The sequence below is a fragment of the Streptomyces seoulensis genome (assembly GCF_004328625.1).
In the GTDB taxonomy this organism is placed as follows: Bacteria; Actinomycetota; Actinomycetes; order Streptomycetales; family Streptomycetaceae; genus Streptomyces; species Streptomyces seoulensis.
The window spans coordinates 2372272-2486926 of the sequence record NZ_CP032229.1; the positions used below are offsets into that span (position 1 = coordinate 2372272).

Genomic DNA, 114655 nt, shown 5'->3' on the forward strand with positions numbered 1-114655 from the left:
GACGGGGAGGTCGGCCGGGCGGGGGTCGTCGCGCAGCTCGTCGGCGATCCGGACGGCCGCCTCGCGCATCTTCTCCCAGTCCTCGACGGCCTCGCGCACGTCGGACAGGACGCGCAGCAGGTCGGCGGAGATCTGCTTGAGGTCGGCGCGGTCGGTCTCGCGGTCGGTCTCGACGTGGATCCAGGACTCGACGTGCGCGTCGTGCGGCAGCTCGCCGTGCGGACCGGTGGGCAGGACCTCGATCAGCTTGCCGGTGACGTCACGGCGGACGACGACCTGCGGGTGGATCACGACGTGGATGCCGCGGCCCTGGCGGGTCAGCTCGTTGGTGACCGAGTCGACCAGGAAGGGCATGTCGTCGGTGACGACCTCCACCACGGTGTGGCTGCACGTCCACCCGTTCTCCTCCACGGTCGGGGTGTGCACCCGCACGTTGGCCGTGCCCTGCGGGCGGGACTCGGCGAGACGGTAGTGGGAGACCGCGGCACCGAAGACGTCGACCGGGTCGCGGTCGGCCAGGTCTTCCGGGGCGGTGTGCAGGTAGTAGCGCTGGAGGAACGCGAGCACCGCTTCGCTGTCCGGGGTGCCGGAGGTGCCCTCGCTCGTGGTCCCGGTCGGTAGGTGCCCCCCGACCGGGCTGTTCTCAGCTACCCGAGCGGCCCGATCGAGCAGCTCGGCCTTGGCTTCGTCCAGCTTGGTCTGCATTGTCCTCTGGCTCCTGTCGCGCGCCGTTGCGTGACGTAGAAGGAAGTACGGTTTCTTCCCCTCCGGTATGACGCCACGGCCCGAGGTGTCCGGTCCGTTCCGACGCTATGCCGCGAGGCGAGATGGGCGGGGGGATTTCGGCCATTGTCGACAGACTTGTCGGAAGCGACGCTGCTCTCCGCACCGTCGTGCCGGAGGCCGTCCCCGGTGTCCTGGGGGCTGCGACGCCCCCGTCCCGCCCGGGAAGATCAGCGACCGCCGCCCGGTCACGGAGTTCGTCCGTGCGGTCCGGGCGCAGGGCGGGGACTGTGGCGTCCCCGCGAGATATCGCGCTGATCACGCCACAAGGCTATCGCCCCCGACGGGGGCCCCGTCATGTGCCGTATGTGTACAAAACCGGGGGGTGAAGTTTGACGTTCTGCACAGCGGCGGCGAGGGGCCCGGTGGCGTATTCGCGTCGGGGCGGAGACGGCCGGGAGGCCGTTACGACGCTATTCGCCGGGCCTCGGCGACGGCCTCGGCCAGGCTGTCCACCACGGGGGCGCCGGAGCCGCGCAGGCTCTCGGGGCCGTGCGAGCCGCCCGTGTAGAGCACGGCGTGGGCGCCGACGTGCTGAGCGGCCAGCGCGTCGTCGGCCGCGTCGCCGATGACGACGGTGCGCCCGGGGTCGACCAGGGTGCTCATCGCCTTCAGGTGGCGGACCATGTGCTCGGCCTTGCTGCCGCCGGAGGGGCCGGTGCGGCCGTCGACGCGCAGGAAGTGCGGCTCGATGCCTAGGCCGCGGACCAGCGGGACCAGTTCCTCGTGCCCGTACATGCTCAGCAGGGACTGGCTGTGGCCGTCCGCGCCCCAGCCTTCCAGCAGCTCGGCCGCGCCCTCGGTGAGCCCGCAGCGCGTCCGGTGCTCGGCGTAGTGCCGCTGGAAGGCGCCGTCCATGACCTCCCACTCGAGGTCACTGGGCAGCCGGCCCATCAGGCGCTCGTAGAACCTCGGTACGGGGACGCAGTACAGCGCGCGGTAGCGCTCGAGCGTGATCGGCTCCAGGCCCAGCTCGGCGAAGGCCGCGTTGGTCGCCCCGATGATCGCGTCGTTGTCGTGGAACAGGGTCCCGTTCCAGTCCCAGACGATGTGCGCGCTCTGCTGCTTCCCCATGCCCAAAAAGGTACCGGGCACCACTGACAGCGGGTAAGGGCGAACGGTCCGCGCAGGTCAGGGGGTTGCGAGCAGGCTGGGGATCTCCTGGGTGGCGAACCACAGCAGCTCGTGGTCGTCTGCGGCGTCCACGACTTTGCGGGCCGCGTCGTCACCGGCGTCGGCCGCCTCGACGGCCCGGGCGGCGGCGGTGACGTCCGCCTCCGCGTCGTCGGCGTCGGCGTGCACGGCCGCGGCCTTGGCGAGCTTGGCAGAGGCGGTGACGGTGACCTCGCCGAGGCCGTCCGGGTCCGGGGTGACGGCGCCGTCCGCGACGTCCACCGCGACGACGACCCGGCGCGGGGCCGCGCCGGGGTCGGCGGCCAGCAGCCGCAGCGAGGCGCTCGCGGCCTCGCCGAGCGCGCTGTACTCCAGCTCCTCCAGGTCGTCCGTGCCGCACCACGCGCGCAGCGCGGGCGTCACGGCGTAGGCGGCGAACGGGTCCGCCGCCAGCACACCCGTCTCGTGGGCCTCGGCGAGGCCGGGGAGGGTCAGGGGTACGTAGACGCGCATACGGGCCGCTCTTTCCTGGTCACTTTCCGGATCAAGGAGGGCCTCCAGAATACGTGCGGCCGTCCCCTTTCGAGTTCCCGCCCGACCCCCGTACGGCGTCAAGGCGACGCACCCCACGTCACCCTGGCGAACCGTACGGGCATGGGGTTCACGACGCCCCGGGTCACTCGGATAAGTGAAGTCCGCCGGGCTCACGACACCGGTCGGGCTTCCTTGCCGGACCCGTCCCCGTCCCCGTACAAGGTCCCCACCTACTTGAGTTACCGCCCGGTATCCCACCGGGCCGGCCGAACGGGGACTTCCATGAACAAGGTCATGAGCCGCAAGCCGCAGACCCGGCCGCACCACCGCCCGCCGACCCGCCACGACACCCGCCGCCCCGGCACCCCCACGCGCGGCCGCACCACCACCGCGCGCCCCACCGACCTCTTCGCGGACCGCCTGCTGGCCGTCCTGAGCGGTCAGCGCCCGGTCCACTGGATGCTCCGCCACACCGCCGGCTCCGCCTACGACGACCTGGCCCGCCTCGCCGAACGCACCCCGCTGCGCACCCGGGGCACCACCCGCCCCACCGTCCACGACCTCGGCTGGTTCGTCCCCCGCACCGGCGCCCTGGAGGTCTTCGCCCGTATCGCCGCCGGCGACCGCCTCCGCGCCCTCGCCTTCCGCCTGGAACAGTCGGAAGACCTCCGCTGGCGCTGCACGGCGGTGGAGCTGGCCACACCCTCACCGCAGCGCTGCACGACGCCCTGAGGGGCGCCTGGACGGCGTCAGGGGGCGTCAGGGCCGCACGACCCGGGGCCGGGCCCCCGCAAGGGAGGACCCGGCCCCGGACTGCTGCTGAAGCGGTGCGCGCTACTTCTTGCGGCGCCGCCCGCCCTTGGCCTGGCGGCGGCGCTCCGCGCGGGTCAGGCCGTCGGACTCGGAGCGGACGGGCTCGTCGTCCTCGAGGTCGCGCTCGATGACGCCGCCCTCGCCGTCCACGGTGGGCGCGGAGAAGTGCAGCTCGCGGCGCTGCGGCACGTCGAGGCCCTTGGCCCGGATCTCCGGACGCGCCCCGGCGGGAACCTGCGCGGGCACGGTGTCCTGCGGGCCCTCGCCGAGCGGCCCGGCCTCGACCGGGACCTCCTCGACCTGCTGCTCGACCTGGACCTCCAGGTTGAACAGGTAGCCGACGGACTCCTCCTTGATGCCCTCCATCATGGCGGTGAACATGTCGAAGCCCTCCCGCTGGTACTCCACCAGCGGGTCCTTCTGCGCCATCGCCCGGAGGCCGATGCCCTCCTGGAGGTAGTCCATCTCGTAGAGGTGCTCGCGCCACTTGCGGTCCAGCACCGACAGCACGACCCGGCGCTCCAGCTCACGCATGATCTCGGAGCCGAGCTGCTCCTCACGCGCCTCGTACTGGGCGTGGATGTCGTCCTTGATGGACTCGGAGATGAACTCCGCGGTGAGACCGGCGCGGTCGCCCGCGGCCTCCTCCAGCTCCTCGATGGTGACCTTCACCGGGTAGAGCTGCCGGAAGGCGCCCCACAGCCGGTCCAGGTCCCAGTCCTCGGGGAAGCCGTCGGCGGTCTCGGCCGCGATGTACTCGTCGATCGTGTCGTTCATGAAGTGCTGCACCTGCTCCTGCAGGTCCTCGCCCTCCAGGACGCGGCGCCGCTCGCCGTAGATGACCTCGCGCTGGCGGTTGAGCACCTCGTCGTACTTCAGGACGTTCTTACGCGTCTCGAAGTTCTGCTGCTCGACCTGCGACTGCGCGGACGCGATCGCGCGGGTGACCATCTTGTTCTCGATCGGCACGTCGTCCGGCACGTTGGCCATGGCCATCACGCGCTCGACCATCTGCGCCTTGAACAGCCGCATCAGGTCGTCACCGAGCGAGAGGTAGAACCGCGACTCGCCGGGGTCGCCCTGACGGCCGGACCGGCCGCGCAGCTGGTTGTCGATACGGCGCGACTCGTGCCGCTCGGTGCCGAGGACGTAGAGGCCGCCGCTCAGCTCGACCTCTTCCTTCTCGGCCTTCACCGCCTGCTCGGCCCGGGCCATCGCGGCGGGCAGCGCGGCCGCCCACTCCTCGATGTGCTCCTCGGGGTCGAGCCCGTGCTGGCGCAGCTCCGCCTCGGCGAGGTCCTCGGGGTTGCCGCCGAGCTTGATGTCGGTACCGCGGCCGGCCATGTTGGTGGCCACGGTCACGGCGCCCTTGCGGCCCGCCTGCGCGACGATCGACGCCTCACGCTCGTGGTGCTTGGCGTTCAGCACCTCGTGCTGGATGCCGCGCTTGCTGAGCTGCTGGGAGAGGTACTCCGACTTCTCCACCGAGGTGGTGCCGACCAGGATCGGCTGGCCCTTCTCGTGCTTCTCGGCGATGTCGTCGACGACCGCCTCGAACTTGGCGACCTCGGTGCGGTAGATCAGGTCCGACTGGTCCTTGCGGACCATGGGCCGGTTGGTCGGGATCGGGACGACACCGAGCTTGTAGATCTGGTGGAACTCGGCGGCCTCGGTCATCGCCGTACCGGTCATGCCGGAGAGACCGGGCATCTCCTTGCCCTCGTGGTCGTGGCGCTTGTAGAGGCGGAAGAAGTTCTGGAGGGTGATCGTGGCGAGCGTCTGGTTCTCGTCCTTGATGTCCACCCCTTCCTTCGCCTCGATCGCCTGGTGCATGCCCTCGTTGTAGCGGCGGCCCGCGAGGATACGGCCGGTGTGCTCGTCGACGATCATGACCTCGCCGTCGATGACGACGTAGTCCTTGTCCTTCTTGAACAGTTCCTTGGCCTTGATGGCGTTGTTCAGGTAACCGACGAGCGGGGTGTTGACCGACTCGTAGAGGTTCTCGATGCCCAGCCAGTCCTCGACCTTGGAGACACCGGACTCGTGGATGGCGACGGTGCGCTTCTTCTCGTCGACCTCGTAGTCGCCGGTCTCCTCGATGCCCTTGAGGGGGTTGCCGGCCTCGCCCTTCTTGAGGCGGGTGACCAGCTTGGCGAAGTCGCCGTACCACTTGGTGGCCTGGTCGGCGGGGCCGGAGATGATCAGCGGCGTACGGGCCTCGTCGACGAGGATCGAGTCCACCTCGTCGACGATGGCGAAGTTGTGGCCGCGCTGCACCAGCTCGTCCGACGCCCACGCCATGTTGTCGCGCAGGTAGTCGAAGCCGAACTCGTTGTTCGTGCCGTAGGTGATGTCGCACGCGTACTGCTCGCGGCGCTCGGCCGGCGTCATGTTGGCCAGGATGCAGCCGACTTCCAGCCCGAGGAACTTGTGGACGCGGCCCATCATCTCGGAGTCGCGCTCGGCCAGGTAGTCGTTCACCGTGATCAGGTGGACGCCCTTGCCGGACAGGGCGTTCAGATACGCGGGCAGGGTGCCGACGAGGGTCTTGCCCTCACCGGTCTTCATCTCGGCGACGTAACCGAGGTGGAGCGCCGCGCCGCCCATGATCTGCACGTCGTAGTGACGCTGGCCGAGGGCGCGCTTGGCGGCCTCGCGGACGGTGGCGAACGCCTCGGGGAGCAGATCGTCCAGGCTCTCGCCGTCCGCGTACCGCTGCTTGTACTCCTCGGTGAGAGCCCGCAGCTCGGCGTCGGAGAGGTCGACGAAGTCCTCTTCGATGGAGTTGACCTGGTCCGCGATGCGGTGCAGCTTGCGCAGGATCTTGCCTTCGCCTGCACGCATGATCTTCGAGAGGACGGACACGGGGGGTGGTCTCCTTGCCGGTCGGGCCTGGGACGGTCGGTTTCCATAAGACTTGATTGAGCAACGGCCATCGTATGCGAGGACCCCGCCGCGCCGGGAGGCCCGGCGGCGCAGTGGTCCTTCCACTCCGGACAACGTCCGGGGACCCCGGATGGTGCCGCGCCACGCCGATGATTTGCGCTAATGGTGATACGTCGCTCACTCAGGGCGAAATCCGCTGGCACGGTATGTCCGGTCCGCGCACACTCGCCGGATGGACCCCGTCGTACTGACCACCGCACGCCTGCTGCTGCGCGCCGTCCGCCCGGACGACACCGAGGCCGTGTTCGCGGCGGCCCAGGACCCGGCCATCCAGCGCTGGATCTCCTCCTTCCCCTCGCCCTACCTGCGGGAACACGCCGAGGCGTTCGTCGGCGGCACCGCGCCCGAGAGCTGGGCGGACGACTCGATGTACACCTTCGGTGCCTTCCTGCCCGCCGGGGAGCTGACCGGCATGCTCAGCGTCGTGATGCGCGGCCCCGGCCACGGCGAACTCGGCTACTGGGCCGCGCGCGAGCACCGCGGCCGGGGGTACGTCACCGAGGCCGCGTCCGCCGTCGCCCGCTGGGCGTTCACCGCGCTCGCGGTGGACCGGCTGGAGTGGCGCGCCGAGGTCGGCAACAACGCCTCCCGCGCGGTGGCCGAGCGGCTCGGCTTCACCGTCGAGGGCGTCCTGCGCGCGGGCGTGGGCAACCGGGGCGTGCTGCGGGACTCCTGGGTGGGCTCCCTGCTCCCCTCGGACCTCGGGCTGCGCTCCTCTGTGCCGTATCTGCCCGCCCCCGCCCGGCCGTCGGAGGCGAAGGCGCAGGTCGGCGGAGACTGTCAGTGGCACCCTCTATCGTCCCCGTCATGACGACCCTGCCGCGCCCCGCTGTCACCCTCACCGCGGACGACGCCCGCCGACTCGCCCTGCGGGCCCAGGGCTTCCTCGGTGCCCCCGACCGCCGCTCGGGCCCGCGCGGGGTGCTCCGGGCGCTGGGCGCGGTCCAGCTCGACACCATCTCGGTCCTGGCCCGCTCCCACGAACTGATCCCGTACGCGCGCCTGGGCGCGGTCGGCCGCCCGTCCGTGGAGTCGGCCTACTGGCACACCCCGGCCTCCGGCGCGCCCCACGCCTTCGAGTACTGGTCGCACGCGGCGTGCATCCTCCCCGTCGAGGAGTGGCCGCACTTCGCGTTCCGCCGCCGCGCCTACCGCGACCGCCCGCACTGGAACCACCAGTTGCCCGAGGGGGTGTACGACCAGGTGATCAAGCAGCTGCGCGCCGAGGGCCCGCTCACCGCGACCGAGCTGGGCGGCGCGAAGCGCACCAGCGACTGGTGGGACTGGTCCGGCACCAAGGTCGCCGTGGAGCGCGCGCTGATGTACGGCGAGGTGGTCTGTGTGGAGCGGCGCGGCTGGAAGCGGGTGTACGACCTAGCCGAGCGCGCGATCCCCAAAGAGCTGCTCCACGACGACCTGGACGACGCCGAGTGCCTGCGCCGGCTGGTCCGGCTGGCCGGCGAGGCGCTGGGTGTGGGCACCCGCGCGGACATCGCGGACTACCACCGCCTCAGGGGCGAGCAGGTCGACGCGGTGATCGCCGAATCGGGTCTGGTGCCGGTCGAGGTCGAGGGCTGGTCCAAGCCCGCCTGGGCCGACCCGGCCGCCCTGGCGACGCCCCCGCGCGGCCGCCACCGCACCACCCTGCTCTCCCCGTTCGACTCCCTGATCTGGGAACGGGCGCGCACGGAGCGGATCTTCGGCTTCACCCACCGCCTGGAGGCGTACGTCCCCAAGCCGAAGCGGGTGTACGGCTACTTCGCGATGCCGGTGCTCTCCGGCGGGCGGCTGATCGGCCGGGTGGACCCGGCGCGCGAGGGCCGCACACTGGTGGCCCGGCAGGTCACGCTGGACGGCCCGAAGGCGGTACCGGGTGTCGCGCAGGCCCTGGTGGAGGCCGCGTCCTGGGTGGGCTGCACGGATGTACGAGTGGAGCGGGTCGACGCCCCCGAACTCCGCGGGCCGCTCACGCTGGAGCTGGCCCGCGCGGTCGGCTAGCGGATCTCCAGGATCTTCTCGCGCATCGCGTACACGACCGCCTCCATCCGGGAGTGCAGCTGCAGCTTCTCCAGGATGTTGCGGACGTGGTTCTTCACGGTGTTCTCCGAGATGAACAACTCCTTGGCGATGTCCCGGTTGTTCATCCCGGTGGCGACGAGCTTGAGCACCTCCAGCTCCCGGTCGGTCAGCCGGGGCGCGGGTACGAGGCGCCGCTCGTCGGTGCGCTGGATCATCGACTTGAACTCGGTGAGCAGCTTGGACGCCATGGAGGGGCTGATCTGCGACTGGCCGTCCGCGACCGCGCGGATGGCGGTGGCCACCTCGTCGGTGGAGATCTCCTTGAGCAGGTAACCGGTCGCGCCCGCCTTGATGGCGTCGTAGAGGTCGGCCTCCTCGTCGCTGATCGTCAGCATGATGATCTTCGCGCTGGGGGCGACCTCCTTGATGGAGGTGCACGCCTCGATCCCGCCGCGCCGGGGCATCCGCACGTCCATCAGCACGATGTCGGGCAGCAGATCGGCCGCCTTGTCCACCGCTTCGGCGCCGTCACCGGCCTCGCCGACGACCTGGATGTCCTCCTCGGCCGCGAGCACGATCTCCAGACCGCGGCGGAACAGCGCGTGGTCGTCGACCACCAGCACCCGGATCGGCTCGTCGCGTTCGGGGTCCAGGTCGTCCGGCTCCATGCCGATGACGCCGTCGTCGGCGCCCGCGCCGCGCATCGGTCCGAAGGTGTCCGCCATCGTTCCTCCCCCTGAAGGCTGTGGCCCGTGATTCCGTGCCATCGCCAACCCAAGGCAGCGGCCCACCGGTTGGGCCGGTGCGGTCATGATTTCATGCTCCGGCGCCCGAACGGTGACGCACAGGGGGCGAACTGGTCGCACACCGGTGCCCCTGGGGGCGCACACGCGTCCCAGGGGCACCGTCTCCGCTCCCGCCGGGGCAGGTCAGCCGCCCAGCGTGTCACCCGCCGCGGGCGGCTGCGCCTCCGCCACCATCGGGTCCGTGTTGAGGTGGATGACGCCGTAGTCGTAGGCGTGGCGCCGGTAGACGACGCTCGGCTCCTTGGTCTCGGAGTCGACGAACAAGTAGAAGTCGTGGCCGACCAGTTCCATCTCGTAGAGGGCCTGGTCAAGGCTCATCGGGGAGGCGACGTGGGTCTTCTCGCGGACGATCAGCGGGCCGTCGCCCTTGACCTCCAGCGAGCCGATCCTCTTGGTGGGCACCCCGTCGGACTCGGCGGTCGGCACGGGCTCACCGTCGGGGTAGAGCGTCGCCACGCCGGGGACGACGTCGGGTACTTCGGCGGCCGGGGTGCGTCGTGCGCCCCGGCGCACGACTCGCTTGTCGTGCTGCTTGCGCAGCCGTGCGTCCAGCTTCTCCGCGGCCATGTCGAGGGCCGCGTACGGGTCGCTGGCCGATGCCTCCGCCCGGATCACCGGACCGCGGGAGTGGAGCGTGATCTCCACCCGGTCGCAGCGGTCGGCCTGACGGGGGTTGGGCTCCTTGGACACCTCGACGTCGAGGCTGATCACCTTGCCGTCGAGCCTCTGGATCTTCTCCAGCTTCAGCTTCTCGGCCACGTGCTTGCGGAACCGCTCAGGTACTTCGGTCTTGCGGCCCTTGACGACGATGTCCACGCAGAACTCCGTTCCCGGATCGCTCACGCCCTAGGCGGAGCGTCTCCCTTTCGCACCAGGTCCCGGTGAGCCCCGGAACCTCGGACTCGGTGACTTCCACCTCCTCCTCCCCCATGGGCGAGATCTCCATCCCCGTCACGCGTGAGTTCGTGAAAAACCCACGGCGCGGCAATCGGATATGAGAGGTGTGGCCTGGGCCTTTCCTCACAACCGAACATATCTCGCCCGGACGGATGTCGTCACCCTCTACTGAGGCGTACCTCCGATCAGGTGAATTACTCCCCTCGCTACCTGCAACGACGCAACTTCTTGGTCGGTTCCCCGCTTATTCGAAAGAATCACGGGGCGCGGCGATCACCGCTGCCCGGACGGCACTTCCGATGATGTTCACCGTCCCCTTTTCCGGTGCACCGTGCACCGACTTTCCTCTCTGCGCTCGCGGCCCGGTCTGTCGTTCTTCCCTACCTTCCCGAGTTGCGCCGCGATACACAGGCATGTCCGGCTCCCACCGGGTTCCGGCCGCCGCGCGCAGGGCACGCGCCGCCTCGGCCAGGCTGGCGCCGGTGGTGATCAGGTCGTCGACGAGCACGATCCGCCCGCCGGCGAGCAGTTGTGCGCCGCCCGCGCGCACCTCCAGCGCTCCCGCGAGGTTCTCCCGGCGCCGCCGGGCGTCCAGCCCCGCCTGGTCGACCACCGGCCGCCGCTGCCGCAGCACGCCCGCCACCCGCGCCGGGACACCGGCCCGCCGCAGCCGACCGGCCGCCACCACCGCCATCCGCCGCACCGGGTCGTGCCCCCGCCTCCGCACGGCCCGGCGGGCGGACGGCACGGGCACGAGGATCACCGGCCCCGCGCGGGACTCCGCCCCGCCTCGGCCCGGCCCCAGTCCGGCCCACACGGCTCCCGCCAGGGCCGCGCCCAGCGCCCCGGTGAGCGCCAGCGCGCCCCGTTCCTTGTGCGCGAGGAGGAGTGCCCGTACCTCCCGTGCGTAAGGAGCGGCGGCGTACACCGCCGGCAGGCCGGGCGGCTCGGGCACCGGCCGCACCCGGCGCGGCTCCGCGCGCTCCAGCAGCGCCCGGCACCGTGCGCACAGCACAGCCGGTGGTGACCCGCAACCGCCGCACTCGGTCGGCAGCGCGAGATCGGTGAGGTCCCGCATCCATCCCCGCATGCCCACCACTGTGCCGAGGCCCGGCCGACCCGGCCACCCCTGTGGAAAACACCCCTGTGGACAACCCCGGCCGGGGTCCGGCAGCGCTCACCCGCACGGGTGAGAAGCGCCGGTAACTCCCAGCTCAGCGGCGTACTAGCCCGGATAGACCGGAGCCGTCCCGTCCTTGTCCACCTTCTGCCACTGGGCCCCGGAGGGCAGCCGGACGATCCCGTCCTCGGAGTAGGCGACCAGCGGCACCCGGTCGTCCTCGGCGGCGGCGATCGCCTTCACCCGGGACAGCGCGGCCGGTGCCGGTCCCTCCAGCGCGGAGCCGTCCACCTGCACATAGCGCATCTGGTGCACCCCGCCCTGCTCGCGGCCGACCACCACGAGGCGGCTGTCACCGGCCCACGACAGCGCGGTGACCTGCTCCATGTCGGGCGCGGCCGGACGCGGGTCGACGACCGCCGGAGGCTCGGCCGAGTCGGCGTCCCCGCTCCGCACGTCGGCGCTCACGCTGTCGCCGCCCTCGATCCGGCCGATGAGCAGCGACTGCTTGTCACCCTTGGCCGCCACCACCAGCGCCACCCGCGCCCCGTCCGCCGCGACCCGCACGTCCCGGATCGGGCCGGGCAGCTCCGGCAGCGTCACCTCGACCGGCTTGCCGGTGCCCTGCGGGACGACGTAGAGCCGGGGCCGGGCCGGGTTCAGGTCGGCCACCCACAGGTCGCCCCGCGCGTCCCACCCGGGCCGGCTGAGCCGGGTGTCCACGCCGGGGCCCTGGCTGGTCAGCACGGGCGGCTCCAGCGGGGCGGAGGCGGCCAGCGGGGTCACGTACAGGGACCTGCCGTCCGCGCTGACCCCGGCCGCCGTCCGCTCGTCCCGCGAGACGGCGACCGAGCCGAGCTGCTTGGTGCCCTCGCCGAACGCACCCGGCACCGGGGTGCCGCCGGTACCCGTGCCGGAGGCGGGCAGCCGGGTCAGGCGGTGCTTGCCGTCCAGGTAGTAGAGGTAGTCCGGGCTCTGCGCGGAGGCGTGCCAGGCGACGGAGTCCGCGCGGCTCTCGGTCAGGTCGCACAGCTGGTCCCCGCCGGGCCCGCGCAGGTCGACCGATTCCAGGGTCGGCGCCAGGTTCCGCAGCGTGAACAGCAGTTGGGTCGCCATCTCCGTGCACCGCGCCGGGCCGACCCGGGCCGCCCTGGCGTTCAGCGGCACGGTCAGCCTGTTCTCGTCGTCCGGGGTCAGCCCGGTGGTGCCGCTCTTCAGCGCCGTACCGGTCGGGAAACTGGACCTCACCACCGGACCGAGCCAGGCGGTGGGCCCGCTCAGCAGCGAACGCACCAGCTGGGTCATCGGATCGACCTTGCTGCGCATGAACACCGGGTCGGCCACCGCCACCGGATCCCCGGTCGTCCCGGCCCTGGTGTGGTTGGCGAAGTAGTACTTGTCGACGGACGTGTAGTTGCGCTGGAAATCCGACTTACCCATGACCACACCGTCGGGCGGGGCATCGATGCGCCATTGCCCGCTCTTGGGGTCCTGGATCAGATGCACCTTGGCGCGGTAGTCACCGTGCGCCGGGGCGTACGCCTGCTGCGCGTCCACCGTGGCCACCCGGTCGCCTGCCAGGGCGTAGGTGCGCCCGGTGTTGGGCTCCCGGCCGGCCGGCGGGGTCTCGGCCATGATGCCGGGCCCGTCCGCGAGCACGGTGGCCGACCGCTCCGGCCGCCAGGCGCTCGCCGCCTGGGCGGTGAGGTACTTGCGCGCCGTGTCGTAGTGCGGGTCGTCGCTGGTCAGCGCCTCCAGGAAGCCCTGCATGATCTCGCTGGGGGAAGCCCCCTCGGCGGGCGGCACGGCGAAGACCCGTACCCCCGTGTCCTGGCGTGGCGTGGACTCCACGTTGCCCAGGTCCCCACTGTCGGGCATCGAGGCGCAGCCGCCGAGCAGTACGGCCCCGCAGACCGCGTATGTCACCGCGCGCCCCGGCGTACGCCGGGCGCCCCCCTCGCGGTCAGCGACCACGGAACGCCTCCCCTGCCTCGGTCGAGTCCTGCCCGGCCGGTTCCGGGCGCGGGTCGGGCACCTGGGTGCCGGACCTGTCGTCGGGCCGCCGTCCGCCGTTCGCGGGCCGGGGCACGACACGGTTGCCGTTGCCGTTGCCGGGCAGCGCCGTCGGGTCGGCCACCGGCGCGGCGCCCTGACGGGGCGGGAGCGCGGAGGCGTTGCCGCCGTTCTGCTGCACCGGGACCGTCGCCAGCTTCTCCGCTCCCCCACGCGGAGTGCCGCCGTCGTCCAGACCCCGGTTGCGGCGCGAGTCCTTGGGCTCCAGCGGTATCGGCGAGCCCCGCAGCGGCTCGTCGGCGGTACGCGGCAGGGTCAGCCGGAACTGCGAACCGCCGCCCGGCTCGCCCCACGCCTGGAGCCAGCCGCCGTGCAGCCGGGCGTCCTCCAGCGCGATCGACAGCCCGAGACCGGTGCCGCCGGTGGTACGCGCGCGTGCCGGGTCGGCCCGCCAGAAACGGCTGAAGACGCGGGTCGCCTCGCCGGGCTTGAGCCCGACGCCGTAGTCCCGCACCGCGACGGCGACGGCGCCGCCCGCGCTGGCCAGCTTGACCACCACGTCCTTGCCGTCACCGTGCTCGACGGCGTTGACCACGAGGTTCCGCAGCACCCGCTCCACCCGCCGGGCGTCCGCCTCCGCGACGACGGGCTGGAGATCGCCCACGACGCGGATACGGCTGCCCTTGCGCTCGGCGAGCGGCGCGGCCCCGCCGACGACCCGCCGCACGACCTCCCGGAGGTCGATCGGCTCGGCCTCCAGCGCGGCCGCGCCCGCGTCGAACCGGCTGATCTCCAGCAGGTCGGCGAGCAGCGACTCGAACCGGTCGAGCTGGTCCGCGAGGAGTTCGGCGGACCGCGAGGTCATCGGGTCGAAGTCCTCGCGGGCCTCGTGGATGACGTCGGCGGCCATCCGGACGGTGGTCAGCGGGGTGCGCAGCTCGTGCGAGACGTCGGAGACGAACCGCCGCTGCATCCGCGAGAGGTCCTCGAGCTGCTGGATCTTGAGCTGGAGGTTCTGCGCCATCTTGTTGAAGGCTTCGCCGAGGCGCGCGATGTCGTCCTCGCCGGTGACCTTCATCCGCTCCTGGAGCCGCCCGGCGGACAGCCGCTCGGCGATCCCGGCCGCCATCCGCACCGGCGTGACGACCTGCCGCACCACCAGCCACGCGATGGCCCCGAGCAGGACGACCACGAAGAGACCGGCGGTCGCCAGCGTGCCCTTGACCAGGCTCAGCGACTTCTCCTCCTGCGTGAGCGGGAAGAGGTAGTACAGCTCGTACGGATGCCCGTTGGGGTCGTTGACCTGCTTGCCGATGACCAGCGCCGGCTGGGAGTCCTTGCGGTTGCTGTAGACGATCCGGGTGTAGCTCTGCGCGGCGGCCGTGCTGGAGCTGCTGTTGACCCGGTCGCGCAGGCTCGCGGGCACGCTCTCGGCCGGGCTGACGTACCCGGAACCTCGCGGGCTGCGGCCACCGCCGCTGTCGTCGCCGACAGGCAGCGTGACCACGTCGAAGGCGCCGGAACCGCCGCTGGACAGCGACTCCACGAGGTCGCTCATCCACTGGATGACGTTCTGGGACTGCCCGCCGTCGGTGCCGTTGCCGCCCGTGCCGCCGTGGGTGGCGGCCGCGGTCTCGTCGGCGCTCTGCCGGGCCACGGCGAAACCGCCGGTGGCCTGGCTCTGCGACGCCTTGACCTTCGCGTCCAGCAGGCCGTTGCGCACCTGGCCGATGACGACGAAGCCGAGCAGCAGCACGACACCGAGCGACATCAGCAGGGTGGTGGCGACGACCCGGAGCTGGATGTTGCGCCGCCACAGCCGCATGACGGGCAGCAGCGGGCGGCGCACCCAGCGGATGAACAGCCGGACGACCGGACTGCCCTGGACACCGCCGCTCAGCAGAGCGGCGGTGAAGAGGCGGCCCCGGCGCGGACTGCCCGCACCGCGGCCGGACGCGCGTCCCGGACCGGCGCCGGGCCGGCCGGGAGCCGAAGCGGCGCTGTCCCCGGACATGTCAGCTCGGTCCGGCCTTGTAGCCGACACCTCGGACGGTCACCACGATCTCGGGCCGCTCCGGGTCCTTCTCGACCTTGGAACGCAGCCGCTGCACATGCACGTTGACCAGGCGGGTGTCGGCGGCGTGCCGGTAGCCCCAGACCTGCTCCAGCAGCACCTCACGGGTGAACACCTGCCACGGCTTGCGCGCGAGCGCGACGAGCAGGTCGAACTCCAGCGGGGTCAGCGCGATCGACTGCCCGTTCCGCTTCACGGAGTGCCCGGCCACGTCGATCACCAGGTCACCGATGGTGAGCTGCTCCGGCGCCGGCTCCTCAGACCTCCGCAGCCGCGCCCGGATACGGGCCACCAGCTCCTTCGGCTTGAACGGCTTCACGATGTAGTCGTCCGCGCCCGACTCCAGGCCCACGACCACATCGACGGTGTCGCTCTTGGCGGTGAGCATCACGATCGGCACCCCGGACTCCGCCCGGATCAGGCGGCACACCTCGATGCCGTCCCTACCGGGCAGCATCAGGTCCAGCAGCACCAGATCGGGCTTGGACTCCCGGAAAGCGGCCAGCGCCTTGTCCCCGTCGGCTACGAAAGACGGCTCAAAACCTTCACCACGCAGCACGATGCCGAGCATCTCGGCCAGTGCGGTGTCGTCGTCGACGACAAGGACTCGTCCCTTCATAAACGACATCATCCCATTCTCATAACGACGACAGAGCCGCAGGTGAGGCACGTCACTGGCCTGTGACGATAGTCGTACCGACCGGTCACTGTCTGCCCCTGTCCCGCAGGGGACGGCTGCCGGGGCCGATCGGGCGGGCGGCTCCGGCAGCCGGGCGGTTCTCAGACGGCCGGTGTGGCCCGGGCCTTCGCGCAGAGCGCCGCCAGTACTTCCGGGGTCACCGGCGAGACGACGCCCTCCTCGGTGACGATCGCCGTCACCAGTTCGGGCGGTGTCACGTCGAACGCCGGGTTGTACGCCTGCGTGCCCAGCGGCGCCAACGGCACCCCGCCGCCTCCGCCCACCGCGGTCGCCTGGGGCGTGAGGATCTCGGTCACCTCGAAGCCCGGCCGCTGCTCGACCTCGATGGACGCGCCGTCCGGGGTGTCCGGGTCGATCGTGGTCACCGGCGCCACCACGATGAACGGCACATGGTGGTAGCGCGCCAGCACCGCCAGCGGATAGCTGCCGACCTTGTTCGCCACCGAGCCGTCGGCCGCGATCCGGTCAGCGCCGATCAGCACCGCGTCCACCTCACCGGCAGCGAACAGCGACCCGGCCGCGCTGTCCGTGAGCAGCGTGTACGCCATCCCGCAGCGCGCCGCCTCCCACGCCGTCAGACGCGCCCCCTGCAACAGCGGGCGCGTCTCGTCCACCCAGAGCCGCCGCAGCCGCCCCACCCGGTGCGCGGCCAGCGCCACCGCGAACGCCGTGCCCTCCCCGCCCGACACCAGCGCACCGGTGTTGCAGTGGGTCAGCACCCGGTGGCCGCCGCCCGGCATCAGCTCGTCCAGCAGCGCCAGACCGTGCGCGGCCATCCGCGCGCTCGCCTCCGCGTCCTCCCGGTGCAGCGCCTGCGCCGAAGCGAGCGCCGCCGTGGCGGCCGCCGTCGGGTCGCCGGTCGCGGCCAGCGCGTCCCGGTACGCGGCCAGGCCCCGGCGCACCCCGAGGGACAGGTTCACCGCGGTCGGCCGGGCGCTCTCCAGCGCCTCGGCGGCCTCGTCCACGTCGAAGCCGCGCGCGGCGGCCAGCGCGACGCCGTACGCGCCCGCGATGCCCAGCACCGGCGCACCGCGCACCGCGAGCGAACGGATCGCCTCCACCAGCGCGGACGCGTCCGTACACACCAGCTCGACCTCCTCGGACGGAAGCCTCGTCTGGTCGAGAAGGATCAGTACGGGCCCTTCAGGTGGTTCCTCCCATCGGATGACCGGTATCTCGCTCGGCCGCTTGTCCTCACCGGGTCGCGCCTGCTGATCAGCCATGCGGTGATTCTGCCCCGTATCCGGCGGAGAATTGATGGAGTACGGGGCCCACCGCACCAGGTCACACCGTGACCTGGCCATGGCACGATGGCTGCCAACCTGCCGCCGCGACCGCGGACGGGCACCGTGAAGGAGCTTCGATGAGTGACACGCCGGGCTGGGCTTCGCCCGGACCCGACCCGTCGTCCGAGGAACGGCAGACCGGCGCCGCCGGCGCGGCCGAGCCCACGCCCGCCGACAGGCCCGCGCCCGCCGCACCGGCCGCGCAGCCGGGCGAGGCTCCGCAGAGCCCGGACGCCCAGCCCTCGGACGCGAAGGGCCCCGGCGCGAAGGGCCCGGATGCTCCGGAGGCGAGGTGGGCCGAGGGTCAGCCGCCGCCCGGACAGTGGTCGGCGCCCACCGGCCCGCCCGCGCCGGGCCAGGCACCCCCGCCGCCACCACCGGGCTCGGGCTGGGGTGCCCCGCCGCCCGCCGGGTGGGGCGGACCCCCTGCCTGGGGCAACGGCTGGGGCGGTCCCCCGCCCGCCGCGAAGCCCGGCGTCATCCCGCTGCGCCCGCTCAGCATCGGCGAGATACTCGACGGCGCCATCTCCACCATGCGCGCCTACTGGCGCACCGTTCTCGGCATCTCGTTGACGGTGGCGGTCCTCACTCAGCTCTGCGCGCTGCTGCTTCAGGGCGTGCTGCTGAAGGACACCACCAGCACGCTCAGCGACCCCGACGTCACACCGACCGAAGCACTGCGCTCCCTCGGCTCGGTCACGGCCGGCGCGCTGCTCATCGGCGTGGTCTCCGTGGTCGGCACCATCGTGGCCACCGCGCTGCTGACGATCGTGACCAGCCGCGCCGTCCTCGGCAAGCCGATCAGCATCGGCGAGGCGTGGCGCGAGTCCCGCGGCCAGCTCCTGAAGCTGCTCGGCCTCCTCATGCTGCTGGCCCTCATCACCGGCGGCGTCCTGGTCGTCGGCATGCTGCCGGGCCTCGTCCTGGGGCTCGTCTCGGGCTTCAACGCCCCTGCCGTCGTCCTGCTCGTCCTGGGCATCCTGGCGGCCGTCGTCGTCATGATCTGGCTGACCGTCCGCTTCTCCCTCGCCTCGCCCGCGCTCATGCTGGAGCGGCAGGGCGTGTGGAAGTCGCTGAGCCGCTCGGCCAAGCTGGTCCAGGGCTCCTGGTGGCGCGTCCTCGGCGTGCAGTTCCTCGCCGGTCTCATCGCCAACATGGTCTCCTGGATCGCGGTGCTTCCCTTCACCTTCATCGCGTTCACCGTCAACGGCGAGAACATGACCGCCCTGATGGGCACCGGCGCCCAGCCGGCGGGCTGGTCCTTCCTGCTCATCACCGGCATCGGCTCGGTCATCGGCGCCACGCTCACCATGCCGGTCAAGGCCGGGGTCACCGTGCTCCTCTACATCGACCAGCGCATCCGCCGCGAGGCCCTCGACCTCGAACTGGCCCGCGCCGCCGGCGTCCAGGGCTACGCCCCCGGCGCCACGACCGGCCCGGTGCCGGGGAGCTGATGCGGTGAGCATGACGGGGGGAGTTCTCACGGCGGCGTCGGCCATGTCCGGCGCCGCCCGCCTCACCACCCTCGCGTCGAGTGGCTCCGGCGACGAGCCACCCGTGACCGTCCCGCGCGACCCCGCCCGCGAGGCGGCCCGCCGCGAGCTGGCCAAGCGGATGTACCACGAGAACGACCCCAGCCCGTTCCAGCGCGCCCTGAACGCGTTCTGGGAGTGGTTCGGCAAGCTCCTCGCCAAGGCCGCCTCGGCGACACCGGGCGGCTCACTCGGCCTCCTCGTCGTGGTCCTGTGCGTCATCACCGTCCTGGCCGCCCTGTGGTGGCGGCTGGGCACCCCGCGCCGCGGCCCCGCCACGGCCGCCCCACTGTTCGACGAGCGCCCGCGCACCGCGGCCGAGCACCGCGCCGCCGCCGACGCGCACGCCGCCCAGGGCCACTGGAGCCAGGCGGTCCAGGAACGCATGCGGGCCATCGTCCGCGCGCTGGAGGAACGCGCCCTGCTCGACGTCCGCCCCGGCCGCACCGCCGACGAAGCCGCCGCCGAGGCCGGCCGTTCCCTCCCCGCCCACGCGGACGGCCTCCACACCGCCGCCCGCCACTTCGACGACATCACATACGGCGGCCGCACCGCCGACCAGCGGACGTACCAGCGCGTCGCCCGGCTCGACAACGACCTCGAACGCACCCGGCCCACCCTGGTGCACAGCGCCGCCCCCGACGGGAAGACCGGATGACCACCTCGTCCGCCCTCACCACCCGTCAGCTGTGGACCCGCACGCGAGGCATCCCCCTCGCCGTCGTCGTGCTGCTGGTCGGTGCCGTCGCCATCGCCGTGGTCCGCTCCCAGACCAAGCACGGCGACCTCGACCCCCGCTCGGCCGACCCCCGCGGCAGCCGGGCCGTCACCGAACTCCTCGCCGACCGGGGGGTCACCACCCGCCTGGTCACCACCCTCGACGCGGCACGCGCGGCGGCCGGTCCGGACAGCACCCTCCTGGTCGCCGTGCCCGACCGGCTGACCCACCGCCAGCAGAGCCTGCTCGCCAGGGCCACGGCGTCCTCGGGCGGCCGCACCGTGCTCGTCGCCCCGGGCGAATGGTCCGTCGGCCGCCTCGCCCCCGGCGTCACCGCGAGCCCCGTCACCACCCTCGAGCCCACACTCGACCCGGACTGCACGCTCCCCGAGGCCCGGCGGGCGGGCAGCGCCGAGACCGGCGGCATCCGCTACCGCACCACCGTCGACGACGCCGACGCCTGCTACCCCAGTGAACGCCGCGCCACCCTCCTCCGCCTCCCGGCGACTTCGGGCACCGGCGACACGGTCCTCCTGGGCGCGCCCGACATGCTCCTCAACAACCATCTCGACAAGCAGGGCAACGCCTCGCTCGCCCTGCAACTCCTCGGCTCCCGCCCTCATCTGGTCTGGTACCTCCCCTCGCTCGCCGACTCCTCCGCCACCGACACCGGCGGCCGCGAAAGCCTCTTCGACCTGCTCCCCTCGGGCTGGCTGTGGGGCACCCTGCAACTGTTCGTCGCTGCCGTCCTCGCCGCCTTCTGGCGCGGCCGCCGCTTCGGGCCCCTCGTCCCCGAGAAGCTGCCCGTCGTGATCCGCGCCTCCGAGACCACCGAGGGCCGCGCCCGCCTCTACCGCAAGGCCGACGCCCGCGACCGCGCCTGTGCAGCCCTGCGCTCCACGGCCCGCACCCGTCTGGCCCCGCTCGTCGGCGTCCCCGCCACCCAGGCGCACACCCCCGAAGCCCTGCTCCCCGCCCTGTCCGCACGTCTCCCCGACAGCGGCGAACAGGCCCTGCACTCCCTCCTCTTCGGAGCGCCGCCCCGCGACGACGCGGCCCTCATCGCACTCACCGACCGACTCGACGCCCTCGAAAGAGAGGTACGCCGTTCATGACGGACCCGACCACTGACAGCGCCGGGAACACCGAGGACGCGGCCGCCGCCCGTGCCTCCCTGGAAACCCTGCGCACCGAGATCGCCAAAGCCGTGGTCGGCCAGGACCCCGCCGTCACCGGACTCGTCGTCGCCCTGCTGTGCCGGGGCCACGTCCTCCTCGAAGGCGTCCCCGGCGTCGCCAAGACCCTCCTGGTCCGCGCCCTGGCATCCGCACTCGAACTCGACACCAAGCGCGTCCAGTTCACGCCCGACCTCATGCCGAGCGACGTCACCGGCTCCCTCGTCTACGACACCCGCACCGCGGAGTTCTCCTTCCAGCCGGGCCCTGTCTTCACCAACCTCCTCCTCGCCGACGAAATCAACCGCACCCCGCCCAAGACCCAGTCCTCCCTCCTCGAAGCCATGGAGGAACGACAGGTCACGGTCGACGGCACCCCGCGCCCCCTCCCCGAGCCGTTCCTGGTCGCGGCCACCCAGAACCCGGTCGAGTACGAGGGCACCTACCCCTTGCCCGAGGCCCAACTGGACCGCTTCCTGCTCAAGCTGACGATCCCGCTGCCCTCCCGCGAGGACGAGATCGACGTCCTGACCCGACACGCCTCGGGCTTCGACCCCCGCGACCTGCGCGCCGCCGGCCTACGCCCCGTCGCCGGCCCGGCCGACCTCGAAGCCGCCCGCGCCGCCGTCGCCAGGACGACCGTCTCCGCCGAGATCACGGCCTACGTCGTGGACATCTGCCGAGCCACCCGCCAGTCCCCCTCGCTCACCCTGGGCGTCTCTCCCCGAGGCGCCACCGCGCTGCTCGCCGCCGCCCGCGCCTGGGCCTGGCTGACGGGCCGTGACTACGTCACCCCAGACGACGTGAAGGCCCTGGCCCTGCCCGCACTCCGGCACCGGGTCCAACTGCGCCCGGAGGCGGAGATGGAGGGCGTGACCGCCGACTCGGTCATCAACTCGGTCCTGGCCCAGGTCCCGGTACCCCGCTGATGCCGCTCACCGGACGCGCCGCCCTTGTCGCGGCACTCGGCTCCCTCCCCGTCGGCCTGCTGGAGCCCAGCTGGACGGGCATCCTCGCGGTCAACGGCTCCCTGGCCCTGGCCTGCGCCTGTGACTTCGCGCTCGCGGCGCCCGTACGGCGCCTTGTCCTCACTCGCTCCGGCGACACCTCCGTTCGTCTCGGCGAAACCGCCGATATCACTCTGACCGTCACCAACCCGTCCCGCCGCCCGCTGCGGGGACGACTGCGGGACGCGTGGCCACCCAGTAGCTGGAAATCGGGCACCGAGGTCGAGGGCTCCCGGCACCGCTTGGACATCCCGGCCGGCGAACGACGCCGTGTGACGAACCGGTTGAGTCCCACCCGCCGGGGCGACCACCAAGCGGACCGCGTCACGATCCGCTCCTACGGCCCCCTCGGGCTGTTCTCCCGTCAGGGCACCCACCGAGTGCCCTGGTCACTACGGGTTTTGCCCCCTTTCACCAGCCGAAAGCATCTCCCGTCGAAACTCGCTCGATTGCGTGAACTAGACGGTAGGACAAGCGTTCTGACACGCGGTGAAGGCACCGAATTCGACAGCCTCCGCGAGTACGTCCCCGGTGACGACACCCGTTCCATCGACTGGCGAGCCACCGCCCGCCAGTCCGCCGTGGCCGTACGCACCTGGCGTCCGGAGCGCGACCGGCGCATCCTGCTGGTGCTGGACACCGGCCGGACCTCGGCAGGCCGCGTCGACGACGTACCCCGCCTCGACGCCGCCATGGACGCGGCCCTCCTTCTGGCCGCCCTCGCCTCCCGCGCCGGCGACCGCGTGGACCTGCTCGCCTACGACCGCCAAGTCCACGCCCTGGTTCAGGGCAAGTCAGCCGGCCAACTCCTGCCGTCCCTCGTCACCGCGATGGCAACGCTGGAACCGGAACTGGTCGAGACGGATGCCCGTGGCCTCACGGCCTCGGCCCTGCGTACCGCACCGCGCCGCTCGCTGATCGTCCTGCTGACATCGCTCGACGCGGCCCCCGTCGAGGAGGGCCTGCTGCCGGTGCTCCCCCAGCTCACCCAGCGCCACACGGTCCTTGTGGCCTCCGTGGCCGACCCGCAAATCGCACGCATGGCACAGGGCAGAGGAAACATCGACGCGGTGTACGGGGCCGCGGCAGCGGCACAGGCTCAGCACGAACGGCAGCGCACGGCCGAGCAGCTTCGTCGCCACGGGGTGACGGTGGTCGACGCGACGCCGGAGGAATTGGCTCCCGCATTGGCGGACGCGTATTTGGCACTGAAGGCGGCTGGCCGCCTCTGAGACGGAATCACACCTCTCCCCCTCTTCGGAGGGAAAACGACCCTGAACGCAGAAAACCCCCGCACCAAAAGGTGCGGGGGTTTTCTCTTAAAATTAGTTCGGCGGCGTCCTACTCTCCCACAGGGTCCCCCCTGCAGTACCATCGGCGCTGTGAGGCTTAGCTTCCGGGTTCGGAATGTAACCGGGCGTTTCCCTCACGCTATGACCACCGAAACACTATGAAACTTTAACCGTCATGTGTGGCACATGAGGCTGTTCGTGGTTTCAGAACCAACACAGTGGACGCGAGCAACTGAGGACAAGCCCTCGGCCTATTAGTACCAGTCAACTCCACCCGTTACCAGGCTTCCATATCTGGCCTATCAACCCAGTCGTCTACTGGGAGCCTTACCCTCTCAAGGAGGTGGGAATACTCATCTCGAAGCAGGCTTCCCGCTTAGATGCTTTCAGCGGTTATCCCTCCCGAACGTAGCCAACCAGCCATGCCCTTGGCAGGACAACTGGCACACCAGAGGTTCGTCCGTCCCGGTCCTCTCGTACTAGGGACAGCCCTTCTCAATATTCCTACGCGCACAGCGGATAGGGACCGAACTGTCTCACGACGTTCTAAACCCAGCTCGCGTACCGCTTTAATGGGCGAACAGCCCAACCCTTGGGACCGACTCCAGCCCCAGGATGCGACGAGCCGACATCGAGGTGCCAAACCATCCCGTCGATATGGACTCTTGGGGAAGATCAGCCTGTTATCCCCGGGGTACCTTTTATCCGTTGAGCGACGGCGCTTCCACAAGCCACCGCCGGATCACTAGTCCCGACTTTCGTCCCTGCTCGACCCGTCGGTCTCACAGTCAAGCTCCCTTGTGCACTTACACTCAACACCTGATTGCCAACCAGGCTGAGGGAACCTTTGGGCGCCTCCGTTACTCTTTAGGAGGCAACCGCCCCAGTTAAACTACCCATCAGACACTGTCCCTGATCCGGATCACGGACCCAGGTTAGACATCCAGCACGACCAGACTGGTATTTCAACGACGACTCCACACACACTGGCGTGCATGCTTCAAAGTCTCCCAGCTATCCTACACAAGCCGAACCGAACACCAATATCAAACTGTAGTAAAGGTCCCGGGGTCTTTCCGTCCTGCTGCGCGAAACGAGCATCTTTACTCGTAGTGCAATTTCACCGGGCCTATGGTTGAGACAGTCGAGAAGTCGTTACGCCATTCGTGCAGGTCGGAACTTACCCGACAAGGAATTTCGCTACCTTAGGATGGTTATAGTTACCACCGCCGTTTACTGGCGCTTAAGTTCTCAGCTTCGCCCTGTCGAAACAGGACTAACCGGTCCCCTTAACGTTCCAGCACCGGGCAGGCGTCAGTCCGTATACATCGCCTTACGGCTTCGCACGGACCTGTGTTTTTAGTAAACAGTCGCTTCTCGCTGGTCTCTGCGGCCACCCCCAGCTCACGGAGTAAATCCGATCACCAGTGATGGCCCCCCTTCTCCCGAAGTTACGGGGGCATTTTGCCGAGTTCCTTAACCATAGTTCACCCGAACGCCTCGGTATTCTCTACCTGACCACCTGAGTCGGTTTAGGGTACGGGCCGCTATGAAACTCGCTAGAGGCTTTTCTCGACAGCATAGGATCATCCACTTCACCACAATCGGCTCGGCATCAGGTCTCAGACTATGTGCAAGGCGGATTTGCCTACCTTGCGTCCTACACCCTTACCCCAGGACAACCACCGCCTGGGCTGGACTACCTTCCTGCGTCACCCCATCACTCACCTACTAACCGCTTGGGCCGGCGGCTCCACCACTTTCCATTCCCCGAAGGGTCCGGAACGGCTTCACGGCCTTAGCATCACGATGCTCGATGTTTGACGCTTCACAGCGGGTACCGGAATATCAACCGGTTATCCATCGACTACGCCTGTCGGCCTCGCCTTAGGTCCCGACTTACCCTGGGCAGATCAGCTTGACCCAGGAACCCTTAGTCAATCGGCGCAAACGTTTCTCACGTTTGTATCGCTACTCATGCCTGCATTCTCACTCGTGAACCGTCCACAACTCGCTTCCGCGGCTGCTTCACCCGGCACACGACGCTCCCCTACCCATCCATACAGGCGTTGGCCCTATTGTATGAATGACACGACTTCGGCGGTACGCTTGAGCCCCGCTACATTGTCGGCGCGGAATCACTAGACCAGTGAGCTATTACGCACTCTTTCAAGGGTGGCTGCTTCTAAGCCAACCTCCTGGTTGTCTCTGCGACTCCACATCCTTTCCCACTTAGCGTACGCTTAGGGGCCTTAGTCGATGCTCTGGGCTGTTTCCCTCTCGACCATGGAGCTTATCCCCCACAGTCTCACTGCCGTGCTCTCACTTACCGGCATTCGGAGTTTGGCTAAGGTCAGTAACCCGGTAGGGCCCATCGCCTATCCAGTGCTCTACCTCCGGCAAGAAACACACGACGCTGCACCTAAATGCATTTCGGGGAGAACCAGCTATCACGGAGTTTGATTGGCCTTTCACCCCTAACCACAGGTCATCCCCCAGGTTTTCAACCCTGGTGGGTTCGGTCCTCCACGAAGTCTTACCTCCGCTTCAACCTGCCCATGGCTAGATCACTCCGCTTCGGGTCTTGAGCGCGCTACTGAATCGCCCTATTCGGACTCGCTTTCGCTACGGCTTCCCCACACGGGTTAACCTCGCAACACACCGCAAACTCGCAGGCTCATTCTTCAAAAGGCACGCAGTCACGAGATATGTGCAAGCACATATCCGACGCTCCCACGGCTTGTAGGCACACGGTTTCAGGTACTATTTCACTCCGCTCCCGCGGTACTTTTCACCATTCCCTCACGGTACTATCCGCTATCGGTCACCAGGGAATATTTAGGCTTAGCGGGTGGTCCCGCCAGATTCACACGGGATTTCTCGGGCCCCGTGCTACTTGGGTGTCTCTCAAACGAGCCGCTGATGTTTCGACTACGGGGGTCTTACCCTCTACGCCGGACCTTTCGCATGTCCTTCGCCTACATCAACGGTTTCTGACTCGTCCTGTCGCCGGCAGACGACAGAAGAGAGATCCCACAACCCCGCACACGCAACCCCTGCCGGGTCTCACACGTATACGGTTTGGCCTCATCCGGTTTCGCTCGCCACTACTCCCGGAATCACGGTTGTTTTCTCTTCCTGAGGGTACTGAGATGTTTCACTTCCCCTCGTTCCCTCCACACTGCCTATGTGTTCAGCAGCGGGTGACAGCCCATGACGACTGCCGGGTTTCCCCATTCGGAAACCCCCGGATCAAAGCCTGGTTGACGGCTCCCCGGGGACTATCGTGGCCTCCCACGTCCTTCATCGGTTCCTGGTGCCAAGGCATCCACCGTGCGCCCTTAAAAACTTGGCCACAGATGCTCGCGTCCACTGTGCAGTTCTCAAACAACGACCAGCCACCCATCACCCCGAACCAACCGGTTCGAGTGCACTGGGGCCGGCGAAAGAGGGGATTCATTCCCTCAGACACCCAACAGCGTGCCCGACACCCCTCTCCGCTTCCATCCGTTCCACGCCGAAGCAGTACTAGGAGAAAGTCAGTGAAGTGTGCCGAATAGTCAACGTTCCACCCATGAGCAACCAGCATCGAACATTCGCCGATGTACTGGCCCCTGACCAACCGAAGTTGGTAAGAAGTGCTCCTTAGAAAGGAGGTGATCCAGCCGCACCTTCCGGTACGGCTACCTTGTTACGACTTCGTCCCAATCGCCAGTCCCACCTTCGACAGCTCCCTCCCACAAGGGGTTGGGCCACCGGCTTCGGGTGTTACCGACTTTCGTGACGTGACGGGCGGTGTGTACAAGGCCCGGGAACGTATTCACCGCAGCAATGCTGATCTGCGATTACTAGCAACTCCGACTTCATGGGGTCGAGTTGCAGACCCCAATCCGAACTGAGACAGGCTTTTTGAGATTCGCTCCACCTCACGGTTTCGCAGCTCATTGTACCTGCCATTGTAGCACGTGTGCAGCCCAAGACATAAGGGGCATGATGACTTGACGTCGTCCCCACCTTCCTCCGAGTTGACCCCGGCAGTCTCCTGTGAGTCCCCATCACCCCGAAGGGCATGCTGGCAACACAGAACAAGGGTTGCGCTCGTTGCGGGACTTAACCCAACATCTCACGACACGAGCTGACGACAGCCATGCACCACCTGTACACCGACCACAAGGGGGGCACCATCTCTGATGCTTTCCGGTGTATGTCAAGCCTTGGTAAGGTTCTTCGCGTTGCGTCGAATTAAGCCACATGCTCCGCTGCTTGTGCGGGCCCCCGTCAATTCCTTTGAGTTTTAGCCTTGCGGCCGTACTCCCCAGGCGGGGCACTTAATGCGTTAGCTGCGGCACCGACGACGTGGAATGTCGCCAACACCTAGTGCCCACCGTTTACGGCGTGGACTACCAGGGTATCTAATCCTGTTCGCTCCCCACGCTTTCGCTCCTCAGCGTCAGTAATGGCCCAGAGATCCGCCTTCGCCACCGGTGTTCCTCCTGATATCTGCGCATTTCACCGCTACACCAGGAATTCCGATCTCCCCTACCACACTCTAGCTAGCCCGTATCGACTGCAGACCCGAGGTTAAGCCTCGGGCTTTCACAATCGACGTGACAAGCCGCCTACGAGCTCTTTACGCCCAATAATTCCGGACAACGCTTGCGCCCTACGTATTACCGCGGCTGCTGGCACGTAGTTAGCCGGCGCTTCTTCTGCAGGTACCGTCACTTTCGCTTCTTCCCTGCTGAAAGAGGTTTACAACCCGAAGGCCGTCATCCCTCACGCGGCGTCGCTGCATCAGGCTTTCGCCCATTGTGCAATATTCCCCACTGCTGCCTCCCGTAGGAGTCTGGGCCGTGTCTCAGTCCCAGTGTGGCCGGTCGCCCTCTCAGGCCGGCTACCCGTCGTCGCCTTGGTGAGCCATTACCTCACCAACAAGCTGATAGGCCGCGGGCTCATCCTTCACCGCCGGAGCTTTTAACCGCAGACCATGCGATCCACAGTGTTATCCGGTATTAGACCCCGTTTCCAGGGCTTGTCCCAGAGTGAAGGGCAGATTGCCCACGTGTTACTCACCCGTTCGCCACTAATCCCCACCGAAGTGGTTCATCGTTCGACTTGCATGTGTTAAGCACGCCGCCAGCGTTCGTCCTGAGCCAGGATCAAACTCTCCGTGAATGTTTACTCGGCCAGTAAACTAATACAGCCGGTCGACACACACGAGAGCGGAACCATCGGAGGAATAGTCCGATGGTTCACAGCGTCCTCGCTGTGTTTTTTCAAAGGAACCTCGTCCCAGTCAGTGACTGGAGACGGGGTTATCAACATATCTGGCGTTGACTTTTAGCACGCTGTTGAGTTCTCAAGGAACGGTCGCTTCCTTTGTACTCACCCTCTCGGGCTTTCCTCCGGGCTTCCCTTCGGTGTTTCCGACTCTATCAGATCTTTTTCCGATCCGATTTCCTCGGTGCTTTCCAGTTCTTCGCTTTCGCGTTTCCCTTTCCGGCGGTTCCGACTCTATCAGAAGTTTTCGGCCGGTCTTACCGGCTTCATTTCCGATTTATCGGGGGTTGCTTCTCGGAAGTCGCATTCAGCGATGTTCTGACGAAGCGAGATAAAGCTTAATGGTTAGCCTTGAACTTGTCCAGCTCCAGGCAACTGTTCAACTCTACCTCCCCGCTCCACCCGTGTCAACAGGTTTTGTGGGGCGATGAGGAGACTAGCAGCTCTGCGGGGTCCTCCGCACATCAGGCGGCGGTGGGGACGGTGGAGCTGCGTTCGGCCTCCAGGAGGTCACCGGTCTCCCCCTCGCGCACGGCCCGGCCGCCCAGGACGTAGACGTAGGTGAGGAAGGCCAGCTCGGCCAGGACGCCGATGGTGACGCGGGCCCAGGTGGGCAGGCCGGACGGGGTCACGAAGCCCTCGATGGCGCCGGACACGAAGAGCACCAGGGCGAGGCCGATGGCCATGCCCACGGCGGCTCGGCCCTCTTCGGCGAGCGCGGTGCGGCGGGTGCGCGGGCCGGGGTCGATCACGGTCCAGCCGAGGCGCATGCCCGTGCCGGCGGCCACGAAGACCGCGGTGAGTTCGAGCAGGCCGTGTGGGAGGACGAGGCCGAGGAAGGTGTCGAGGCGCCCAGCGGAGGACATCAGGCCGAAGCCGACGCCCAGGTTCAGCATGTTCTCGAACAGGATCCAGAGGACCGGAAGGCCCAGGAAGATGCCCAGGACCAGGCAGAGCGCGGCCGCCTGGGCGTTGTTCGTCCACACCTGTGCGGCGAAGGAGGCGGCAGGGTGGCTGGAGTAATAGGTCTCGTAGCCGCCGCCGGGGCGGGTCAGTTCGCGGAGGTGACTGGGGGCGGCGATCGACGCCTGTACCTCGGGATGGGTGCCGATCCACCAGCCGAGGGCGATCGCCACGGCCGTGGAGACCAGGGCGGTCGGCACCCACCAGTGGCGGGCGCGGTAGACGGCGGCCGGGAAGCCGAGGCCCAGGAAGCGGGTCACGTCGCGCCAGGACGCGCGGCGGGTTCCGGTGACGGCGCTGCGGGCGCGGGCCACCAGCTGGCTGAGCCGGCCGGTGAGCTGGGGGTCCGGGACGCTGGAGCGGATGAGGGAGAGGTGTGTCGCGGTGCGCTGGTAGAGGGTGACGAGTTCGTCGGCCTCCGCGCCGGTGAGGCGGCGTCGGCGGCGGACCAGGGCGTCGAGGCGGTCCCACTCGGCCCGGTGTGCGGAGACGAAGACGTCCAGGTCCATCGGGTCTGCCTGCTCCTCGACTCGTCGTGGCCAGCCGCCACCGGACAACGGGACACTGTCAGCTTGTCCTACCGGGATGCGATGCGCCCTCAGCTTGGCAGACTTGCGGCACAGGGGTGGGCGAGGGAAGGACGGCGGGCGTGAGTGAGCTGGTGACCGGTGAGGCGGTGGCGCTGGAGCTGCGGCCCGCGAAGCTGCCGAGCAGGGCGTTGGCCGTACTGATCGATCTGATCGTGGCCGTGCTCGTCTACCTCGCCGTGGTGATCGGGCTCGTGGCGGCCACCTCTTCACTGGACGATGCCGCACGGGCCGCGCTGTCGGTGGCGGCCTTTCTGCTGGTGCTGGTCGGCGGGCCGATCGCGGTGGAGACCCTGAGCCATGGGCGCTCGCTGGGGAAGCTGGCGTTCGGGCTGCGGGTGGTGCGCGACGACGGGGGGCCGGTGCGGTTCCGGCACGCGCTGGTGCGCGGTGGGGTCGGGATGATCGAGATCCTGATGACGTTCGGAGTGGTGGCATGCATCGCCTCGCTCGTCTCGGAGCGGGGACGGCGGCTCGGGGACGTGTTCGCGGGGACGCTGGTGGTGCGGGAGCGGATTCCGGTGGGGCGGGCCGGTGTGGCGCCGCCTCCGCCGCCTGAGTGGGCGGGACGGTTCGCGGAGCTGGATCTGTCCGGCGTGCCCGACGGGCTCTGGCTGGCCGTGCGGCAGTACCTGACGCGGATGCACCAGCTTCAGCCGCAGGTCTCCTGGTCGATGGCGTCGCGGCTGGCCGCCGATGTGGCCGCGCGGACGGGTGTCTCTGTGGCACCGGACCTCCAGGCGCAGCCGGCCGCGTTCCTGGCGGCCGTGGTGCACGAGCGGCAGAGCCGGCAGGCGCGGCAGCAGCCTCGCTACGAGAGCGGTGGGGAGCGAGCGGTGGCTGCCGCCCCTCCCCCGGTCGTCGGTCCGGTGCCGCGGAAGGCGGACGGTGACAAGGCGCCGGAGCCCCCGCGGAGCCGGTCGACGGGGTTCGCGCCGCCCGCCTAGCCGGCCGGGTCGGTCAGCTGAACGTGGACGGTGGGGTCTGGAGGTCCTCCAGCTCGATGCCGGGGGCCGAGAGGACCACGTCGCCGGCGATGTGCACGGAGTGCCTTTCCCCAGTGTCCAGGGCTGTGACCTGGTATTCGTCCACGAGCAGGGGGCCGTTGTCAGTGGCGTGTGCTTCTCTGTCGATCAGTGCCCAGGACTGGTCCACGGTGCGGGGGGCGAGGACCGGGTCGGTGAGGGCGACGAGGCGTACGCGGGTCGCGGAGGAAGAGGGGGTGAGGCGCAGGAGGCGTGCGGTGGCGACGAGGAACGCCGGGGACGTGCCGGTGAAGGCGTGGGCGGGCACATTGCCCTCCGTCGCCTCAAGACCGGCCGGGTCGGTGCGGACCCAGGTGACGCCGTCGAGGGCGGCGCCGCGCACCTGCCAGCCGCCGGCGTGGAGTTCGAGGCGGAGGGGGCGGCCGAGGTCGTCCAGGGCGAGGTCGACCGAGCCCTGGTGCGCGCCGTCGGGAGCGGTGAGCTGGGAGACGTAGCGCCAGCCGGAGGGGCCGGGGGCGCACTGGAAGTGTTCTTCTGCGAGGGGGGTGTGATCGTGCGGGTCGTGGAGCGAATATCGGCCGCGCGGCATGGCAGGTCCTGGGGTCTGGCGGGCTGACGGTCCGGTCCGGGGCCGCTGGTCCGGCGCAAAGGGCAGGCCCCCGGCACGGGGGTGCGGGGGCCTGCCTTCAGTACTGCGGGATCAGCGGCTCAGTAGCGGTAGTGGTCCGACTTGAAGGGACCGTCGACCTCGACGCCGATGTACGAGGCCTGCTCCGGGCGGAGCTGGGTGAGCTTGACGCCCAGCGAGTCCAGGTGGAGGCGGGCGACCTTCTCGTCCAGGTGCTTGGGGAGCACGTAGACGCCGGTCGGGTACTCGTCGGGCTTGGTGAACAGCTCGATCTGGGCCAGGGTCTGGTCCGCGAAGGAGTTGGACATCACGAAGGACGGGTGGCCGGTGGCGTTGCCCAGGTTCAGCAGGCGGCCCTCGGACAGGACGATGATCTTCTTGCCGTCGGGGAAGGTCCAGGTGTGGACCTGCGGCTTGACCTCGTCCTTGACGATGCCGGGGATCTGCGCGAGGCCGGCCATGTCGATCTCGTTGTCGAAGTGGCCGATGTTGCCGACGATGGCCTGGTGCTTCATCTTGGCCATGTCGGCGGCCATGATGATGTCCTTGTTGCCGGTCGTGGTGACGAAGATGTCGGCCTTGTCGACGACCTCGTCCAGCGTGGTGACCTGGTAGCCGTCCATGGCCGCCTGGAGCGCGCAGATCGGGTCGATCTCGGTGACGATCACTCGGGCGCCCTGGCCGCGGAGGGACTCGGCGCAGCCCTTGCCGACGTCGCCGTAGCCGCAGACGACGGCGGTCTTGCCGCCGATGAGGACGTCGGTGGCGCGGTTGATGCCGTCGACGAGGGAGTGGCGGCAGCCGTACTTGTTGTCGAACTTCGACTTGGTGACGGCGTCGTTCACGTTGATCGCCGGGAAGAGCAGGACGCCGTCGCGCTGCATCTCGTACAGGCGGTGGACGCCGGTGGTGGTCTCCTCGGTCACGCCGCGGATCTCGGAGGCGAGCTGGGTCCACTTCTGGGAGCCGTCGGAGATGGTGCGGTTGAGCAGTTCGAGGATGACGCGGTGCTCGTCGTTCTCGGCGGTGTCGGGCGAGGGGACCTTGCCGTCCTTCTCGTACTCGACGCCCTTGTGGACGAGGAGGGTGGCGTCGCCGCCGTCGTCCAGGATCATGTTCGGGCCGCCGGTGGGGCTGTTCGGCCAGGTCAGCGCCTGCTCGGTGCACCACCAGTACTCGTCCAGGGTCTCGCCCTTCCAGGCGAAGACGGGGACGCCCTGGGGGTTGTCCGGGGTGCCGTTCGGGCCGACGGCGATGGCGGCGGCCGCGTGGTCCTGGGTGGAGAAGATGTTGCAGGAGGCCCAGCGGACCTCGGCGCCGAGGGCGACCAGGGTCTCGATGAGCACGGCGGTCTGCACGGTCATGTGCAGGGAGCCGGTGACGCGGGCGCCGGCCAGGGGCTGCGCCTCGGCGTACTCCTTGCGGATCGACATCAGGCCGGGCATCTCGTGCTCGGCGAGGGTGATCTCCTTGCGGCCGAACTCGGCCAGGGAGAGGTCGGCGACCTTGAAGTCCTGTCGGTTGTCGACAGTGGTCATGGCGGGCTGCTCCTCGAAGTCGGGGCGAGGTGGGTACGGCTGGTCTGCACGGCGACGGACACAGGGGTGCCCCGAGAAGAGGACACAGGCATGCCCGCGTACGCGCAGCGCAGTCCGTCGGAGGCCCTCTCTCCCTCGGCCGGTCCGTTGCGGGACCGCCCGACCGCCATCAGCAGCGACGTCTGGCTCCGTCCCAAGCTACACCGGAGGGCGGGGCGCGCCCCAGTCCGCCTTCGGACAGTGCGCGCCGCCCGGGTGACGGATGTGGCGCGAACGGGTGGGTGCGGGGCGGGGTGTCCGGGTGTGCCGAGGCCCCCGGCGCGACCGGTGGGGACCGGGGTGCGGCGGGGGCCTCGGTGCGGGTGCCGGGGGCTCAGTGGTCGGTGGCGTGGGGGTTCGGGCCGCCCGGCGTGGCGAGCGGGTCGGGGCCCTTGGCGGCCTCGGCGGCGCTGTAGATGTCCGGCTCCAGGTAGATGACGCGGGCGATCGGGACGGCCTCGCGGATGCGGGCCTCGGCGCGGTTGATCGCGTTGGCGACCTCGGCGGCCGTGTCGTCGTGCTGGACGGCGATCTTGGCGGCGACCAGGAGTTCCTCGGGGCCGAGGTGGAGGGTGCGCATGTGGATGACGCCGGTGACGGTGTCGCCGTCGACGATGGCGGCCTCGATCTTCTTGACGTCCTCCAGGCCGGCGGCCTCGCCGAGCAGCAGGGACTTGGTCTCGGAGGCGAGGACGAGGGCGATCAGGACGAGCAGGACACCGATGCATACGGTGCCGATGCCGTCCCAGACGCCGTTGCCGGTGAGCAGGGCGATGCCGACGCCGCCGAGGGCGAGGACCAGGCCGATGAGGGCGCCGAAGTCCTCCAGCAGGACGACGGGCAGCTCGGGCGCCTTGGCGCGGCGGATGAACTGGGCCCAGGAGAGCTTGCCGCGCAGCTCGTTGGACTCCTTGATGGCCGTGCGGAAGGAGAAGCCCTCGGCGATGACGGCGAAGACGAGGACGCCGACCGGCCAGTACCAGTGCTCCACCGGGTGGGGGTGGCTGATCTTCTCGTAGCCCTCGTAGATGGCGAACATGCCGCCGACGGAGAAGAGGACGATGGAGACGAGGAAGGCGTAGATGTACCGCTCGCGGCCGTAGCCGAAGGGGTGCTGGGGGGTGGCCTCGCGCTGGGCCTTCTTGCCGCCGATGAGCAGCAGGAACTGGTTGCCGGAGTCGGCGACCGAGTGGACGCCCTCGGCGAGCATCGACGAGGAGCCGCTGAACGCGAACGCCACGAACTTCGATGCCGCGATCGCCAGATTGGCGCCGAGTGCCGCCACGATCGCCTTGTTACCGCCTGACGCGCTCATGAGTTCGCGTTTTCCCTTCGCCCTTGTCGCCTTCTCGGCACCCCCGCACGGCTCTTGTGCCCCCACGGGTCGCTTCTTTGCACGTGCTTTGCCGGTGGGTCATTGTTGCAGTCCCACCGGCGTGCGGTGCCTCAGGTATCCACAGGGACGGTCATACGATCACAGTGGCGCGGAACAGCGTGCCCTCGCCGGACGCCTCCACCTTCTCGCCGGCCGGGACGAACACGGACCGGCCGGGCAGCAGGCCATGATCGCCGACGCGGACCGAACCGGCCGTGCAAAGCAGGATCTGCGGGGTCGCCAGGGTCAGGTCGCGGGTGGTCTCGCCGGGCAGGACCCAGCGGGAGAGCCGGAATTCGTCGATGGGGGTCTCGTAGACCTCCTCGCCGTCCGGGGACGCCTCGGGGCGCAGGACGCCGGGGTCGCTCGCCTCGAAGCGGACCACGCGCAGGAGTTCGGGGACGTCGATGTGCTTGGGGGTCAGGCCGCAGCGCAGGACGTTGTCGGAGTTGGCCATGATCTCGACGCCGAGGCCGTCCAGGTACGCGTGCGGGATGCCCGCGCCGAGGAACAGGGCCTCGCCGGGCTGGAGCCGGACGTGGTTGAGCAGCATGGCCGCGATCACGCCGGGGTCGCCGGGGTAGTCACGGGCCATGTCGGCGTACGGGGTGTACGGGCCGCCGAGGCGGGCGCAGGCGGCGGTCGCCTCGGTGACGGTGTCGGCCATCTCCGCGCGGTCGGCGGTGAGGATCGCGGTGAGGACCTCGCGCAGGGCAGCGTCCTCGGGCTGGGCGCGCAGCAGGTCGGCGTACGGCTTGAGGGAGCCGACGCCCAGGCCGTCGAGCAGGGCGGCCGCCTCGGCGGGGGCGCGGAAGCCGCACAGGCCGTCGAACTCGGTGAGGGCGCAGATGAGTTCGGGCTTGTGGTTGGCGTCCTTGTAGTTGCGGTCGGGGGCGTCCACGGGGACGCCCCGGCGCTCTTCCTCCGTGTAGCCCTCGCGTGCCCGGGCCAGGTCGGGGTGGACCTGGAGGGAGAGGGGGGCGCCCGCGGCGAGGATCTTGAGCAGGAAGGGCAGGCGGGGGCCGAACTTCGCCACCGCCTCGGGACCCAGTTCGAGCTCCGGACCGGCGTCGATGACCTCCGTCAGAGTGCCGCGCGGGGTGCGCGAGGGGGCGCCGGGGTGGGCGCCCATCCACATCTCGGCCTGCGGTTCGCCGGTGGGCTCGGTGCCCAGCAGCCGCGGGATGGCGGTGGTCGAGCCCCAGGCGTAGGGGCGGACGGTGTTGTCGAGGCGGTCCATGTGTCTTCTCTGTCTCCGTACGGGCGCCGCGCGCGGGTGCCCGGGGTCAGCTCAGGCGCCGGCGGCGAGCGCCAGGTAAACGGCGGCGAAATCGGTGACGGCGATCAGGTCGGCGAGGGTCTCCAGTTCGCCGCCCTCCTCCGGTTCGAGTTCGCTGATCGGGGTGTCGTGGCCGAGTGCCAGGTCGCGGGCGGCGGGGGCCGCGGTGAGGCCGCCGAGGGGGCGGTCCCGGAGCAGCACCACGCGCGCGTGCATCGCGGGCGCCTCCTCGACACGGTCGCGGAAGAAGTCGTCCGGGTCCGCGCGGGCGGCCAGCGGGCCGGAGAGCAGCGCCTCGTGCGCGGCGAGCGCCTCGGGGAGTTCCGCCACCAGGGCGGGACGGCCCGCGAGTTCGGCCAGGGCGGCGGCGAAGCGGCGGCCCGCCGGGCCCGCGGAGGTGCCCTCCGTCCAGACGACGGGGAGGGCGTCGGCGAGTTCGGCGGCGAGCGTCTTGGCCGCGTTGCCGTAGGTGGCGATCGCGGGGCCGCAGTGCTCGGCGACGTGGTCGAGGCGGTCGGCCACCTTCTCCAGCGCGTCGGGCCCGGCGCTCAGCAGGCCGACACGGTCCAGGAGGGCCAGCAGCGGGGTGAGCAGCGCCCAGAAGACGCCGGAGGAGGACGCGGCGACGGGCTCGCCCTGGTCGTACGGGGCGGTCGCCATCGGGATGAACATGCCGTGCGCGCCCGCGACGGCCTCCGCGAGGGGGGTGCCCGCCGGGGCGACGGCCACCACGGAGCAGCCTCTGCGGTACGCCTGTTCCGCGAGGAGGCCGAGGCTCGGTTCGCCGCCGTCGGGGGTGGCGATCAGCAGCAGGTCCACGGAGCCGGCCCAGCCGGGCAGTTCCCAGCGCAGGGCGCCGGGGGCGGGGGCCACTCCGGTGGCCTCCAGGCGGATCACCGGGCTGCCGGGGCCCGCCAGGGTGCCGAGGAGGTCGGCGGTGTGGGTGGCGGCGGCGCCGGGGCCCGCGATCAGTACGGCGCGGGGGCGGCCGTCGGGCTGGAGCGCGCCGACTCCGGCCTCCACGGCGTGCCGGGCCGCCGTACGCACCCTCGCGCCGGCCTCGGCCGCGCCGCGCAGCAGCCCTCGGCGGTCGGCCTCGGCGAGGCCCTCCGGGGTGTCCAGGAGCGATTCGTCGAGCATGAGCGGGGTGCCTCCGGTCGCCGGGGTCCTACTGCGCGGGGTGTGTCGGCGGTGCGTTACGCCGGGCGGCGGGCCTCGTCGACCAGGAGGACGGGGATGCCGTCGCGGACGGGGTACGCCAGGCCGCAGTCCTGACCGGTGCAGATCAGCTCCGCGTCCTGCTCCTTGAGGGGGGCGTGGCAGGCCGGGCAGGCCAGGATCTCCAGGAGACCGGCTTCGAGCGGCATGGGGGGTCCCTTCGGGCGGAAACGAGGTGCTGGTCAGGGTACCGCGAGTCGCTCCGCGGGTTCTTAGGGATCTTTCCCGCTCGGCCTATGCGCGGATGATCGCCAAGACCTCGTCCCTGATCCTCGTCATCGTCGCCTCGTCCTTCGCCTCCGCGTTCAGGCGGAGCAACGGCTCCGTGTTGGAGGGGCGCACGTTGAACCACCAGGTGGGGGTGGAGACGGTCAGGCCGTCGAGCTCGTCCAGGGTCGTGTCGGGCAGGGCCTCGTACGCCGTGCGGAGGGCGTCCAGGCGGGACTGCTGGTCGGTGACCGTGGAGTTGATCTCGCCGGAGCCCGCGTAGCGGTCGTACTGGGCGGTGAGGGTGGAGAGCGGGGTGGGGTGGGTGCCCAGGGCGGCGAGGACGTGGAGGGCGGCCAGCATGCCGGTGTCCGCGTTCCAGAAGTCCTTGAAGTAGTAGTGGGCGGAGTGCTCGCCGCCGAAGATCGCGCCGGTACGGGCCATCTCCCCCTTGATGAAGGAGTGCCCGACGCGGGTGCGGACCGGGGTGCCGCCGTGCTCGCGGACCACCTCGGCGACCGTGCGGGAGGTGATCAGGTTGTGGATGACCGTGCCCGTACCCCCGTTGCGCGCGAGTTCGCGGGCGGCGACCAGGGCGGTGACGGCGGACGGGGAGACCGGGTCGCCGTTCTCGTCCACGACGAAGCAGCGGTCGGCGTCGCCGTCGAAGGCGAGGCCGATGTCGGCGCCCTCCTGCACGACCCGCTTGCGCAGGTCCACGATGTTGGCCGGGTCGAGCGGGTTGGCCTCGTGGTTGGGGAAGGTGCCGTCCAGCTCGAAGTACATCGGCACGACGGTCAGCGGCAGCCCCGCGAGGACCGTCGGGACGGTGTGGCCGCCCATGCCGTTGCCCGCGTCCACGACGACCTTCAGCGGGCGGATCGCGGTCAGGTCGACCAGCGAGCGCAGGTAGGCGGCGTAGTCGTCGAGGGTGTCGCGCGCGGTGAGGATGCCCGGCGCGGCGGCCGGGGCCGGGGCACCCGTCTCCAGCCACCGCTCGACCAGGGCGCGGATGTCGGCGAGCCCGGTGTCCTGGCCGACCGGGGCGGCGCCCGCGCGGCACATCTTGATGCCGTTGTACCGCGCCGGGTTGTGCGAGGCGGTGAACATCGCGCCGGGCAGGTCCAGCGCGCCCGAGGCGTAGTAGAGCTGGTCCGTGGAGCAGAGGCCGATCTCGGTGACGTCCACGCCCTGGTTCAGCGCGCCGCGCGCGAAGGCGTGGGAGAGGCCGGGCGAGGAGGGGCGCATGTCGTGGCCGACGACGATCGCGGTCGCGTCCGTCACCTCGGCGAAGGCGGCGCCGAAGAGTTCGGCCAGGGCCTCGTCCCACTGGTCGGGAACGACTCCGCGCACGTCGTACGCCTTCACGATCTGCGACAGATCTGCCACGGCCGGCCCTCCTGAAAGTCCATTGGGGGCCCAAAACTACCCGTTGGGGTGCGTGGCTGCGGGGAGGGTGGCTCAGTTGTCGGGCGAGCGGAGGACCCGCAGGTGGCCGCGCCGGGCGACTTCCATCGGGTCGGCGGTGCGGGCGCCGCCCGCTCCGGCCGCGCGCTCCTGCGGACGGGCCGCCTCGCGGACCGCGTTGGCCAGCGCCTCCAGGTCGTCGCCGCTGGGGCGGGCCGGGGCGGAGCCGTCGAGCAGCCGGACGACTTCCCAGCCGCGCGGGGCGGTGAGGCGCTCGGAGTGCTCGGCGCACAGGTCGTAGCAGTGGGGCTCGGCGTAGGTGGCGAGGGGGCCGAGGACCGCGGTCGAGTCGGCGTAGACGTACGTCAGCGTCGCAACGGCGGGTCGGCCGCAGGCGGTGCGCGAACAGCGACGTACAAGGCTCACGATGTTGGACGGTACCGCACTCTTGAGCGGGCCGCGACGACTCTCCACCAGGTCACTGTCCCGTGTCGTGGCACGCGGGGCCGCGTGAGCCCTCTCGGGGCTCCTCCGGTGCGCGCGCCGGGCGAGGGTGCATCCGGTGATGATCCGGGACAAAGTCCGGCGGGCGGCGTCGGTTCTCGGCCACCCGGCGCGTCCACCGTGGCCGGAACCGTCGGGCGGGGGCGGGAGACGACTGAGCGAACACCGGGAGAAAAGTGCGCGAAGAGGCCGGGGAGGTGATGCGAAGGGACGGTCGCACGGGCGGGGAACGGGCGGCCCTCGCGTGGAACCGGGCGCCGGGGACGGGCGGGGACTACGCTTCTGCGGTGATGGACGACCGTGTACCGCCCCGTGCCGCAGGTCCCCGACCCCGACGCCGTGATCGACACGGGCGGGGCATGCGGGGCCCCGTCGCACCGCCGCAGGTGCCGCTGGCCGCCAGCCGCGCCGAGCTGTTCGCGGACCTTGTGCGCGACTCCGTGGAACGGCTGGAGCGGCGCTGGCAGCAGCTCGCCGAGGTGGAGTTCCTGGTGATGGAGGTGCCCCGCCTCGAGGGCACCGGTGACGAGCCGTGGGGCGACGAGGGCGTGCCGCTGGGCGGGATCATCCCCGCGCGGGACGGCCGCCGGGCGCGCGTCGTGGTCTACCGGCGGCCGGTCGAGATCCGTACCAAGGGGCGCGACGAACGCGCCGAGCTGGTGCACGAGGTGGTCGTGGAGCAGGTCGCCGAGCTGCTGGGGCTGACCCCGGAGAGGGTGGACCCCCGGTACGGCGAGGAGTAGCGGGCGGCCGTCCCCGAGGGCGGCCGCCCGGCGCCCGCTCTACCGCTGGAGCACCGACAGGTCCTGCTCCGCGCGCGGCACCGCCACCAGGCCCCGGTCGCTCGGGAGGGTCTGGATGGTGAAGCCGGGGACGCCGTCGGAGGAGCCCGTGAGCATGCGGGCGGCGTAGACCGGGCCGCCGGAGACGGGTTCCACGGTCAGCGCGTAGGTGCCCTTGCCGCCCGTGGGAGCGCTGATGTCCTGGCTGGTGCCGCCCTTGACCGTGTACGTCTTCGTCGCGGGCGATCCTCCGCCGCTGCCCGCCGAGGCGGTGACCTTGACGGTGGCGGTGGCCGTGGGCGCGGTCAGGGACAGGGTGGTGCCCTTGGCGCTGTTGTCGGCGGCGGTGGCCCGGCGGCCGACGGGGGCGGTGGCCGGGATGTACGCCGTCTCCTGCGCGCTTCCCTTGCCGCGCACCACGCGCAGCGCGGCGACCACGGGGACCGCCTTGTCGGTGGGCGTGAGGAGCAGCGAGCCCGGCTCGCCCCGGGTGACCGGGCCGAGGTCGACGGCGCTGGTCATGCCCGCCTTGACGTGCACGGTCTCGTTGCCCGCCGGGGTGATCGAGCCGTCCGGGGAGGCCAGGCGGACCTTGAGGTCGGCGTCGTCGTCGCCCGGGGTGAAGGCGACCAGGCGGACGTCGGTGGCGTCCTTGGGGATGCCGGGCAGGACCAGGCTGCCGGCCGGGTCGGCGGCCGCGGGCAGCCAGTCGCCGCCGCCCGCGTCGTCCTGGGCCTGCACGGTGGCGCCGACCCGGCCGCTGCGCACGCCGACGTGCACGGTCAGGTCGGTCTGCGCGTCGTCGGTGAGCGTGGAGAGCAGCACCGGCTCGCTGGAGTGCGGGGGCACGGTGATGCCGTCGGTCACCGTGGTCTTCACGGCGCCGGACTTGCCGTACAGCTTGATGTCGACGACCGCCGCCGCGTCGTCGGGGTTGGTGAGGTGGACGTAGTCGGTGCGGCCCTTGGCGGTGCTGGCGCCGGGGAACCAGAAGTCGGTGTCGGCGGGGGTGCAGGTGACGCCCTGGAGGCCGCTTCCGGTGCCCGCGGCGATCCGGGTGGTCTCCTGGACGGTCCAGCCGGGCGCGTACTTGCCGTCGGCGGTGCCGATCAGGGCGGGCGTGTCGCTGCCGGAGGTGTCGCCCACGGCCGGGGTGCCCGGCGGCTTGGGGGTGAGCACCGCCTTGTCCTTCTTCGCGGCGCCCTTGCCGCCCTTGCCGCCGTCGGCCGACTGCTCGGCGGCCGCCTCCAGCGCGGCCTTGCCGCCGCTGTCCGCGCCCTGGGTGACGGGCGTGAACGAGGTGTACGCGGTGTCGGCGATGTCGGAGAAGCTCGGCGCCGGGCACAGCAGGCCGGTGCGCTCCACGGGCCGCTCGGTGGCGCTGCCGGCCGCGTCCGTGCCGGGAGCGGCGGGCGGGTCGAAGGCGGCGAACCCGGTGACGGCGGCCAGGGCGACGGTGCAGGTGATCAGGGACAGGGTCGTGCGGTTCACTGCTGGCTCCCGTCGTGGCGCTCACTGCCGTCGCCGTAGGGCGGCTGCTGGGCGGGGTCGTAGCCCTGCGGGTGCGCCGCCGGGTCGTACGGCTGCTCCTGCTGCGCTCCGTACCCGTAGGGGTCGTAGGGCTGCTGGCCGTAGGCATCGGGGTGGTACGCGCCCTGGTCGTACCCGGGGTGCTGGTACGGGGCCTGGTAGGGGTCGGCGGGGTAGGCCGCGTACTCGGGGTCGGCGTAGGTGTTCGTGCCGGTGTCCCAGTCGGCGTAGGGCTGTTGGTGCGGGATGACCGGCTGCTCCTGCTGTCCGTACGGCGCGGCTTCCGGCTCCTCCTGGGGGGCCTCCGGGACCTCTGCGGGCTCGCCGGTCTCCGCGGCCTCCTCGGCCTCGGCCTCGGCCTGGGCGCGCAGGCGGCGGGCGCGGCGGCCGTCGCCCTCCATGGCCTGGGCCGGGATCGGCTGCTCCTCCTCGGGGAGGTCGTCGTCGACGTCGCGGCGGCGGCCGGGCAGGGCGAGGACGACCAGGAGGACGGCGAGCGCGCCCTGCACCCACAGCCAGACGGTGTGGGTGAACGGGGCGTCGTAGGTGACGTCCAGCTTGCCGCCGCCCGCCGGGAGTTCGAAGCCCTGCGCCCAGCCGTCGACGGTCTTCGGGGTGAGCGGCTTGCCGTCCAGGGTGGCGGTCCAGCCGTCGGAGACGGCGTCGGCCAGGCGCAGCACGCGGCCGGCCGAGCCCTGGGGGACGGTGGTGTGGATCTCCACCGGGCCCGCGGCGACGGCCTGCGGGGTGCCGGAGCCGCCCGCGCCGATCAGGGTGGCGCGGGAGACCTCCCGGTTGACACGCCACAGGGCGTTGCCGTTCTGCTGGCTGAGCCGGTTCAGGCCGGGGGTGGCGTCCAGTACGCGGGTGATCTGGCGGGGGGTGCCCTGGTGGACGAGGACGTAGCGGACGGCGAAGCCGCCGAGCTGGCCGGTCTGGTCGGCGCCGGAACCGGCGACCAGGTTGGCGACGACCTTGTCCAGGCCGGTGTCGGAGCCGTCGGCGGCGGCGATCTCGCCGTCGCCCATGCGGGCACCCGCGCCCCGGACCAGGGTGTAGCGGACCCGCGCGGTGGAGTCGCTGTCGAGGACCAGGGTGCGGGCCTGGTCGCGGGTGCCGGCGTCCTCGGCGACGAAGGCGGGCACCTGGGCGGGGTCGCGGCGCTCCAGGGGGCCGTCGGCGCCCCGGAACATCCAGCCGGCGGCGGCGACCACCGGGCCGACGGCGCAGGCCAGCGCGATCAGCGCGGCGACCGGCTGGCGCCAGCCGAAGCTCTGCTCGGCCACCCGCGCGCGTGCCCCGTCGGCACCGAGCGCGGCGGCGGCCAGCAGGGCGATGCCGTAGACCAGGGTGGCCGGGCCGGCCCAGGCGGAGCGGTTGGCCAGCACCGCGAGCAGCAGCCCGGTCAGCGCGACGGCCCAGGCGGCGCGGATGCCCAACTGGCGCTCGGAGCGCAGCAGGGCGGCCAGCGCGGCGAGCACGATGCCGATGAACAGCAGGCCGGTCAGGGTGCCGGGCCCGCCGGGGCTGGTGCCCAGCAGGTCGGAGGCGGAGGCCGCCGAGGCACCGAAGTCCAGCCCGGCCTCGGTGAAGAAGCCGGTCGGCAGCAGGGTCAGCGACCAGGGCGCGAGGACCAGCAGCGGGGTGCCGAGCTGGGCCAGGAAGCGCAGGAGGTACGGGACCGGCTCGGAGCGGCGCAGCACGAGCACGCCGATGCCGAGGACCAGCGCGGCGGGCCAGACCACGGGGGTGAACGCGGTGGTGATGGTCAGCAGCAGCGCGTACGCCCAGGTGGCGCGCCAGCTGCCGCGCCCCCCTGACGGGTGCGCGAGGCCGGCGGCGGCGACGCCCGCGCGGGCGATCAGCGGCAGCAGCACGGCGAGTACGGCGGTGCCGATGCGGCCCTGCGCCAGCGCGCCCGTGGTGGCGGGCAGGAAGGCGTACGCGACGGCCGTCCAGGCGCGCAGCAGCCGGGAGCTGACGAGGGGCCGGGAGGCGAAGTAGGCGGTGAAGCCGGCCAGTGGCACCGAGCAGACCAGCAGCACGGTGACCGCGAGCCCGGTGGAGCCGAGGAAGAGCGAGGCGAGCGTCGCCACCACCGCGAGGTAGGGCGGCGCGGAGGTGGTGCTGCCGGCGCCGACCGGGTGCCAGGCGTCGGCGAAGCCGGCCCACAGGTCGCTCGCGCCGGGCGGGACGGGCAGCAGCGCGCCTCCCGCGAGGGCGCCGCCGCCGAGCAGGGCGCGGCAGGCGGCCAGGGAGATCAGCAGCAGGGCGAGGAAGAGCACCGGGCCGGGTTTGCGGGCGATGCGCTTGAGCCGGGCGAACTGCTCGATCTCCAGGAAGTCGGCGTCGTCGCCGCCGGGTCCGGACTCGACCGCGCTGCCGTGGCGGCCGGCCGAGGTGTCGACGTCGGAGTTGCTGGAGAAGTTGGCGGCGACCTGCTCGGCCGTGGCGCGGATGGTGGCGCCGGGCGGCGGGAACAGCTGCCGCAGTTCGTCCTTGTCGAGCTGGGAGGGGCCGCGGCTGCGGCGGGCGGCGAGGATGCGCTCGGGGCGCAGCAGGACGCCCAGCAGGCCGCGGATCTCGTCGAGGGCCTGGCCGGGCACCTTGCCGACGAGGTAGGCGAGGGTGCGCAGCACGGTGCCGACGACCAGCCGGAGCAGCACCCAGGGCAGCGCGGCCGTGCGGGTGTTGGCGAGCAGGGTGTGGACGGCACCGGCCTTGTCGACCTTGTGCGGGGAGGCGGTGGTGCGGCCCGCGCAGTCGACGGCGCGGCGCTCGCGGGAGGCGGCCTCCGCGTGCCGGACGACGGCGTCGGGGGCGATCAGGACGCGGTAGCCCTCGGTGTGGGCGCGCCAGCACAGGTCGACGTCGTCACGCATCAGGGGCAGCCGGCGGTCGAACCCGCCGAGCCGCTCGAAGACGTCACGGCGGATCAGCATGCCCGCGGTGGAGACGGAGAGCACGGTGCGGACGTGGTCGTGCTGGCCCTGGTCCTGCTCGCGGCGGTCCAGACCGGTCCAGCGGCGGCCGGAGTTGGCGATGGAGACGCCGACCTCCAGCAGTTGCCTGCGGTCGTACCAGCCGCGGAGCTTGGGGCCGACCACGGCCACGTCGTCGCGGCCGAGTTCGAGTTCGTTGTCGACGACCCGGAGCAGCTGGGCGAGCGCGCCGGGTTCCGGGGCGCAGTCGTCGTGCAGCAGCCAGAGCCACTGGACCGGCTCGCCGTAGGGCAGTTCGGGCAGGTCGTAGGCGTCGTCGCGCCAGGTGCGGGTGGCCGGGTCCCAGCTGTTCGGGCGCCTGAGGTAGGGCAGGTCGTCCGGGGTGAGGACGGGGGCGAGGCGGGTGGCCTCGTCCACGGCCTGGCCGAAGCCGGTGCGCCGGGCCAGGTGGACCACGGCCTCGTCCCCCAGGGTCTCGGCGACCAGTTGGGCGGAGTCGTCCGCGCTGCCGGTGTCGGCCGCCACCGCGTACTGCACGGGGCGCTCCTGACTCAGCAGCCCGGCGAGCGCGTCGGGCAGCCAGCGGGCGCCGTCATGGGTGACGAGGACGGCCGTCACCACATGGCGCGGGAACTCGGGCGTGGCAGCGTCGTGTTGGGCTGCCGTATGGCTGTGCACGGACATCGAGGTACGGGCCCCGGTTCGATGGACTGCGGTGGACGCCTGTGCCCATCAAGGACAACGGGGCGTCTCGGACGAGCGCCCACACTATCGGTCGGTCATGACGACGGCCCGCCGCCTGTGGACAACCCACGTGCGACGGGCCGTTCGCCCCGTATGTGCGTGTGCGCGGCGGCCGTTCGCCGGCCGTCGGCGCGGGCGCCGGTCAGACGGCGGCCTTCTTCAGACGGCGGCGCTCCCGCTCGGACAGGCCGCCCCAGATGCCGAAGCGCTCGTCGTTGGCGAGGGCGTACTCCAGGCACTCGGAGCGCACCTCGCAGGCGAGGCAGACCTTTTTCGCCTCTCTCGTGGAGCCGCCCTTCTCGGGGAAGAAGGACTCGGGATCGGTCTGGGCGCACAAAGCGCGCTCCTGCCAGCCGAGTTCCTCGTCCGCGTCGTCGACCAGCAGTTGCTCCACCAGCTCGGTCATGTGCGCCCCTCGTCTGTTCTTCACGTCCCCGTGCCTGGCCGGTCGCGGCCGAACGACACGAGTGAAATTACAAGTGTGCTGCTCCGAGCGAGTCAAGCCGAGATCTGCTATTGAGCCCGTTATTCACTCTGCGGAACCAAGGCCCTGCGTTAAGTGTTCAAATCGGCATAAACGTTCACGCACGACTGAGGACCCGAGGGGTGCCGCCCGGATGTGCGCCATGTGTCCCGAGTACCGGGTGCACAAACCTTTCGCCTGAGAGATGCACCGGATGAGGTGACGGACGTCCCTCGAACCGGGCCCCGAGTTGACAGCACAGGTATGAACCGCTGTCCTAGGGGGCATGCTCGCCGACTTCGCAGCCACGACGACCCGCACCGCCGGGTCCTTCGGTGCTGCCGGCGCGCGCTTCAGCTGTTGTTGCTGTCCCTGCTGTTGAGCCGACCGCGCTCCAGCGGACCCCGGGCCCACTCCGGCCCCGCGTGTCCCGCCGTTCCCGCACTCCTTCGGGGACACCCGCCCGTACGCCCGTGATCCGGGCCGGGGCCCAGCGACACCCAGCCACCGCCTCTCCGCCGAGGAACCCCACACCCCCATGAACAGCGACAACGACCTCCAGATCGCCGGCGACCTCCTCGAAGTCCCCCACCTGCTCCAGCCGCCCCGCGAGCACCCGCTGACCGTCGCCGAGTTCGCCGGACTGGCCCGCGCGGTCGCCGCCGACCGCGACCGGTGGGCGCATCTGGTCCGCTACGACGCCACCACCCGCTGGTACCACCGGCTGCGCACCGGCCCCGGCTACGAGGTGTGGCTGCTGTCCTGGGTGCCCGGCCAGGGCAGCGGGCCGCACGACCACGGCCGCTCCTCCGGCATCCTCACCGTACTGGAGGGCGCCCTGACCGAGCGCACCGGCCGGGGCACCCGCACCCTCACCGCCGGCGCCCAGCGGGTCTTCGCGCCCGGCTATGTGCACGACGTGGTCAACGACGCGCTGGAGCCCGCGGTCAGCCTGCACGTCTACTACCCGGGCCTCACCGAGATGCCCATGCACACGTCCCCGCACTGCGAGGCCCGTACGGAGCCGAGCGCAGCCGGGGTGTGATCACCGGACGCACGGGCTGTCGGCGGCTGCTGACACACTGATCCCATGCGCATTGTGGTTCTGGCAGGCGGCATCGGCGGTGCCCGGTTCCTGCGCGGTCTGAAGCAGGCCGCCCCGGACGCGGACATCACGGTCATCGGCAACACCGGCGACGACATCCATCTCTTCGGGCTGAAGGTCTGTCCCGACCTCGACACCGTGATGTACACGCTCGGCGGCGGCATCAACGAGGAGCAGGGCTGGGGGCGGGCGGACGAGACCTTCCACCTCAAGGAGGAGCTCGCGGCCTACGGCGCCGGGCCGGGCTGGTTCGGGCTCGGCGACCGGGACTTCGCCACCCACATCGTGCGGACCCAGATGCTGGGCGCCGGGTATCCGCTGAGCGCGGTCACCGAGGCGCTGTGCGACCGCTGGGAGCCGGGCGTGAAGCTGATCCCGATGACCGACGACCGGGTGGAGACCCATGTCGCCGTCGACCTGGACGGCGAGCGCAAGGCGGTCCACTTCCAGGAGTACTGGGTGCGGCTGCGCGCATCGGTGCCCGCCGAGGCGGTCGTGCCGGTCGGCGCCGAGCAGGCCAAGCCCGCGCCCGGTGTGCTGGAGGCCATCGCGGAGGCCGACGTCATCCTCTTCCCGCCGTCCAACCCGGTGGTGTCCGTGGGCACCATCCTCGCGGTGCCCGGCATCCGGGAGGCCATCGCGGAGGCGGGCGTGCCGGTGGTCGGGCTCTCCCCCATCGTCGGTGACGCGCCGGTGCGCGGGATGGCCGACAAGGTGCTCGCCGCCGTCGGCGTGGAGTCCACCGCCGCCGCGGTCGCCGCGCACTACGGCTCCGGGCTGCTGGACGGCTGGCTCGTCGACACCGTGGACGCCGGTTCCGTCGCGACGGTGGAGGCGGCCGGTATCCGCTGCCGTGCCGTCCCGCTGATGATGAGTGACCTGGACGCGACCGCCGCGATGGCGCGCGAGGCGCTGGAGCTGGCCGGGGAGGTGCGGACCGCGTGACCGGCTACCGGGTCTGGGCGCCCTCCGGACTGCCCGAGGTGGCGCCGGGCGACGACCTGGCCAAGCTGATCGCGGCGGCCGAGCCGGGCCTCGCCGACGGGGACGTGCTGCTCGTCACCTCCAAGATCGTGTCCAAGGCCGAGGGCCGGATCGTGCGGGCCGCCGACCGGGAGGCCGCGATCGACGCGGAGACGGTGCGCGTGGTGGCCCGGCGCGGGCCCCTGCGCATCGTGGAGAACCGGCAGGGCCTGGTCATGGCCGCCGCCGGGGTCGACGCGTCCAACACCGCCGAGGGCACCGTGCTGCTGCTGCCCGAGGACCCGGACGCCGCCGCGCGGGCCATCCGCGCGGGGCTGCGGGAGGCGCTCGGCGTCACGGTGGGCGTGATCGTCACCGACACCTTCGGCCGCCCTTGGCGCGCCGGGCTCACCGACGTGGCGATCGGCGCGGCCGGGGTGCGGGTCCTGGACGACCTGCGCGGCGGCACCGACGCGCACGGCAACCCGCTCTCCGCGACCGTCGTCGCCACCGCCGACGAACTCGCCTCGGCGGGCGACCTGATCAAGGGCAAGGCGTCGGGCCTGCCGGTGGCGGTCGTACGCGGCCTGCCCCACGTCGTCACCGACGCGGCCGAGCAGGGCGAGGGCGCGCGGGCGATGGTGCGCTCCGCGCGGGACGACATGTTCCGGCTCGGCACCTCCGAGGCGGTGCGGGAGGCGCTGACCCTGCGCCGTACCGTGCGGGCCTTCACCGACGAGCCGGTCGACCCCGGCTCGGTGCGCCGGGCGGTGGCCGCCGCCGTGACCGCGCCCGCCCCGCACCACACCACGCCGTGGCGCTTCGTGCTGCTGGAGTCGGCCGAGTCCCGGCTGAGGCTCCTCGACGCGATGCGGGACGCCTGGATCGCCGACCTGCGCCGGGACGGCAAGAGCGAGGAGTCCATCGCCAAGCGGGTCCGGCGCGGTGACGTACTGCGCAACGCGCCGTATCTGGCGGTGCCCTGCCTCGTCATGGACGGCTCGCACGCCTACGGCGACGCGCGGCGGGACGCGGCCGAGCGGGAGATGTTCGTGGTCGCCACGGGCGCGGGCGTGCAGAACTTCCTGGTCGCGCTGGCCGGGGAGCGGCTCGGGTCGGCCTGGGTGTCGTCCACGATGTTCTGCCGTGACGTGGTCCGCGAGGTGCTGGACCTGCCCGCCCACTGGGACCCGATGGGCGCGGTGGCGATCGGTCACCCGGCCCAGGAACCCCCGGCCCGGCCGGCGCGGGAGGCGGGGGCCTTCATCGAGGTGCGCTGAGGCGGGGTGGGCCGGGGAGGCCCTAGTCTCGTAGGGCACCCCTCAGTCCCGTGGGGCACCCCCGCCCCCTCCGCATCCCTAGGACCTCTCCCCGTGGCAGGACGTTTCGCCCCCCGGCCCCCGTCGCACGCGACCGTGCGCGACGCGGTCCCGGTGCCCAGGTCCGGGTCCGTGCCCCGGCAGGCGGCCGGGCCCCGGACGCGGACGTGGGTGCCCGAGGGGCCGTACGACCTCGGTCTGGTGCTGGGAGTGCTGCGGCGCGGGGGCGGTGACCCGACCTTCCGCGCGACGCGTGACGGCTCGGTGTGGCGGGCCACCCGTACCCCCGCCGGACCGGGGACCCTGCGGGTGTACGCCTGCGGCGGCGAGGTGCGCGGGGAGGCGTGGGGGCCCGGTGCCGAGTGGCTGCTGGACCGGCTGCCCGAGCTGCTGGGCGCCGCCGACGAACCCGATGTCTTCGAGCCCCGGCACCGGCTGGTCGCCCTCGCCCGGCACCGGCGTCCCGGACTGCGGCTGACCCGGACCGGGCTGGTGCTGGAGTCGCTGATCCCCTCGGTGCTGGAGCAGAAGGTCACCGCCGACGAGGCGTACCGGGCCTGGCGGCGGCTGGTGAGCTGGTTCGGGGAGCCCGCGCCGGGTCCCGCCGGTACCGGTGAGCGCCCGATGTGGGTGATGCCCGCGCCCCGGACCTGGGCGCTGATCCCGTCCTGGGAGTGGCACCGGGCGGGCGTCGACGACAAGCGCGCCTCCACCATCCTGCGGGCCGTCCGGCTGGCCGCGCGGCTGGAGCAGACGGCGGGGATGCCCCCGGCCGAGGCGCGGGCCCGCCTTGAGGTCGTCCCCGGCGTCGGCCCGTGGACCTCGGCCGAGGTGGTGCAGCGCAGCCATGGCGCGCCGGACGCGGTGACCACGGGCGACCTGCACCTGCCCCGCATCGTCGGCTGGGCGCTGGCCGGTAACCGGGACGCGGACGACGCGGAGATGCTGCGCCTGCTGGAGCCGTACGCCCCCGAGGGCCAGCGTCACCGGGCCGCCCGCTACGTCCTGCTCAGCGGCAACACCCCGGCGCGCCGGCACCCGAAGATGCGTAGGACGGACATCGCCAGGTGGTGAGCCGGGTCACTGGTCCGAGGAGAACCTGACCGCCCCGGCCGGGATGCGCGCGTCGCACCACACCCGGACCCCGTCCCGCAGCTCGTTGTCGGCTCCGACCACGGCGCCGTCCCCGACCACCGCACCCGTGAGGACGGACCGCTCGCCCACGCGCGCCCGGCTGCCGATGAGGGAGTCGGTGACCACCGCGCCGGGCTCGATGACCGCCCCCGGCAGGATCGTGGACCCGCACACCCGCGCCCCCTCCGCGACGAACGCGCCCTCGCCCACCACCGTGCCCCCGGTCAGCTTGGCGTCGGAGGCGACCCGGGCCGTCGGCAGGATCAGCCGGTCCCCGCGCCGGCCGGGCACGGCGGGTGAGGGCGCGCGGCCCATGACGAGGTCGGCGGAGCCCCGCACGAAGGCGGCCGGGGTGCCGAGGTCGAGCCAGTAGGTGGAGTCGACCATGCCCTGGAGGTGCGCCCCGGCGGCCAGCAGGCCGGGGAAGGTCTCGCGCTCCACGGAGACCGGGCGCCCGGCGGGGATGGTGTCGATGACGGAGCGGCGGAAGACGTATGCGCCCGCGTTGATCTGGTCGGTGACGATCTCCTCCGGCGTCTGCGGCTTCTCCAGGAAGGCGAGCACGCGGCCGGTGTCGTCGGTCGGGACCAGCCCGTACGCGCGGGGGTCGGTGACCTTGGTCAGGTGCAGGGAGACGTCGGCGCCGGTGGACGCGTGGGTGTCGACCAGGGCCCGGATGTCGAGGCCCGTGAGGATGTCGCCGTTGAAGACCAGGACGGGCTCGTCGGGGCCGGAGCGCAGCCGTTCGGCGACGTTGCGGAGGGCGCCGCCGGTGCCGAGCGGCTCCTTCTCGGTGACGTACTCCAGGTGGAGGCCGAGGGCGGAGCCGTCACCGAAGTGGGGTTCGAAGACCTCGGCGAGGTAGCTGGTGGCGAGGACGATGTGGTCCACGCCGGCGGCTCTCGCTCTCGCCAGCTGGTGTGTGAGGAACGGCACCCCGGCCGCCGGGACCATGGGCTTGGGCGTGTGCACCGTGAGCGGCCGCAGCCGCGTGCCCTTGCCGCCGACCAGGAGGATCGCTTCTGTCACCTGTCGTCTCCGCTTCCTGCCGGGACCGGCGGAACGTCTCGTTTTCGGCCGGCCAGTGTAGGCAGACGGCCCGGCGCCGGCCCCCGATGACCGTGCGGTGTCGGGCGGATCGGCGGGCGCCGTCCCCCGGGCGTACGCGTCCGCACGGGCGAGTGGCCGCCGGACAGCGGGGGCGGGCACGGGTGCTGAGCGGCCGTCGGGCGCGGGCCGGGGTCTGGGACGCCGTCCGGCGCGGCCCCGCCCGACTACCCTTGCGCGGATGAACGCCACCGATCGCACCCCAGCCGGCCTGCTGCGTTCCGCGCTCGTCGCGGACGCCGGACGCCCCCTGGTGACCTTCTACGACGACGCCACCGGCGAACGCGTCGAGCTGTCCGTCGCCACCTTCGCCAACTGGGTGGCCAAGACCGCCAACCTGCTCCAGGGCGAGCTGTCCGTGGCCCCCGGCGACCGGGTGGCGCTGTTGCTGCCCGCGCACTGGCAGACGGCGGTGTGGCTGCTGGCGTGCTCGTCGGTGGGCGCGGTGGCCGACGTCTCCGGGGACGCGGCCGCGGCAGACGTGGTGGTCAGCGGGCCGGACACCCTTGAGGAGGCGCGGGCCTGCCGGGGCGAGCGGGTCGCGCTGGCGCTGCGTCCGCTGGGCGGGCGGTTCCCGCAGGTGCCGGAGGGCTTCATGGACTACGCGGCCGAAGTGCCGGGCCAGGGCGACCAGTTCGCCCCCTTCGCGCCGGTGGACCCGGAGGAGCCCGCGCTGATCGTGGCCGGGGCCGAGTTCAGCGCCGCCGAGGTGGTGGAGCGGGCGCTCGCCGACGCGCCGGACCTCGACCTGACCGGGCCGGGCTCCCGGCTGCTGTCGGGCCTGCCGTACGACACCTGGGCCGGGCTGAGCGCGGGGCTGTACGCGCCGCTGGCGGCCGGGGGCTCGGTGGTGCTGTGCCGCAACCTCGACAAGCTGCCCGCCGACGCGCTGGCGCAGCGCATCGACGCCGAGCGGGTGACGGCCTCCCGGCACTGAGACCGCCCGTTCGGCCCAGCAAAGGGCGGCTTCGGGCCGTCCGCGCGGCCATGGTCGTAGGAGCAGGGCGCATGTCCGACGACCGCGAGGGGTGGTGCCGCCGTGCCCGACTCCGCGACTCCCGGCGCCTCGGCCACCGGGGACGGGCTCGCGCGGCGGCGCAGGCGGCGGTGGCTGAAGGGCGGGGCGCTCGGCGCGGCCGTCCTGCTCCTGGTGGCGGGCGGGACCGGCTGGGCGCTGTACGCCCGGCTCAGCGACAACATCACCCCCGACGAGGCGGCCGCGCGCGAGCTGGCCCGCTACGACGAGGAGCGGCCCACCGCGCTGGTCTCGGGCGCCCAGAACATCCTGCTGATCGGCACCGACAGCCGGGCCGGGGACGGCAACGGGGAGTACGGGCGGGACTCGGGCACCGAGCGCTCGGACACCACGATCCTGCTCCACCTGGCGGCCGACCGGCGCAGCGCCACCGCCGTCTCGCTCCCCCGCGACCTGATGGTGCGCGTCCCGGCCTGTCCGCGTACCGGCGGCGGGCAGGCCGCCCCGTCGTTCGCCATGTTCAACACCGCCTTCCAGACCGGCGGTTCGGCGTGCACCATCCGTACCGTCGAGGAGCTGACCGGTATCCGGGTCGACCATCACATGGTCGTCGACTTCAGCGGGTTCAAGCAGCTGGTGGACGCCGTCGACGGCGTGCCGGTGTGTGTGCGGGAGCCGATCGACGACAAGGCGGCCCGGCTGAAGCTGCCCGCCGGCCGGGTCATGCTGAACGGGGAGCAGGCGCTCGGCTACGTACGCGCCCGCAAGACGCTGGGGGACGGCAGCGACACCGACCGGATGGACCGCCAGCAGCGGTTTCTCGGCGCGCTGGTGGAGAAGGTGCGCGGCGACGGCGTCCTGCTGAACCCGGTGAAGCTGTATCCGGTGCTGGACGCGGCGACCTCGGCGCTCACCACCGACCCCGAACTGGCCAGTCTGCGCGGCTTGTACCGGTTGGTCCGGGGAGTGCGCGACATCCCCACCGAACATGTGCGGTTCCTCACCGCTCCGCGCGAGGCGTACGTGTACGACTCCGACCGTGACCAACTGGTGCAGCCCGAGGCCGGGGAACTCTTCGCCCGGCTGCGCGCCGACCGGCCCGTGGAAGTGGCGGACACTTCACCGGAAAACGGCGGTAAATCCCCCGGCGACAACGCCGGAAACTCCCCCTCGGCCACCCCCACCTTCCGGGGCAGCACGGCCGCCGCGCCCACGTGTGAGTAATGCCCACACCAAATCGGCGAACTTTTGTTCAGAGGAATGAGCGGGATTGCCCAGTTCTAAGAACGTGGAATTCGTCACCGGCGTCGCTCGACCCTGAACAGGGCGGATAGTGTGAGCGATCCGGTGCACCCCGGCCAGTGAGGTCCGTCCTCCGACCGCGCACCGTTTCACCGAGACCCGAGCGCCTACGAGGGGGAAGGCGCCGCGTGGCCCCGACGGAGGATTCGGACAACCGTGGACGCGCAAAGCCGTGGGCGGGCGGAGAACATCGACCCCGCAGACCAGTGGGTACTCAATCCGAACACCGGCGAATACGAACTGCGACTGGGCAATTCCGCACCGCAGTCACCGGTTCCCGGACCGCGGACCTCCCGGCGCGGCCGGCCCGCCGAACCCGAGGCCGAGCGCGGCCGGGGCGGCGCGGCGGTACGTGAGGCTCCGGAGCGCGACGCCGAGGTGCCGCAGCCGCGCCGCCGCAGGGGGGCCGAGCCGGAGCCGCCGCCGGGCCGGCGCAACCGGCGCCCGGTGAAGAAGAAGTCGAAGACCAAGAAGATCCTGGCCTGGACCGGCGGCGGTCTGGCACTGGTGCTGGTCGTCACCGGCACGGCCGGCTACCTCTACCTCAAGCACCTCGAGGGCAACGTCTCCGCGACCGACGTCGGCAGCGCGGCGAAACAGGGCTTCAGCAAGGACGACGCCTTCAACATCCTGATCATCGGCACCGACAAGCGCACGGGCGCCGGCAACGAGGGCTACGGCGACAAGAACAGCGTCGGCCACGCGGACACCAACATCCTGCTGCACGTCGCCAAGGACCGGACGAACGCGACGGCGCTGAGCATCCCACGCGACATGATCGTGGACGTGCCGGACTGCGAGACCCTCCAGCCCGACGGCAGCAGGAAGGTCATCCCCGGCTCCAGCCAGGTCCGCTTCAACACCAGCCTCGGGCAGGAGGGCCGGGACGCGGGCTGCACCATGCGCACGGTGAAGGCGGTCACGGGCATCACGCCGGACCACTTCATGATGGTCGACTTCAACGCGGTCAAGACGCTGACCTCGGCGGTCGGCGGCGTCAAGGTCTGCCTGAAGCACGCGGTCAACGACAAGGACTCCCACCTCCAGCTGCCCGCCGGCGAGTCAAAGGTCGAGGGCGAGCAGGCGCTGGCGTTCGTCCGTACCCGGCACGCCTGGGGGAACCAGGGCGACCTGGACCGGATCAAGGTGCAGCAGCAGTTCATGGGTTCGCTGATGCGGGACATGTCCTCCAGCGACACCCTGACCAACCCCCGCAAGCTGCTGGACCTCGCCGAGGCGGCGACCAACGCGCTCACCGTCGACAAGGGCATCAAGAGCGTGGGCACGCTCAAGGACATAGCGCTGGAGATGAAGAAGGTCCCGCCGAAGAACATCACCTTCCTCACGGTGCCGGTGATCGACAACCCGGCGGAGAAGGTGCACGCGACGGTGGTCGTCAACCAGACCGCGGGCCCGCAGATCTTCGACGCCATCAACAACGACGTCTCCTTCACCGACGTCAAGAAGAAGGAGAAGGCCGCCAAGGACGCCCAGGCCGCCCGGCTCAAGGGCACCAGGTCGGCCCCCTCCGACGTGCGGGTGCGCATCATGAACGGCGGCGCGGTCGCCGGCAGCGCGCAGGAGACCCTGAACTGGATGCAGACCGAGAAGAGCATCCTCAAGTCCGAGAACGCGGGCAACGCCCCGGCGGAGCTGAGCAGGACGACGCTGGAGTACGCCCCCGACCAGGCTCCGCAGGCCCGCGAACTGGCCGCCCTCATGGGGCTGTCGGGCTCGGCCATGAAGCCGGGCAAGAGCGTGGAGAACGCCCAGGGCCTGCCCGCGATGAGCCTGACCCTCGGCAAGGACTTCAAGGGCGCGGGCGTCTCACTGACGGCCCCGGCGAAGGCACCGGACGTGAGTGACAAGTCCACTGCCGACAAGGTGGAGTGCGCCTCCTAGGCCCTGTCGTCAAATTCCCGGCGTCCGCCCGGAGGGCGGGCGGGGCGGGAATTTGACGACAGGGCCTGAGTAACCCAATGGGCCCGTCGTGCGTCTAACTTGGCGCGGGGCGGGCCCGTTTGCTGCGTGTGTGGTGGAAGGACGGGGAGTTGTCGCAAAGTCGGGTTCGGGGGAGGGGTTCGGTGGCGCAGGACACCAGAGAGCGCGCGCCGAGGGCCGGGGGCCCGCGCGACGGAGGTTCCGGCGGTGGCGGCCGGCGGCGTACCGGGAAGCAGGGCGGAAAGCCGGGCGGCGGACGGCGCGCGCTGCGCTGGTCGGCGAGTGTGCTGGCGCTGCTGATACTCGGCACGGCCGGCGCCGGTTACCTGTACTACGAGCACCTCAACGGCAACATCCGGGCGGGTGAGCGCAGCGGCAGCGACGACTCCCGCGCCCAGCGCACCCGGCCCAACGCGGACGGCCAGACCCCGCTGAACATCCTGCTGATCGGCTCCGACAGCCGCGCCTCGGCGGAGAACGTCAAGCTCGGCGGCAGCAAGGACACCCGCGGCAACCCGCCCCTCGGTGACGTGCAGATGCTGATCCACGTCTCCGCGGACCGCAGAAGCGCCGCCATGGTGAGCATCCCCCGCGACACCCGCGTGGACATCCCCGAGTGCAAGGACGCCAAGACCGGAAAGGTCTACCCGGCGACCAACGACATCATCAACACCACGCTCGCCCGGGGCGGCGCCGGCTGCACGCTGGCCACCTGGGAGAACCTCACCGGGGTCTACATCGACCACTGGATGACGATCGACTTCTCCGGTGTGGTGCGGATGGCGGACGCGATCCGGGGCGTCGACGTGTGCGTCAAGCAGAACGTCTGGGACCGCTCCACCGCCGCCCAGCACGGCGGCTCCGGCCTGAAGATGACCGCGGGGACGCACAAGGTCAAGGGCGAGCAGGCCCTGCAGTGGCTGCGCACCCGGCACGCCTGGGGCAGCGACGTGATGCGCGCCCGCGCCCAGCACATGTACCTGAACTCGATGATCCGCACCCTCAAGGGCCAGAACGTCTTCACCGACAGCGGCCGGCTGATGGACCTCGCGGAGGCGGCGACCAAGTCCCTGACGGTGTCCAACGAGATCGGCAGCGTCAAGAAGCTGTACGACCTCGGCATGGAGCTGAAGGCGGTGCCGACCGACCGGATCACCTCGGTGACGATGCCGAACATCGAGGACCCGCGGAACATCTCCCACGTGCTCCCCGCCCAGGGCGCCGACAAGCTGTGGCAGATGCTCCGCGAGGACGTCGCCCTCGACAAGAACGGCAAGCCGGCCCAGAAGAAGGTCGCGGACGCCGAGCCCGCCAAGGCCCCCTCCGCCGCTCCCGACCGGCTCGGGGTGCAGGTGCAGAACGGCACCCGGACCGACACGCTGGCCCCGGTCAGCGGCCGCGCCCGCGCGGTGGCGAGCGCGCTGGGCGCCAAGGGGTATGGCCAGGCCCAGGCGGACTCCTCGGCGGCGCCGTCCGCCGAGGAGACGGTGGTGCGCTACCCGAGCGCCGACCTGGAGGGCGACGCCCAGGCGGTGGCCAAGGCGCTGGGCATCCCGGCGAAGCAGGTGGAACGTTCCACCGACGTCTCCGGCGTGACCGTCGTGGTCGGCGCGGACTGGCGCACCGGCGACACGTACCCCAAGAAGGCCGCCCCGAAGGCCGGCGACCTCCCCACCGGCACGGACGCCATCAACGGCTCGGACGACAAGTCCTGCATGGACGTGTACGCGCCCTACCGCTGGTAGGCACCCCGCACGGCATGTGAAAGGGCCCCTCCCGCAGCCGGGAGGGGCCCTTTCGCATGGTCACTACCGGGGTTCGAGGACCGCCGGGCGGCGGGACGCGATGACGCGCTTCGCCAGGGACCTGGGGCTGGTCAGGAAGCCGAAGCCCCAGGACATGTGCATGGTGGCGAGGGCGACCGGGATCTGGAGGCGGGCCTTGAGGGGGAGGCCCCTGCCGGCCGGTATCGAGCCCGCGGCGATGGCGGCCAGGTAGCCGGCCGGGATCACGAAGCCCCAGGGGGTCACGGCCACGCCGGCCACCACGCCCGCCGCGATGGCGCACACGGCGGCCGGCGGGGCGAGGTAGCGGAGGTTGATGGAGCCCTCGTGGTAGCGGGCGACGACGTGCCGCCAGCGGCCGTAGTCCTTGTACTGCTTGGCCAGCGCCTTGATGCTCGGGCGGGGCCGGTAGGAGACCCGCAGCTCGGGCGAGAACCAGATCAGGCCGCCCGCCTCGCGGATGCGGAAGTTCAGCTCCCAGTCCTGGGCGCGGATGAACTCCTCGTTGTAGCCGCCCTGTTGCTCCAGCGCCTCGCGGCGGAACACCCCGAGGTAGACCGTCTCGGCGGGGGCGGCCGCGCCGCCGGTGTGGAAGGCGGCGTTGCCGACACCGATCTTGGAGGTCATCGCGGCGGCGACCGCGTGCTCCCAGTCGTTCTCGCCCTCGGCGTGCATGATGCCGCCGACGTTCTGCGCGCCGGTCTCCTCAAGGAGCCGTACGGCGGTGGCGATGTAGTTCGGCGAGAGGATGCCGTGGCCGTCCACGCGGACGACGACGGGATGCCGGGACGCCTTGATCGCGGCGTTCAGCGCGGCGGGGGTCCGGCCGGTGGGGTTGGGGACCGTGACCACGCGGGGGTCCTCGGCCACCAGCTCGGCCGCGATCTCGTCCGTACGGTCCGTGGAGGGACCGAGGGCGATCACGACCTCCATGTCGCCGGCGTACTCCTGCGCGAGGATCGCTTGCACGGCTCCGCGCAGATGCCGCTCCTCGTTGAGCACGGGCATGATCACGGACACGGCGGGGTTCCGCACATCGGGCTTGGCGTTCATAGGGGGCTCACGTTACCGCGAATGGGGGACACCGTTGCGCGCCGCCGCGGCCGCGACGCGGGCTGGAGATCGTATCGACCTACGGTGATCACATTCCCACGTACGGCCGCATCCCGGAGGTGTCCCTTGCCCAGACCGCCTCGGCCCCCCTCCCCCTCCGTCCGGGGTGCGGGTGGCGCCCCCAGGCCGCCGCGCCGGCCCCGGCCCGCGGGCAAGGTGCGCCGGGCTCCGCTCGCCCGCAGGCGGCGGCCGCGCTGGGCGGTGCGGGCGGTGACCGCGCTGTCGGTGGCGGTGCTCGCCTCGGCGGGGATCGGCCACGCGGTGGTCGCCGGCCTGGACTCGGGGATCGCCCGGGTCGACGCCTTCAAGGACATGAAGAACCGGCCCCGCGCGGGCCACGGCATGAACGTGCTGCTGGTCGGCACGGACGGCCGGGACAAGATCACCGAGGCGGAGCGGCGCGCGTACCGGCTGGGCGGCGCGCCCTGCCACTGCACCGACACGATGATGATCGTGCACATCTCGGAGGACCGGGAGCGGGCCAGTGTGGTGAGCCTGCCGCGCGACTCGTACGCGGAGGTGCCCGACCACGTCGACCAGACCACCGGGGCGCCGCACCACGCGCACCCGATGAAGCTGAACGCGGCGTACGCGGAGGGCGGGCCGCAGCTCACCGTGCGCACGGTGGAGGCGATGACGCATGTGAAGGTCGACCACTATCTGGAGGTCGACTTCGCCAGCTTCATGAAGACGGTGGACGTGCTCGGCGGGGTGAAGATCTGCACCCCGACCCCGTTGAAGGACTCCTACACCGGGCTCGACCTCGCGCCGGGTCCGCACACCCTGGGCGGCGGACAGGCGCTGCAGTACGTCCGCGCCCGGCACGTGGACGGGGCGAGCGACCTGGGGCGGATGCAGCGCCAGCAGCGGTTCATGGCGGCGCTGATCGAGCGGGCGACGTCCTCGGGGGTGCTGTTCAACCCGATGCGGTTCCGGGACGTGACGCGGGCGGTGCTCGGCTCGGTGCGGGCGGACAACGGGTTCGGCACCGACGAGCTGCTCGACCTCGGCCGGGCCATGCGGAACTTCTCGCCCTCGTCCTCGGAGTTCACCACCGTGCCCATCGGGCAGATGGGGTTCGCCGTGAAGGGCATCGGGTCGACGCTGAAGTGGGACCCGGTCAAGTCCGAGCAGCTGTTCGCGAACCTGCGTGACGACAAGCCGCTCGGCGCGCACCTGGCGAAGAAGGCCCCGGCAGCGGCGACCGTCGAGGTCGACCCGCACGCGGTCCGGGTCCGGGTGGAGAACGGCACCGGTACGGCGGGGCTCGGCCGCAAGGTGGACGCGGCCCTCGCCGCGACCGGCTTCGCCACCACCCGGCAGCCGGTGACCGCCGCGCACCCGGCCGAGCACACGGTCATCTCCTACGACCCCCGCTGGGACCGCTCCGCCCGCTCCCTCGCCACCGCCCTCCCCGGCGCCCAGCTCCACCCGACCCCCGGCCTCGGCCCCGTCCTCCGCGTCACAGCCGGCACCGACTGGAAATCCGTCCACCCGGTAAAGGCCCCGGAGGTCGCCGCCCCGGACGCCCCGGTGGTGAGGGGGGACGAGGTGGTCTGCTCGGGGCAGGCGTAGCGCTGCGCGGCGTGGACGGGGAAAGTCGGCCGCGGCGCGCGTGCCCGGGCGGCGGCGGCGCGGAGCCGGGCGGGACCGCCGTCAGGTGCGGTCGCCCGAGTCCCGCGCGGAGCGCACCCGCTGCGGCGTCTTCCGTCCACGCTCAGCGCGAGCGTTCAGTCCGTGATGCCCTCCGCCGCGCGGCGTTCGCGGAGTTCTCGGATGGCTCGGCGGCGGGCCAGGCGGTGGGTGCGGCGGATCTGGGCTTCCTGGTGGCGGCGGCGGTCGCGTTCGGTCTCCGGGAGGACCGGGGGGACCTGGCGGGGCTTGCCGTCGGCGTCGACGCCGGTGAAGACGAGGTAGGCGGAGCCGACCTGGGTGGCGGGCGCGGACTCGTTCCAGCGCTCGGCGAGGACCCGTACGCCGATCTCCATGGAGGTGCGGCCGGTCCAGTTGACCTGGGCCTTGACGTGCACCAGGTCGCCGACCCGCACCGGCTCCAGGAAGACCATCTCGTCCATGGACGCGGTGACGGCGGGCCCGCCGGAGTGGCGGCCCGCCACGGCGCCCGCGGCGTCGTCGACGAGCTTCATGATCACACCGCCGTGCACCGTCCCCAGCAGGTTGGTGTCGTTGTGGGTCATGATGTGGCTGAGGGTGGTGCGGGAAGCGGAAGTGGGCTTGCCCGGAATCTCCGGAGAAGCGGCGGGCGCCTGGTCTGTCATGTCCCCCACCTTATGCCGAAGCGGCTTTCGCGGAATTTATGTCGGGTTCGCAACAGAGGTGCTCCGATTTTCCGACAAGCCTTGTAAGGCATCGGTCGGCACCCTGCACACTGGGGCCCATGAATGACAGGCCCGAGGGATGGTCCGACGAGCGCGGCACCCGCTACGGACGCGGCAGCGCCGGTGCGCAGCCGGAAGGCCCGCGTGTGATGCGGCAGGTACGCCGCCCGGCCGCGCCGCCGCCCGGCGCTCCCGCGCCGCAGTACGGCGGCGGTGTGCCCAGGCAGCCGTCGTACGTCGACGGCCAGGGCCATGACGGCTACGACAGCGGCTACAACACCGGCCAGGTGTACGGCGGCGGCGGCCCCGGTGGCCCCGGCGCCCCGGCCGGTACCCGCGCAGCCCGCCCGGCGCCCAACTGGGGCCGCCGGATCAAGGTGGGCGCGATCACCCTGGCCGCCGTGCTGGTCGTCACCTCGGTGGCCACCTACTTCTGGGCCGACTCCAAGCTCAACCGGGACGTCGACCTGTCCCAGGTGATCGACCGCCCCTCCGGGGGCGAGGGCACCAACTACCTGATCGTCGGCTCCGACAGCCGCAAGGGCATGACGAGCGAGGACAAGAAGAGACTCCACACGGGGTCCGCCGAGGGCCAGCGCACGGACTCGGTGATGATCCTGCACGTCGGGTCCAACGGCGACACCCTGATATCCCTGCCCCGCGACTCCGACGTGGTCGTCCCCTCCTACAAGGGCTCCAGCTCGGGCAAGGTCTACCCCGCCACCGGCCGGCACGCGAAGCTGAACGCGACCTACGCCGAGGACGGCCCGACCCTGCTGACCCGGACCGTGGAGTACAACACCGGGCTGCGCATCGACCACTACGTGGAGATCGGCTTCGCCGGCTTCGCCAACATCGTGGACGCGGTCGGCGGCGTCGACATCAAGATCGACAAGGGGTTCAAGGACAAGTACTCCGGCGCCGACTTCCAGGCCGGCGAGCAGACCCTCAACGGCGAGCAGGCGCTGGCCTTCGTCCGTACCCGGCACGCCTTCGCCGCCTCCGACCTGGAGCGGACCAAGAACCAGCAGAAGTTCCTCGCGGCGCTGGCCCACCAGGTGGCGACCCCGTCGACCGTGCTGAACCCCTTCAAGTTCTATCCGACGATGGGCGCGGGCCTGGACTCCCTCAGCGTCGACAAGGACATGGGCCTGTTCGACCTGGCCTCGATGTTCTGGGCGATGAAGGGCGTCAACGGCGGCGACGGCACGTCCCTGAACATGCCCGTCTCCGGGTCGGTCGGCGGCAACCTCGTCTGGGACAAGGCGAAGGTGAAGACGCTGGTGGACGAGCTGAAGAACGACGAGAAGGTCACGGTCTCGGGCAACTGAGCCCGTACGCGCCGAAGGCGCCTTCCCCGCTGGACCGGGGGAGGCGCCTTCGGCGTTGCCGGCTACTTCGGCAGGTTGCGGGCCATCACGATCCGCTGGACCTGGTTGGTGCCCTCGTAGATCTGGGTGATCTTGGCGTCGCGCATCATGCGCTCGACCGGGTAGTCACGGGTGTAGCCGTAGCCGCCGAGGAGCTGGACGGCGTCGGTGGTGACCTCCATCGCCACGTCCGAGGCGAAGCACTTGGCGGCGGCGCCCTGGAAGGTGAGGTCGGCGTCGACGCGCTCGGAGGCGGCAGCTGCCTGGTAGGTCAGGGCGCGGGCGGCGGCGATCTTCATCGCCATGTCGGCCAGCATGAACTGGATGCCCTGGAAGTCCGCGATCGGCTTGCCGAACTGCTTGCGCTCCTGGACATAGCCCTTGGCGTAGTCGAGGGCGCCCTGGGCGACACCGAGGGCCTGGGCGGCGATGGTGATGCGGGTGTGGTCCAGCGTCTTCATCGCGGTGGCGAAGCCGGTGCCCTCCTCGCCGATCATGCGGTCGGCGGGGATGCGGACGTTGTCGAAGTAGACCTCGCGGGTCGGCGAGCCCTTGATGCCGAGCTTCTTCTCCGGGGCGCCGAAGGAGACGCCCTCGTCCGACTTCTCCACCACGAAGGCGGAGATGCCCTTGGAGCGCTTGGTGGGGTCGGTCACGGCCATCACCGTGTAGTACTCGGAGACGCCCGCGTTGGTGATCCAGCGCTTGACGCCGTTGAGCACCCAGAAGTCGCCGTCGCGCACGGCCTTGGTCTTCATGCCGGCCGCGTCCGAGCCCGCCTCCGGCTCGGAGAGGCAGTACGAGAACATGCCGTCGCCCTTGGCGAGCGGGCCCAGGTACTTCTTCTTCAGCTCGGTGGAGCCGGAGAGGATCACCGGGAGGGAGCCGAGCTTGTTCACGGCCGGGATCAGCGAGGAGGACACGCAGGCGCGGGCCACCTCCTCGATCACGATGACCGTGGCGAGCGCGTCGGCGCCGGCGCCGCCGAACTCCTCGGGGACGTGGACCGCGTGCAGGTCGTTCGCGACCAGCGCGTCCAGCGCCTCCTGCGGGAAGCGGGCCTCCTCGTCCACCGCGGCGGCGAACGGCGCGATCTTCGCCTCGACCAGCGAGCGGACGGCGTCCCGGAGCATGTCGTGCTCCTCGGACGGGCGGTACAGGTCGAAGTCAGCCGATCCGGCCACGGTCTCTCACGCTCCAAAGACGCTTACTGACGCTAATTACCGTTAAGTAACTGAAAGTTTAGAGCGCCGCTCCCGGCCCGCATAGGTGAGCTTGGCGACAGCCTGAGTTTTCCCCCGGACGAGGCACCCCCCGGGGCACGACTATGCTCGGGGGCCGCATCATCGACGTACCCCGCCTGGAGCACCCATGAGCCTCAAGATCACCGTGATCGGCACCGGCTATCTCGGCGCCACGCACGCCGCGGCCATGGCCGAACTCGGCTTCGAGGTGCTGGGGCTCGACGTGGTCCCCGAGAAGATCGCGATGCTGGAGCGGGGCGAGACCCCGATGTACGAGCCCGGCCTGGACGAACTGCTGCGCGCGCATGTCGCGGGCATCGAGGGCTCGACCGGCCGGCTCCGCTTCACCACCGACTTCGCCGAGGTGGCGGAGTTCGGCGACGTCCACTTCGTCTGCGTGAACACCCCGCAGAAGCACGGCGAGTACGCCTGCGACATGAGCTACGTGGACTCCGCGATCGCTTCCCTCGCCCCGCATCTGCGCCGCCCGGCGCTGGTGGTCGGCAAGTCGACGGTGCCGGTGGGCTCGGCCGACCGGCTCGCCGCCTACCTCGCCGAGCACGCGCCCGCCGGGGCCGACGCCGAGCTGGCCTGGAACCCCGAGTTCCTGCGCGAGGGCTTCGCCGTCCAGGACACCCTGCACCCGGACCGGATCGTGGCCGGAGTGCGCGGGGAGCGGGCGGAGAAGCTGCTGCGGGAGGTGTACGCGACCCCGCTGGGCGAGGGCACGCCGTTCGTGGTGACCGACTTCCCGACCGCCGAGCTGGTGAAGACGGCCGCGAACTCCTTCCTCGCCACGAAGATCTCCTTCATCAACGCGATGGCCGAGGTGTGCGAGGCCGCCGACGGCGACGTGGTGAAGCTGGCCGAGGCCATCGGGCACGACGAGCGGATCGGAAGCAAGTTCCTGCGCGCCGGGATCGGCTTCGGCGGCGGCTGCCTGCCCAAGGACATCCGGGCCTTCATGGCGCGCGCCGGTGAGCTGGGCGCGGACCAGGCGCTCACCTTCCTGCGCGAGATCGACTCCATCAACATGCGCCGGCGCGGCGAGATGGTGGAGATGGCGCGGGAGGCGCTCGGCGGGGGCTCGTTCCTCGGCAAGCGGGTCGCGGTGCTCGGGGCCACCTTCAAGCCCGACTCCGACGACGTCCGGGACTCCCCCGCGCTGAACGTGGCCGGCCAGATACACCTCCAGGGCGGCCAGGTCACGGTGTACGACCCGAAGGGCATGGCCAACGCCCGCAAGCTGTTCCCGACGCTGGGCTACGCCGACTCGGCGCGGGAGGCGGTACGGGGCGCGGACGTGGTGCTGCACCTGACCGAGTGGCGGGAGTTCCGCGAGCTGGACCCGGCGGAGCTGGGCGAGGTCGCGACGTCGCGGGTCGTGCTGGACGGGCGGAACGCGCTGGACCCGGTGCCGTGGCGCGAGGCGGGCTGGACGTTCCGGGCGATGGGCCGCCCGACCGCCTGACGCTCCGCGTGTACGACGCCGGTTCGGCCGAGGCTCAGTCGGCCGAACCGGCGTCTGTGCGCATTGTGCACCACCGGGCCGGGCGGCGGCCGCACAACCCCCCGGCTCTTACCTGTCCTTGGCCCGGTAGCGGCGCATCTTGGCGCGCGCCCCGCACACCCGCATCGAGCACCAGCGGCTCCGGCCGGCGGGGCTGCGGTCGTAGTACGCCCAGTGGCAGTCGGGCGCCTCACATGCCTTGAGCCGCTGCCAGGTGCCCTCGATCAGCGCGCGGGCGACGGCGGCGGCCACGCGGGAGAGCAGCGGGCCGGTGTCGGCGGGGGTGAGCGCGGCGGAGCCGTCGGTGTCGTCCACGGTGACCAACAGCGGTGCGTGGGCGAGGAGTTCACCGAGGGGGAGGACCGTCGCGTGCGGCGGGTGCCCGGCGTGCGCGAGCAGTGCGGCGCGCAGCGACTCGCGCAGCGCGCGGGCGGTGTCCAGCTCGTCGTCCGCGATCCCGAGGTCGGCGCGGCCCTCCTCGGTGTCGAGCGCGTCGCGGCCGACCTCGATGTCCAAGGTGTTCACCAGCCACTCCACCAGGGCGAGGCCGCCCGGCGCGGCCGATCTCTCACTCATGCTTGCGACGTTACCCCCCATGCGGGACCATGAGGTAACCGTTACCGGTAACCGAGCTTTACTAGTAACCGAGGAGCACATCATGGCTCTCGCCGAGCTGGGCGCGATCGTCCTGGACTGTCCCGACCCCCGGGCCCTGGCCGGTTTCTACGCCGAGATCCTGGGCGGCACGATCGAGGGCGACGCCGACTGGACCGACCTGCGCACCCCCACCGGCCAGACCCTCGCCTTCCAGCGCGCCCCGGACCACGTCCCGCCGACCTGGCCCTCCCCCGGTACCCCCCAGCAGTTCCACCTCGACCTCACGGTCCCCGACCTGGACGAGGCCGAGCAGCGGATCCTCCCCCTGGGCGCCAAACCCCTGGACACGAACGCCCCCACCCGCACCTGGCGCGTCTACGCCGACCCGGCGGGCCACCCCTTCTGCCTCTGCGCCTGCTGACGCCCCCGGCGGATCAGCCGTAGTGGTACCGGGCTTTGAGGATCTTCACTTCCTTGTCGTCGGCCCGGTACACCAGCCGGTGCTCGTCGTCGATCCGACGGGACCAGTAGCCGGACAGATCGGCCTTGAGCGGCTCCGGCTTGCCGATGCCGGCGAAGGGGTCCCGCTGGATCTCAGCGATGAGCCGGGTGATCCGGCGCGCCATCCGACGGTCGGCGGCCAGCCGGAAGAGGAAGTCCTCCCATGCGTCGGGGTCGAAGTGGACGCTCCTCACTCCTCACCCGCCAGCTGACGCAGTTCTTCCAGCGACTTGGTGACGGCGCCGGCCGCCGCCTTGTCGCGGGCGACCGCCTCCATCAGGCGCCGGGCGTTCGCCGGTGAACGCAGCAGATACACCGTCTCCTGCCAGGACTCGTAGTCCTCGGCCGACATCAGGACGGCATCTCCGCCACGCGAGCTGACACGGACCGGTTCGTGATCGTCGTTGACGCGCTTGATCAGGGGAAACAGATCCCGACGTGCCTCACTGGCGCTTATGGTCATGGCCCGTCGCCCTTCCTGGCGGTACCGAGAACCGGTACTTCATATGTACCGCCTTCCGGTACCACAGCGCACCGCGATGGGCGTCACTCGCCCCCCGCCGCCTCGATGACCTCGTCCAGGGTGTCCCTGGTGCGGTGGAGGTCGGTGATCAGGCGGTCTATGCGGGTGCGTTCCTCGGTGAGGTCGGCGAGGAGGCGGGGGGTGGCACGGGCGGAGGGGCCGCCGTCCTGGTCGCGCATGCAGGGGAGGAGGTGGCGGATGCGGTCACTGTGCAGGCCGGCCGCGTACAGCTCCTGGATGCGGACCACGCGGTCGACGGCGGCCTCCGGGAAGTCCCGGTGCCCGCCCGCCGTGCGCTCGGCCGCGAGCAGCCCCCGGCTCTCGTAGTAGCGCAGCGACCGCTCGCTCACGCCGGTGCGCCGGGCCAGTTCACCGATCCGCATGTGCGCCTCCCCGGGGCTTGAACCTGACACCGGTGTCAGCTTCTACGGTACGGCCATGACGGACTTCCTGGCCCCGGCCCGGCTCGGGCAACTCGCCCTCCCCCACCACCTGTTGATGGCCCCGCTCACCCGCAACCGCGCGGAGCCGGACGGCACCCCGACCCCGCTCATGGCCGACTACTACGCCCAGCGCGCCTCCGCCGGGCTCATCATCGGCGAGGCCGCGACCCCGAACGCGGTCGGCCAGACGTACCCGGACATCGCCGCGCTGCACACCGACCGGCACACCGACGGCTGGCGCAAGGTCACCGAGGCGGTACGGGCGGCCGGCGGGCACATGTTCCTCCAGCTCCAGCACGGCGGCCGGGTCAGCCACCCGGTGACGACGGGCCTGACCCCCGTGTCACCCTCGGCCGTACCGCTCCCGGAGACGATCTTCACGCGACAGGGACACCTGCCCGCTCCCGTGCCCCGCGCGATGACGCCGGACGACATCCGCACCACCGTCGCCGACTTCGCCTCCGCCGCCAGACGGGCCGTCGACGCGGGCTTCGAGGGCGTGGAGGTGCACTCGGCCAACGGGCACCTGCTGCACCAGTTCCTCGCCGGGAACACCAACCGCCGCACCGACGCCTACGGTGGCCCGCCCGAGCAGCGGGTGCGCTTCACGGTGGAGGTGACCGAGGCGGTGGCCGACGCGATCGGCGCCGGGCGGACGGGGCTGCGGATCTCGCCGGGCGGCACGGTCAACGGCATCCAGGAGGACGACACCGCCGACCTGTACCCGGCCCTCGTGCACCGCCTGCGGGATCTGGGCCTCGCCTATCTGCACGTGGTCCGCGCCGACCCCGCCGACGCGCTGTACCGGCGGCTGCGCGCCGACTGGCCCGGCACGCTGATCGGCAACCCGGTGCTGACGGATCTCACCACCGAGGCGGTCGCGCGGGCGGCGCGGGAGATGCTGGCCTCCGGCGCGGACCTGGTCGCCCTCGGCCGCCCCTACATCGCCAACCCGGACCTGGCGGCCCGGCTGCGCGTGGGCGCCCCGCTCAACCCGCTGCGCGAGCGGTACCTGATGTACGTGGGCGGGGCCGACGGCTACACCGACTACCCCGCCCTCGACGGCTAACCGTCCAGCGACTCGATGGTCGCGTGCGACGCGGGCCGGGCGGCGCGCTCCTCGCGGGCGACGTCCTCCGCCGCGCCCAGGACGCGGACCGCGTTCTGCCAGGTCAGCTTGGCGAGGTCCGGCTTGGACCAGCCGCGGTCCAGCAGCTCCGCGATGAGGTTCGGGTAGCCGGAGACGTCGTTCAGGCCGTCCGGGGTGAAGGCGGTGCCGTCGTAGTCGCCGCCGATGCCGAGGTGGTCGATGCCGGCGACCTCGCGCATGTGGTCGAGGTGGTCGGCGACCGTGGAGACGGTGGCGACCGGGCGCGGGTGGCGCTCCTCGAACTCCCGGTGGACCTTCATGCCCGCCTCGCTGGTGTCGAGGTGGTGCAGGCCGTGCGCGCGCATGTTGTCGTCGGCGGCGGCCGTCCAGTCCACGGCGGCCTGGAGGACGAACTTCGGCACGAAGGTCACCATCGCCATGCCGCCGTTGGCGGGCAGCCGCTCCAGCACGTCGTCCGGGATGTTGCGCGGGTGGTCGCAGACGGCACGCGAGGAGGAGTGCGAGAAGATCACCGGTGCCGAGGTGGTGTCCAGCGCGTCCCGCATCGTCGTCGCGGCGACGTGGGAGAGGTCGACCAGCATGCCGAGCCGGTTCATCTCACGGACGACCTCACGGCCGAACGCGGTCAGGCCCCCGGCCCTGGGCTCGTCGGTCGCGGAGTCCGCCCAGTCCACGTTGTCGTTGTGGGTGAGCGTCATGTACCGCACGCCCAGCGCGTACAACCCCCGCAGCGTGCCGAGGGAGTTGGCGATGGAGTGGCCGCCCTCGGCCCCCATCAGCGAGGCGATCCGCCCGGCGGCACGGGCCGCCTCCATGTCGGCCGCCGTCAGCGCGGGCGCCAGCTCGGCCGGGTACCGCTCGATCAGCCGCGTGACGCAGTCGATCTGCTCCAGCGTGGCCGGCACCGCGTCGGGCAGGTCCGAGCGGACGTACACCGACCAGTACTGCGCCCCGACGCCACCCTCACGCAGCCGCGGCAGGTCGGTGTGCAGATGCGCGCCCTGGTCCCCGGCGATGTCCCGCGCGCCCAGGTCGTAGGCGACCTGCTCCCGCAGCGCCCACGGCAGGTCGTTGTGCCCGTCGACGACGGGGAACTCCCGCAGCAGCGCGCGGGCCTGGTCCAGCGGAGTCATCCCGGCCCTACTTTCCGAATCCGAAGCCGGCCGAGCCCTCGACCTTGGCGCGCAGCCGCTTGCCCTTCTCGGTGGCCTGGTCGTTCAGCTCCTGCTGGAAGTCGCGCATGCGCTGGAGCAGGTCCTCGTCGTGCGCGGCGAGCATCCGGGCGGCCAGCAGACCGGCGTTGCGCGCGCCGCCGACGGAGACGGTGGCGACCGGCACCCCGGCCGGCATCTGCACGATGGAGAGCAGCGAGTCCATGCCGTCCAGGTACTTCAGCGGCACCGGCACGCCGATGACCGGCAGCGGCGTCACCGAGGCGAGCATGCCGGGCAGGTGGGCGGCGCCGCCCGCGCCCGCGATGATCGCCTTCAGCCCGCGCTCGGCGGCATGCTCCCCGTACGCGACCATCTCGCGCGGCATCCGGTGCGCGGAGACGACGTCCACCTCGTAGGGGATCTCGAACTCGTCGAGGGCCTTGGCGGCGGCCTCCATGACGGGCCAGTCGGAGTCCGACCCCATGACGATGCCAACAACGGGGCTCATTCGGTGATCGTGCCCTTCAGGTAGCCGGCTGCGTGACGGGCGCGCTCCAGCACGTCGTCCAGGTCGTCGCCGTAGGTGTTGACGTGCCCCACCTTGCGGCCGGGTTTGACGTCCTTGCCATACATGTGGATCTTGAGCTGGGGGTCGCGGGCCATGCAGTGGAGGTACGCGGAGTACATGTCCGGGTAGTCGCCGCCGAGCACGTTGACCATGACCGTCCAGGGCGCGCGCGGACGCGGGTCGCCGAGGGGGAGGTCGAGGACCGCGCGGACGTGGTTGGCGAACTGCGAGGTGATCGCGCCGTCCATCGACCAGTGGCCGGAGTTGTGCGGCCGCATCGCCAGCTCGTTGACCAGAATCCGGCCGTCGCGGGTCTCGAACAGCTCCACGGCGAGGTGCCCGACGACACCCAGCTCCTTGGCGATGCTGAGCGCCATCCGCTCGGCGTGCAGCGCGAGGGGCTCGTCCAGCTCGGGCGCGGGCGCGATCACGGTGTCGCAGACCCCGGCGACCTGCCGGGACTCCACCACCGGGTAGGCGACGGCCTGGCCGTGCGGGGAGCGGACCACGTTGGCGGCCAGCTCACGTACGTAATCGACCTTCTCCTCAGCCAGCACCGGCACGCCCGCCCGGAAGGGCTCGGCGGCCTCGGCCTCGGAGTCGACGACCCACACGCCCTTGCCGTCGTAGCCGCCGCGCACCGTCTTCAGGACGACGGGGAAGCCGCCCGCCCGTCGCCCACCACCGCCCTTGCCGGAGGGCACTTCGTGCCCGCCCCTTTCGAGCTCGGCGGCGAACGCGGCCACGTCGGCCGGGTCGCGCACGATGCGGTGGCGCGGGCAGGGCACGCCGATCTCCGTGAGCTTCGCGCGCATCACACCCTTGTCCTGGGCGTGCACGAGCGCGTCGGGCCCCGGCCGGACGGGGATGCCGTCCGCCTCCAGGGCCTTGAGGTGCTCGGTCGGCACGTGCTCGTGATCGAAGGTGATCACGTCACAGCCGCGCGCGAACTCACGCAGCGTGTCGAGGTCGCGGTAGTCGCCGATGACGACATCGCTCACGACCTGCGCCGCGGAATCCTGGGGAGTGTCACTGAGGAGCTTGAACCTGATGCCCAACGGGATGCCCGCCTCGTGCGTCATACGCGCGAGCTGCCCCCCGCCGACCATGCCGACTACCGGGAACGTCACCCCCCTAGCGTATCGGCCGCGCGGACCGGCCCGACGGCCGCCGTCCCGGACTGCCCGCGCGCATCTCTTACCGGGCCCTTGCCCGCCTCTTGCCGACCCGTTTCCCCGCCGGGGCCCGGCGCGCGGACATGGGGCGGATCGCGTGGATAGCATGGCGGGGCCGAGAAGAACCTATGGACGGGAGCTGCACAGCCATGGAACGTCGTTCCTCGGGGCTGCAACGGCTCGCCCGTGAGGTGGCCAAGTTCGGTGCGGTCGGAGGAGCCGGGGTCCTGGTCAACCTCGGTGTGTTCAACCTGGTCCGGCACGTGTCCGATCTGCCCGTGGTCCGGGCCAGCATCATCGCCACCATCGTGGCCATCGTCTTCAACTACCTGGGCTTCCGCTACTGGACGTACCGGGACCGCGACCGGGGCGGCCGCCCGCGCGAGCTGATGCTGTTCCTGGTGTTCAGCGTGATCGGCCTGGTGATCGAGAACGGGGTGCTGTACCTCGCCACCTACGGGTTCGGCTGGGACACCCCGCTGCAGAGCAACGTCTTCAAGTTCGTCGGCATCGGCGTGGCCACGCTGTTCCGCTTCTGGTCGTACCGCACGTGGGTGTTCCGCGCGCTGCCCAGCGAGGCGGGCAAGGACCCGGTGGCCCGGCACGAGCCGGACAGCTCCGAGCGGGTCCGCTAGTCCGCTAGCGGACCGTGGGCTCGTCGCCCTTGTGCGCGGGGGCGGTGCGGGACAGGAACAGGCCGAAGACCGGCGGGTGGGTCTGGAGCAGCTCCAGGCGGCCGCCGTCGGCCTCGGCGAGGTCGCGGGCGACGGCGAGGCCGATACCGGTGGAGTTGCGGCCGCTGATGGTCCGCTCGAAGATCCGCGCGCCGAGGTCGGCGGGGACCCCGGGGCCCTCGTCGGTGACCTCGATCACGGCCTGGTTGCCGGTGACCCGGGTGCGCAGGGCGACCGTGCCGCCGCCGTGCATCAACGAGTTCTCGATCAGCGCGGCCAGCACCTGCGCGACCGCGCCGGGCGTGCCGACCGCCGTCAGATGCCGCTTGCCGGAGTTGACGATGGCCCGGCCGGCGCTGCGGTAGGCCGGGCGCCACTCGGCGAGCTGCTGCTGGATGACCTCGTCGAGGTCGAAGGTGACGGCGGAGCCGGTACGGGGGTCCCGCGAGTTGGTCAGCAGCCGCTCCACCACGTCGGTCAGCCGCTCCACCTGAGTCAGCGCGATGGTCGCCTCCTCCTTCACCGTGTCCGGGTCGTCGGTGAGGGTGATCTCCTCCAGCCGCATGGACAGCGCGGTCAGCGGCGTACGGAGCTGGTGCGAGGCGTCGGCCGCGAGGCGCCGTTCGGCGGTCAGCATGCGGCCGATCCGCTCGGCGGAGGAGTCCAGCACATCGGCGACCCGGTCCAGCTCGGGGACGCCGTACCGCTTGTGCCGGGGGCGGGGGTCGCCGGAGCCGAGGCGTTCGGCGGTCTCGGCGAGGTCGGTGAGCGGGGAGGCGAGCCGGTTGGCCTGGCGTACCGCGAGCAGTACGGCGGCGATCACGGCGAGCAGCGCGACCAGGCCGATGATCAGCAGGGTGCGGCCGACCTCGCGGGTCACGGCGGAGCGGGGCTCCTGCACGGTGACCGTCTCGCCCTCCTCGCCGTGCTGCGTGGAGTGGATGACGTCGCCCTCGGGCTTGCTGCCGATCTCGATCGGGGCCCGGCCGGGCATCCGGATCACCGCGTACTGGGTCTTGCTGACCGGGTTGCGCAGCACGTCGGCGTTGACGTTCTCGGCGGCGAGGATGCGGCTGTCCACGATGCTGGCCAGCCGGACCGCCTCGGACTCCACCCGCTCCTGGGCGCTGTTGCTGATCGTCCGGGTCTCCACGATCACCAGTGAGACCCCGAAGACGGCGATCACCACCAGCACGACGGCGAGCGTGGACTGAATGAGACGGCGACGCACAGGGTGGGACTCAGCTCTTCTCGAAGCGGAAGCCCACACCGCGCACCGTGGCGATGTACCGGGGGTTCGCCGCGTCGTCACCGAGCTTCTTGCGGAGCCAGGAGATGTGCATGTCGAGGGTCTTGGTGGAGGACCACCAGGTCGTGTCCCACACCTCCCGCATCAGCTGGTCCCTGGTGACCACGCGGCCGGCGTCCCGCACCAGCACCCGCAGCAGGTCGAACTCCTTGGCGGTGAGCTGGAGTTCCTCCTCGCCCATCCAGGCCCGGTGCGACTCGACGTCGATCCGCACCCCGTGGGTGGCCGGCGGCTGCTGGGGCTCGGCCGAGCCGCGCCGCAGCAGGGCCCGGACCCGGGCCAGCAGCTCGGCGAGGCGGAAGGGCTTGGTGACGTAGTCGTCGGCACCCGCGTCGAGCCCGACGACGGTGTCCACCTCGTCGGCGCGCGCGGTCAGGATGAGGATCGGCACGGTGTGGCCGTCGGCACGCAGCCGACGGGCGACCTCCAGGCCGTCCATGCCGGGCAGTCCGAGGTCCAGCACGACGAGATCGACCCCGCCCTGGAGCCCGGCGTCGAGCGCGCTGGGGCCGTCCTCGCGCACCTCGACCTCGTAACCTTCCCGGCGCAGGGCGCGGGCCAGCGGCTCCGAGATGGACGCGTCGTCCTCGGCGAGCAGTACACGGGTCATGAGGTGATGGTAGACCGCCCGCGCGTACGGCCGGTGTGTGGTCGGCAGCAGTGCTCTTACCTTTGTACCCTGCATGTACAAACCAGCGACGGCGCGATGCGATCGTGGAAGACACCTTGGAAACAGGTCGCGCGGTTCCCCGGAACCCTGTGATCCGTGTCTCAAGTCCTTCCATATCCGGCAGTGTCCTGCCGTATGGTGACCTGAACGCCTGTAGCACACCGGGGGCCTTTTGGCGGGCACATGACGCCGAGGGTCTCCCTTTCTGTGCGGGCTGACTCCGCTCAGCCTTGAAAGGAATGACCTCTGGCCGGGCTCCGTACGCAGTGACGCGTAGGAGCGTGGATCCCGGTGGTCGCCGTCCACCGCCTCAGATGGCTTCGACGCCTTCGATGTCTTCGATGCGGGAACCCCCAGGGCGTGGGGGTGGACGCCCGACCCTGCCGGTGCCGGCCGCACCCCCCACCGGGCGCGCAGCGCTCCATCGCGCGTCCCGACCAGCAAGGAACGACCATGGCGTCCAGCCTGACGAAGGACTCGGTCCGCCCGGAGACCCCGGGCACCGACAAGACCTTCTTCGGCCACCCCCGCGGCTTGGCCACTCTCTTCATGACCGAGATGTGGGAGCGGTTCTCCTACTACGGCATGAAGGCCCTGCTCACCGTCTATCTGCTTTCCGGCGGCCCCGGCGCCGGCAAGGGCAGCATGGGCGGCGGCCTGGCGATGGACGTGGCCACCACCACGGTGATCGTCTCCGTCTACTCGGCGATGGTGTACCTGCTCGCCATGCCCGGCGGCTGGCTCGGTGACCGGGTCTGGGGTCCGCGCAAGACGGTGGCCATCGCGGCCGTCACGATCATGTGCGGTCACCTCGTGCTCGCACTCCCCGGCGGCCAGGCCCCGTTCTTCGCCGGTCTCGCGCTGGTCGCGGCCGGTTCGGGCCTGCTCAAGGCCAACATCTCCACGATGGTCGGCCACCTGTACAACGGTCCGGACGACCCGCGCCGTGACGGTGGCTTCACGATCTTCTACATGGGCATCAACATGGGCGCGTTCTTCGCTCCCCTGGTGATCGGCACCGTCGGTCAGAAGGTCAACTGGCACCTCGGCTTCGGCCTGGCCGCGGTCGGCATGGGCATCGGTCTCGCGTCCTTCCTGCTGGGTACGCGGCACCTGAACCCGGTCAGCAACGTCGTCCCGAAGCCGCTGAGCTCCGAGGAGCGGACCTCCTGGCTGCGCAAGGGCCTCGGCTGGCTGCTGGCCGCGGTGGTGTTCTACGGCGTCGTCGGCGGCACCGGCCACTTCACCATGAACTGGGCGATGATCCCGCTGACGATCATCGGTCTGGTCATCCCCGCGGGCGTGCTGCTGCGCATCAAGCGCGACAAGGAGCTGTCGTCCCTTGAGCAGTCCAAGATGACCGGCTACATCTGGTTCTTCGTCGCGGCCGCCGTGTTCTGGATGATCTACGACCAGGGCGCCTCCACGGTGCAGGCCTTCGGTGAGGGCAAGGCGTCGAACATGATGTTCGGCTTCGACTTCCCGTCCTCCTGGTACCAGTCGGTGAACGCGCTGTTCATCATGGCCCTGGCCCCTGTGTTCGCCTTCGTGTGGGTGTGGCTCAACCGCAAGGGCAAGGAGCCCAGCACCATCGTCAAGTTCTCGATGGGTCTGGTCCTGATCGGGGTCTCGTTCTTCTTCTTCCTGATCCCGCTGGGCATGGCGGCGAACGGCACCGCTGTGAGCCCGATGTGGCTGGTCGGCATCTACTTCATCCAGACCGTGGGCGAACTGTGCCTGTCCCCGGTGGGCCTGTCGGTGACGACGAAGATGGCTCCGGCCAAGTACGCCAGCCAGATGATGGGCGTGTGGTTCCTCGCGGTGACCGCAGGTGACTCCATCACCAGCCTGCTCTCCAACCCGGCCATCGCCGACGTGGACCTCGGTGGCACGGGTGCCGTCCTCGGGGAGGCGATCCTCGCGGCCCTCGCCGGATTCGCGGTGTGGATGTACCGCCGCAAGGTCAAGTCGCTGATGGGCGACGTGAACTGAGGCACGCAGGACACAAAGGCGAAGGCCGCCGCACCTCGGAGGGTGCGGCGGCCTTCGTCATGTCCGTGTCCGCGTCACTTGGTCTCGACGGACCAGGAGCGGGTGAAGCTGCTGAACCCGCACATGACGGTGGACTTCTGCCCCGGCTTCACCCACGGGCCCCACAGGTACCACGGGATCTCGTGCGGATTGCCCCGGCCACGGATGACGTCGCACACCAGCTTGACCCGGTGCTTGGTCACCTTCTTGCCGGAAGCGGACTTCTTGCAGGACGACGTCGCCTTGGGCCGGCCGAGGTCCAGGTGCACTTCCGCCTTGCACTTGTACCGGGCCCCGGCCGCTTCCGCCGTGCCCGCGGCGCCCAGGCCAAGCCCGGCGCTCATGAGCGTGATGGCGAGCGCTCCGCCCGCCACCCTCTTCCCCCAGATCATTCATTCCCCTGTTCCCCCGCCGAACGCGAGGGAACAGGAGCCGAAGGTCCGGCCCGCCCGCCCCCGGCAGGCAGTGCGTACCCGCCGGTCATAGCGGGCAGCCAGGACGATATGCACAAGTTGATCTTGGGGCAAGCCCGACGGTGTGTCGCGGGCTCAGGCGGGGGCGGCCAGTTCTGCCCAGACCGTCTTGCCGGATTCGTCGGGGGTGCGTACGACGCCCCAGTCGAGGCTGAGGCGCTGGACGATGAACATGCCGTGGCCGCCGGGGCGGCCGGCCTGGTGCGGGGTGCGGGGGGCGGGCTGGCCGGCGCCGCGGTCGGTGACCTCGAGACGGATCACCTTGCGGTCGCAGGACAGGACCAGCTCGTCCGGGCCGTCGGCGTGCAGGCAGGCGTTGGTGACCAGCTCCGAGACGACGAGGAGCACGTCCTCGGCCGCGGCCCGCTGCTCGGCGCCCGAGGCGGGCAGCCAGCCCCACTCGTACAGCGCCTGGCGGGTGAAGTCACGGGCGAGCGGGACCACCCCGCTCTCTCCGTCCAGGCCGAGCCTGCGGACCTGTCGTCCCCTCGCCTCCGGCGCGGCCTCGGAGGGAGCGACGGGCAGGGCGGCGCTCAAGGCCGACTCCGGCGCCGTCGCGTCTCCCGCGGGCATGCCGGAAGCGCCGCTCGGCTCCGGGCCACCGTCGCCCGGCGAGTAGGGCCGGGTGGTGCTCATCAGCGCTTCACCTCACCGATCCACCAGTACACGATTCAAAAGTCCGACTCCGTTCGGTCCCGGACGGACGGTTCACCGTCCGTCCGGTGTCCGCGTGCTGCCTCCGTCACCTTCGGCGTCCGCCCCTCGCCTCATACGTCGCGCCGGACCCCTTCCCCGGTTCCCGGAGCGGGTTCGGCGGCGGGGCTGCCGAAAGGTTTCAGATGTCTCCTGCCCGACTGATCCCCCGGAACACTCCTTCATTCACCCGACGCTCGCGAGCGGGGGCCTGGAGGGGGTTGCGGGGCGACTCAGCCGGTCTCGCCCGCGAGGGCGGCCTCTACGGAGTCGTGGACGGTGAAGACCGCCTCGGCTCCCGTGATCTCGAATACGCGTGCGACTACGGGCAGCATGCCCGCGAGGTGCACGCCACCGCCGGCGGCGTCCGCCTTCAGACGGGCCCCCAGCAGCACGTTCAGTCCTGTCGAGTCGCAGAACTCCAGCCGCGAGCAGTCCACGACAAGTCGTGAGAAGCCCTTCTCCAGGAGGTCGTCGAGCGGTTCGCGCAGTAGATCGGCGGTGTGGTGATCGAGTTCACCCGCCGGTGTCACTACGGCGCTGGAACCCTCTTCCCGCACCTCCACCAGAAGCCGGCCCGACTGTGCGCTGCCGACCGTCCCGTGGTCCATGCCGTCTCTCTCCCGAGGTCTTGGCTGCTGATGCCCTCGAACATTACGCCTTCCAGCCACACTTCGACACCCGAACAACCCCCCAGAAACGGGCATATCACCACAAGTGACACTTGCGACCAGCTCACCGAAGCAGGTAGGGCTAGTACGACACACATCCCTACACGCCGGCCTCGGAGGCGCCGCACACCGCAGTGCACACGTATCGGCTTCGGCAGCCATATGCCGAGAACGATGGAGGACACCCATGTCAGCCCGGCTCGACGGGTCGCCTACCCACAAAGCGACGTCGACACCCCCACCGGAAAAGCTGGACCACACCATCGACCCTCTCGACCCCCTGGCGGGGCTCCCCGAGATCCCGCCCTTCGACGAGGTCGGCCCGGTGGACGCGCGAGCCCTGTCCAAGACGCTCTTCGAGCGCCTGGAGTCGCTGGAGGAGGGCACGTACGAGTACTCGTACGTCCGCAACACCCTCGTCGAACTGAATCTGGCGCTGGTGAAGTTCGCCGCCTCCCGGTTCCGCTCCCGCAGCGAGCCGATGGAGGACATCGTCCAGGTCGGCACGGTCGGCCTGATCAAGGCGATCGACCGCTTCGAGATGTCGCGCGGGGTCGAGTTCCCGACCTTCGCGATGCCGACCATCATCGGCGAGATCAAGCGCTTCTTCCGTGACACCTCGTGGTCCGTGCGCGTCCCGCGCCGCCTGCAGGAGCTGCGGCTCGACCTGGCCAAGGCCGGGGACGAGCTGGCCCAGCGGCTGGACCGCGCCCCCACCGTCGCGGAACTGGCCGAGCGCCTCGGGCTCTCCCACGAGGAGGTCGTCGAGGGCATGGCCGCCTCGAACGCCTACACCGCCTCCTCCCTGGACGCCCAGCCCGCCGACGACGACACCGAGGGCGCCCTCGCGGACCGCATCGGGTACGAGGACCACGGGCTCGAAGGCATCGAGTACGTCGAGTCGTTGAAGCCCCTCATCGCCGAACTGGCGCCCCGCGACCGGAAGATCCTCTCCCTGCGCTTCGTGGCGGGTCTGACCCAGTCCGAGATCGGCGAGGAGCTGGGCATCTCCCAGATGCACGTCTCCCGGCTGCTGTCCCGTACGTTGTCGCGCCTGCGCAAGGGACTCACGCTGGACGAGTGACGGTGGGCGCCGCCGGAAGGCGGACCTTTCCCGCACGCGTGAGGCGGCCCGGCTGAGGATGCCGGGCCGCCTTCTGTCGTCTCTCCGCGTGTTTCAGGCCACGCGGACTCCCGCTCGCCACACCCCTTCGACCAGGGGCACGCCGGGGCGGTAGGCCAGGTGGACATGGCTCGGGGCGTCCAGCAGCACCAGGTCGGCCCGGCTGCCGGGGGTGAGCCGCCCCACGTCGGTCCGGCGCAGCGCGGCCGCTCCGCCCGCCGTGGCGGCCCACACGGCCTCGTCCGGGGTCATCCCCATGTCCCGCACCGCCAGCGCCACGCAGAACGGCACGGACGAGGTGTACGACGAGCCGGGGTTGCAGTCCGTGGACAGCGCCACCGTGGCCCCCGCGTCCAGCAGCCGGCGCGCGTTCGGCCACTCGGCGCGGGTGGAGAACTCGGCGCCGGGCAGCAGCGTGGCGACCGTGTCGCCACTGGCCAGGGCGTCCACGTCGGCGTCCGTGAGGTGGGTGCAGTGATCCGCGCTGGCCGCGTCCAGTTCGACGGCCAGCTGGACGCCGGGACCGTAGGAGAGCTGGTTGGCGTGAATGCGCGGGTGCAGGCCCTTGGCACGGCCGGCGGTGAGGATGGCGCGGGCCTGGTCGCCGTCGAAGGCGCCCTTCTCGCAGAACACGTCGATCCAACGGGCGTGCGGGGCGCAGGCGTCCAGCATCTCCCCGGTCACCAGGGCGACGTACGCGGCCGGGTCCTCGGCGAGTTCGGGGGCGACGATGTGGGCGCCCAGGTAGGTCACCTCGTCGGTGTGGGCGGCCGCGAGGCGCAGGGCGCGGGACTCGTCCTCGACGGTGAGGCCGTAGCCGGACTTGGTCTCCATCGTGGTGGTGCCCTGGCGGAGCGCCTCGGCCAGGTGGCGGGCGAGGTTCGCCTCCAGTTCCGCGTCGGAGGCGGCGCGGGTGGCGGCGACCGTGGTGCGGATGCCGCCGGCGCTGTAGGCGCGACCGGACATGCGGGCGTTGAACTCGGCGGTGCGGTCCCCGGCGAAGACCAGGTGCGAGTGGGAGTCCACGAAGCCCGGCAGGACCGCCTTTCCACCGGCGTCGAGGCGATTGTCAGTGGCGGGTGCTCTGCTTGACTCACCGGCCCACACGACGCGTTCGCCGTCGATGACCAGGGCCGCGTCCTGGATCAGTCCGAGAGGGGAACCGTCACCGAGGGAGGGGTCGTTGGTGACCAGCGTGGCGATGTTGATGATGGCGGTGCTGCTGCTCATGGTGTGCTCGGTGTCCTCAGGGGTGCCGGTAGGGGATCCGGTGGGGGTCAGTCGCGCAGGGCGCCGATCGCGTCGGCCAGGGCGGCGGGCACATCGGGTACGAGCGTGTGCGCCCCGTCCCGTACGACCTGGCGGCCGCCCACGACCGTGTGCCGGACGTCCGCCGCGCTCGCCGCGAATACGGCCGTCTCGGCGCCGAGCCGGGGCGGCGGTCCGGCCGTCCTGACGGAGTCGAGGGCGATGGTCGTGAAGTCGGCCAGGCGTCCCGGCTCGATGGCGCCCGCCTCCTGCCAGCCGAGTGCCGCGTGGCCGTCCTCGGTGGCGGCGCGCAGCAGCGCGGCCGCGGTCCAGTGGCCCCGGGTGCGGGTGCGCAGCCGCTCGTCCAGCTCCATCGCGCGCGCCTCTTCGAGCAGGTCGATGACGGCGTGGCTGTCGGAGCCGAGCGAGAGCGGGGAGCCCGCGCTCTGCAGGGCGACGGCGGGTCCGATGCCGTCGGCCAGGTCGCGCTCGGTGGTGGGGCACATGCAGGTGCCGGTGCCCGAGCCGCCGAGCAGGGCGATGTCCTCGCCGGTCAGATGGGTGTTGTGCACACCGGTGGTGCGCGGTCCGAGCACGCCGTGCTCGGCGAGCAGCCGGGCCGGGGTGACGCCGTGCGCGGCGAGGCAGGCGTCGTTCTCGGCGGTCTGCTCGGAGAGGTGGACGTGCAGCGGGGCCCGCCGCTCCTCGGCCCAGCCCGCGACGGTCGCCAACTGGGCGGCGGGCACGGCCCGTACGGAGTGGACGGCCGCGCCGATCCGCGCGTGATCCTGTTCCTTGAGAACTGAACAGCGTTCGGCCCAGGCGTCGGCGGTGCCGTCGGAGAAGCGGAGCTGGTGGTGGCCGGGGGGCTCGCCGAAGCCCGCCGAGAGGTACGCGGTGTCCAGGAGGGTGATGCGGACGCCGGCCTCGGCGGCGGCCTCGATCAGGGCCTCGCCCATGACGTTGGGATCGGCGTAGGGCGTGCCGCCGGGGGCGTGGTGGAGGTAGTGGAACTCCCCCACGCAGGTGATCCCGGCCAGCGCCATCTCGGCGTACACCGCGCGGGCGAGGGCGTGGTAGCTGTCCGGGGCCAGCCGGTCGGCGACGGAGTACATCACCTCGCGCCAGGTCCAGAAGGTCCCGGAGCCGACCTGGACCGTGCCGCGCAGGGCCCGGTGGAAGGCGTGGCTGTGCGCGTTGGCGAGGCCGGGCAGGGTGAGGCCGCGCAGGACCTCGGCGCCGGGCGGCGGGGCGGGCGTGCCGGTGCGGACGGCGCCGACACGGCCGTCCGCGACCTCGACGAGCACCCCCGGCTCGACGGTGCCGCCGAGCCAGGCGTGCTCCAGCCAGTAGGTTCCCTGGGTCACCTGCGGGTCAGTCCTTCCAGTACGTCGGCGAGGGCGCGCACCCCGGCGACGCAGTCGTCCTCGGTCGCGGACTCGGCCGGGGAGTGCGAGACACCGGTGGGGTTGCGCACGAACAGCATGGCGGTCGGGACGGCGCCGGAGAGAATCCCGGCGTCGTGCCCGGCGCCGGTGCCCAGCACGGGCACGGTCAGCCCGGTGTCCCGGCCCAGCAGGCGGCCGAGTTCGTCGCGCAGGGCGTGGTCGAACTCCACGACGGGGGTGAAGGACTCCCGGGTCACGTCCAGGTCGATGCCGTGGGCGTCGGCGTACTCCCGCGCGGACCGGGTGATGCCGTCGAGGACCGCGTCCAGCGCCTCCTGGCCGGGGGCGCGGGAGTCCAGCCAGCCGCGCACCAGGGAGGGGATGGCGTTGACGCCGTTGGGCTCCACGGAGATCTTGCCGAACGTGGCGACGGCTCCGGCGAGTTCGGCCTCCCGGCGGGCGGCCAGCACGGTCTCGGCGTAGGTCGGCATCGGGTCGCGCCGGTCGGCGAGCCGGGTGGTGCCGGCGTGGTTGGCCTCGCCCCGGAAGTCGAACCGCCAGCGTCCGTGCGGCCAGATGGAGCTGGCGATGCCGACCTGGTCGCCGGACAGGTCCAGCGCGCGGCCCTGTTCGACGTGCAGCTCGACGAACGCGCCGATGCGGGCGAGGCGTTCGGGGTCGGCGCCGATGGCGTCCGGGTCGTAGCCGGCGGCGGCCATCGCCTTGGGCAGGGTGATGCCGTCACCGTCGGTCAGCCGGTGCGCCTGCTCGACGGTGAGCTGTCCGGAGGCCAGCCGCGAGCCCACACAGGCCAGCCCGAACCGGGCCCCCTCCTCGTCCCCGAAGTTGACGATGCCGAGGGGCCGGTCGAACGTGGCGTTCCTGAGCCGGAGTTCGTCCAGCGCGGCGAAGGCGGAGACGACACCCAGCGGCCCGTCGAAGGCCCCGCCGTCGGGCACGGAGTCCAGATGCGACCCGGTGACGACGGCATCCCCTTCGGCGGGGTCCCCGAGCCACGCCCACTGGTTCCCGTTCCGGTCGACCTCGTAGGCCAGCCCCCGCCCCTCGGCCTGCTCCTTGAACCAGACCCGGCACTCGGCGTCGGCGGGGGTCCAGGCGTACCGCCGGTACCCCCCGGAGTCCGGGTGCCGCCCGATGGGCAGCAACTCGGCCCACATCTCGTGGAAGGAGGAGGTCACTCCCCCTCACCCTCACGCATGGGCACCCGGACGTCCCGCTCCTCGGCCACGGACTCCGCGATGTCGTACCCCGCGTCCACATGCCGGATGACACCCATGCCGGGGTCGTTCGTGAGGACCCGGCGGATCTTCTCGCCGGCCAGCTTCGTGCCGTCGGCGACGCTCACCTGCCCCGCGTGGATGGATCGTCCCATCCCCACGCCGCCACCGTGGTGGATGGAGACCCAGGACGCCCCGGAAGCCACGTTGACCATGGCGTTCAGCAGCGGCCAGTCCGCGATCGCGTCGGACCCGTCCAGCATCGCCTCGGTCTCCCGGTAGGGGGACGCGACGGAGCCGCAGTCGAGGTGGTCCCGCCCGATGGCCAGCGGAGCGGCAAGCTCACCGCTCGCCACCATGTCGTTGAACCGCTCTCCCGCCTTGTCCCGCTCCCCGTACCCGAGCCAGCAGATCCGGGCCGGCAGGCCCTGGAAGTGCACCCGCTCACCGGCCATCTTGATCCAGCGCGCGAGGGACTCGTTCTCCGGGAACAGCTCCAGCAGGGCGCGGTCGGTCTTGGCGATGTCGGCCGGGTCGCCGGAGAGGGCGGCCCAGCGGAAGGGGCCCTTGCCCTCGCAGAACAGGGGCCGGATGTAGGCGGGGACGAAGCCGGGGAAGGCGAAGGCGCGGTCGTAGCCCGCGAGCTGGGCCTCGCCCCGGATGGAGTTGCCGTAGTCGAAGACCTCGGCGCCGGCGTCCATGAAGCCGACCATCGCCTCGACGTGCCGGGCCATGGACTCGCGGGCGCGGGTGGTGAACCCGGCCGGGTCCTTCGCGGCGGCGTCGGCCATGTCCTCGAAGTCCACGCCGACCGGGAGGTAGGCCAGCGGGTCGTGCGCGGAGGTCTGGTCGGTGACGATGTCGATGGGGGCGCTCATGGCGAGGAGCTGCGGGACCAGCTCGGCCGCGTTGCCGAGGACGCCGATGGAGAGCGGGCGGCGGGCGTCGCGGGCCTCGGTGGCGAGCTGGAGGGCGTGCTCCAGGCTGTCGGCCTTCACATCGAGGTACTTGTGCTCGATGCGGCGCTCGATGGCGCGCGGGTCGACGTCGATACAGATGGCCACGCCGTCGTTCATGGTGACGGCGAGCGGCTGGGCGCCGCCCATGCCGCCGAGTCCGGCGGTCAGCGTGATGGTGCCCGCGAGGGTGCCGCCGAACTTCTTCGCGGCAACGGCGGCGAAGGTCTCGTAGGTGCCCTGGAGGATGCCCTGGGTGCCGATGTAGATCCAGGAACCGGCGGTCATCTGGCCGTACATGGTGAGGCCGAGGGCCTCCAGGCGGCGGAACTCCTCCCAGTTGGCCCAGTCGCCGACCAGGTTGGAGTTGGCGATGAGGACGCGCGGCGCCCACTCGTGGGTCTGCATGACGCCGACCGGGCGGCCGGACTGGACGAGCATCGTCTCGTCCTGCTTGAGCGTCCGCAGCGTGCGCACCATGGCGTCGAAGGAGCGCCAGTCGCGGGCGGCCTTGCCGGTCCCGCCGTAGACGACGAGCTTGTCGGGGTGCTCGGCGACCTCGGGGTCGAGGTTGTTCTGGAGCATCCGGAGGGCGGCTTCCTGCTGCCAGCCCAGGGCGCTCAGTTCCGTGCCGCGCGGTGCTCGTACGGGGCGGGGTCCCGACATCGTGTGCTCCTCCTGTTGCTGTCTCTATTCACATAGTCCAGTCGTGAATAGAGCTAGTCAATAGGTACCGGGTGCCGTCGCCCGCGCGCCGGGAATGTTTGGCTGGAACCGTGGACGGGGGCGAGCGAGAGGAACGAGGGCACACCGTGGCACAGGAGACCGTGGAGCACGACGGCACCGAGAAGCGGGAGCGGGAGGCCGCCGCGCGTGTCGCCCGGCGGGACGCCGCCGTGCGGGGCGCGGTGGCCGGCGGGCTGCTCGGCCCGGACGCGCCGCTGGTCGCGCTGCTGGACGTGGCCGGCATCCGGGAGTCGGCGGCGGCCCTGCGCGCGGCGTTCGACGCGGTCGTGGCGCCGGGCACCCCGGTGCTGCACGCCTTCGCCGTGAAGGCGGCCCCGCTGGTGCCCGTACTGAGCCTGCTGCACGCGGCCGGCCTTGGCGCCGAGGCGGCGAGCCCCGGCGAGCTGGCCCTCGTGCGGGCGGCCGGGGTGCCCGCCTCGCGGACCGTGCTCGACTCCCCCGCCAAGACGCCCGGCGAGCTGCGCGAGGCGCTGGCGCTGGGGGTCGCCGTCAACGCGGACAACCCGCAGGAGCTGGCCCGCATCGACGCCCTGGTGGCGGCCGGGGCCACCGGCTCCCCGCTCGGCATCCGGGTGAACCCGCAGGTCGGGGGCGGGACCATCGGGGCGACCTCCACGGCGACGCCGACCTCGAAGTTCGGGGTGGCGCTGCTGGACGAGGGGGCCCGGGAGTGGGTGGTGCGGGCGTACCTGGACCGGCCCTGGCTGACCCGGCTGCACGCGCACACCGGCTCGCAGGGCATCCCGCTGCCGCTGATGGCACGGGGCGTGGCGGAGGCGTACGCGCTGGCGGAGGAGGTCAACGGGCGGGCCGGGCGGCGCCAGATCGACACCCTGGACATCGGCGGCGGCCTGCCCGTCGACTTCACGGCGGAGGCGACCGCGCCGACCTACGCGGAGTACGCCCGGCTGCTGGCCGCCGAGGTGCCGGGGCTGTTCGACGGACGGTACGGGCTGGTGACCGAGTTCGGCCGCTCGCTGCTGGCCAAGCACGGCACGGTGCTGGCGCGGGTGGAGTATGCCAAGAGCGCGGGCGGCCGGCGGATCGCGGTGACGCACGCGGGCGTGCAGGTGGCCACGCGGACGGTGTACGCCCCGGCGCAGTGGCCACTGCGGGTCGCCGCGTACGACGCCGGAGGGAAGCCCAAGTCCGGGCCGGAGGTGGTGCAGGACGTGGCGGGGCCGGCCTGTTTCTCCGGGGACCTGCTGGCCGAGGGCCGCGCCCTGCCCGCGCTGGAGCAGGGCGACCTGGCGGCCGTGCTGGACACCGGGGCCTATTACTTCGCGCACCACTACTCGTACAACTCCCTTGCCCGGCCCGGTGTCTACGGCTTCGTGCCGGACGGTGCCGGGGGCGTGGAGTTCGCGGTGGTGCGGGAGCCGCAGACGGTGGCGCAGATCGTGGCCGAGTCCGGCGGGGCGCACGCGGACGCGCTCACCACCCTGGACGCGCCCGGGAGCCGTTGACGCGGGAGTCCGCCCGGAGGACAAAGGCCCCCACGGACAAAGAGGCAACTTCCGCGCAACGCAGGCCAATCGACTCACACTAGTACGCCGGGCGCACGTTCCAACGGAAAATGCCAAAGCCCTCACCCGCCACGCACACGTTGCGTAGTGTCAGTGTCACTGAGCCGGAGACCCAGGCGGGGAGGGGAGCCCACGGTGCCCGGAATCGACGAATGCTTACTGGAAGCCATGCGGCTGCCCGGCGCGCGGGGAGCGGCGCTGGTGGACTGGACGAGCGGACTGGCCCTCGGCACGGTCGGCGAGGCGCCCGGCGGTGACCACGAGACCACGGCCGCCGAGGCCGCCGAACTGGCCCGGCTGGCCGCCGAGCACGGCGCCTTCTCGGCCGGCGAGAGCGAGGACGGGCGGCCGCCCGTCGAGGACGTGATCGTCAGCAACCACGACAGCTATCACCTGCTGCGGTTCGTGGACACGTCCTTCGACAGCAGCGTCTTCCTCCATCTGTGGGTGGGACGCGCGGAGGGCAATCTCGCGCTCGCCCGTATCAGGCTCGGCGAGATGGCCGACCGGCTGGTGCTGGGATGACCGTGGTGGACATACCCCCGCCGCTGCCTGTACGGGACCGGAGCGACCAGCGCGACCCGTCGGCGGGCGCCCTGTCCCCGATGCTCAGACGGCTGGCGGAGGAGGAGGCCACCGGTGTCCTCGTCCGCGAGCACGGCACCCTCTACCTGGCCCAGGGCCGCGTGGTGCACGCCGAGAGTCCGCTCGCCCCCGGCCTCGGCGTGCTCCTCACCGCCCACGGCACCCTCGCGGCGACCGCCTGGCAGCGCGCCACCGAGCACTTGGCGAGCCCCGCGGACGCCGCCCGGCTGGTGCTCGACGCCGGACTGCTCCCCGAGGGCGCGCTGGAGCTGTGCCACCTGGACGCGCTGTACGACGCCGGGTACTTCGCCCTCGCGCCGAGCAGCACCCCGGGCCGGTTCCGCTACGACGGCGCGCCCCGGCTGGGCCCGCTGCCCTCGGTGCCGGTGGTGGCACTGGAGCGGGAGACGCTGCGCCGGCGCCTGCTGCTGCACCGGCTCTGGCCCGACCCGGCCGCCGACAGCGCCCCGCTGATCCGCGCCGACCCGGCGGGCGCCGCCCAGGTCCCGCCCCGCCGCCGGGCGGTGCTGGAGCGGGTGGACGGGGTCCGTACCGCGCTGCGGATCGCCCACGACCTGGGGCGGCAGGCGTTCCACACCCTGGTGGACGTACGGCGGCTCACCGCGGACGGGCTGCTGGCGCCGATGCCGGTGGCGACCGCGCCGGACCCGCCGCCCGCGGGCTTCCATCCCCCCGCCCCGCTCACCGTCACCGACCCCGACATCGCGCTGCTGAAGAGGCTCAGGAATGCGCTGGAGGCGCTTTGAACGGCAACCGCCCGCCGAGAGGAGAGAGCTGATGCTGCCCGAATCGGACCTGGCCGCCGTCGTCGACGAGCTGCGGCGGCTACGCACCCGCGTACCCCAGCTCACCGGCGCCCTGGCGGCGGGCGTGGACGGCCTGGTCGTCGCCCACGACACCCCCGGCGTCGACCCCGACGGGCTGGCGGCGCTCACCGCGGCCTCGCTGGGCGTCGCCGTCCGGCTCGCCGACGCCACCGGCAACGGCAGCTTCCGGGAGCTGCTGGTGCGCGGCGAGCGCGGCTATGTCGCCACCTACGCGGCCGGCCGCACCGCCGTACTGACGCTGCTCGCGCAGGACCGGGTCAACGTGGGGCGGCTGCACCTGGAGGGCCGCCGGGCCGGTGCCCGCGTCGGGGAACTGCTCGACGCCGCCGAGGCCGAGGCCCGGCGCCGCCCGCCGGAGCGGCCCGCCCGGCCCGCGCCCGCCCGTACCCGCGCCGCCACCCGCACCCCCCGGGCCACGGCCACCGAAACACCTACCGCAACCGAGAGTTGAACCTCCGAAAGGACAGCAGAACCATGGCGAACACCGAAACGGCGCTGAAAGAGGCGCTCACCTCCATCGAGGGTGCCACCGGCGTCGCGCTCGTCGACTACACCAGCGGCATGGCGCTGGGCACGCTGGGCGGGAGCAAGACGTTCGACCTGAACGTGGCCGCCGCGGGCAACACCGACGTGATCCGCGCCAAGATGCGCACCATGGAGCACCTGGGGCTCAACGCCGAGATCGAGGACATCCTGATCACCCTGAGCGACCAGTACCACCTGATCCGGCTGCTCAAGGGCCGGGGCGGCAACGGCCTGTTCCTCTACCTGGTGCTGGACGGCCGGGCCAACCTGGCGATGGCGCGGCACCAGTTGAAGCGGATCGAGAACGAGCTGGAGGTCTGAGCGGAGGTCCGAGCCGCACCCACGCCGTGGCACGGCGGCGGACCCCGGCGGGGGTCGCGTCGCCGTACGGCTCTCACTCCACGAAGAGCCCCCGGGCCGAGGCCCGGGCGTCGAACTCCTCCAGCCGGGCCTGCGCGTCGGGCAGGCCGTCGCACAGCGCCTCCAGCAGGACCCGGCCCAGCAGCATCGGCGCGCACGCGGTGTCGAAGGCGAGCCCGGTGCCGACGGCGGCGGGCAGCAGCAGGTCGGAGTACTTGGCGACCGGCGCGAAGGCGGAGTCGGCCACCGTGACGATGGTCAGCCCGGCCTCCCTGGCGTACGCGAGGGTGTCCAGCACCTCGCGCGGATGCCGGGGCAGCGCGAAGCAGAGCAGCGCGGAGGCACCGGCCCGTACGGCGGCGTCGATGCGGTCCTGCACCATCGAGCCGCCCTCGTCGAGCAGCCGCACGTCGGGGTGGACCTTGGCGGCGAAGTAGGCGAAGCCGAACGCCTGCGGGGCGGCGGCGCGCAGCCCCAGCACCAGGAGCGGGCGGGAGGCGGCCAGCACCCGCCCCGCGCGCTCGACCGGGGCCGGGTCGGCGAGGAGTTCGGCGAGGTGGCGGAGGTTCTCGATCTCGGCCTCGACGGCCTGCTGGTACTCGTTGAACGCGCCGTTGTCCGAGGCCGGTTCGGCGGGCACGACCTCGCGCAGATGGCGGCGGAGCGCCGGGTAGCCGTCGAAGCCGAGGGCGACCGCGAACCGGGTGACGGAGGGCTGGCTGACCCCGGCCAGCTCGGCCAGCTCCACGCTGGACAGGAACGGCACGTCGGCCGCGCGGCGCACCATGCTGTGCGCGATGCGGCGCTGGGTGGGCGTGAGCCGGTGCCCCTCGAAGAGCGCCTGCAACCGGTTCGCAGGGCTGTCGCTCGCGCTCATGCCGCGCTCCCCCTCCAGATGTCGTCGGGTCCTGGACGCCCCCGCGCGGAAAGTACGGAGGGTACAGCGCCGGGGCGGGGTCGGGCACCGTCGCCCATTCAGCCACAAAGCCCTCTGCATACCTTTATACAGCGCGGCGGGCGGCCCGTCAGTCGGCGAGCAGATCCTCCGGCGCGGACCCCGCGATCCCGGCCAGGGTGTCCAGGGCGGCCGCGAGCACGTCGGCGGGCGGTGAGGCGAGGGCGAGCCGGACCGCGTGCGGGGCGCTGTCGCGGCGTACGGCGAAGGCGGCGGCCGGGGCGACGGCGATGCCGTGCCGCGCGGCGGCGGCGACGAAGGTGTCCGCGCGCCGCCCCTCGGGCAGCCGCCACCAGCAGTGATAGGCGCGGGCGTCCCCGCGCACGTCGAACCCGTCGAGCCGCCGGGCCGCGAGCGCCTGCCGTTCGGCCGCGTCCCGCTGCCTGTCCGCCACGAGCCTGTCGGCGGTGCCGTCGCGCTGCCAGCGCCGCATGACCTCCAGGGCGAACCGCATCGGGGTCCAGCCGCCGGAGCGCAGCGAGGTGGCCAGGGCGTCGGTGCGGGCCGGGGGTGCGACGAGGAATCCGAGGGTGAGGCCGGGGGCGACGCGCTTGGAGAGGCTGTCGACCAGCACGGTCCGCTCGGGCAACAGGGCCGCGAACGGCGGGAGTTCGCGGCGCAGGAAACCCCACACCGCGTCCTCGATGACGGTGAGGTCCAGCCGGGTCAGCACCTCGGCGAGCGCGGCCAGCCGGGCGGGCGGTGCGGTGAGCGAGAGCGGGTTGTGCAGGGTCGGCTGCGTGTACACCGCGTGCAGCGGGGCGCGCCGGTGCGCCCGCTCGACGGCGCCGGGGACGAGCCCCTGCTCATCCATGGCGAGCGGTACGAGCGTGACGCCGAGCCGGGCGGCGACGGTACGGATGACCGGGTACGTCAGCTCCTCCACCCCGAGCCGCCCGCCGGGCGGGACCAGGGCGGCGACGGCGGCGGAGACGGCCTGGCGGCCGTTCCCGGCGAACAGCACCTGTCCGGGGCCGGGGCGCCAGCCGCCCCGGGCGAGCAGGTCGGCGGCGGCCTCCCGGGCGGCGGGGGTGCCGGCGGCGCCGGCCGGGCGGAGGGCGTCGCCGAGGATGTCGGGGCGGGTGAGCGGGGCCAGGCCCTCGGCCAGCAGGGCGGCGTGGCCGGGCAGGGTGGAGTGGTTCAGCTCCAGGTCCACGCGGGCGGCGGCCGGTTCGGTGAGGGCGGGGGTTGCGGTCTCGGCTCCGGCGCGGACGTAGGTGCCCCGGCCGACCTCGCCGACGGTGAGGCCGCGGCGGGCGAGTTCGCGGTAGACGCGCGTGGCGGTGGACTCGGCGATGCCGTGCCGCCGGGCGAACGTCCGCTGCGGGGGCAGCCGGTCACCGGGGCGGAGGGCTCCGCCGCGGATCTCCTCGGCCACCGCGTCGGCCACGCTCCGGTAGTCGCTCACTCCAGCCCCCTCCCACGACATTGCCCCGAGAACAATAGCGGCTATTGCACCGAGAGTTGGCGGTTCATAGCCTCAGGGCAACACCGCTCACGCACCCAACGGGGGGACTTTCCATGCTCATCGAGCCCAGCGCGGCCCTGGGGGTGACGGTGGTGGCCCTGGGGATGGTCCTCACCCCGGGCCCGAACATGATCTACCTGGTCTCCCGCAGCATCACCCAGGGCAGGCGCGCCGGGCTGGTCTCCCTCGGCGGGGTGGCCCTGGGCTTCGTCGCCTACCTGCTGGCGGCCAACCTCGGCCTCTCGGTGCTCTTCCGCGCGGTGCCGGAGCTGTACATCGGGGTGAAGCTGGCCGGCGCGGGATACCTCGCGTATCTGGCCTGGTCGGCGCTGCGGCCGGGCGGCGTCTCGGTGTTCGCCCCGCGCGAGGTCCCGCCGGACTCCCCGCGCAGGCTCTTCACGATGGGGCTGATGACGAACCTGCTCAACCCGAAGATCGCCATCATGTACGTGTCCCTGATCCCGCAGTTCGTCGACCTGGACCGGGGTCACGTCCTCACCCAGGGCCTCCTGCTGGGCTCCTGCCAGATCGCGGTGAGCGTCGCGGTGAACCTCGCCGTCGTCCTCGCCGCCGGCACGATCGCCACGTTCCTGTCCCGGCGGCCGGCCTGGCTCAAGTTCCAGCGGTACGCGATGGGGACGGTGCTGGGGGCGCTGGCCGTCACCTTGGCGGTGGACACGTCTGGGCCGAGCGTCACGAGCTGAGACCCCGTGAGAAAGCCCCGTAGAAGAACATTCGCGGGGACCGCCGCACCCCCGGTGAAGGGGGGCGGGACGACGGCGGTCCCCGCGAAGGACGCGGGTCGGGTCAGGCCCGTGCGCGTCCGAGGCGCCGTGGGAGGTCCGGGAGCCGCTCCGAAGTCTCCTGGGCGCCGTTCGGCGTCGGCCGGGGCGGGGAGCCGCTCCCGTCCCTTGCCGACGCCCACTACTGTGCCGGGCCCGTGTTAAGCACGTGCTGCGCGCACGTGACACGCTCGTGCCGCTTGGGCCACGGCCCGGTCAAGGGCGGTCGTGGTGGGCGCCCTTGGCGAGGAAGGACAGCAGGTCCTGGCGGCTGACCACGCCGGTCGGCTTGCCGTCGACCAGGACGATCGCCGCGTCGGCCGCGCCGAGCACCGTCATCAGGTCGCCCACCGGCTCACCGGAGCCGACCTGCGGCAGCGGGGCCGACATGTGCTTCTCCAGGGGGTCGCCGAGCGAGGCCCGCTGGGAGAACAGCGCGTCCAGCAGCTCGCGCTCCACGACCGAGCCGACGACCTCGGCGGCCATCACGTCCGGGTGACCGGCGCCCGGCTTCACGACCGGCATCTGCGAGACGCCGTACTCGCGCAGCACCTCGATGGCCTGGCCGACCGTCTCCTCCGGGTGCATGTGGACCAGGGACGGGATGACACCGCCGGCCTTGTCCTTGAGCACGTCGGCGACGCGGGCGCTGGGGCCCTCGTCCTCCAGGAAGCCGTAGTCGGCCATCCACTCGTCGTTGAAGATCTTCGACAGGTAGCCGCGGCCGCTGTCCGGGAGCAGCACGACGACCACGTCGTCCGGACCGAGGTCCTCGGCGACGCGCAGCGCGGCGACGACCGCCATGCCGCAGGAGCCGCCGACCAGCAGGCCCTCCTCCTTGGCGAGGCGGCGGGTCATCTGGAAGGCGTCCTTGTCGGAGACCGGCACGATCCCGTCGGCCACGTTCCGGTCGTAGGCGGTCGGCCAGAAGTCCTCGCCGACGCCCTCGATCAGGTACGGGCGGCCCGAGCCGCCGGAGTAGACGGAGCCCTCCGGGTCGGCACCGATGACCTTGACCTTGCCGTCGCTGGCGTCCTTCAGGTAGTTGCCGGTGCCGGAGATGGTGCCGCCGGTGCCGACGCCCGCCACGAAGTGGGTGATCTTCCCGTCCGTCTGCTCCCACAGCTCGGGGCCGGTCGAGTGATAGTGCGAGGCGGGGTTGTTCGGGTTGGAGTACTGGTCGGGCTTCCACGCGCCCGGCGTCTCACGGACCAGCCGGTCGGACACGTTGTAGTACGAGTCCGGGTGCTCGGGGTCCACGGCGGTCGGGCAGACCACGACCTCGGCGCCGTACGCGCGCAGCACGTTGATCTTGTCCATGCTGACCTTGTCGGGGCACACGAAGATGCACTTGTACCCCTTCTGCTGCGCCACGATGGCGAGCCCGACACCGGTGTTGCCGCTGGTCGGCTCGACGATCGTGCCCCCGGGCTTCAGCTCCCCGCTCGCCTCGGCCGCCTCGATCATGCGCAGCGCGATGCGGTCCTTCACGGAACCGCCGGGGTTGAAGTACTCCACCTTGGCCAGGACGGTGGCCTGGATGCCCTCGGTCACGTTGTTGAGCCTCACCAGCGGGGTGTTGCCGACGAGGCTGATCATCGAGTCGTGGAAATGCACCGTTGTCTCCGGTTGCTTGCAAAAAACTGTGGTCGTCGTGGTTGTGCCAGCCTACGGCCAGCGGGAGAAGTCGCGGACGGGCCTTCACTCCGTGTGGAGATTGACGCACATGCCGTACGGGGCAAGGAGTGGGTACGGCTACGAGGAGGTGGCGGCGACGCATGACGAGCATGTCGAGGGCGAGAGTGGCCCGGCGCATCGCGGCCGGGGCGGCGTACGGAGGCGGCGGGCTCGGACTGGTGGGCGCGGCCGCCGTCGGACTGCTGCTGACGGAGATGCGGATGGCGCGGCGCCATGTGAACAACGGCTCCGCCACCGGCCGGGTCCCCCTGGCGGACGGTGTGTACGGCACGGGGTACGGGCGCTTCGGCGAACCCCCGCTGCGGCTGGCCGTGCTGGGCGACTCCACGGCCGCCGGGCAGGGCGTGCACCGGGCGGGCCAGACACCGGGCGCGCTGCTGGCCGCCGGGCTGGCGGCGGTGGCGGAGCGGCCGGTGTCGCTGCGCAACGTCGCCCTGCCGGGCGCCACCTCGGACGATCTGGAACGGCAGGTGGCGCTGGTGCTGGCCGCCCCGATCACCGCTCCCGACATCTGCGTGATCATGATCGGCGCCAACGACGTCACCCGCCGCATCCCGCCCACCCGCTCGGTGCGGCACCTGTCGGCGACGGTACGGCGGCTGCGCTCGGCCGGCGCCGAGGTGGTCGTCGGCACCTGTCCCGACCTCGGCACCATCGAGCCGGTGCGGCAGCCGCTGCGCTGGCTGGCCCGGCGCGCCTCGCGGCAGCTGGCGGCGGCGCAGACCATCGGGGCGGTGGAGCAGGGCGGCCGGACGGTGTCGCTGGGCGACCTGCTGGGCCCGGAGTTCGCGGCCAACCCCCGCGAGCTGTTCGGCCCGGACCACTACCACCCCTCGGCCGAGGGGTACGCGACGGCGGCGATGGCGGTGCTGCCCACCCTCTGCGCGGCGCTCGGCCTGTGGCCCGCCGAGGAGGAGCGGCCGGACGCCTCGCGCCGGGAGGGCTTCCTGCCGGTGGCCCGCGCGGCCGCCGAGGCGGCGTCGGAGGCGGGTACGGAGGTCGCGGCGGCGATGCCGACCGGGCCGCGCGGTCCGTGGGCGCTGCTCAAGCGGCGCAGGCGGCGCCGGGTGCGGGAGACGGAACCGGTCACACCGTCCTGAAGGGAACGACCCGCGACGGGAGGGAATGACATCGACCAAGCAAGCGCTTAGACAATTGCGGTCAGTGTCACACCGCCGCACCGGTGACCCGGGCCATACGTACGGGTAACTTCCGACTCGGCCCTGCCCGAACTCCCGCAAGCCTCTGGAGCCGTGATGCCCGAAGCCGTCATCGTCTCGACCGCCCGCTCCCCCATCGGCCGCGCCTTCAAGGGCTCCCTGAAGGACCTGCGCCCCGACGACCTCACCGCCACGATCATCCAGGCGGCGCTCGCCAAGGTCCCCGAGCTGGACCCGAGGGACATCGACGACCTGATGCTCGGCTGCGGTCTGCCCGGCGGCGAGCAGGGCAACAACCTCGGCCGGATCGTGGCCGTGCAGATGGGCATGGACCACCTGCCGGGCTGCACAATCACCCGCTACTGCTCCTCCTCGCTGCAGACCTCCCGGATGGCGCTGCACGCCATCAAGGCGGGCGAGGGCGACGTCTTCATCTCCGCCGGCGTGGAGATGGTCTCCCGCTTCACCAAGGGCAACTCCGACAGCCTGCCGGACACGCGCAACCCGCTCTTCGCCGAGGCCGAGGCCCGCACCGCGGCCGTCGCCGAGCAGGAGGGCACCACCTGGCACGACCCGCGCGAGGACGGCCTGGTCCCGGACGCGTACATCGCCATGGGCCAGACCGCCGAGAACCTGGCCCGGCTCAAGGGCATCACCCGCCGGGAGATGGACGAGTTCGGCGTCCGCTCGCAGAACCTCGCCGAAGAGGCCATCAAGAACGGCTTCTGGGAGCGCGAGATCACCCCGGTCACGCTGCCCGACGGCACCGTGGTCGGCAAGGACGACGGCCCGCGCGCGGGCGTCAGCCTGGAGGGCGTCGAGGGCCTGAAGCCGGTGTTCCGCCCCGACGGCCTGGTCACCGCGGCCAACTGCTGCCCGCTGAACGACGGCGCCGCGGCCCTGGTCATCATGAGCGACACCAAGGCCCGCGAGCTGGGCCTGACCCCGCTCGCCCGCATCGTCTCCACCGGTGTCTCCGGCCTCTCCCCCGAGATCATGGGCCTCGGCCCGGTCGAGGCGAGCAAGCAGGCGCTGAGCCGCGCCGGGCTCGGTGTCGGCGACATCGACCTGGTCGAGATCAACGAGGCGTTCGCCGCCCAGGTGATCCCCTCCTACCAGGAGCTGGGCATCGACCTGGACAAGCTCAACGTCAACGGCGGCGCCATCGCGGTCGGCCACCCCTTCGGCATGACCGGCGCCCGCATCACCGGCACGCTGATCAACTCGCTCCAGTTCCATGACAAGCAGTTCGGTCTGGAGACCATGTGCGTCGGCGGCGGCCAGGGCATGGCCATGGTCATCGAGCGCCTGAGCTGAAACCCTTTCCGATCGACCCTCGGTGACCGTCTCCGCACGGTCGGTCGAGAACGGCCCAGAACCCGGTAAAGCCCCCTGGTTCTGGGCCGTTTTGTGATCCAATCTCCCCCAGGGTGTGACCTATCTCGCCCACCGGGGGATCGGCGCAGGTCAGTGCCGTGACCCGAGGGGCGCCGGAGGCCGCCGGGGCCAGAACCCTGTCCGTTTCGTGACGTTACGCACTGACAGGCGGTCAGTCCACCCTTCAAGCTGAGGTAGGAAGTCGGGGGTCGACTTTGAACCTGGGAGTACGTCAGTGAGCGCCATGTCCATCGCCCTGCTGCTCACCACGGCCGCCACGGGCGCCGTGGGCGTCGCCGTCCTGTGCAGCGCGCTGCGGCTGCGCCGCCAGATCGCCGAGCTGCACACGCAGCTCGCCGCGAACCAGGCGGCCGAGATCCGCGCGCTGCTGCCCGCGGCCCGCACCACCGCCGACGCGGAGGAGATACGCGAGGCCGTGGCCGCCGCGCTCGCCGAGGAGCGGGAGCGCGAGCTGGCCGAGGCCCGCGCCTTCTGGGCCGCGCAGGAGGTCCGCGACCTCTCCGACGCGCCGCCCCCGCTGTACGGCCTGGACGCCGATACGTTCCTGCCCCGCGCGTCCGACTTCGCCGGCCTGGAGCCCGTCTCGGAGCCGGTGGTCGAGCCGGACGAGTTCGCCGGCGACTCCCCCGAGCTGGCCGCGGCCCGCCGCCGCCACCCCTCGCACCCGGACTTCGTCCCCGTGCAGTCGCCGGTGGGCGACGAGGAGGACCGCGCCGTCACCATCCTGGAGCGGCTCTCCGTGGAGGGCACCGCCCTCGCCGACGTCCGCCCCGGCCCGCTGGGCACGCTCGACGTCTATGTCTTCGCCGACGGCACCACGCTGTGCATGACGCCGGGCCACCGCGAGACCGCCGAACGGCTGGCCGCCGCGATCCAGGAGGGCGAGGCCCCCTGTCTGCTGGGCGGCTCGGGCATCTCCGGCGCCTTCACCCTGACCTTCGCCTGCGGCGAGGAGACGGTGTACGTCCTCGCCGACCGGGTCATCGCCTCGCTGTAGGGCCCGCGCCTCACACACCGGCCCGCTTGCGGGCCTCCTCGACCAGCTCGACGGCCTCCGCGAGCTGGTCCTCGCCTTGCCGGGCCTGCAGCGCGACCGCCAGGTCGTGCCCGGCCACCGTGATCTGGTCGGCCGCCGCGAACATCCCGGCGTCCGGCATCTCCCGCGACTCGCTGCCCGGCTCCTCCAGTTCCTGCGCCCGCCGGGCCAGCTCGCGCGCCACCTCCAGCGCCTCGGCGGCCGCGCCGCGCTGCAGCCGGCTCTGCGGGGCGGCCCGCAGCCGGTCGGCGAAGAGTTCCACTGCTTTGGTCAGGGGCGTCGTATCCAGCACGGGCCGAGCGTAACGCGGGCACTGTTGCCAAGCGGCCCGTGCTCGGGCACGGTGACCTCAAGGACCGGCCTTAATTTCCCTTGTGTCCGGAGGCGCCGATGTCCCAAGTCTTCTCCGAGGAGACCCACCGCAACCTGCTCGCCCGCATCCCGCACTGCACCGGCCGTGAAGTCACCGACTGGCTGCGCACCGTCGACGAGGGACCGTCCCTCTTCCGGTTCGAGGACAAGGTCAACTGGCTCCGTCACGAGCACAACCTCGCGTACGGCCACGCCAAGGCCCTCGTCCACGAGTACGACCTGAGGAGGGCCGCGCGGAAGCTGGGCTGACCCGCCCGGCCCCGCACATGCCGAAGGGCCCCCGGTGCCGGTGCACCGGGGGCCCTTCGCGGCGACGGGGCGCTAGTCGTTGCTGCTGAAGATGGCGACCAGGCGCAGCATCTCCAGGTAGATCCAGACCAGCGACACGGTGAGTCCGAAGGCGGCGAGCCAGGACTCCTCGCGCGGGGCGCCGTAGGCGATGCCGTCCTCGATCTGCTTGAAGTCCAGCGTCAGGAAGAACGCGCCGAGCAGGATGGCGATGACGCCGACGATCGCGCCGAGCGGGCCCATGCCGCGCAGACCGCCGTCCGGGGCGACCCCGAACGCGACCAGCAGCAGGTTGACCACCATGGCCAGCACGAACGCGAGGGCGATGGCCATGCCGATCCGGGCGTACCGGGCGGTGACGCGGATCCAGCCGGCCTTGTAGACCAGCAGGGTGGCGGCGGAGACCGCCATGGTGCCGAGCACCGCCTGGAAGGGGGCGCCGCTCCAGCGGCTGTTGTACATCTCGCTGATGACCCCGAGGAAGACGCCCTCGAAGGCCGCGTATCCCAGGATCAGCGCGGGCGACGGCTTGCGCTTGAAGCTCTGCACCAGGCCCAGGACCATGGCGATGATCGCGGACCCGAAGGCCAGGCCGAAGCTGGTCGTGGAGACCGGCAGCAGGGCCCAGGCGAGCACCGCGCCGACGACCACGACGCCCAGCGTGGTCGCCGAGCGGACGATCACGTCGTCCATCGTCATCCGGCCGGCCGCGGGCGGCGCCTGCGGCGGGGCACCCTGGCCGACGGTGGTCTGCGCGTACGGGTTCTGCGCATACGGGTTCTGGCCGTACGGGTTGCCCTGCGCGTACCCGGCCTGCGGTGCGGTGTCGAAGCCTGCGTAGCCGTTGTCGCGGCCGAACCCTCGGCGCGAGAAGACCGGGTTGCTGCTCCTCATTTCACTCCTCCATGGCTGCCGTGCGCAGCCTTGGCTCAAGAGTAATGGATTGGCAAAGGACCGTCAGTGCTCCTCAAGGAGGATCTTTCCTTCGCCGTGCTTGACCAACGCACCACGCGGAAGCCATGTTCCCAGCCCGGTCCTTTTATATGCGCAGGCCCACGCAGCCCGGCGCAGGCCCACGCGGAAGAGGCCGGCCGCCGGTCCCCCGCGGGAGGCGCTCACGGGAACCGGCGGCCGGCCGGGGAGGACGGTCAGACCGGGGTCAGTGGCCCGGCCAGCCGTCCAGTCGGCGGTGCAGGGTGACGTCCGGCTTCTCGGCGCCCTTGGGCGCCTTGGCCACGGCCTCCTTCAGGACGCCGTTCACCTCCGCCGCGAGGGCGTCCACCCGCTTCTGTAGCTCGGTGGCCGGCAGCGTGGACCGGGTCAGCGCGTCCAGCCTGCGGTGCACGTCGGCCAGCTGGCGGCGGGCCCCGGCGTCCAGGGTGAGCGCGTGGGGCGTGGAGACGACGAACTGGTAGGCGCCGGCCAGGGTCTGGCAGCCGTCGCAGTACTTGTTGGCCGCGTCGCTGACGTTGACCGCCTTCAGGTGGTGCGCGTCCCCGGCGACCGTGACGATCTGGAAGGACAGTGCGACCGAGCGGCAGTGGTCGTCCACCGAGCAGCCCATGGAGACCGCGTTGGCCTGGTTGCGCACGGAGGTCGCGCTGACCTTGCCGAACTGGCGGATGGTGAAGGAGTCGCGGGCCTGGGTGTGGTGGAGCCGGTTGGCGTTCGTGAACACGCTGTCCGACACCACCGCGGCCGCCCGCACGGGCCCGGTCGCGGCGTGCGCCGGGACGGCGGTGGCCACGCCCGCGGCACCGGCGGCGAGAAGGACGGTACGGACGGCCCGCCCGTTGAACGGGCTGCTGCGTGGTTTCCGGTGGCTGCTCATGGGTTCTCTCCCGAGGAAATGAAGGACGTGCTGGTGAAGGGGCCCGGCACACGCACGGTCGCGGCCGGGCCGGGGCCGCGACGGGGGTCAGGACGACGACACCGGGGCCGGTGGATCGGTGGTCGGTGCCGTCGAAGGCTCCGGGGTCGGTGTCGGGGTGGCGCTCTCCGACGGGACCGAGGAGGTCTCCGTGACCGGCGGTGGCGGCTGCGGCGGGGACGGATCGCCGCCTCCCGGCGCCGGGCCGCTGCCGCTCTCGCTCTGCTGGGGCCCGTCCTCGCCGCGCGTCGGCTTGTCCGGCGCCGTCGACGAGGCGGCGGACGGCTGCGAAGCGGAGGACGGGGCACCCGCCGAGGACGCGGCACTCGGGTCGCCCGGCTTGCCCTCGGCCGGTGTTCCCGGCGAGGCGGAGGGCTCACCGGAGGCCGCGCCCGGCCCGCCGGGGGCGCCCTGCGGACCGGCGCCCGGTGCAGAGGCGTCCGGGGACGGCGGCGGTGTGGTGGGCACCCCCGGCTGGAGGATCGGCGCGATGGGCGGCTTCTTCGGCAGCGGCTGCGGGGTCACCCCGGACATCCAGGCGTAGGCGAGCCCGCCGAGCCCGGCGAGCAGCAGCCCGCACAGCGCGATGCGCAGAGCCGGCCGTCCGGCCGTGGAGCGCTTGGCGAGCCGGATCAGCCGGCCGCCGATCTTCACGGAGAGATAGAGGACACCGGCCATCGGGAACAGCAGCATCAGCGTGCCGAGCACCCCGACGAGTCCGGGCAGCACGTCCCCCTGCGCGAACGCCGACCCCGTGCCGGTGACCTGCTCGGTGAGCGAGCGGATCATCGTGCTGATGATCCGGGGCAGGTTCCACAGCCCGTAGCCCAGCTCGCCGACGATCAGCGGCACCATGGTCAGCACCCAGGTGGCGACGATGACGCGCGCGGACTTCTTCAGCCCCGCGACCTCCTGGCGGGCCGACTGCCCCCGCTCGCCCGGCACCAGGGAGAGCAGGATCGGCTTGATCTTGCCGTACAGATCCGGGACGCCCGCGAGGTCGCCCAGGATGTAGTAGCCGTCCAGGCGGACGGCCGGCATGAGCTGTTCCAGGATCTCGAAGTGGCCGAGGTAGACCGCGGCCAGGAAGAACTGCTCCCCGGTGGCGAAGTAGGCGCCGGCCATGGCCAGCATGAAGACGACGTTGAAGTACACCCCGCCGAAGTCGGTGCGGATGCGCCCGGCCTTGTTGATCCGGTACACGTCGGTGACGTCGGTGTACATCGACGGCCAGATGAGGAAGAGACCGCAGCCGATGCAGCCGGGCCTCGCCCCGCCGTACCGGCACGCGGAGGCGTGGCCGAACTCGTGGAAGACGAGCGAGGCCACGGTGAGCGCGAAGACCAGCAGGATGAGCACCGGCTGGTCCAGCACCTCCAGCACCGGTTCGATCGCGCCGAAGAAGCCGAACAGCCAGACGTCCATGACGACGGCCGCCAGCAGCACCGCCGCGACCACCACCGGCCGGTGCAGCCAGGCCAGCGACTTCGCGATCCGGGCGGTGCGCCGCTCGTTGAAGATGACCCGGTGCCCCTTGAGGGCGAGCAGCAGGTCGGAGCGCGGGGCATCGACCTCGTCGCTCTCCTGACCCTCCGGGACCGTCACGCCCAGCGGGTCGAGCTTGTGCTCCACGAGATAGCGGACGTTCTCCCCGCTGACCTCGCGGCCGAAGCGCGCGCTGACCCGGTGGGCGATCGTGTCGTCGTCGCGGACCCCGTCGACGGACGACGCCACCAGGTACAGCAGGCGTGAGAGCTGCACGACCTGCCCGTCCCCCCGACGGGCGATGTACTTGGGCTCGGTGAAGCCCGAACCCTGGTACTCACCGTGCAGCCGCAGCCCCGCGCTCAGCCGCGGGACGGGCCGGCCCGGCACCCCGGCGGCCGGCAGGCTGCCGGTCGCCACCTGCTCGTACGTCACCGGCCAGCCACCGGGTCCGGGCAGCGGTCCGGTGTCGTAGAGCGTGGTCGTGCCGTTCCCCAGCACCGTCATCCGTGGTCTCCCCCCACATCGATGCCGCCGCACCGCCGCGCTCCCCCCGGCATGGCCGCGGGGGCGGACCGCCCCGCACTCGGGCGCGGTCCGCCCCCGTGACCGCCGTCGCGGCGGTGGTGCTACTGCTTGACGCTGATCGTCTGTCCGGCCTGCGACTGGGCGTCCGACCACAGCGAGTGGTCGTTGAGCGCGGCGGACTGGTTGGCGGCCTCGATGTTGGCCACGTGCTTGGTGACGTTGACCGTCTTGTTGAAGCTGAACTTCAGCTTGCCCAGGGCCTCGCGGCCCGGCAGCAGCTCCGCGGACTCGGAGTCCAGGTCCCGCATGTCCATGCTCATGATGGTGTTCCCCTCTTACCTTGTTGCTCGTGCTTGTCGTGCTTGCGTCGCCGTCTGTCTCCCGACGGGTGCGGACTACTGGCTGACGCTGATGGCCTGCGAGGCGCCGGAGCTGGCGACGGACCACGCCGAGTGGTCGTTGAGCGCGGCGGACTGGTTGGCCGCCTCGATGTTGGCGACGTGCTTGGTGACGTTCACCGTCTTGCCGAAGCTGAACTTCAGCTTGCCGAGGGCCTCGCGGCCGGGCAGCAGTTCGGCGGACTCGGCCTCGAGCTCGTGGGCGTCCATCATGGTGATTCCCCCTCGGGAAATGGGCATTTCCGGTCGGACCGAGTCAGGTTCCCCCCGGACTCTGTCCAACTTGGCCGGACGGGCTGTCCAACGAGATTGGACACTAGGCCCTCGCGGCGGCTGTCCGCAACCCTTTTGGGTATTCGCTCTTTCGGCGGTTCAGCTACTCGCCCGTAGACTCCCTCCCGACAGGGACGTGCGGCCGAGCGGCGAGCAGGACGAGCAGGAAGTGACCAACGGTGGCCAACGCACTGCAGCAGTTGATCCGCGAACGCCTGGACCGCGAGGGCTGGTCCTACGGCGAAGTGGCACGTCGCGGCGGTGTCCCCCGCTCCACCGTCCACCATCTGGCCACCACCGAGCGCGTGGTGCGCATGCCGCAGGCCGGCACCCTGGAGGGCCTCGCCAAGGGGCTCGAACTCCCGCTGGACACCGTCCGCCGGGCGGCCGCCGAGGCGTGCGGCATCCACGTGTACGGCAGTCCGGGCGGTGAGGACTCCGCACCGGCCGCGCCCCGCTCGGGCGACCCCGAGGTGGACCTGCTGATCGCCAGCGTGCAGCGGCTGTCGTCCGACGACCGCCGACATGTCACCGCGCTGGTGGAGTCCCTGCTCGGCCGCGCGGCGAAGCCGGAACCCGACGCCTGACCCGCGTACCGGGGCGCGCCGGGGGGTGTCCGGCGGGCGCCCTCACCCGGTCATGCTTCCGTCAACTCGGAAAAAGAAAGCAAGTCCACCCGAACGGGCCGAGATCCCCCGCTAGTCTCTCGTCCTGCCCGAGGAGCGAGAGCCGCACGACCACGGGCCCTTGGGGGGAACGTGTTGTTGGTGCATGGCGGCCCGGCCACCGCGGTGGTCCGGGGCCCGGACGGCGAGTCCGTCGTCCTCCTGTCCGGCGAGCTCCCCGAGGTCCTCACCGACCAGGCGGTCCGTGAACTCCTCGACCTCGCCGCGGCCATCCTGGACACCGCCGAACTGGCCCTCTTCCGCACCTGCCTGGACACCCTGCGCACGAACGGCATGCGAGCGGGCCGCAGCATCGAGGTCGACGGCGCGGTACTGACGGTCTACGAGGGCTGAGCGGACGGCTTCGGCCGGCCCGTCACGACAAGGGAATGTGCCCGGAGCCGGACTCGAACCGGCACGCCCGCGAAGGGGCAGCGAGGTTTAAGCTCGCCGTGTCTGCATTCCACCATCCGGGCAGGCCGTGGGCTCCGCATTCGAGATCCAGAGCCTATCGGGAGGGCTCACTCGGACAGCGGAAAGTACGGACCGACGTTGTCTTATTTTATTGATGTCTGAGGGTGCATCAGACCACGGAACGAGCCATCCGCACTTGCCAACAGCCTGCCGGGACACCCGGGCACCCGTACGCGGAATGACGGAATTTCACCTACCGAACAAGGGCGGTCCCCCTGTTCCTGGTGGTACGCCGCCTCAGGGTCGGCCGTCCTCCCCAGGTATGACACGGAGCGGCGCCGTCCGACCGGAGTCTCGGTAGGGAACGGGAACAGCGGCTGACCGGACGGCCACCGGGAACGGGGACCATGGGAACAGACCCCCGAGACCCGTCCGACAGGAGCCCCACCCCGTGACCACCACACCCACCACCGGCAGGACCACCGCCGTGGCCGCGCGCGCCACGGAGCTGTCGAAGATCTACGGGCAGGGTGAGACCCGAGTGGTCGCCCTGGACCGGGTCTCCGTCGAGTTCCGGCAGGCCGAGTTCACCGCGATCATGGGCCCCTCCGGCTCCGGCAAGTCCACGCTGATGCACTGCGTGGCCGGACTGGACTCCTTCTCCTCCGGCTCGGTGCGCATCGGCGAGACCGAGCTGGGCTCGCTGAAGGACAAGCAGCTCACACGGCTGCGCCGGGACAAGATCGGGTTCATCTTCCAGGCGTTCAACCTGCTCCCCACGCTGACCGCGCTGGAGAACATCACGCTGCCGATGGACATCGCGGGCCGCAAGCCCGACAAGGAGTGGCTGGACCGGGTCATCGGGATGGTGGGCCTCTCCGGACGCCTGACGCACCGCCCCTCCCAGCTCTCCGGCGGCCAGCAGCAGCGCGTCGCCGTGGCCCGCGCCCTGGCCTCCAAGCCGGAGATCATCTTCGGTGACGAGCCGACCGGAAACCTCGACTCCCGCTCCGGCGCCGAGGTGCTGGGCTTCCTGCGCAACTCGGTGCGCGAACTGGGCCAGACGGTGGTCATGGTGACCCACGACCCGGTCGCCGCCGCCTACGCGGACCGCGTGGTCTTCCTCGCCGACGGCCGGATCGTCGACGAGGTCCAGGACCCGACGGCCGACTCGGTCCTCGACCTGATGAAGCGCTTCGACGCGAAGGGCCGTACGAGCTGATGTTCCGCACCGCACTGCGCAACGTCCTCGCGCACAAGGCCCGGCTGATGATGACGGTGCTCGCCGTCATGCTCGGCGTCGCCTTCGTGTCCGGGACGCTGGTCTTCACCAACACCCTCTCCCGCGCCTTCGAGAACAGCTCCGCCCAGGGCTTCGACGGCGTCGACGTGGCCGTCAAGGCCAAGCACCAGGAGGCCAGCGGCGACCGGGTCGGCTCCACCCCGGACCTGACCCCGGCGCTGCTCGCCAAGGCGGAGAAGGTGCCCGGCGCCGCCTCCGCCACCGGTGTGGTCAGCGGCTTCACCGCGCTGGCCGACAAGCACGGCAAGCTGGTCGGCGACGGCTGGCAGTCCATGGGCGGCAACTACTGGGGCACCAAGGACCCCCGGTACAAGCTCGTCTCCGGCCACGCCCCGCACGGCAAGGGCGAGCTGCTGATCGACTCCGAGACCGCCCGCCGTACCGGCTACGGCGTCGGGGACACCGTCCGCCTCTCGGTCGACGGCCCGGTGCTCACCCCGCGCGTCGCCGGCATCTTCACCACCGACGACGGCAACGTGGCCGCGGGCGGCAGCCTCACCCTCTTCGACACGCCCACCGCGCAGGCCCTGCTCGGCAAGAAGGGCGCGTACGACGAGATCGACGTGACCGCCGCTCCCGGCACCAGCCAGAGCGCCCTGAAGTCCGCGCTGGACAAGGCGCTCCCGGCCGGCCAGGTCAGCACCACCACCGGGGAGAAGCTCGCCGCCGACCAGGCCGAGCAGATCTCCGCGTCGATGAGCGGTCTGCGCCAGGCGCTGCTGGTGTTCGCGGGCATCGCCCTGTTCGTCGGCACGTTCATCATCGCCAACACCTTCACCATGCTGGTCGCCCAGCGCACCAAGGAACTCGCCCTGCTGCGCGCCGTCGGCGCCTCGCGCGGCCAGGTCACCCGCTCGGTGCTGACCGAGGCGCTCGCGGTCGGCACGGTCGCGGGCGTCGCGGGTCTGGCCGCCGGTGTCGGCATCGGCGCCGGACTGCGTGCCCTGCTGGGCTCCTTCGGCGCGAGCATGCCGGACGGGCCGCTCGTCGTCACGCCGGGCACGGTCGTCGCCGCGCTCGCCGTCGGCATCGTCATCACCGTGCTCGCCGCCTGGCTGCCCGGCCGCCGGGCCGCGAAGATCCCGCCGGTCGCGGCGATGAGCAGCCTGCACGCGACCGCCACCACCCGCTCGCTGGTGGTGCGCAACACCATCGGCACCCTGTTCGCGGCGGCCGGCGCGGCCGTGGTGTTCGCGGCCACCACCATGGACACCGACAAGGGCCAGGGCGCGATGGGCCTCGGCGCGGTCCTGCTGATCATCGGCGTGTTCGTGCTGACCCCGCTGCTGTCCCGCCCGCTGATCGCGGCCGCCGCCCCGCTGCTGCGCCTGTTCGGCGTCTCGGGCCGCCTGGCCCGGCAGAACGCGGTGCGCAACCCCCGCCGTACGGCGGCCACCGCGTCCGCGCTGATGATCGGCCTGACCCTGATCACCGGCATGACGGTGATGGCGGGCAGCCTGCAGAAGTCGATCGACAAGATGGCCGCGTCCTCGATCCGCGCGGACTACGTCGTCTCGATGGCCAACCGCACCCCGCTCTCCCCCGACGTGGCCACCAGGCTGGCCGCCACCGACGGGGTCACCGCCTCCAGCCCGCTGCGCAACGGCGCCTCCCGCATCGGCGGCGAGACGGAGTACCTGACCGGTGTCACCGGTTCGTCGATCGGCGAGCTGACCGACCTGAAGGTGAAGCAGGGCACGTTCGACGTGTCCGGCGACCGGATCGTGGTGGACGCCGACCGGGCCGAGGAGCACGGCTGGAAGGCCGGTTCGAAGCTCGCCGCGCACTTCGAGGACGGCAAGCGGGCCACGCTGACCGTCGCCGGGGTGTACGAGGGCAACGAGATGATCCGGGGCATCATGATCGACGACAAGGTGCTCACCCCGCACCTGCGCGCCCCGGCCGACATGCAGGTCCTGGTCCGCACGGCGGACGGCGCCTCGGACGCCACCAAGGACCGGCTGGCCAAGGCCCTCGGCTCCAACCCGGCCATCCAGGTGCAGGACAAGCAGGACATCACCGACGGCATCGCCAAGGTCTTCACGCTGATGCTGAACCTGGTCTACGGCCTGCTCGGCATGGCCGTGGTGGTCGCGGTGCTCGGTGTCATCAACACGCTGGCCATGTCGGTGTTCGAGCGCTCCCAGGAGATCGGGATGCTGCGCGCGATCGGCCTGGAGCGCGGGTCGGTGAAGCGGATGGTCCGGCTGGAGTCCCTGGTGATCTCGCTGTTCGGCGGGGTGCTGGGCATCGGGCTCGGCGTGTTCTTCGGCTGGGCGGCCGGTGAGCTGCTGGGCACGAAGATGGCGACGTACGAGCTGGTGCTGCCCTGGTCCCGGCTGGTGCTGTTCCTGCTGCTGGCGGCCCTGGTCGGCGTGCTGGCGGCGCTGTGGCCGGCCCGGCGCGCGGCCAGGCTGAACGTGCTCGGCGCGATCAAGGCCGAGTAGCCCTCGGACACAGTCGTGGGGCCCCGTTCCGGGATCGGAACGGGGCCCCACGGTCGTTCGTCAGGTGTTCCAGGTGCGGGTGCGCGCCGGGAGGCCCGACGTGCCGGTCTCCGGGGTGCGGACGGCGAGGACCTGGTTGACGCCGATCTGGTTGCGCTCGAAGGCCAGCGCCGAGGCCGCCATGTACAGCCGCCACACCCGGGCCCGGCCGAACCCGGCGAGCCGGGTGGCGCGGGCCCAGTCGCCCTCCAGGTTGGTCACCCAGGCGCGCAGGGTGCGGGCGTAGTGCTCGCGCAGCGACTCCACGTCCCGCACCTCGAACCCGGCGCGCTCCAGCATGGTGACGGTGGTGCCGAGCGGGGCGAGTTCGCCGTCGGGGAAGACGTAGGAGTCGATGAAGGCGTCCACCTCGTACGCCGTCTCGTCCTGCTGGGGGCGGCGGGCGATCTGGTGGTTGAGCAGGCGTCCGCCGGGCTTCAGCAGGCCGTACAGGTCGCGGGCGTACTCCAGGTAGCGTTCGGCGCCGACGTGTTCGGCCATGCCGATGGAGGAGATCGCGTCGTAGGGGCCGTCGCGGACGTCGCGGTAGTCCTGGACGCGGATCTCGACGCGGTCGGTGAGGCCCTCGTCGGCGACGCGCTTGCGGGCGAAGGCGGCCTGCTCCTGGGAGAGGGTGACGCCGACGACGCTCACCCCGTGCTCGCGGGCGGCGTGCACGGCCATCGAGCCCCAGCCGCAGCCCACGTCCAGCAGCCGCTGACCGGGCTTCAGACCGAGCTTGCGACAGACGAGTTCGAGCTTGTCGCGCTGGGCGGTCTCCAGCGAAACGCCTTCCTCCGGGGCCTCCCAGTAGGCGCAGGAGTACACCATGGACGGGCCGAGGACGAGGGCGTAGAAGTCGTTGCCCACGTCGTAGTGGTGGCTGATGGCCCGCTTGTCGGTGCGGCGGGTGTGCAGATGGCGCCGTCTGCGGACCTCCTCGCGCGGCGGGGCGGGCGGCAGCGGCGGACCGACGAGCCGGATCAGGTCGCGGACGGCGGCCCGCGCGGCGGGGTCGCGCACGGTGTCGGCGAGGGAGCGGCCGCCGCCCTCGTCGTCGTGCTCCCACAGCAGGCCGGCCATGGCGCCGAGGGCGGTGTAGAGATCGCCCTCGATGTCCAGGTCCCCGGCCACCCAGGCGCGGGCCATGCCCAGTTCGCCCGGCTTGAACAGCATGCGGCGCAGGGCGCGCCGGTTGCGCACGACGATCACGGGGGCCCCCGGCGGCCCGGCCTGGGAGCCGTCCCAGGCACGTACCCGCACCGGGAGGGGGGCTCCCAGCAGTTGTTCGGCGACACTCACCAAGCGCGACGCGGCGTCGGCCATGACGCACACCTCCAAGACGACGATCCCGGATGTCCGTTACCACGTAAACACCGCGCCGTACCCGGCACAGTCCCGCATTGGGGTTACGACAGGGCAAAACAGGGGGCGCGGCCGGGAACGCCGAAGGACCTCCCGCACCACGGATGGCGGAAGGTCCTTCGGGTCGGACAGGGTGAGGATGCTGACAGGAGGTCAGCTGGCCTTGGCCTTCTCCTCGGTCTTCGGCGCGGCGGCGACCGGGGCGGGCTTGGCGGCCTCGTAGAACTCCTCGCGCGGGTGCTCCATGGCGCCGAGGGCGACGACCTCGCGCTTGAGGAACATGCCGAGGGTCCAGTCCGCGAAGACGCGGATCTTGCGGTTGAAGGTCGGCATGGCCATACCGTGGTAACCGCGGTGCATGTACCAGGCGAGACGGCCCTTGAGCTTGATCTTCATCTTGCCCATGACGATCATCGCCACGCCCTTGTGCAGGCCGAGACCCGCGACGGCACCCTTGTTGGCGTGCTCGTAGTCCTTCTGCGGGAAGCCCCGCATGCCGGAGACCACGTTGTCGCCGAGGACCTTGGCCTGGCGCAGCGCGTGCTGGGCGTTCGGCGGGCACCAGGCGTTCTCGTTGCCCGCCTTGCGGCCGACGAGGTCGGGCACCTGGGCGTTGTCGCCGGCGGCCCAGATGTAGTCGGTGCCCTGGACCTGGAGGGTCGGGGCGCAGTCGACGTGGCCGCGCGGGCCGAGGGGCAGGCCGAAGCGGGTGAGGGCCGGGTTGGGCTTGACGCCCGCGGTCCAGACGATCGTGTCGGAGTCGACCTCGAGGCCGTTCTTCAGCACGACGTGGCCGTCGACGCAGGAGTCCATCGAGGTGGAGAGGTAGATCTCCACACCGCGGCTCTCCAGGTGCTCCTTGCCGTACTGGCCGAGCTTGGGGCCGACCTCGGGGAGGATCTTGTCGGCGGCGTCGACCAGGACGAAGCGCATGTCCTCGCGGGACACGTTCTTGTAGTACTTGGCGGCGTCGCGGGCCATGTCCTCGACCTCGCCGATGGTCTCCGCGCCCGCGAAGCCACCGCCGATGAAGACGAAGGTGAGCGCCTTGCGGCGGATCTCCTCGTCGGTCGTGGAGTCGGCCTTGTCCAGCTGCTCCAGGACGTGGTTGCGCAGGCCGATGGCCTCCTCGATGCCCTTCATGCCGATGCCCTGCTCGGCGAGGCCGGGGATCGGGAAGGTTCGCGAGACCGCGCCCATGGCGATGACCAGGTAGTCGAACGGCAGCTCGTACGCCTCGCCCACGAGGGGGGCGATCGTGGCGACCTTGCGGTCCTGGTCGATGGTGGTGACCCGGCCGGTGAGGACCTCCGCCTTCGGCAGCACGCGTCGCAGCGGTACGACGACGTGGCGAGGGGAGATGTTGCCGGCGGCGGTTTCGGGGAGGAAGGGCTGGTAGGTCATGTACGACCGGGGGTCGACGACCGTGACGGTCGCCTCTCCGAAGCGCATCTTCTTGAGGATGCGCCGAGCTGCGTACAGGCCTACGTACCCACCGCCTACTACGAGGATCCTGGGACGCTCCGTGGTGCTCATGCCATCGAGTATCCACCCGCCCCGAGGGGGTAGCTCGTGCGCCCCTTCACAAGCTTGGAGAGGGGGTGTGTTATCCTCCGCCACTCGCGTGACGCAGGTCATGTTCACAAGGGGGAACCCCACGTGAACGGGGTGCGTTGTCAATGCCGCTTGAGCTGGCTTTCCGACCCCTCAGACCCCTCCCGCGACACCCCGCGCAGACGCTCCGGACACCCCGCCGAAACCCCGTCGCAATACGGTCGTGATCATGCTCCAGGGGCCGTCCGGGCCCCGAACGGGTCAATGCGGACCCTTGCGTCCCCCACCGGGGCCGAATTCCTTGTGAAGAACTTCACGAAGGTTGTCCCGAGACCCCCGCGAAGCGGCGTGTCAGCCGCCCCACGAGGGCGCTCAAACGTCGTCCCGGCTGCTCAGCCGCACACTACCGGACGGTAACAAGCCGTGCCGGTACGGCCGTCGGAGCGGTCGCGCGGGATCAGGCGATGGACCACGCGATGCCGTCGAGGATGTCGTGCTCGCTGACGACGACCTCATCCGCGCCGATGCGCTCCATGATCGCGAGCAGCACGAGGGCGCCCGCGCCGATCACGTCCACCCGGCCGGGGTGCATGGAGGGGATCTCCGCACGCTCGGCGTGCGAGGAGCTGAGCAGCCACTCGGTGATCTGGCGGACCCGGGCCCGCGAGATGCGGGAGTGGTGGATGCGCGCGGAGTCGTACTCCGGCAGCTCCAGCGCGATGGCGGCCACCGTGGTGACCGAGCCCGCGAGCCCGACCAGGGTGCGCGCCTCGTCCAGCGGCACCGCCTCGGCGGCCAGGTCCAGCGCGGCGGCGATGTCGGCCCTTATGGCGGCGACCTGCTCGTGCGCGGGCGGGTCGGTGACCTTGCCGTCGTGCACCAGGTGCCGCTCGGTCAGCCGCACGCAGCCGATGTCCACCGACCGCGCGGCGCCCACACGGTCGTCCCCGACGACGAACTCGGTGGAGCCGCCGCCGATGTCCACCACCAGATACGGCTTCGCCGGACCGTCGCCGCCGGACAGCTCCCTGGTCGCGCCGGTGAAGGAGAACTCGGCCTCCTGGTCGCCGGTGATGACCTCCGGCTCCACCCCGAGGATGTCCACGACCCCGCGCACGAACTCGTCCCGGTTCTCCGCGTCGCGCGAGGCGGAGGTGGCGACGAACCGCACCTTCGTCGCGCCGAGGTCGCGGATGACCTGGGCGTACTCCCGGCACGCGGCGAAGGTGCGCTCCAGCGCCTCGGGGGCGAGGCGGCCGGTGCGGTCGACGCCCTGGCCGAGCCGCACGATCGTCATCCGGCGGTCCAGGTCGGTCAGTTCACCCGTCTCGGGGTCGGCGTCCGCGACCAGCAGGCGGATGGAGTTGGTGCCGCAGTCCACGGCGGCCACCCGGGTCATCGCTGCTCCTCCGCGCCGGACCCGGCCTCCGCCGCGCAGGCGTCGGGGACCACGCAGGGGCCCTTCGCCCACCACTCGGGCAGCATGGCGATGGCCTCGTCGCCCAGCGGGTTCACACCCGGTCCGGCGGCCAGCGAGTGGGCGACCAGGACGTGCAGGCACTTCACCCGGTCGGGCATGCCGCCGGCGCTGGGGAAGCCCGCCAGCACCTCGATCTCGTCCCGGCGCCGGATGTAGTCCTCGTGCGCCGCCCGGTAGGCCGCGGCCAGCTCCGGGTCGCTCTGGAGCCGCTCGGTCATCTCCTTCATGACGCCGTTGGCCTCCAGCGTGCCGATGGCCGAGGCGGCGCGGGGGCACGTCAGGTAGTACGTCGTCGGGAAGGGCGTGCCGTCGGGCAGCCGGGGCGCCGTCTCCACGACGTCCGGCTGGCCGCAGGGGCAGCGGTGGGCGATGGCCCGCAGGCCGCGCGGCGGGCGGCCGAGCTGGAGCTCGAAGGCGGCGATGTCCGCCTCGGTGGGCTCGGTGCGCGGGGTGTGGGGCGGGGGCGTTTCCATGACTGCTTCCGTAAGTGGCTTGTCTTCAAGTGGCTTGTCTTCGGTCACCGGCGGGTGCCGGTCACCGGTCGGAGGCGTCGGACTTGTCGACGCCGTCCCAGACGTTGGCGTACCAGGGCCGGTGGGCGGCGCCCCGGTCGGTACGGGACTGCTGGGCGGCACCCGGGTCGATCACGACGTACCCGGTCTCACCGGGCATCACATAGTGCAGCCTGCGTCGGATCTGCTGTTCGGCGTAGGCGTCGTCCTGCCAGCGGGCCTTGGCGTCCCTGAGCTGCTCGACCCGGGCGTGGGCCTGCTCCTGGCGGTGCCTCAGGTCCGCGATCTCGGCGCGCTGGGAGACGTACTGCCGCATCGGGTAGGCGAGCGCCACGATCATCGAGCAGAGCACCAGGGCCAGCAGGGCGGCGCGGCCGGTGAGCCGGGAGCGGCGGACCTGCCGCTTGGCCTGGGAGCGGTAGACGCGGGCCGCCGTCTGCTCACCGAGCAGCCGCAGCCTGGTCGTGGTGGAGAAACGGTCCCGGTCCCTCGCGGCCATCTGGCTCTCCGCCTCCACTGTGCCTGTGCGTCTTCTGCTGTGCTGCTGGCTCCGCCGCGCTGCTGGGTTCACACGCGCGTACGTCCCCGGACACGGTACGGGACCGCGTCCGGGGACGTACGTACGACGGGCGGGGCCGGCTCACGCCGACCCGCGCCGGATCAGCCCTTGAAGCGCGGGAAGGCGCTGCGGCCGGCGTAGACCGCGGCGTCGTCGAGGATCTCCTCGATGCGCAGGAGCTGGTTGTACTTGGCGACGCGCTCGGAGCGCGCCGGGGCGCCGGTCTTGATCTGACCGCAGTTGGTGGCGACGGCCAGGTCGGCGATGGTGACGTCCTCGGTCTCGCCGGAGCGGTGGGACATCATGCACTTGTAGCCGTTGCGCTGGGCCATCTCGACGGCGTCCAGGGTCTCGGTCAGCGAGCCGATCTGGTTGACCTTGACCAGCAGGGCGTTGGCGATGCCCTCCTCGATGCCGCGGGCGAGGCGCTCGGGGTTGGTGACGAAGAGGTCGTCGCCGACGATCTGCACCTTGTCGCCGATGCGGTCGGTGAGGACCTTCCAGCCCGCCCAGTCGTCCTCGAACAGCGGGTCCTCGATGGAGACCAGCGGGTAGGCCGCCACCAGCTCCTCGTAGTACTCCGTCATCTCGGCGGCGGAGCGCTCCTTGCCCTCGAAGAGGTACTTGCCGTCCTTGTAGAACTCGGACGCGGCGACGTCGAGCGCGAGGGCGATCTGCTCGCCGGGGGTGTAGCCGGCCTCCTTGATGGCCTCGAGGATGAGGTCGAGGGCCTCACGGTTGGAGCCGAGGTTCGGCGCGAAGCCGCCCTCGTCGCCGAGACCGGTGGCGAGGCCCTTGCTCTTCAGGACCTTCTTGAGGGTGTGGTAGACCTCGGCGCCCCAGCGGACGGCCTCGGAGAAGGACTCCGCGCCGATCGGAGCGATCATGAACTCCTGGATGTCCACGTTGGAGTCGGCGTGCGAGCCGCCGTTCAGGATGTTCATCATCGGCACCGGCAGCAGGTGCGCGTTGGGGCCGCCCAGGTAGCGGAAGAGCGGCAGGTCGCTGGCCTCGGAGGCGGCGTGGGCGACGGCGAGGGAGACGCCGAGGATGGCGTTGGCGCCGAGCGAGCCCTTGTTGTCGGTGGCGTCCAGGTCGAACATGGCCTGGTCGATCAGGCGCTGCTCGGTGGCGTCGTAGCCGACGAGCTCCGGGCCGATCTGCTCGATGACGGCCAGGACGGCCTTCTCGACACCCTTGCCCTGGTAGCGGTTCGGGTCACCGTCACGCAGCTCGATGGCCTCGAAGGCACCGGTGGAGGCGCCGGACGGGACGGCGGCACGACCCGTGCTGCCGTCGTCGAGGCCGACCTCGACCTCGACCGTGGGGTTGCCTCGGGAGTCCAGGATTTCCCGGGCTACGACGACGTCGATGGACGGCACGAGCATCTCCTTCATGGATGTGACGCGATGAGTGCGGGGCGTGCGCCGGATGGCATGCCTTGCGTCTAGAGCCTAACCGTCCCAGGGGCGTCGGCACTCGACCGACCGCCTCGTGGACGGGGTGGGACAGGGAGACGGTACCCATTGTTCCCGCCCGGAACAAAGGGTTCTGGGCAAAGGTTCCGGGTCGGCGGGGTGGACCGTCGCGGAACGCGCACCGCCCCGGCACGCGGGGGGAACGCGCACCGGGGCGGGGGGTCCGTCAGGGGACCGGAAGCTCGGGGCAGGACATCGGGGGCCTGCCGCCGAGCGGGTCGCGGTTACTTCAGGTGCAGCATCTGGCCGGGGAAGATGAAGTCGGCCTTCTCGACGATGTCCTTGTTCAGGTCGAACAGCTTCTTCCAGCCGCCCTCGACCTTGTGCTTGGCGGCGATGGAGCTGAGCGTGTCGCCCTTGACCACCTTGTACTCGCCGTCGCCCTTCTTGACCTTGTCACCGGTCGGGGTGGTGACGGTCTTGCTCGCGTCCGGACGCTCGGTGGAGCGGGAGGCGGCCTGGTCGTCGGCGGTGCGGTCGGAGGTGTCGGCCGCGGCCTTGTCGTCCGACGTGGTGTTCGTCGAGGGAGCCGGGCTCGCCGGGGCGGCGGAACCGCTGTACGGCGTGCTGGACAGGCCCGTGCCGCAGACCGGCCAGGCGCCCTTGCCCTGGGCGGAGAGCACCTTCTCGGCGACGGTGATCTGCTGTTCCTTGCTCGCCTTGTCGGCGGTGGCGGCGTACTGCGTGCCGCCGTACGCGGCCCAGGTGGAGGCGGAGAACTGGAGCCCGCCGTAGTACCCGTTGCCGGTGTTGATGGACCAGTTGCCGCCCGACTCGCACTGGGCGACGGCGTCCCACTCGGAACCGGTGGCGGCGGAGGCGCTGCCCGACGCCATCACCGGGCCCGCGACGGCCGCACCGGCGACACCGGCGAGCGCGAGGACACGGACGGTCTTGGACGGGCGACGGCGCTTGCCCTTGCTGGAGAACAGCATGGATCGATCCCCTCACCGACGCCTGCGAGGTGAGCTGTCGGGTTCGGGCCGGTTGAGTTGCCCGGCCACCCCTCCCCGGTACTTCTGGAAGGCGTGGCTCCACCCCAAGCCCGTTCCGGTGTCAGACACCGGTTCGGGCACCTACCTTGGGTCCCCCGCTCCTGCCTACGGCGCTTGACGCGACGACTGTCCCCGACGGCCGCTGGCAGGATTCGGCGTTGCGGCCACGGGTGCTCGTGGTGACGAGCGGTCCCGACCGTAGACATGCCGCGCGGCGAAATTCAAAGACGATCAGGTCTTCTGAGAGTCATCCCACACTTTCGCCAAATAGGACATATAAGAATATAGCGGGGCGTCAAATGCCGCCATGTGCCGCCCGTTCGCCCTATTCGCCCGGCACCTTCAGGGTCTGACCCGGGTCGACATGGTTCGGGTCGGCGCCGATGGCCTGCTTGTTCGCGGAGTAGAGGGCCTCCCAGCCGCCGTCCACGTCAAGGGAGTCGGCGATGGAGCCGAGGGTGTCACCGTCACGGACGGTGTAGGCGCTGC

The 114655-nt window shown here is 71.4% G+C and carries 100 protein-coding genes, 1 tRNA gene, 3 rRNA genes and 1 riboswitch (2 of these 105 running past the window's edge); of the genes, 40 read left to right on the forward strand and 64 right to left on the reverse strand.

Annotation, left to right across the window (positions count from 1 at the left end):
- From D0Z67_RS11035 to D0Z67_RS11045, 3 genes are all read right to left on the reverse strand, one after another.
- Positions 1–705, reverse strand: partial view of an NAD-glutamate dehydrogenase gene (locus tag D0Z67_RS11035; protein ID WP_031182667.1) — the beginning only. 4239 nt of this gene lie to the left of the window's left edge; 705 of the gene's 4944 nt are visible here — the first part of the coding sequence; its start codon is at positions 703–705; its stop codon lies beyond the left edge, outside the window.
- Between the two features lie 483 nt (positions 706–1188).
- Positions 1189–1857: an HAD family hydrolase gene (locus D0Z67_RS11040; RefSeq protein ID WP_031182668.1), complete on the reverse strand. Its 669-nt coding sequence runs from the start codon at positions 1855–1857 to the stop codon at positions 1189–1191.
- Positions 1858–1914: 57 nt separating this feature from the next.
- The gene (locus D0Z67_RS11045; RefSeq protein ID WP_031182669.1) at positions 1915–2409 is read right to left on the reverse strand and encodes a DUF6912 family protein; all 495 of its coding nucleotides are present in this window, start codon (positions 2407–2409) and stop codon (positions 1915–1917) included.
- Positions 2410–2712: 303 nt separating this feature from the next.
- Between D0Z67_RS11045 and D0Z67_RS11050 the strand changes: the two genes are divergently transcribed.
- Entirely contained in the window at positions 2713–3162 is a 450-nt protein-coding gene (locus D0Z67_RS11050) for an Rv3235 family protein (RefSeq protein ID WP_037775562.1), read from the forward strand.
- A gap of 102 nt (positions 3163–3264) precedes the next feature.
- Here the strand turns inward: D0Z67_RS11050 and secA are convergent, their stop codons facing one another.
- Entirely contained in the window at positions 3265–6108 is a 2844-nt protein-coding gene (secA, locus tag D0Z67_RS11055; protein ID WP_031182671.1) for a preprotein translocase subunit SecA, read from the reverse strand.
- A gap of 253 nt (positions 6109–6361) precedes the next feature.
- On the opposite strand from secA, the gene D0Z67_RS11060 reads away from it, so the two are divergent.
- Positions 6362–7000 carry a GNAT family N-acetyltransferase gene (locus D0Z67_RS11060; RefSeq protein ID WP_051887911.1) on the forward strand — a complete coding sequence of 213 codons (639 nt, stop codon included), beginning with the start codon at positions 6362–6364 and terminating at the stop codon, positions 6998–7000.
- Positions 6997–8187 carry a winged helix-turn-helix domain-containing protein gene (locus D0Z67_RS11065; RefSeq protein ID WP_031182673.1) on the forward strand — a complete coding sequence of 397 codons (1191 nt, stop codon included), beginning with the start codon at positions 6997–6999 and terminating at the stop codon, positions 8185–8187. Before D0Z67_RS11060 ends, D0Z67_RS11065 begins: the two co-directional genes overlap by 4 nt.
- Here the strand turns inward: D0Z67_RS11065 and D0Z67_RS11070 are convergent.
- The 7 genes from D0Z67_RS11070 to mtnA form a co-directional block, all read right to left on the reverse strand.
- A complete protein-coding gene (locus D0Z67_RS11070; protein ID WP_031182674.1) occupies positions 8184–8933 on the reverse strand; it encodes a response regulator in 750 nt (249 codons plus the stop codon). The two genes, D0Z67_RS11065 and D0Z67_RS11070, sit on opposite strands and share 4 nt — an antisense overlap.
- 204 nt (positions 8934–9137) lie before the next feature.
- Positions 9138–9830, reverse strand: coding sequence for a ribosome hibernation-promoting factor, HPF/YfiA family (hpf, locus tag D0Z67_RS11075; protein ID WP_031182675.1), 693 nt, complete (start codon positions 9828–9830; stop codon positions 9138–9140).
- Positions 9831–10155: 325 nt separating this feature from the next.
- Positions 10156–11001, reverse strand: a complete 846-nt coding sequence (locus D0Z67_RS11085) for a ComF family protein (RefSeq protein WP_031182676.1) — start codon at positions 10999–11001, stop codon at positions 10156–10158.
- A gap of 135 nt (positions 11002–11136) precedes the next feature.
- Positions 11137–13005: an LpqB family beta-propeller domain-containing protein gene (locus D0Z67_RS11090; protein WP_031182677.1), complete on the reverse strand. Its 1869-nt coding sequence runs from the start codon at positions 13003–13005 to the stop codon at positions 11137–11139.
- Positions 12995–15058, reverse strand: a complete 2064-nt coding sequence (mtrB, locus tag D0Z67_RS11095) for an MtrAB system histidine kinase MtrB (RefSeq protein ID WP_031182678.1) — start codon at positions 15056–15058, stop codon at positions 12995–12997. Before mtrB ends, D0Z67_RS11090 begins: the two co-directional genes overlap by 11 nt.
- A 1-nt stretch (position 15059) precedes the next feature.
- Positions 15060–15749 (reverse strand): two-component system response regulator MtrA, encoded by a 690-nt coding sequence (gene mtrA, locus D0Z67_RS11100; RefSeq protein WP_190045392.1) that lies wholly within the window; start codon positions 15747–15749, stop codon positions 15060–15062.
- A gap of 149 nt (positions 15750–15898) precedes the next feature.
- The gene (mtnA, locus tag D0Z67_RS11105) at positions 15899–17041 is read right to left on the reverse strand and encodes an S-methyl-5-thioribose-1-phosphate isomerase (RefSeq protein ID WP_031182679.1); all 1143 of its coding nucleotides are present in this window, start codon (positions 17039–17041) and stop codon (positions 15899–15901) included.
- 140 nt (positions 17042–17181) lie between these two features.
- Between mtnA and D0Z67_RS11110 the strand changes: the two genes are divergently transcribed.
- The 5 genes from D0Z67_RS11110 to D0Z67_RS11130 are packed head-to-tail and all read left to right on the forward strand — an operon-like array spanning position 17182 to position 22768.
- A complete protein-coding gene (locus D0Z67_RS11110) occupies positions 17182–18558 on the forward strand; it encodes a DUF7847 domain-containing protein (RefSeq protein ID WP_031182680.1) in 1377 nt (458 codons plus the stop codon).
- Between the two features lie 4 nt (positions 18559–18562).
- Positions 18563–19294, forward strand: a complete 732-nt coding sequence (locus tag D0Z67_RS11115) for a DUF4129 domain-containing protein (RefSeq protein ID WP_031182681.1) — start codon at positions 18563–18565, stop codon at positions 19292–19294.
- Entirely contained in the window at positions 19291–20469 is a 1179-nt protein-coding gene (locus D0Z67_RS11120) for a DUF4350 domain-containing protein (protein ID WP_031182682.1), read from the forward strand. The genes D0Z67_RS11115 and D0Z67_RS11120 overlap by 4 nt, the downstream gene beginning before the upstream one ends.
- Entirely contained in the window at positions 20466–21458 is a 993-nt protein-coding gene (locus D0Z67_RS11125) for an AAA family ATPase (protein WP_031182683.1), read from the forward strand. The genes D0Z67_RS11120 and D0Z67_RS11125 overlap by 4 nt, the downstream gene beginning before the upstream one ends.
- Positions 21458–22768, forward strand: a complete 1311-nt coding sequence (locus tag D0Z67_RS11130; protein ID WP_031182684.1) for a DUF58 domain-containing protein — start codon at positions 21458–21460, stop codon at positions 22766–22768. Before D0Z67_RS11125 ends, D0Z67_RS11130 begins: the two co-directional genes overlap by 1 nt.
- Positions 22769–22864: 96 nt before the next feature.
- On the opposite strand, the gene rrf is transcribed toward D0Z67_RS11130, so the two are convergent.
- The 4 genes from rrf to D0Z67_RS11155 all read right to left on the reverse strand — a co-directional run bounded on the left by rrf (position 22865) and on the right by D0Z67_RS11155 (position 29580).
- Positions 22865–22981 (reverse strand): 5S ribosomal RNA (gene rrf, locus D0Z67_RS11135).
- An 81-nt stretch (positions 22982–23062) separates the two neighbouring features.
- A 23S ribosomal RNA gene (locus D0Z67_RS11140) occupies positions 23063–26183 on the reverse strand.
- Positions 26184–26477: 294 nt separating this feature from the next.
- A 16S ribosomal RNA gene (locus D0Z67_RS11145) occupies positions 26478–28003 on the reverse strand.
- Together the 16S, 23S and 5S rRNA genes form the textbook arrangement of a ribosomal RNA operon.
- Before the next feature lie 569 nt (positions 28004–28572).
- On the reverse strand, positions 28573–29580 hold the full coding sequence (locus D0Z67_RS11155; protein WP_031184364.1) for a stage II sporulation protein M: 1008 nt from the start codon (positions 29578–29580) through the stop codon (positions 28573–28575).
- A 140-nt stretch (positions 29581–29720) separates the two neighbouring features.
- Between D0Z67_RS11155 and D0Z67_RS11160 the strand changes: the two genes are divergently transcribed.
- Positions 29721–30605: an RDD family protein gene (locus tag D0Z67_RS11160; RefSeq protein WP_031184363.1), complete on the forward strand. Its 885-nt coding sequence runs from the start codon at positions 29721–29723 to the stop codon at positions 30603–30605.
- Positions 30606–30618: 13 nt separating this feature from the next.
- On the opposite strand, the gene D0Z67_RS11165 is transcribed toward D0Z67_RS11160, so the two are convergent.
- The 8 genes from D0Z67_RS11165 to D0Z67_RS11200 all read right to left on the reverse strand — a co-directional run bounded on the left by D0Z67_RS11165 (position 30619) and on the right by D0Z67_RS11200 (position 38809).
- A complete protein-coding gene (locus D0Z67_RS11165) occupies positions 30619–31233 on the reverse strand; it encodes a hypothetical protein (RefSeq protein WP_031184362.1) in 615 nt (204 codons plus the stop codon).
- A gap of 119 nt (positions 31234–31352) precedes the next feature.
- Entirely contained in the window at positions 31353–32810 is a 1458-nt protein-coding gene (gene ahcY / locus D0Z67_RS11170) for an adenosylhomocysteinase (RefSeq protein ID WP_031184361.1), read from the reverse strand.
- A gap of 373 nt (positions 32811–33183) precedes the next feature.
- Positions 33184–34164 (reverse strand): cation diffusion facilitator family transporter, encoded by a 981-nt coding sequence (locus tag D0Z67_RS11175; RefSeq protein WP_031184360.1) that lies wholly within the window; start codon positions 34162–34164, stop codon positions 33184–33186.
- Between the two features lie 151 nt (positions 34165–34315).
- Complete coding sequence (gene manA, locus D0Z67_RS11180) at positions 34316–35464, reverse strand: mannose-6-phosphate isomerase, class I (protein WP_031184359.1); 1149 nt, start codon at positions 35462–35464, stop codon at positions 34316–34318.
- 51 nt (positions 35465–35515) lie between these two features.
- The gene (locus D0Z67_RS11185) at positions 35516–36643 is read right to left on the reverse strand and encodes an SIS domain-containing protein (protein WP_031184358.1); all 1128 of its coding nucleotides are present in this window, start codon (positions 36641–36643) and stop codon (positions 35516–35518) included.
- Between the two features lie 56 nt (positions 36644–36699).
- Positions 36700–36870, reverse strand: coding sequence for a Trm112 family protein (locus D0Z67_RS11190; RefSeq protein ID WP_020940431.1), 171 nt, complete (start codon positions 36868–36870; stop codon positions 36700–36702).
- A gap of 85 nt (positions 36871–36955) precedes the next feature.
- Positions 36956–38317 (reverse strand): phosphomannomutase/phosphoglucomutase, encoded by a 1362-nt coding sequence (locus tag D0Z67_RS11195; protein ID WP_031184357.1) that lies wholly within the window; start codon positions 38315–38317, stop codon positions 36956–36958.
- 72 nt (positions 38318–38389) lie between these two features.
- Positions 38390–38809: a DUF3499 domain-containing protein gene (locus D0Z67_RS11200; RefSeq protein ID WP_031184356.1), complete on the reverse strand. Its 420-nt coding sequence runs from the start codon at positions 38807–38809 to the stop codon at positions 38390–38392.
- 320 nt (positions 38810–39129) lie between these two features.
- On the opposite strand from D0Z67_RS11200, the gene D0Z67_RS11205 reads away from it, so the two are divergent.
- The gene (locus D0Z67_RS11205) at positions 39130–39582 is read left to right on the forward strand and encodes a metallopeptidase family protein (protein ID WP_199812255.1); all 453 of its coding nucleotides are present in this window, start codon (positions 39130–39132) and stop codon (positions 39580–39582) included.
- A gap of 39 nt (positions 39583–39621) precedes the next feature.
- Here the strand turns inward: D0Z67_RS11205 and D0Z67_RS11210 are convergent, their stop codons facing one another.
- The 3 genes from D0Z67_RS11210 to D0Z67_RS11220 form a co-directional block, all read right to left on the reverse strand.
- Positions 39622–41112 (reverse strand): DUF5719 family protein, encoded by a 1491-nt coding sequence (locus D0Z67_RS11210; protein WP_031184354.1) that lies wholly within the window; start codon positions 41110–41112, stop codon positions 39622–39624.
- On the reverse strand, positions 41109–44777 hold the full coding sequence (locus D0Z67_RS11215; protein WP_107059683.1) for a glycosyltransferase family 2 protein: 3669 nt from the start codon (positions 44775–44777) through the stop codon (positions 41109–41111). The genes D0Z67_RS11210 and D0Z67_RS11215 overlap by 4 nt, the downstream gene beginning before the upstream one ends.
- A gap of 202 nt (positions 44778–44979) precedes the next feature.
- Positions 44980–45243 carry a WhiB family transcriptional regulator gene (locus D0Z67_RS11220; protein ID WP_030377564.1) on the reverse strand — a complete coding sequence of 88 codons (264 nt, stop codon included), beginning with the start codon at positions 45241–45243 and terminating at the stop codon, positions 44980–44982.
- Positions 45244–45838: 595 nt separating this feature from the next.
- On the opposite strand from D0Z67_RS11220, the gene D0Z67_RS11230 reads away from it, so the two are divergent.
- The 4 genes from D0Z67_RS11230 (at position 45839) to D0Z67_RS11245 (ending at position 49761) form a co-directional block, all read left to right on the forward strand.
- Positions 45839–46345: a cysteine dioxygenase gene (locus tag D0Z67_RS11230; protein WP_031184352.1), complete on the forward strand. Its 507-nt coding sequence runs from the start codon at positions 45839–45841 to the stop codon at positions 46343–46345.
- Between the two features lie 45 nt (positions 46346–46390).
- Positions 46391–47350 carry a 2-phospho-L-lactate transferase gene (gene cofD / locus D0Z67_RS11235; RefSeq protein WP_031184351.1) on the forward strand — a complete coding sequence of 320 codons (960 nt, stop codon included), beginning with the start codon at positions 46391–46393 and terminating at the stop codon, positions 47348–47350.
- Positions 47347–48648 carry a coenzyme F420-0:L-glutamate ligase gene (locus tag D0Z67_RS11240; RefSeq protein WP_031184350.1) on the forward strand — a complete coding sequence of 434 codons (1302 nt, stop codon included), beginning with the start codon at positions 47347–47349 and terminating at the stop codon, positions 48646–48648. The genes cofD and D0Z67_RS11240 overlap by 4 nt, the downstream gene beginning before the upstream one ends.
- 93 nt (positions 48649–48741) lie before the next feature.
- Positions 48742–49761, forward strand: coding sequence for a DNA-3-methyladenine glycosylase family protein (locus D0Z67_RS11245; protein ID WP_107059682.1), 1020 nt, complete (start codon positions 48742–48744; stop codon positions 49759–49761).
- Between the two features lie 6 nt (positions 49762–49767).
- Here the strand turns inward: D0Z67_RS11245 and manB are convergent, their stop codons facing one another.
- Complete coding sequence (gene manB / locus D0Z67_RS11250; RefSeq protein WP_031184348.1) at positions 49768–50850, reverse strand: mannose-1-phosphate guanylyltransferase; 1083 nt, start codon at positions 50848–50850, stop codon at positions 49768–49770.
- A 259-nt stretch (positions 50851–51109) separates the two neighbouring features.
- Here manB and D0Z67_RS11255 point away from each other — a divergent pair, with 259 nt between their 5' ends.
- The 4 genes from D0Z67_RS11255 (at position 51110) to D0Z67_RS11270 (ending at position 56892) form a co-directional block, all read left to right on the forward strand.
- Positions 51110–51865: a TIGR03089 family protein gene (locus tag D0Z67_RS11255; protein ID WP_031184347.1), complete on the forward strand. Its 756-nt coding sequence runs from the start codon at positions 51110–51112 to the stop codon at positions 51863–51865.
- 102 nt (positions 51866–51967) lie between these two features.
- Positions 51968–53128 carry an LCP family protein gene (locus D0Z67_RS11260; protein ID WP_031184346.1) on the forward strand — a complete coding sequence of 387 codons (1161 nt, stop codon included), beginning with the start codon at positions 51968–51970 and terminating at the stop codon, positions 53126–53128.
- 234 nt (positions 53129–53362) lie between these two features.
- On the forward strand, positions 53363–55108 hold the full coding sequence (locus tag D0Z67_RS11265) for an LCP family protein (protein WP_031184345.1): 1746 nt from the start codon (positions 53363–53365) through the stop codon (positions 55106–55108).
- A 149-nt stretch (positions 55109–55257) separates the two neighbouring features.
- Entirely contained in the window at positions 55258–56892 is a 1635-nt protein-coding gene (locus tag D0Z67_RS11270) for an LCP family protein (RefSeq protein ID WP_031184344.1), read from the forward strand.
- A 63-nt stretch (positions 56893–56955) separates the two neighbouring features.
- Here the strand turns inward: D0Z67_RS11270 and D0Z67_RS11275 are convergent, their stop codons facing one another.
- A complete protein-coding gene (locus D0Z67_RS11275; RefSeq protein WP_031184343.1) occupies positions 56956–57984 on the reverse strand; it encodes a glycosyltransferase family 2 protein in 1029 nt (342 codons plus the stop codon).
- A 126-nt stretch (positions 57985–58110) separates the two neighbouring features.
- Here D0Z67_RS11275 and D0Z67_RS11280 point away from each other — a divergent pair, with 126 nt between their 5' ends.
- Positions 58111–59619 carry an LCP family protein gene (locus D0Z67_RS11280; protein ID WP_476726701.1) on the forward strand — a complete coding sequence of 503 codons (1509 nt, stop codon included), beginning with the start codon at positions 58111–58113 and terminating at the stop codon, positions 59617–59619.
- Positions 59620–59774: 155 nt separating this feature from the next.
- Here the strand turns inward: D0Z67_RS11280 and D0Z67_RS11285 are convergent, their stop codons facing one another.
- On the reverse strand, positions 59775–60323 hold the full coding sequence (locus D0Z67_RS11285) for an acyl-CoA thioesterase (RefSeq protein WP_031184341.1): 549 nt from the start codon (positions 60321–60323) through the stop codon (positions 59775–59777).
- 119 nt (positions 60324–60442) lie between these two features.
- Here D0Z67_RS11285 and D0Z67_RS11290 point away from each other — a divergent pair, with 119 nt between their 5' ends.
- Positions 60443–61714, forward strand: a complete 1272-nt coding sequence (locus tag D0Z67_RS11290; protein ID WP_031184340.1) for an LCP family protein — start codon at positions 60443–60445, stop codon at positions 61712–61714.
- A gap of 62 nt (positions 61715–61776) precedes the next feature.
- On the opposite strand, the gene D0Z67_RS11295 is transcribed toward D0Z67_RS11290, so the two are convergent.
- Complete coding sequence (locus tag D0Z67_RS11295; RefSeq protein ID WP_030814394.1) at positions 61777–62937, reverse strand: acyl-CoA dehydrogenase family protein; 1161 nt, start codon at positions 62935–62937, stop codon at positions 61777–61779.
- 187 nt (positions 62938–63124) lie between these two features.
- Here D0Z67_RS11295 and D0Z67_RS11300 point away from each other — a divergent pair, with 187 nt between their 5' ends.
- Entirely contained in the window at positions 63125–64468 is a 1344-nt protein-coding gene (locus tag D0Z67_RS11300; RefSeq protein ID WP_031184339.1) for a UDP-glucose dehydrogenase family protein, read from the forward strand.
- A gap of 108 nt (positions 64469–64576) precedes the next feature.
- Here the strand turns inward: D0Z67_RS11300 and D0Z67_RS11305 are convergent, their stop codons facing one another.
- On the reverse strand, positions 64577–65083 hold the full coding sequence (locus D0Z67_RS11305; RefSeq protein ID WP_031184338.1) for a CGNR zinc finger domain-containing protein: 507 nt from the start codon (positions 65081–65083) through the stop codon (positions 64577–64579).
- Positions 65084–65165: 82 nt separating this feature from the next.
- Here D0Z67_RS11305 and D0Z67_RS11310 point away from each other — a divergent pair, with 82 nt between their 5' ends.
- A complete protein-coding gene (locus D0Z67_RS11310) occupies positions 65166–65525 on the forward strand; it encodes a VOC family protein (protein ID WP_031184337.1) in 360 nt (119 codons plus the stop codon).
- A 13-nt stretch (positions 65526–65538) separates the two neighbouring features.
- Here the strand turns inward: D0Z67_RS11310 and D0Z67_RS11315 are convergent, their stop codons facing one another.
- The 3 genes from D0Z67_RS11315 to D0Z67_RS11325 form a co-directional block, all read right to left on the reverse strand.
- Positions 65539–65799 carry a Txe/YoeB family addiction module toxin gene (locus D0Z67_RS11315; protein ID WP_031184336.1) on the reverse strand — a complete coding sequence of 87 codons (261 nt, stop codon included), beginning with the start codon at positions 65797–65799 and terminating at the stop codon, positions 65539–65541.
- A complete protein-coding gene (locus tag D0Z67_RS11320; protein ID WP_031184335.1) occupies positions 65796–66068 on the reverse strand; it encodes a type II toxin-antitoxin system Phd/YefM family antitoxin in 273 nt (90 codons plus the stop codon). Before D0Z67_RS11320 ends, D0Z67_RS11315 begins: the two co-directional genes overlap by 4 nt.
- Positions 66069–66151: 83 nt before the next feature.
- Positions 66152–66511, reverse strand: a complete 360-nt coding sequence (locus tag D0Z67_RS11325) for a MerR family transcriptional regulator (RefSeq protein ID WP_031184334.1) — start codon at positions 66509–66511, stop codon at positions 66152–66154.
- A gap of 55 nt (positions 66512–66566) precedes the next feature.
- Here D0Z67_RS11325 and D0Z67_RS11330 point away from each other — a divergent pair, with 55 nt between their 5' ends.
- Positions 66567–67640, forward strand: coding sequence for an alkene reductase (locus D0Z67_RS11330; protein WP_031184333.1), 1074 nt, complete (start codon positions 66567–66569; stop codon positions 67638–67640).
- Here D0Z67_RS11330 and D0Z67_RS11335 read toward each other — a convergent pair.
- Genes D0Z67_RS11335 through D0Z67_RS11345 form a run of 3 tightly spaced genes read right to left on the reverse strand, consistent with a single transcriptional unit; the run spans position 67637 to position 70534 of the window.
- The gene (locus tag D0Z67_RS11335; RefSeq protein ID WP_031184332.1) at positions 67637–68815 is read right to left on the reverse strand and encodes a dipeptidase; all 1179 of its coding nucleotides are present in this window, start codon (positions 68813–68815) and stop codon (positions 67637–67639) included. The genes D0Z67_RS11330 and D0Z67_RS11335 overlap by 4 nt on opposite strands.
- 7 nt (positions 68816–68822) lie before the next feature.
- The gene (gene purE, locus D0Z67_RS11340) at positions 68823–69344 is read right to left on the reverse strand and encodes a 5-(carboxyamino)imidazole ribonucleotide mutase (RefSeq protein WP_078873779.1); all 522 of its coding nucleotides are present in this window, start codon (positions 69342–69344) and stop codon (positions 68823–68825) included.
- The gene (locus D0Z67_RS11345; protein ID WP_078873777.1) at positions 69341–70534 is read right to left on the reverse strand and encodes a 5-(carboxyamino)imidazole ribonucleotide synthase; all 1194 of its coding nucleotides are present in this window, start codon (positions 70532–70534) and stop codon (positions 69341–69343) included. The genes purE and D0Z67_RS11345 overlap by 4 nt, the downstream gene beginning before the upstream one ends.
- A gap of 194 nt (positions 70535–70728) precedes the next feature.
- Here D0Z67_RS11345 and D0Z67_RS11350 point away from each other — a divergent pair, with 194 nt between their 5' ends.
- Entirely contained in the window at positions 70729–71214 is a 486-nt protein-coding gene (locus D0Z67_RS11350) for a GtrA family protein (RefSeq protein ID WP_031184329.1), read from the forward strand.
- A 4-nt stretch (positions 71215–71218) separates the two neighbouring features.
- Here D0Z67_RS11350 and D0Z67_RS11355 read toward each other — a convergent pair whose 3' ends face one another.
- Together D0Z67_RS11355 and D0Z67_RS11360 are read right to left on the reverse strand one after the other, a co-directional pair.
- Entirely contained in the window at positions 71219–72484 is a 1266-nt protein-coding gene (locus D0Z67_RS11355) for an ATP-binding protein (RefSeq protein WP_031184328.1), read from the reverse strand.
- Between the two features lie 10 nt (positions 72485–72494).
- On the reverse strand, positions 72495–73172 hold the full coding sequence (locus D0Z67_RS11360; RefSeq protein WP_030814361.1) for a response regulator transcription factor: 678 nt from the start codon (positions 73170–73172) through the stop codon (positions 72495–72497).
- Between the two features lie 513 nt (positions 73173–73685).
- On the opposite strand from D0Z67_RS11360, the gene D0Z67_RS11365 reads away from it, so the two are divergent.
- Positions 73686–75224: a peptide MFS transporter gene (locus tag D0Z67_RS11365; RefSeq protein WP_031184327.1), complete on the forward strand. Its 1539-nt coding sequence runs from the start codon at positions 73686–73688 to the stop codon at positions 75222–75224.
- A gap of 74 nt (positions 75225–75298) precedes the next feature.
- Here D0Z67_RS11365 and D0Z67_RS11370 read toward each other — a convergent pair whose 3' ends face one another.
- The 3 genes from D0Z67_RS11370 to D0Z67_RS11380 form a co-directional block, all read right to left on the reverse strand.
- A complete protein-coding gene (locus tag D0Z67_RS11370; protein ID WP_031184326.1) occupies positions 75299–75655 on the reverse strand; it encodes a hypothetical protein in 357 nt (118 codons plus the stop codon).
- Positions 75656–75811: 156 nt separating this feature from the next.
- Complete coding sequence (locus tag D0Z67_RS11375; RefSeq protein WP_031184325.1) at positions 75812–76372, reverse strand: ATP-binding protein; 561 nt, start codon at positions 76370–76372, stop codon at positions 75812–75814.
- A 290-nt stretch (positions 76373–76662) separates the two neighbouring features.
- The gene (locus D0Z67_RS11380; protein WP_031184324.1) at positions 76663–77040 is read right to left on the reverse strand and encodes an STAS domain-containing protein; all 378 of its coding nucleotides are present in this window, start codon (positions 77038–77040) and stop codon (positions 76663–76665) included.
- A gap of 247 nt (positions 77041–77287) precedes the next feature.
- Here D0Z67_RS11380 and D0Z67_RS11385 point away from each other — a divergent pair, with 247 nt between their 5' ends.
- The gene (locus D0Z67_RS11385) at positions 77288–78184 is read left to right on the forward strand and encodes an RNA polymerase sigma factor SigF (RefSeq protein WP_031184323.1); all 897 of its coding nucleotides are present in this window, start codon (positions 77288–77290) and stop codon (positions 78182–78184) included.
- A gap of 93 nt (positions 78185–78277) precedes the next feature.
- On the opposite strand, the gene hutI is transcribed toward D0Z67_RS11385, so the two are convergent.
- The 4 genes from hutI to hutU are packed head-to-tail and all read right to left on the reverse strand — an operon-like array spanning position 78278 to position 83719.
- The gene (gene hutI / locus D0Z67_RS11390) at positions 78278–79453 is read right to left on the reverse strand and encodes an imidazolonepropionase (RefSeq protein ID WP_031184322.1); all 1176 of its coding nucleotides are present in this window, start codon (positions 79451–79453) and stop codon (positions 78278–78280) included.
- Between the two features lie 47 nt (positions 79454–79500).
- Positions 79501–80838 (reverse strand): formimidoylglutamate deiminase, encoded by a 1338-nt coding sequence (locus D0Z67_RS11395; RefSeq protein WP_031184321.1) that lies wholly within the window; start codon positions 80836–80838, stop codon positions 79501–79503.
- Positions 80835–82037: an allantoate amidohydrolase gene (locus D0Z67_RS11400; protein WP_078873787.1), complete on the reverse strand. Its 1203-nt coding sequence runs from the start codon at positions 82035–82037 to the stop codon at positions 80835–80837. Before D0Z67_RS11400 ends, D0Z67_RS11395 begins: the two co-directional genes overlap by 4 nt.
- Positions 82038–82054: 17 nt before the next feature.
- Positions 82055–83719, reverse strand: coding sequence for a urocanate hydratase (gene hutU / locus D0Z67_RS11405; RefSeq protein WP_031184319.1), 1665 nt, complete (start codon positions 83717–83719; stop codon positions 82055–82057).
- A 146-nt stretch (positions 83720–83865) separates the two neighbouring features.
- Between hutU and D0Z67_RS11410 the strand changes: the two genes are divergently transcribed.
- The 5 genes from D0Z67_RS11410 (at position 83866) to D0Z67_RS11430 (ending at position 87605) form a co-directional block, all read left to right on the forward strand.
- Complete coding sequence (locus D0Z67_RS11410; protein ID WP_031184318.1) at positions 83866–85266, forward strand: type III PLP-dependent enzyme domain-containing protein; 1401 nt, start codon at positions 83866–83868, stop codon at positions 85264–85266.
- 195 nt (positions 85267–85461) lie between these two features.
- The gene (locus D0Z67_RS11415; protein ID WP_078858580.1) at positions 85462–85851 is read left to right on the forward strand and encodes a hypothetical protein; all 390 of its coding nucleotides are present in this window, start codon (positions 85462–85464) and stop codon (positions 85849–85851) included.
- A complete protein-coding gene (locus tag D0Z67_RS11420; protein ID WP_031184317.1) occupies positions 85848–86678 on the forward strand; it encodes a hypothetical protein in 831 nt (276 codons plus the stop codon). Before D0Z67_RS11415 ends, D0Z67_RS11420 begins: the two co-directional genes overlap by 4 nt.
- Positions 86679–86709: 31 nt before the next feature.
- Positions 86710–87210: a roadblock/LC7 domain-containing protein gene (locus D0Z67_RS11425; RefSeq protein WP_031184316.1), complete on the forward strand. Its 501-nt coding sequence runs from the start codon at positions 86710–86712 to the stop codon at positions 87208–87210.
- A 23-nt stretch (positions 87211–87233) separates the two neighbouring features.
- The gene (locus D0Z67_RS11430) at positions 87234–87605 is read left to right on the forward strand and encodes a roadblock/LC7 domain-containing protein (protein WP_031184315.1); all 372 of its coding nucleotides are present in this window, start codon (positions 87234–87236) and stop codon (positions 87603–87605) included.
- Positions 87606–87678: 73 nt separating this feature from the next.
- Here D0Z67_RS11430 and D0Z67_RS11435 read toward each other — a convergent pair whose 3' ends face one another.
- Positions 87679–88521 carry a MurR/RpiR family transcriptional regulator gene (locus D0Z67_RS11435; RefSeq protein WP_031184314.1) on the reverse strand — a complete coding sequence of 281 codons (843 nt, stop codon included), beginning with the start codon at positions 88519–88521 and terminating at the stop codon, positions 87679–87681.
- A gap of 148 nt (positions 88522–88669) precedes the next feature.
- Entirely contained in the window at positions 88670–90007 is a 1338-nt protein-coding gene (locus tag D0Z67_RS11440) for an aminotransferase-like domain-containing protein (protein WP_031184313.1), read from the reverse strand.
- A 113-nt stretch (positions 90008–90120) separates the two neighbouring features.
- Here D0Z67_RS11440 and D0Z67_RS11445 point away from each other — a divergent pair, with 113 nt between their 5' ends.
- Positions 90121–90771 (forward strand): LysE family translocator, encoded by a 651-nt coding sequence (locus D0Z67_RS11445; protein WP_031184312.1) that lies wholly within the window; start codon positions 90121–90123, stop codon positions 90769–90771.
- Between the two features lie 294 nt (positions 90772–91065).
- Here the strand turns inward: D0Z67_RS11445 and D0Z67_RS11450 are convergent, their stop codons facing one another.
- Complete coding sequence (locus tag D0Z67_RS11450) at positions 91066–92466, reverse strand: cystathionine beta-synthase (RefSeq protein WP_031184311.1); 1401 nt, start codon at positions 92464–92466, stop codon at positions 91066–91068.
- 161 nt (positions 92467–92627) lie between these two features.
- On the opposite strand from D0Z67_RS11450, the gene D0Z67_RS11455 reads away from it, so the two are divergent.
- From D0Z67_RS11455 to D0Z67_RS11465, 3 genes are all read left to right on the forward strand, one after another.
- Positions 92628–93647 carry an SGNH/GDSL hydrolase family protein gene (locus D0Z67_RS11455; RefSeq protein ID WP_031184310.1) on the forward strand — a complete coding sequence of 340 codons (1020 nt, stop codon included), beginning with the start codon at positions 92628–92630 and terminating at the stop codon, positions 93645–93647.
- Positions 93648–93803: 156 nt separating this feature from the next.
- The gene (locus tag D0Z67_RS11460) at positions 93804–95024 is read left to right on the forward strand and encodes an acetyl-CoA C-acetyltransferase (RefSeq protein ID WP_031184309.1); all 1221 of its coding nucleotides are present in this window, start codon (positions 93804–93806) and stop codon (positions 95022–95024) included.
- Between the two features lie 295 nt (positions 95025–95319).
- Positions 95320–96102, forward strand: a complete 783-nt coding sequence (locus tag D0Z67_RS11465) for a hypothetical protein (protein ID WP_031184308.1) — start codon at positions 95320–95322, stop codon at positions 96100–96102.
- 10 nt (positions 96103–96112) lie between these two features.
- Here D0Z67_RS11465 and D0Z67_RS11470 read toward each other — a convergent pair whose 3' ends face one another.
- A complete protein-coding gene (locus D0Z67_RS11470; protein ID WP_078873775.1) occupies positions 96113–96433 on the reverse strand; it encodes a hypothetical protein in 321 nt (106 codons plus the stop codon).
- 98 nt (positions 96434–96531) lie between these two features.
- Between D0Z67_RS11470 and D0Z67_RS11475 the strand changes: the two genes are divergently transcribed.
- Complete coding sequence (locus D0Z67_RS11475) at positions 96532–96762, forward strand: DUF4287 domain-containing protein (protein WP_031184306.1); 231 nt, start codon at positions 96532–96534, stop codon at positions 96760–96762.
- Positions 96763–96834: 72 nt separating this feature from the next.
- Here the strand turns inward: D0Z67_RS11475 and D0Z67_RS11480 are convergent, their stop codons facing one another.
- The 5 genes from D0Z67_RS11480 to D0Z67_RS11500 all read right to left on the reverse strand — a co-directional run bounded on the left by D0Z67_RS11480 (position 96835) and on the right by D0Z67_RS11500 (position 101295).
- Entirely contained in the window at positions 96835–97695 is an 861-nt protein-coding gene (locus D0Z67_RS11480; RefSeq protein WP_031184305.1) for a Bax inhibitor-1/YccA family protein, read from the reverse strand.
- A gap of 265 nt (positions 97696–97960) precedes the next feature.
- Complete coding sequence (locus tag D0Z67_RS11485; RefSeq protein ID WP_031184304.1) at positions 97961–98632, reverse strand: hypothetical protein; 672 nt, start codon at positions 98630–98632, stop codon at positions 97961–97963.
- A gap of 87 nt (positions 98633–98719) precedes the next feature.
- Entirely contained in the window at positions 98720–100663 is a 1944-nt protein-coding gene (locus D0Z67_RS11490; protein WP_031184303.1) for a zinc metalloprotease, read from the reverse strand.
- 122 nt (positions 100664–100785) lie between these two features.
- On the reverse strand, positions 100786–101004 hold the full coding sequence (locus tag D0Z67_RS11495) for a hypothetical protein (RefSeq protein WP_031184302.1): 219 nt from the start codon (positions 101002–101004) through the stop codon (positions 100786–100788).
- A 75-nt stretch (positions 101005–101079) separates the two neighbouring features.
- A complete protein-coding gene (locus D0Z67_RS11500) occupies positions 101080–101295 on the reverse strand; it encodes a hypothetical protein (RefSeq protein WP_030814257.1) in 216 nt (71 codons plus the stop codon).
- 239 nt (positions 101296–101534) lie between these two features.
- Between D0Z67_RS11500 and D0Z67_RS11505 the strand changes: the two genes are divergently transcribed.
- Together D0Z67_RS11505 and D0Z67_RS11510 are read left to right on the forward strand one after the other, a co-directional pair.
- Positions 101535–101942: a helix-turn-helix domain-containing protein gene (locus D0Z67_RS11505; RefSeq protein WP_031184301.1), complete on the forward strand. Its 408-nt coding sequence runs from the start codon at positions 101535–101537 to the stop codon at positions 101940–101942.
- Between the two features lie 180 nt (positions 101943–102122).
- Positions 102123–102374: a hypothetical protein gene (locus D0Z67_RS11510; protein WP_234312944.1), complete on the forward strand. Its 252-nt coding sequence runs from the start codon at positions 102123–102125 to the stop codon at positions 102372–102374.
- 38 nt (positions 102375–102412) lie between these two features.
- Here the strand turns inward: D0Z67_RS11510 and D0Z67_RS11515 are convergent.
- Positions 102413–102496 (reverse strand) — tRNA-Leu (locus D0Z67_RS11515).
- Between the two features lie 389 nt (positions 102497–102885).
- Here D0Z67_RS11515 and D0Z67_RS11520 point away from each other — a divergent pair.
- Both D0Z67_RS11520 and D0Z67_RS11525 read left to right on the forward strand, forming a co-directional pair.
- Positions 102886–103656: an ABC transporter ATP-binding protein gene (locus D0Z67_RS11520; protein WP_031184299.1), complete on the forward strand. Its 771-nt coding sequence runs from the start codon at positions 102886–102888 to the stop codon at positions 103654–103656.
- A complete protein-coding gene (locus D0Z67_RS11525) occupies positions 103656–106184 on the forward strand; it encodes an ABC transporter permease (protein WP_031184298.1) in 2529 nt (842 codons plus the stop codon). Before D0Z67_RS11520 ends, D0Z67_RS11525 begins: the two co-directional genes overlap by 1 nt.
- Positions 106185–106244: 60 nt before the next feature.
- Here the strand turns inward: D0Z67_RS11525 and D0Z67_RS11530 are convergent, their stop codons facing one another.
- From D0Z67_RS11530 to D0Z67_RS11565, 8 genes are all read right to left on the reverse strand, one after another.
- Entirely contained in the window at positions 106245–107549 is a 1305-nt protein-coding gene (locus D0Z67_RS11530; protein WP_031184297.1) for an SAM-dependent methyltransferase, read from the reverse strand.
- Between the two features lie 192 nt (positions 107550–107741).
- Positions 107742–109124: an NAD(P)/FAD-dependent oxidoreductase gene (locus tag D0Z67_RS11535; protein ID WP_078873773.1), complete on the reverse strand. Its 1383-nt coding sequence runs from the start codon at positions 109122–109124 to the stop codon at positions 107742–107744.
- A 475-nt stretch (positions 109125–109599) separates the two neighbouring features.
- Positions 109600–110541 (reverse strand): Ppx/GppA phosphatase family protein, encoded by a 942-nt coding sequence (locus tag D0Z67_RS11540; protein ID WP_031184295.1) that lies wholly within the window; start codon positions 110539–110541, stop codon positions 109600–109602.
- The gene (locus D0Z67_RS11545) at positions 110538–111095 is read right to left on the reverse strand and encodes a DUF501 domain-containing protein (RefSeq protein ID WP_031184294.1); all 558 of its coding nucleotides are present in this window, start codon (positions 111093–111095) and stop codon (positions 110538–110540) included. The genes D0Z67_RS11540 and D0Z67_RS11545 overlap by 4 nt, the downstream gene beginning before the upstream one ends.
- Before the next feature lie 61 nt (positions 111096–111156).
- Positions 111157–111633: an FtsB family cell division protein gene (locus D0Z67_RS11550; RefSeq protein WP_031184293.1), complete on the reverse strand. Its 477-nt coding sequence runs from the start codon at positions 111631–111633 to the stop codon at positions 111157–111159.
- A gap of 161 nt (positions 111634–111794) precedes the next feature.
- Complete coding sequence (gene eno / locus D0Z67_RS11555; protein ID WP_031184292.1) at positions 111795–113081, reverse strand: phosphopyruvate hydratase; 1287 nt, start codon at positions 113079–113081, stop codon at positions 111795–111797.
- A 314-nt stretch (positions 113082–113395) separates the two neighbouring features.
- Positions 113396–114106 (reverse strand): LysM peptidoglycan-binding domain-containing protein, encoded by a 711-nt coding sequence (locus D0Z67_RS11560; RefSeq protein WP_031184291.1) that lies wholly within the window; start codon positions 114104–114106, stop codon positions 113396–113398.
- A 4-nt stretch (positions 114107–114110) separates the two neighbouring features.
- Positions 114111–114289, reverse strand: a riboswitch (cyclic di-AMP (ydaO/yuaA leader).
- Positions 114290–114491: 202 nt separating this feature from the next.
- Positions 114492–114655, reverse strand: the end of a protein-coding gene (locus D0Z67_RS11565; protein WP_031184290.1) for a LysM peptidoglycan-binding domain-containing protein. 871 nt of this gene lie beyond the right edge of the window; 164 of the gene's 1035 nt are visible here — the last part of the coding sequence; its start codon lies off the right edge, out of view — the gene reads right to left on this strand; it ends in the stop codon at positions 114492–114494.

Coding starts and splice junctions, on each gene's coding strand:
- D0Z67_RS11040 (WP_031182668.1), bottom strand. CDS start 1,857: ATGGGGAAGCAGCAGAGCGCGCACATCGTCTGGGACTGGAACGGGACC.
- D0Z67_RS11045 (WP_031182669.1), bottom strand. CDS start 2,409: ATGCGCGTCTACGTACCCCTGACCCTCCCCGGCCTCGCCGAGGCCCAC.
- D0Z67_RS11050 (WP_037775562.1), top strand. CDS start 2,713: ATGAACAAGGTCATGAGCCGCAAGCCGCAGACCCGGCCGCACCACCGC.
- D0Z67_RS11060 (WP_051887911.1), top strand. CDS start 6,362: ATGGACCCCGTCGTACTGACCACCGCACGCCTGCTGCTGCGCGCCGTC.
- D0Z67_RS11065 (WP_031182673.1), top strand. CDS start 6,997: ATGACGACCCTGCCGCGCCCCGCTGTCACCCTCACCGCGGACGACGCC.
- D0Z67_RS11070 (WP_031182674.1), bottom strand. CDS start 8,933: ATGGCGGACACCTTCGGACCGATGCGCGGCGCGGGCGCCGACGACGGC.
- D0Z67_RS11085 (WP_031182676.1), bottom strand. CDS start 11,001: ATGCGGGGATGGATGCGGGACCTCACCGATCTCGCGCTGCCGACCGAG.
- mtrB (WP_031182678.1), bottom strand. CDS start 15,058: ATGTCCGGGGACAGCGCCGCTTCGGCTCCCGGCCGGCCCGGCGCCGGT.
- mtrA (WP_190045392.1), bottom strand. CDS start 15,749: ATGATGTCGTTTATGAAGGGACGAGTCCTTGTCGTCGACGACGACACC.
- mtnA (WP_031182679.1), bottom strand. CDS start 17,041: ATGGCTGATCAGCAGGCGCGACCCGGTGAGGACAAGCGGCCGAGCGAG.
- D0Z67_RS11110 (WP_031182680.1), top strand. CDS start 17,182: ATGAGTGACACGCCGGGCTGGGCTTCGCCCGGACCCGACCCGTCGTCC.
- D0Z67_RS11120 (WP_031182682.1), top strand. CDS start 19,291: ATGACCACCTCGTCCGCCCTCACCACCCGTCAGCTGTGGACCCGCACG.
- D0Z67_RS11125 (WP_031182683.1), top strand. CDS start 20,466: ATGACGGACCCGACCACTGACAGCGCCGGGAACACCGAGGACGCGGCC.
- D0Z67_RS11130 (WP_031182684.1), top strand. CDS start 21,458: ATGCCGCTCACCGGACGCGCCGCCCTTGTCGCGGCACTCGGCTCCCTC.
- D0Z67_RS11155 (WP_031184364.1), bottom strand. CDS start 29,580: ATGGACCTGGACGTCTTCGTCTCCGCACACCGGGCCGAGTGGGACCGC.
- D0Z67_RS11165 (WP_031184362.1), bottom strand. CDS start 31,233: ATGCCGCGCGGCCGATATTCGCTCCACGACCCGCACGATCACACCCCC.
- ahcY (WP_031184361.1), bottom strand. CDS start 32,810: ATGACCACTGTCGACAACCGACAGGACTTCAAGGTCGCCGACCTCTCC.
- D0Z67_RS11175 (WP_031184360.1), bottom strand. CDS start 34,164: ATGAGCGCGTCAGGCGGTAACAAGGCGATCGTGGCGGCACTCGGCGCC.
- manA (WP_031184359.1), bottom strand. CDS start 35,464: ATGGACCGCCTCGACAACACCGTCCGCCCCTACGCCTGGGGCTCGACC.
- D0Z67_RS11185 (WP_031184358.1), bottom strand. CDS start 36,643: ATGCTCGACGAATCGCTCCTGGACACCCCGGAGGGCCTCGCCGAGGCC.
- D0Z67_RS11190 (WP_020940431.1), bottom strand. CDS start 36,870: ATGCCGCTCGAAGCCGGTCTCCTGGAGATCCTGGCCTGCCCGGCCTGC.
- D0Z67_RS11205 (WP_199812255.1), top strand. CDS start 39,130: ATGGACGACCGTGTACCGCCCCGTGCCGCAGGTCCCCGACCCCGACGC.
- D0Z67_RS11215 (WP_107059683.1), bottom strand. CDS start 44,777: ATGTCCGTGCACAGCCATACGGCAGCCCAACACGACGCTGCCACGCCC.
- D0Z67_RS11220 (WP_030377564.1), bottom strand. CDS start 45,243: ATGACCGAGCTGGTGGAGCAACTGCTGGTCGACGACGCGGACGAGGAA.
- D0Z67_RS11230 (WP_031184352.1), top strand. CDS start 45,839: ATGAACAGCGACAACGACCTCCAGATCGCCGGCGACCTCCTCGAAGTC.
- cofD (WP_031184351.1), top strand. CDS start 46,391: ATGCGCATTGTGGTTCTGGCAGGCGGCATCGGCGGTGCCCGGTTCCTG.
- D0Z67_RS11255 (WP_031184347.1), top strand. CDS start 51,110: ATGAACGCCACCGATCGCACCCCAGCCGGCCTGCTGCGTTCCGCGCTC.
- D0Z67_RS11275 (WP_031184343.1), bottom strand. CDS start 57,984: ATGAACGCCAAGCCCGATGTGCGGAACCCCGCCGTGTCCGTGATCATG.
- D0Z67_RS11285 (WP_031184341.1), bottom strand. CDS start 60,323: ATGACAGACCAGGCGCCCGCCGCTTCTCCGGAGATTCCGGGCAAGCCC.
- D0Z67_RS11290 (WP_031184340.1), top strand. CDS start 60,443: ATGAATGACAGGCCCGAGGGATGGTCCGACGAGCGCGGCACCCGCTAC.
- D0Z67_RS11300 (WP_031184339.1), top strand. CDS start 63,125: ATGAGCCTCAAGATCACCGTGATCGGCACCGGCTATCTCGGCGCCACG.
- D0Z67_RS11305 (WP_031184338.1), bottom strand. CDS start 65,083: ATGAGTGAGAGATCGGCCGCGCCGGGCGGCCTCGCCCTGGTGGAGTGG.
- D0Z67_RS11310 (WP_031184337.1), top strand. CDS start 65,166: ATGGCTCTCGCCGAGCTGGGCGCGATCGTCCTGGACTGTCCCGACCCC.
- D0Z67_RS11320 (WP_031184335.1), bottom strand. CDS start 66,068: ATGACCATAAGCGCCAGTGAGGCACGTCGGGATCTGTTTCCCCTGATC.
- D0Z67_RS11325 (WP_031184334.1), bottom strand. CDS start 66,511: ATGCGGATCGGTGAACTGGCCCGGCGCACCGGCGTGAGCGAGCGGTCG.
- D0Z67_RS11330 (WP_031184333.1), top strand. CDS start 66,567: ATGACGGACTTCCTGGCCCCGGCCCGGCTCGGGCAACTCGCCCTCCCC.
- D0Z67_RS11335 (WP_031184332.1), bottom strand. CDS start 68,815: ATGACTCCGCTGGACCAGGCCCGCGCGCTGCTGCGGGAGTTCCCCGTC.
- purE (WP_078873779.1), bottom strand. CDS start 69,344: ATGAGCCCCGTTGTTGGCATCGTCATGGGGTCGGACTCCGACTGGCCC.
- D0Z67_RS11350 (WP_031184329.1), top strand. CDS start 70,729: ATGGAACGTCGTTCCTCGGGGCTGCAACGGCTCGCCCGTGAGGTGGCC.
- D0Z67_RS11360 (WP_030814361.1), bottom strand. CDS start 73,172: ATGACCCGTGTACTGCTCGCCGAGGACGACGCGTCCATCTCGGAGCCG.
- D0Z67_RS11365 (WP_031184327.1), top strand. CDS start 73,686: ATGGCGTCCAGCCTGACGAAGGACTCGGTCCGCCCGGAGACCCCGGGC.
- D0Z67_RS11370 (WP_031184326.1), bottom strand. CDS start 75,655: ATGATCTGGGGGAAGAGGGTGGCGGGCGGAGCGCTCGCCATCACGCTC.
- D0Z67_RS11375 (WP_031184325.1), bottom strand. CDS start 76,372: ATGAGCACCACCCGGCCCTACTCGCCGGGCGACGGTGGCCCGGAGCCG.
- D0Z67_RS11380 (WP_031184324.1), bottom strand. CDS start 77,040: ATGGACCACGGGACGGTCGGCAGCGCACAGTCGGGCCGGCTTCTGGTG.
- D0Z67_RS11385 (WP_031184323.1), top strand. CDS start 77,288: ATGTCAGCCCGGCTCGACGGGTCGCCTACCCACAAAGCGACGTCGACA.
- hutI (WP_031184322.1), bottom strand. CDS start 79,453: ATGAGCAGCAGCACCGCCATCATCAACATCGCCACGCTGGTCACCAAC.
- D0Z67_RS11400 (WP_078873787.1), bottom strand. CDS start 82,037: ATGTGGGCCGAGTTGCTGCCCATCGGGCGGCACCCGGACTCCGGGGGG.
- hutU (WP_031184319.1), bottom strand. CDS start 83,719: ATGTCGGGACCCCGCCCCGTACGAGCACCGCGCGGCACGGAACTGAGC.
- D0Z67_RS11420 (WP_031184317.1), top strand. CDS start 85,848: ATGACCGTGGTGGACATACCCCCGCCGCTGCCTGTACGGGACCGGAGC.
- D0Z67_RS11425 (WP_031184316.1), top strand. CDS start 86,710: ATGCTGCCCGAATCGGACCTGGCCGCCGTCGTCGACGAGCTGCGGCGG.
- D0Z67_RS11430 (WP_031184315.1), top strand. CDS start 87,234: ATGGCGAACACCGAAACGGCGCTGAAAGAGGCGCTCACCTCCATCGAG.
- D0Z67_RS11435 (WP_031184314.1), bottom strand. CDS start 88,521: ATGAGCGCGAGCGACAGCCCTGCGAACCGGTTGCAGGCGCTCTTCGAG.
- D0Z67_RS11445 (WP_031184312.1), top strand. CDS start 90,121: ATGCTCATCGAGCCCAGCGCGGCCCTGGGGGTGACGGTGGTGGCCCTG.
- D0Z67_RS11455 (WP_031184310.1), top strand. CDS start 92,628: ATGACGAGCATGTCGAGGGCGAGAGTGGCCCGGCGCATCGCGGCCGGG.
- D0Z67_RS11460 (WP_031184309.1), top strand. CDS start 93,804: ATGCCCGAAGCCGTCATCGTCTCGACCGCCCGCTCCCCCATCGGCCGC.
- D0Z67_RS11475 (WP_031184306.1), top strand. CDS start 96,532: ATGTCCCAAGTCTTCTCCGAGGAGACCCACCGCAACCTGCTCGCCCGC.
- D0Z67_RS11480 (WP_031184305.1), bottom strand. CDS start 97,695: ATGAGGAGCAGCAACCCGGTCTTCTCGCGCCGAGGGTTCGGCCGCGAC.
- D0Z67_RS11485 (WP_031184304.1), bottom strand. CDS start 98,632: ATGAGCAGCCACCGGAAACCACGCAGCAGCCCGTTCAACGGGCGGGCC.
- D0Z67_RS11490 (WP_031184303.1), bottom strand. CDS start 100,663: ATGACGGTGCTGGGGAACGGCACGACCACGCTCTACGACACCGGACCG.
- D0Z67_RS11495 (WP_031184302.1), bottom strand. CDS start 101,004: ATGAGCATGGACATGCGGGACCTGGACTCCGAGTCCGCGGAGCTGCTG.
- D0Z67_RS11500 (WP_030814257.1), bottom strand. CDS start 101,295: ATGATGGACGCCCACGAGCTCGAGGCCGAGTCCGCCGAACTGCTGCCC.
- D0Z67_RS11525 (WP_031184298.1), top strand. CDS start 103,656: ATGTTCCGCACCGCACTGCGCAACGTCCTCGCGCACAAGGCCCGGCTG.
- D0Z67_RS11530 (WP_031184297.1), bottom strand. CDS start 107,549: ATGGCCGACGCCGCGTCGCGCTTGGTGAGTGTCGCCGAACAACTGCTG.
- D0Z67_RS11535 (WP_078873773.1), bottom strand. CDS start 109,124: ATGAGCACCACGGAGCGTCCCAGGATCCTCGTAGTAGGCGGTGGGTAC.
- D0Z67_RS11540 (WP_031184295.1), bottom strand. CDS start 110,541: ATGACCCGGGTGGCCGCCGTGGACTGCGGCACCAACTCCATCCGCCTG.
- D0Z67_RS11545 (WP_031184294.1), bottom strand. CDS start 111,095: ATGGAAACGCCCCCGCCCCACACCCCGCGCACCGAGCCCACCGAGGCG.
- D0Z67_RS11550 (WP_031184293.1), bottom strand. CDS start 111,633: ATGGCCGCGAGGGACCGGGACCGTTTCTCCACCACGACCAGGCTGCGG.
- eno (WP_031184292.1), bottom strand. CDS start 113,081: ATGCTCGTGCCGTCCATCGACGTCGTCGTAGCCCGGGAAATCCTGGAC.
- D0Z67_RS11560 (WP_031184291.1), bottom strand. CDS start 114,106: ATGCTGTTCTCCAGCAAGGGCAAGCGCCGTCGCCCGTCCAAGACCGTC.